Source organism: Pseudoalteromonas sp. P1-26 (assembly GCF_001401795.1).
GTDB lineage: Bacteria > Pseudomonadota > Gammaproteobacteria > Enterobacterales > Alteromonadaceae > Pseudoalteromonas.
In genome coordinates this window covers 1-115,343 of record NZ_LKDX01000007.1, presented here as the reverse complement: position 1 = coordinate 115,343, position 115,343 = coordinate 1, and the positions used below count along the sequence as shown (strand labels likewise).

General features: G+C 41.6%; 99 protein-coding genes and 2 tRNA genes (1 of these 101 running past the window's edge). 60 read left to right on the top strand and 41 right to left on the bottom strand.

Annotated features, from left to right (window positions below):
• Together acs and AN394_RS06040 are read left to right on the top strand one after the other, a co-directional pair.
• On the top strand, nucleotides 1-1,428 hold the 3' portion of the coding sequence (gene acs, locus AN394_RS06045) for an acetate--CoA ligase (RefSeq protein ID WP_054560891.1). Its footprint begins 513 nt before the window's first position; the window shows 1,428 of its 1,941 coding nt (coding positions 514-1,941); the start codon falls outside the window, past its left edge; it ends in the stop codon at nucleotides 1,426-1,428.
• A 96-nt stretch (nucleotides 1,429-1,524) separates the two neighbouring features.
• Nucleotides 1,525-2,175 (top strand): response regulator transcription factor, encoded by a 651-nt coding sequence (locus AN394_RS06040; protein ID WP_055021010.1) that lies wholly within the window; start codon nucleotides 1,525-1,527, stop codon nucleotides 2,173-2,175.
• Between the two features lie 52 nt (nucleotides 2,176-2,227).
• Here the strand turns inward: AN394_RS06040 and purU are convergent, their stop codons facing one another.
• Complete coding sequence (purU, locus tag AN394_RS06035; RefSeq protein WP_055021009.1) at nucleotides 2,228-3,058, bottom strand: formyltetrahydrofolate deformylase; 831 nt, start codon at nucleotides 3,056-3,058, stop codon at nucleotides 2,228-2,230.
• A 340-nt stretch (nucleotides 3,059-3,398) separates the two neighbouring features.
• On the opposite strand from purU, the gene AN394_RS06030 reads away from it, so the two are divergent.
• Nucleotides 3,399-4,760 (top strand): hypothetical protein, encoded by a 1,362-nt coding sequence (locus tag AN394_RS06030; protein ID WP_055021008.1) that lies wholly within the window; start codon nucleotides 3,399-3,401, stop codon nucleotides 4,758-4,760.
• A 104-nt stretch (nucleotides 4,761-4,864) separates the two neighbouring features.
• Nucleotides 4,865-7,468, top strand: a complete 2,604-nt coding sequence (locus tag AN394_RS06025) for a DUF2339 domain-containing protein (protein WP_055021007.1) — start codon at nucleotides 4,865-4,867, stop codon at nucleotides 7,466-7,468.
• A gap of 36 nt (nucleotides 7,469-7,504) precedes the next feature.
• Here the strand turns inward: AN394_RS06025 and AN394_RS06020 are convergent, their stop codons facing one another.
• A complete protein-coding gene (locus AN394_RS06020; protein ID WP_055021006.1) occupies nucleotides 7,505-10,945 on the bottom strand; it encodes a PAS-domain containing protein in 3,441 nt (1,146 codons plus the stop codon).
• Nucleotides 10,946-11,332: 387 nt separating this feature from the next.
• On the opposite strand from AN394_RS06020, the gene AN394_RS06015 reads away from it, so the two are divergent.
• The 12 genes from AN394_RS06015 (at nucleotide 11,333) to AN394_RS05960 (ending at nucleotide 24,826) form a co-directional block, all read left to right on the top strand.
• Nucleotides 11,333-11,596, top strand: coding sequence for a DUF4212 domain-containing protein (locus AN394_RS06015; protein ID WP_054551160.1), 264 nt, complete (start codon nucleotides 11,333-11,335; stop codon nucleotides 11,594-11,596).
• Nucleotides 11,597-11,606: 10 nt separating this feature from the next.
• Nucleotides 11,607-13,331 (top strand): sodium:solute symporter family protein, encoded by a 1,725-nt coding sequence (locus AN394_RS06010; RefSeq protein ID WP_054560886.1) that lies wholly within the window; start codon nucleotides 11,607-11,609, stop codon nucleotides 13,329-13,331.
• Nucleotides 13,332-13,450: 119 nt separating this feature from the next.
• Nucleotides 13,451-15,289 carry a DUF294 nucleotidyltransferase-like domain-containing protein gene (locus AN394_RS06005; RefSeq protein WP_055021023.1) on the top strand — a complete coding sequence of 613 codons (1,839 nt, stop codon included), beginning with the start codon at nucleotides 13,451-13,453 and terminating at the stop codon, nucleotides 15,287-15,289.
• Nucleotides 15,290-15,297: 8 nt separating this feature from the next.
• Nucleotides 15,298-15,921 (top strand): 3'-5' exonuclease, encoded by a 624-nt coding sequence (locus tag AN394_RS06000; protein WP_055021005.1) that lies wholly within the window; start codon nucleotides 15,298-15,300, stop codon nucleotides 15,919-15,921.
• A complete protein-coding gene (locus tag AN394_RS05995) occupies nucleotides 15,918-16,379 on the top strand; it encodes an isoprenylcysteine carboxylmethyltransferase family protein (protein WP_055021004.1) in 462 nt (153 codons plus the stop codon). The genes AN394_RS06000 and AN394_RS05995 overlap by 4 nt, the downstream gene beginning before the upstream one ends.
• Nucleotides 16,380-16,675: 296 nt before the next feature.
• On the top strand, nucleotides 16,676-17,692 hold the full coding sequence (epd, locus tag AN394_RS05990; RefSeq protein WP_054551164.1) for an erythrose-4-phosphate dehydrogenase: 1,017 nt from the start codon (nucleotides 16,676-16,678) through the stop codon (nucleotides 17,690-17,692).
• 42 nt (nucleotides 17,693-17,734) lie between these two features.
• A complete protein-coding gene (locus tag AN394_RS05985) occupies nucleotides 17,735-18,910 on the top strand; it encodes a phosphoglycerate kinase (protein ID WP_054551165.1) in 1,176 nt (391 codons plus the stop codon).
• A gap of 197 nt (nucleotides 18,911-19,107) precedes the next feature.
• On the top strand, nucleotides 19,108-20,172 hold the full coding sequence (gene fba, locus AN394_RS05980) for a class II fructose-bisphosphate aldolase (protein ID WP_054560883.1): 1,065 nt from the start codon (nucleotides 19,108-19,110) through the stop codon (nucleotides 20,170-20,172).
• A gap of 419 nt (nucleotides 20,173-20,591) precedes the next feature.
• On the top strand, nucleotides 20,592-21,542 hold the full coding sequence (locus AN394_RS05975; RefSeq protein WP_054560882.1) for a porin: 951 nt from the start codon (nucleotides 20,592-20,594) through the stop codon (nucleotides 21,540-21,542).
• 146 nt (nucleotides 21,543-21,688) lie between these two features.
• Entirely contained in the window at nucleotides 21,689-22,378 is a 690-nt protein-coding gene (phoB, locus tag AN394_RS05970) for a phosphate regulon transcriptional regulator PhoB (protein WP_054551169.1), read from the top strand.
• 56 nt (nucleotides 22,379-22,434) lie between these two features.
• Nucleotides 22,435-23,766, top strand: coding sequence for a phosphate regulon sensor histidine kinase PhoR (gene phoR / locus AN394_RS05965; protein ID WP_055021003.1), 1,332 nt, complete (start codon nucleotides 22,435-22,437; stop codon nucleotides 23,764-23,766).
• A 91-nt stretch (nucleotides 23,767-23,857) separates the two neighbouring features.
• Complete coding sequence (locus AN394_RS05960) at nucleotides 23,858-24,826, top strand: PstS family phosphate ABC transporter substrate-binding protein (protein WP_054560880.1); 969 nt, start codon at nucleotides 23,858-23,860, stop codon at nucleotides 24,824-24,826.
• Between the two features lie 52 nt (nucleotides 24,827-24,878).
• On the opposite strand, the gene mdoH is transcribed toward AN394_RS05960, so the two are convergent.
• From mdoH to sfsA, 10 genes are all read right to left on the bottom strand, one after another.
• Nucleotides 24,879-26,861 (bottom strand): glucans biosynthesis glucosyltransferase MdoH, encoded by a 1,983-nt coding sequence (gene mdoH / locus AN394_RS05955; protein ID WP_054560879.1) that lies wholly within the window; start codon nucleotides 26,859-26,861, stop codon nucleotides 24,879-24,881.
• Nucleotides 26,833-28,551 (bottom strand): glucan biosynthesis protein, encoded by a 1,719-nt coding sequence (locus AN394_RS05950; protein WP_055021002.1) that lies wholly within the window; start codon nucleotides 28,549-28,551, stop codon nucleotides 26,833-26,835. The genes mdoH and AN394_RS05950 overlap by 29 nt, the downstream gene beginning before the upstream one ends.
• Before the next feature lie 346 nt (nucleotides 28,552-28,897).
• On the bottom strand, nucleotides 28,898-29,098 hold the full coding sequence (locus AN394_RS05945; protein ID WP_370625252.1) for a hypothetical protein: 201 nt from the start codon (nucleotides 29,096-29,098) through the stop codon (nucleotides 28,898-28,900).
• Between the two features lie 96 nt (nucleotides 29,099-29,194).
• Nucleotides 29,195-30,046, bottom strand: a complete 852-nt coding sequence (gene panC, locus AN394_RS05940) for a pantoate--beta-alanine ligase (RefSeq protein WP_055021001.1) — start codon at nucleotides 30,044-30,046, stop codon at nucleotides 29,195-29,197.
• Nucleotides 30,047-30,841, bottom strand: a complete 795-nt coding sequence (gene panB, locus AN394_RS05935; RefSeq protein ID WP_054560876.1) for a 3-methyl-2-oxobutanoate hydroxymethyltransferase — start codon at nucleotides 30,839-30,841, stop codon at nucleotides 30,047-30,049.
• Nucleotides 30,842-30,870: 29 nt separating this feature from the next.
• The gene (folK, locus tag AN394_RS05930) at nucleotides 30,871-31,359 is read right to left on the bottom strand and encodes a 2-amino-4-hydroxy-6-hydroxymethyldihydropteridine diphosphokinase (protein WP_054560875.1); all 489 of its coding nucleotides are present in this window, start codon (nucleotides 31,357-31,359) and stop codon (nucleotides 30,871-30,873) included.
• A gap of 2 nt (nucleotides 31,360-31,361) precedes the next feature.
• Nucleotides 31,362-32,648: a polynucleotide adenylyltransferase PcnB gene (gene pcnB, locus AN394_RS05925; protein ID WP_235575459.1), complete on the bottom strand. Its 1,287-nt coding sequence runs from the start codon at nucleotides 32,646-32,648 to the stop codon at nucleotides 31,362-31,364.
• Between the two features lie 292 nt (nucleotides 32,649-32,940).
• A complete protein-coding gene (gene gluQRS / locus AN394_RS05920; protein WP_054560874.1) occupies nucleotides 32,941-33,885 on the bottom strand; it encodes a tRNA glutamyl-Q(34) synthetase GluQRS in 945 nt (314 codons plus the stop codon).
• A gap of 20 nt (nucleotides 33,886-33,905) precedes the next feature.
• Complete coding sequence (dksA, locus tag AN394_RS05915; protein WP_054551179.1) at nucleotides 33,906-34,349, bottom strand: RNA polymerase-binding protein DksA; 444 nt, start codon at nucleotides 34,347-34,349, stop codon at nucleotides 33,906-33,908.
• Nucleotides 34,350-34,601: 252 nt separating this feature from the next.
• On the bottom strand, nucleotides 34,602-35,321 hold the full coding sequence (gene sfsA / locus AN394_RS05910) for a DNA/RNA nuclease SfsA (RefSeq protein ID WP_054561190.1): 720 nt from the start codon (nucleotides 35,319-35,321) through the stop codon (nucleotides 34,602-34,604).
• A gap of 149 nt (nucleotides 35,322-35,470) precedes the next feature.
• Here sfsA and pepB point away from each other — a divergent pair, with 149 nt between their 5' ends.
• Together pepB and AN394_RS05900 are read left to right on the top strand one after the other, a co-directional pair.
• A complete protein-coding gene (pepB, locus tag AN394_RS05905) occupies nucleotides 35,471-36,766 on the top strand; it encodes an aminopeptidase PepB (protein WP_054560873.1) in 1,296 nt (431 codons plus the stop codon).
• Nucleotides 36,767-36,965: 199 nt separating this feature from the next.
• A complete protein-coding gene (locus AN394_RS05900) occupies nucleotides 36,966-37,532 on the top strand; it encodes a phosphoribosyltransferase (protein ID WP_054560872.1) in 567 nt (188 codons plus the stop codon).
• A 217-nt stretch (nucleotides 37,533-37,749) separates the two neighbouring features.
• Here the strand turns inward: AN394_RS05900 and AN394_RS22120 are convergent, their stop codons facing one another.
• Nucleotides 37,750-39,687, bottom strand: coding sequence for a hypothetical protein (locus AN394_RS22120; RefSeq protein WP_055021000.1), 1,938 nt, complete (start codon nucleotides 39,685-39,687; stop codon nucleotides 37,750-37,752).
• Between the two features lie 361 nt (nucleotides 39,688-40,048).
• The gene (locus tag AN394_RS05890; RefSeq protein ID WP_054560870.1) at nucleotides 40,049-40,705 is read right to left on the bottom strand and encodes a Crp/Fnr family transcriptional regulator; all 657 of its coding nucleotides are present in this window, start codon (nucleotides 40,703-40,705) and stop codon (nucleotides 40,049-40,051) included.
• A gap of 268 nt (nucleotides 40,706-40,973) precedes the next feature.
• On the opposite strand from AN394_RS05890, the gene AN394_RS05885 reads away from it, so the two are divergent.
• Nucleotides 40,974-41,204, top strand: coding sequence for a YgjV family protein (locus AN394_RS05885; protein ID WP_054560869.1), 231 nt, complete (start codon nucleotides 40,974-40,976; stop codon nucleotides 41,202-41,204).
• A 2-nt stretch (nucleotides 41,205-41,206) separates the two neighbouring features.
• Here the strand turns inward: AN394_RS05885 and AN394_RS05880 are convergent, their stop codons facing one another.
• From AN394_RS05880 to AN394_RS05860, 5 genes are all read right to left on the bottom strand, one after another.
• A complete protein-coding gene (locus tag AN394_RS05880) occupies nucleotides 41,207-42,847 on the bottom strand; it encodes an amidohydrolase (protein ID WP_055020999.1) in 1,641 nt (546 codons plus the stop codon).
• Between the two features lie 93 nt (nucleotides 42,848-42,940).
• On the bottom strand, nucleotides 42,941-43,174 hold the full coding sequence (locus AN394_RS05875) for an EF-hand domain-containing protein (protein ID WP_054560867.1): 234 nt from the start codon (nucleotides 43,172-43,174) through the stop codon (nucleotides 42,941-42,943).
• A 4-nt stretch (nucleotides 43,175-43,178) separates the two neighbouring features.
• Entirely contained in the window at nucleotides 43,179-43,412 is a 234-nt protein-coding gene (locus AN394_RS05870) for an EF-hand domain-containing protein (RefSeq protein ID WP_054560866.1), read from the bottom strand.
• A 103-nt stretch (nucleotides 43,413-43,515) separates the two neighbouring features.
• Complete coding sequence (locus tag AN394_RS05865; RefSeq protein ID WP_055020998.1) at nucleotides 43,516-43,743, bottom strand: hypothetical protein; 228 nt, start codon at nucleotides 43,741-43,743, stop codon at nucleotides 43,516-43,518.
• 9 nt (nucleotides 43,744-43,752) lie between these two features.
• Entirely contained in the window at nucleotides 43,753-43,980 is a 228-nt protein-coding gene (locus AN394_RS05860; protein ID WP_055020997.1) for a cag pathogenicity island protein Cag25, read from the bottom strand.
• A 312-nt stretch (nucleotides 43,981-44,292) separates the two neighbouring features.
• Between AN394_RS05860 and AN394_RS05855 the strand changes: the two genes are divergently transcribed.
• The 4 genes from AN394_RS05855 to AN394_RS05840 are packed head-to-tail and all read left to right on the top strand — an operon-like array spanning nucleotide 44,293 to nucleotide 48,134.
• Nucleotides 44,293-45,750, top strand: a complete 1,458-nt coding sequence (locus tag AN394_RS05855) for a HAMP domain-containing sensor histidine kinase (RefSeq protein WP_055020996.1) — start codon at nucleotides 44,293-44,295, stop codon at nucleotides 45,748-45,750.
• A 1-nt stretch (nucleotide 45,751) separates the two neighbouring features.
• The gene (locus AN394_RS05850; protein ID WP_054560863.1) at nucleotides 45,752-46,279 is read left to right on the top strand and encodes a hypothetical protein; all 528 of its coding nucleotides are present in this window, start codon (nucleotides 45,752-45,754) and stop codon (nucleotides 46,277-46,279) included.
• A gap of 2 nt (nucleotides 46,280-46,281) precedes the next feature.
• The gene (locus AN394_RS05845) at nucleotides 46,282-47,625 is read left to right on the top strand and encodes a sigma 54-interacting transcriptional regulator (RefSeq protein WP_055020995.1); all 1,344 of its coding nucleotides are present in this window, start codon (nucleotides 46,282-46,284) and stop codon (nucleotides 47,623-47,625) included.
• Between the two features lie 8 nt (nucleotides 47,626-47,633).
• On the top strand, nucleotides 47,634-48,134 hold the full coding sequence (locus AN394_RS05840) for a DUF1543 domain-containing protein (protein ID WP_055020994.1): 501 nt from the start codon (nucleotides 47,634-47,636) through the stop codon (nucleotides 48,132-48,134).
• Nucleotide 48,135: 1 nt separating this feature from the next.
• On the opposite strand, the gene AN394_RS05835 is transcribed toward AN394_RS05840, so the two are convergent.
• The 4 genes from AN394_RS05835 to pdsR form a co-directional block, all read right to left on the bottom strand.
• Nucleotides 48,136-48,345 (bottom strand): hypothetical protein, encoded by a 210-nt coding sequence (locus AN394_RS05835; protein ID WP_054551195.1) that lies wholly within the window; start codon nucleotides 48,343-48,345, stop codon nucleotides 48,136-48,138.
• Nucleotides 48,346-48,395: 50 nt separating this feature from the next.
• A complete protein-coding gene (locus tag AN394_RS22015; protein ID WP_156426462.1) occupies nucleotides 48,396-48,566 on the bottom strand; it encodes a hypothetical protein in 171 nt (56 codons plus the stop codon).
• A gap of 116 nt (nucleotides 48,567-48,682) precedes the next feature.
• Complete coding sequence (gene pdsS / locus AN394_RS05830; protein ID WP_055020993.1) at nucleotides 48,683-50,806, bottom strand: proteobacterial dedicated sortase system histidine kinase; 2,124 nt, start codon at nucleotides 50,804-50,806, stop codon at nucleotides 48,683-48,685.
• Entirely contained in the window at nucleotides 50,806-51,495 is a 690-nt protein-coding gene (gene pdsR, locus AN394_RS05825) for a proteobacterial dedicated sortase system response regulator (RefSeq protein WP_054560858.1), read from the bottom strand. The genes pdsS and pdsR overlap by 1 nt, the downstream gene beginning before the upstream one ends.
• A gap of 219 nt (nucleotides 51,496-51,714) precedes the next feature.
• Between pdsR and pdsO the strand changes: the two genes are divergently transcribed.
• Genes pdsO through AN394_RS05810 form a run of 3 tightly spaced genes read left to right on the top strand, consistent with a single transcriptional unit; the run spans nucleotide 51,715 to nucleotide 55,054 of the window.
• Entirely contained in the window at nucleotides 51,715-52,452 is a 738-nt protein-coding gene (pdsO, locus tag AN394_RS05820; RefSeq protein WP_055020992.1) for a sortase-associated OmpA-like protein PdsO, read from the top strand.
• Between the two features lie 26 nt (nucleotides 52,453-52,478).
• Nucleotides 52,479-54,479, top strand: a complete 2,001-nt coding sequence (locus tag AN394_RS05815; protein WP_055020991.1) for a marine proteobacterial sortase target protein — start codon at nucleotides 52,479-52,481, stop codon at nucleotides 54,477-54,479.
• Complete coding sequence (locus tag AN394_RS05810) at nucleotides 54,467-55,054, top strand: class GN sortase (protein ID WP_082422949.1); 588 nt, start codon at nucleotides 54,467-54,469, stop codon at nucleotides 55,052-55,054. Before AN394_RS05815 ends, AN394_RS05810 begins: the two co-directional genes overlap by 13 nt.
• Here AN394_RS05810 and AN394_RS05805 read toward each other — a convergent pair.
• Nucleotides 54,961-55,908: a DMT family transporter gene (locus tag AN394_RS05805; protein WP_055020990.1), complete on the bottom strand. Its 948-nt coding sequence runs from the start codon at nucleotides 55,906-55,908 to the stop codon at nucleotides 54,961-54,963. The two genes, AN394_RS05810 and AN394_RS05805, sit on opposite strands and share 94 nt — an antisense overlap.
• Nucleotides 55,909-56,030: 122 nt before the next feature.
• Here AN394_RS05805 and proB point away from each other — a divergent pair, with 122 nt between their 5' ends.
• The 5 genes from proB to AN394_RS05780 all read left to right on the top strand — a co-directional run bounded on the left by proB (nucleotide 56,031) and on the right by AN394_RS05780 (nucleotide 61,911).
• A complete protein-coding gene (gene proB / locus AN394_RS05800) occupies nucleotides 56,031-57,134 on the top strand; it encodes a glutamate 5-kinase (RefSeq protein ID WP_054560854.1) in 1,104 nt (367 codons plus the stop codon).
• Between the two features lie 64 nt (nucleotides 57,135-57,198).
• Nucleotides 57,199-58,170 carry a GGDEF domain-containing protein gene (locus AN394_RS05795; RefSeq protein ID WP_055020989.1) on the top strand — a complete coding sequence of 324 codons (972 nt, stop codon included), beginning with the start codon at nucleotides 57,199-57,201 and terminating at the stop codon, nucleotides 58,168-58,170.
• 66 nt (nucleotides 58,171-58,236) lie between these two features.
• Complete coding sequence (locus tag AN394_RS05790; protein ID WP_054560852.1) at nucleotides 58,237-58,596, top strand: glutathione S-transferase N-terminal domain-containing protein; 360 nt, start codon at nucleotides 58,237-58,239, stop codon at nucleotides 58,594-58,596.
• 80 nt (nucleotides 58,597-58,676) lie between these two features.
• Nucleotides 58,677-60,161, top strand: coding sequence for a glutamate--tRNA ligase (gene gltX / locus AN394_RS05785; RefSeq protein ID WP_054560851.1), 1,485 nt, complete (start codon nucleotides 58,677-58,679; stop codon nucleotides 60,159-60,161).
• Between the two features lie 223 nt (nucleotides 60,162-60,384).
• Nucleotides 60,385-61,911: an arylsulfatase gene (locus AN394_RS05780; RefSeq protein WP_054560850.1), complete on the top strand. Its 1,527-nt coding sequence runs from the start codon at nucleotides 60,385-60,387 to the stop codon at nucleotides 61,909-61,911.
• Here the strand turns inward: AN394_RS05780 and AN394_RS05775 are convergent.
• A complete protein-coding gene (locus AN394_RS05775; protein WP_055020988.1) occupies nucleotides 61,838-62,164 on the bottom strand; it encodes a hypothetical protein in 327 nt (108 codons plus the stop codon). The two genes, AN394_RS05780 and AN394_RS05775, sit on opposite strands and share 74 nt — an antisense overlap.
• Before the next feature lie 183 nt (nucleotides 62,165-62,347).
• On the opposite strand from AN394_RS05775, the gene AN394_RS22425 reads away from it, so the two are divergent.
• Nucleotides 62,348-67,669, top strand: coding sequence for a S8 family serine peptidase (locus AN394_RS22425; protein WP_055020987.1), 5,322 nt, complete (start codon nucleotides 62,348-62,350; stop codon nucleotides 67,667-67,669).
• A 332-nt stretch (nucleotides 67,670-68,001) separates the two neighbouring features.
• Nucleotides 68,002-68,844, top strand: a complete 843-nt coding sequence (locus tag AN394_RS05765; protein WP_055020986.1) for a MipA/OmpV family protein — start codon at nucleotides 68,002-68,004, stop codon at nucleotides 68,842-68,844.
• On the opposite strand, the gene AN394_RS05760 is transcribed toward AN394_RS05765, so the two are convergent.
• From AN394_RS05760 to AN394_RS05750, 3 genes are read right to left on the bottom strand one after another with little or no spacing between them, the layout of a single operon-like run.
• On the bottom strand, nucleotides 68,828-70,018 hold the full coding sequence (locus AN394_RS05760; RefSeq protein ID WP_054560846.1) for an ATP-binding protein: 1,191 nt from the start codon (nucleotides 70,016-70,018) through the stop codon (nucleotides 68,828-68,830). The two genes, AN394_RS05765 and AN394_RS05760, sit on opposite strands and share 17 nt — an antisense overlap.
• Nucleotides 70,015-70,704: a response regulator transcription factor gene (locus AN394_RS05755; protein WP_054560845.1), complete on the bottom strand. Its 690-nt coding sequence runs from the start codon at nucleotides 70,702-70,704 to the stop codon at nucleotides 70,015-70,017. The genes AN394_RS05760 and AN394_RS05755 overlap by 4 nt, the downstream gene beginning before the upstream one ends.
• A complete protein-coding gene (locus AN394_RS05750) occupies nucleotides 70,704-71,105 on the bottom strand; it encodes a DUF3019 domain-containing protein (RefSeq protein WP_055020985.1) in 402 nt (133 codons plus the stop codon). Before AN394_RS05750 ends, AN394_RS05755 begins: the two co-directional genes overlap by 1 nt.
• A 538-nt stretch (nucleotides 71,106-71,643) precedes the next feature.
• Between AN394_RS05750 and AN394_RS05745 the strand changes: the two genes are divergently transcribed.
• The 3 genes from AN394_RS05745 to AN394_RS05735 all read left to right on the top strand — a co-directional run bounded on the left by AN394_RS05745 (nucleotide 71,644) and on the right by AN394_RS05735 (nucleotide 74,693).
• Nucleotides 71,644-72,345: a DUF3581 domain-containing protein gene (locus AN394_RS05745; RefSeq protein ID WP_054560843.1), complete on the top strand. Its 702-nt coding sequence runs from the start codon at nucleotides 71,644-71,646 to the stop codon at nucleotides 72,343-72,345.
• A gap of 95 nt (nucleotides 72,346-72,440) precedes the next feature.
• A complete protein-coding gene (locus tag AN394_RS05740) occupies nucleotides 72,441-73,676 on the top strand; it encodes a DEAD/DEAH box helicase (RefSeq protein WP_054560842.1) in 1,236 nt (411 codons plus the stop codon).
• Between the two features lie 48 nt (nucleotides 73,677-73,724).
• The gene (locus AN394_RS05735) at nucleotides 73,725-74,693 is read left to right on the top strand and encodes a sensor domain-containing diguanylate cyclase (RefSeq protein WP_055020984.1); all 969 of its coding nucleotides are present in this window, start codon (nucleotides 73,725-73,727) and stop codon (nucleotides 74,691-74,693) included.
• Here AN394_RS05735 and AN394_RS05730 read toward each other — a convergent pair.
• Nucleotides 74,690-75,646: a methylenetetrahydrofolate reductase gene (locus tag AN394_RS05730; RefSeq protein WP_055020983.1), complete on the bottom strand. Its 957-nt coding sequence runs from the start codon at nucleotides 75,644-75,646 to the stop codon at nucleotides 74,690-74,692. The genes AN394_RS05735 and AN394_RS05730 overlap by 4 nt on opposite strands.
• Before the next feature lie 247 nt (nucleotides 75,647-75,893).
• Here AN394_RS05730 and AN394_RS05725 point away from each other — a divergent pair, with 247 nt between their 5' ends.
• Nucleotides 75,894-78,779 (top strand): pitrilysin family protein, encoded by a 2,886-nt coding sequence (locus AN394_RS05725; protein WP_055020982.1) that lies wholly within the window; start codon nucleotides 75,894-75,896, stop codon nucleotides 78,777-78,779.
• A gap of 35 nt (nucleotides 78,780-78,814) precedes the next feature.
• On the opposite strand, the gene AN394_RS05720 is transcribed toward AN394_RS05725, so the two are convergent.
• The 3 genes from AN394_RS05720 to AN394_RS05710 all read right to left on the bottom strand — a co-directional run bounded on the left by AN394_RS05720 (nucleotide 78,815) and on the right by AN394_RS05710 (nucleotide 80,812).
• Nucleotides 78,815-79,756 (bottom strand): sensor domain-containing diguanylate cyclase, encoded by a 942-nt coding sequence (locus AN394_RS05720; protein WP_055020981.1) that lies wholly within the window; start codon nucleotides 79,754-79,756, stop codon nucleotides 78,815-78,817.
• A gap of 330 nt (nucleotides 79,757-80,086) precedes the next feature.
• Nucleotides 80,087-80,404 carry a helix-turn-helix transcriptional regulator gene (locus AN394_RS05715; RefSeq protein ID WP_055020980.1) on the bottom strand — a complete coding sequence of 106 codons (318 nt, stop codon included), beginning with the start codon at nucleotides 80,402-80,404 and terminating at the stop codon, nucleotides 80,087-80,089.
• A 3-nt stretch (nucleotides 80,405-80,407) separates the two neighbouring features.
• Entirely contained in the window at nucleotides 80,408-80,812 is a 405-nt protein-coding gene (locus tag AN394_RS05710; protein WP_055020979.1) for a hypothetical protein, read from the bottom strand.
• A gap of 338 nt (nucleotides 80,813-81,150) precedes the next feature.
• On the opposite strand from AN394_RS05710, the gene cysE reads away from it, so the two are divergent.
• Together cysE and AN394_RS05700 are read left to right on the top strand one after the other, a co-directional pair.
• Nucleotides 81,151-81,975, top strand: a complete 825-nt coding sequence (cysE, locus tag AN394_RS05705) for a serine O-acetyltransferase (protein WP_054560835.1) — start codon at nucleotides 81,151-81,153, stop codon at nucleotides 81,973-81,975.
• 86 nt (nucleotides 81,976-82,061) lie between these two features.
• The gene (locus AN394_RS05700; protein WP_055020978.1) at nucleotides 82,062-82,652 is read left to right on the top strand and encodes a hypothetical protein; all 591 of its coding nucleotides are present in this window, start codon (nucleotides 82,062-82,064) and stop codon (nucleotides 82,650-82,652) included.
• Nucleotides 82,653-82,654: 2 nt separating this feature from the next.
• Here AN394_RS05700 and xseA read toward each other — a convergent pair whose 3' ends face one another.
• A complete protein-coding gene (xseA, locus tag AN394_RS05695; RefSeq protein WP_055020977.1) occupies nucleotides 82,655-83,989 on the bottom strand; it encodes an exodeoxyribonuclease VII large subunit in 1,335 nt (444 codons plus the stop codon).
• Between the two features lie 134 nt (nucleotides 83,990-84,123).
• Between xseA and guaB the strand changes: the two genes are divergently transcribed.
• From guaB to rimI, 5 genes are all read left to right on the top strand, one after another.
• Nucleotides 84,124-85,593, top strand: coding sequence for an IMP dehydrogenase (guaB, locus tag AN394_RS05690; RefSeq protein ID WP_054560832.1), 1,470 nt, complete (start codon nucleotides 84,124-84,126; stop codon nucleotides 85,591-85,593).
• A gap of 100 nt (nucleotides 85,594-85,693) precedes the next feature.
• Complete coding sequence (gene guaA, locus AN394_RS05685; protein WP_054551226.1) at nucleotides 85,694-87,271, top strand: glutamine-hydrolyzing GMP synthase; 1,578 nt, start codon at nucleotides 85,694-85,696, stop codon at nucleotides 87,269-87,271.
• A gap of 146 nt (nucleotides 87,272-87,417) precedes the next feature.
• A tRNA-Trp gene (locus AN394_RS05680) sits at nucleotides 87,418-87,494 on the top strand.
• Between the two features lie 68 nt (nucleotides 87,495-87,562).
• Nucleotides 87,563-87,865 carry a hypothetical protein gene (locus tag AN394_RS05675; RefSeq protein WP_055020976.1) on the top strand — a complete coding sequence of 101 codons (303 nt, stop codon included), beginning with the start codon at nucleotides 87,563-87,565 and terminating at the stop codon, nucleotides 87,863-87,865.
• Nucleotides 87,852-88,298, top strand: coding sequence for a ribosomal protein S18-alanine N-acetyltransferase (gene rimI, locus AN394_RS05670; protein ID WP_054551230.1), 447 nt, complete (start codon nucleotides 87,852-87,854; stop codon nucleotides 88,296-88,298). Before AN394_RS05675 ends, rimI begins: the two co-directional genes overlap by 14 nt.
• Here the strand turns inward: rimI and AN394_RS05665 are convergent.
• The gene (locus AN394_RS05665; RefSeq protein WP_055020975.1) at nucleotides 88,295-90,949 is read right to left on the bottom strand and encodes a hybrid sensor histidine kinase/response regulator; all 2,655 of its coding nucleotides are present in this window, start codon (nucleotides 90,947-90,949) and stop codon (nucleotides 88,295-88,297) included. The genes rimI and AN394_RS05665 overlap by 4 nt on opposite strands.
• 251 nt (nucleotides 90,950-91,200) lie before the next feature.
• On the opposite strand from AN394_RS05665, the gene prfC reads away from it, so the two are divergent.
• The 4 genes from prfC to AN394_RS05645 all read left to right on the top strand — a co-directional run bounded on the left by prfC (nucleotide 91,201) and on the right by AN394_RS05645 (nucleotide 96,494).
• Nucleotides 91,201-92,784: a peptide chain release factor 3 gene (gene prfC / locus AN394_RS05660; protein WP_055020974.1), complete on the top strand. Its 1,584-nt coding sequence runs from the start codon at nucleotides 91,201-91,203 to the stop codon at nucleotides 92,782-92,784.
• Between the two features lie 61 nt (nucleotides 92,785-92,845).
• Nucleotides 92,846-94,588: an arginine--tRNA ligase gene (argS, locus tag AN394_RS05655; RefSeq protein ID WP_055020973.1), complete on the top strand. Its 1,743-nt coding sequence runs from the start codon at nucleotides 92,846-92,848 to the stop codon at nucleotides 94,586-94,588.
• 493 nt (nucleotides 94,589-95,081) lie between these two features.
• Nucleotides 95,082-95,720 (top strand): pyridoxamine 5'-phosphate oxidase, encoded by a 639-nt coding sequence (pdxH, locus tag AN394_RS05650; RefSeq protein WP_055020972.1) that lies wholly within the window; start codon nucleotides 95,082-95,084, stop codon nucleotides 95,718-95,720.
• On the top strand, nucleotides 95,721-96,494 hold the full coding sequence (locus tag AN394_RS05645) for a TatD family hydrolase (protein ID WP_055020971.1): 774 nt from the start codon (nucleotides 95,721-95,723) through the stop codon (nucleotides 96,492-96,494). It begins immediately after the preceding gene.
• Here the strand turns inward: AN394_RS05645 and AN394_RS05640 are convergent.
• Entirely contained in the window at nucleotides 96,461-97,081 is a 621-nt protein-coding gene (locus AN394_RS05640; RefSeq protein WP_054560826.1) for an AhpA/YtjB family protein, read from the bottom strand. The two genes, AN394_RS05645 and AN394_RS05640, sit on opposite strands and share 34 nt — an antisense overlap.
• Before the next feature lie 125 nt (nucleotides 97,082-97,206).
• Between AN394_RS05640 and serB the strand changes: the two genes are divergently transcribed.
• Nucleotides 97,207-98,226 (top strand): phosphoserine phosphatase SerB, encoded by a 1,020-nt coding sequence (serB, locus tag AN394_RS05635; protein WP_055020970.1) that lies wholly within the window; start codon nucleotides 97,207-97,209, stop codon nucleotides 98,224-98,226.
• Here serB and AN394_RS05630 read toward each other — a convergent pair.
• A complete protein-coding gene (locus tag AN394_RS05630; RefSeq protein WP_055020969.1) occupies nucleotides 98,209-100,689 on the bottom strand; it encodes a PilZ domain-containing protein in 2,481 nt (826 codons plus the stop codon). The two genes, serB and AN394_RS05630, sit on opposite strands and share 18 nt — an antisense overlap.
• A gap of 353 nt (nucleotides 100,690-101,042) precedes the next feature.
• Between AN394_RS05630 and radA the strand changes: the two genes are divergently transcribed.
• Nucleotides 101,043-102,428, top strand: coding sequence for a DNA repair protein RadA (gene radA / locus AN394_RS05625; protein WP_054560823.1), 1,386 nt, complete (start codon nucleotides 101,043-101,045; stop codon nucleotides 102,426-102,428).
• Between the two features lie 50 nt (nucleotides 102,429-102,478).
• The gene (locus AN394_RS05620; protein WP_055020968.1) at nucleotides 102,479-103,411 is read left to right on the top strand and encodes a hypothetical protein; all 933 of its coding nucleotides are present in this window, start codon (nucleotides 102,479-102,481) and stop codon (nucleotides 103,409-103,411) included.
• Nucleotides 103,412-103,438: 27 nt separating this feature from the next.
• On the opposite strand, the gene AN394_RS05615 is transcribed toward AN394_RS05620, so the two are convergent.
• Both AN394_RS05615 and srmB read right to left on the bottom strand, forming a co-directional pair.
• Nucleotides 103,439-103,777, bottom strand: coding sequence for a BON domain-containing protein (locus tag AN394_RS05615; protein WP_054560821.1), 339 nt, complete (start codon nucleotides 103,775-103,777; stop codon nucleotides 103,439-103,441).
• Between the two features lie 217 nt (nucleotides 103,778-103,994).
• Complete coding sequence (gene srmB / locus AN394_RS05610; protein WP_054560820.1) at nucleotides 103,995-105,227, bottom strand: ATP-dependent RNA helicase SrmB; 1,233 nt, start codon at nucleotides 105,225-105,227, stop codon at nucleotides 103,995-103,997.
• 76 nt (nucleotides 105,228-105,303) lie between these two features.
• Between srmB and AN394_RS05605 the strand changes: the two genes are divergently transcribed.
• Nucleotides 105,304-106,002 (top strand): tRNA1(Val) (adenine(37)-N6)-methyltransferase, encoded by a 699-nt coding sequence (locus AN394_RS05605; protein ID WP_055020967.1) that lies wholly within the window; start codon nucleotides 105,304-105,306, stop codon nucleotides 106,000-106,002.
• Nucleotides 106,003-106,005: 3 nt separating this feature from the next.
• On the opposite strand, the gene AN394_RS05600 is transcribed toward AN394_RS05605, so the two are convergent.
• Together AN394_RS05600 and AN394_RS05595 are read right to left on the bottom strand one after the other, a co-directional pair.
• Nucleotides 106,006-106,689: a hypothetical protein gene (locus AN394_RS05600; protein ID WP_054560818.1), complete on the bottom strand. Its 684-nt coding sequence runs from the start codon at nucleotides 106,687-106,689 to the stop codon at nucleotides 106,006-106,008.
• Nucleotides 106,690-106,746: 57 nt separating this feature from the next.
• On the bottom strand, nucleotides 106,747-107,181 hold the full coding sequence (locus tag AN394_RS05595) for a hypothetical protein (RefSeq protein ID WP_054560817.1): 435 nt from the start codon (nucleotides 107,179-107,181) through the stop codon (nucleotides 106,747-106,749).
• 104 nt (nucleotides 107,182-107,285) lie between these two features.
• Here AN394_RS05595 and AN394_RS05590 point away from each other — a divergent pair, with 104 nt between their 5' ends.
• On the top strand, nucleotides 107,286-107,714 hold the full coding sequence (locus AN394_RS05590; RefSeq protein WP_055020966.1) for a DUF2147 domain-containing protein: 429 nt from the start codon (nucleotides 107,286-107,288) through the stop codon (nucleotides 107,712-107,714).
• Nucleotides 107,715-107,757: 43 nt separating this feature from the next.
• Here AN394_RS05590 and fldB read toward each other — a convergent pair whose 3' ends face one another.
• Nucleotides 107,758-108,279, bottom strand: coding sequence for a flavodoxin FldB (gene fldB / locus AN394_RS05585; RefSeq protein WP_054560815.1), 522 nt, complete (start codon nucleotides 108,277-108,279; stop codon nucleotides 107,758-107,760).
• Nucleotides 108,280-108,407: 128 nt separating this feature from the next.
• On the opposite strand from fldB, the gene xerD reads away from it, so the two are divergent.
• The 7 genes from xerD to AN394_RS05550 all read left to right on the top strand — a co-directional run bounded on the left by xerD (nucleotide 108,408) and on the right by AN394_RS05550 (nucleotide 115,343).
• Entirely contained in the window at nucleotides 108,408-109,295 is an 888-nt protein-coding gene (xerD, locus tag AN394_RS05580) for a site-specific tyrosine recombinase XerD (RefSeq protein ID WP_408003009.1), read from the top strand.
• A 59-nt stretch (nucleotides 109,296-109,354) separates the two neighbouring features.
• Nucleotides 109,355-110,089: a bifunctional protein-disulfide isomerase/oxidoreductase DsbC gene (dsbC, locus tag AN394_RS05575; protein ID WP_054560813.1), complete on the top strand. Its 735-nt coding sequence runs from the start codon at nucleotides 109,355-109,357 to the stop codon at nucleotides 110,087-110,089.
• A gap of 77 nt (nucleotides 110,090-110,166) precedes the next feature.
• The gene (gene recJ / locus AN394_RS05570; protein WP_055020964.1) at nucleotides 110,167-111,888 is read left to right on the top strand and encodes a single-stranded-DNA-specific exonuclease RecJ; all 1,722 of its coding nucleotides are present in this window, start codon (nucleotides 110,167-110,169) and stop codon (nucleotides 111,886-111,888) included.
• Nucleotides 111,889-112,031: 143 nt separating this feature from the next.
• Nucleotides 112,032-113,130 (top strand): peptide chain release factor 2 gene (gene prfB / locus AN394_RS05565; protein WP_105181232.1). Its coding sequence is split into 2 segments (ribosomal slippage): nucleotides 112,032-112,106 and nucleotides 112,108-113,130, totalling 1,098 coding nucleotides; the frame shifts between segments, so codons are not numbered across the junction.
• A 26-nt stretch (nucleotides 113,131-113,156) separates the two neighbouring features.
• A complete protein-coding gene (lysS, locus tag AN394_RS05560; RefSeq protein WP_054560811.1) occupies nucleotides 113,157-114,692 on the top strand; it encodes a lysine--tRNA ligase in 1,536 nt (511 codons plus the stop codon).
• Nucleotides 114,693-114,944: 252 nt separating this feature from the next.
• Complete coding sequence (locus tag AN394_RS05555; protein ID WP_055020963.1) at nucleotides 114,945-115,142, top strand: hypothetical protein; 198 nt, start codon at nucleotides 114,945-114,947, stop codon at nucleotides 115,140-115,142.
• Between the two features lie 112 nt (nucleotides 115,143-115,254).
• Nucleotides 115,255-115,343, top strand: a tRNA-Ser gene (locus tag AN394_RS05550).

The following is a 115,343-nucleotide window of genomic DNA, read 5'->3' as shown; positions in this document are numbered from 1 at the left end:
GACCGAATTAATGACTCAGGCGCTAAAGTGGTAATTACTTCAGACGAAGGTCGCCGTGCTGGCAACTGCGTACCACTTAAAGCAAATGTTGATGAAGCGGTATCACAAGACTCAGTAACCACCGTTGAGCACGTTATTGTTCATCAGCTAACGGGTGGTGAAGTTGAATGGAATAGTCATGATGTTTGGTGGCATGAGCTTGTCGCTGACTTACCAACTGAGTGCGAACCTGAACCAATGAATGCAGAAGATCCGCTTTTCATTCTTTATACTTCAGGCTCAACGGGTCAACCAAAAGGGGTGGTTCATACTACCGGTGGTTACCTTGTTTATGCATCGATGACACATGAATATGTGTTTGATCTTAAAGAAGACGATATTTTCTGGTGTAGTGCCGATGTGGGCTGGATCACAGGTCACAGCTACATTGCTTATGGCCCATTAGTGAATGGCTGCACGCAAGTCGTATTTGAAGGTGTACCAACTTACCCAACAGCGGGGCGTATGGGTGAAGTAATTGATAAGCACAACGTGACTATCCTTTACACAGCACCAACTGCTATTCGTGCTCTAATGGCGAAAGGCGATGAGCCAACAGCGACTTCAACTCGTAAAAGTCTTCGTGTTATGGGTTCTGTAGGTGAGCCAATTAACCCAGAAGCGTGGGCATGGTATTACGAGCATATTGGTAACGAAAACTGCCCAATCGTTGATACCTGGTGGCAAACAGAGACTGGCGGCATCATGATCACACCATTACCAGGTGCGACAGATATGAAACCAGGTTCAGCAACTCGTCCGTTCTTTGGTATTGCACCAGCCTTATTTGATGCTGAAGGTAATACACTAGAAGGCGCGGTTGACGGTAACCTTGTTATTTTAGATAGCTGGCCATCACAAGCACGTACAGTGTATGGTGACCATGAGCGCTTTGAACAAACCTATTTCTCAGCATACCCAGGCGTGTACTTCACAGGTGACGGTTGCCGTCGTGATGAAGATGGTTACTACTGGATCACAGGCCGTGTAGATGACGTACTTAACGTATCAGGTCACCGCCTAGGTACTGCAGAAATCGAGAGTGCATTGGTTGCTCACGAAGCAGTTGCAGAAGCAGCTGTAGTGGGTTACCCGCATGATATTAAAGGTCAGGGCATCTATGTTTACATCACTCCAAATGAGGGTGTTGTAGTGAGTGATGAACTAACAAAAGAGGTACGTAACTGGGTTCGTAAAGAGTTAAGCCCAATTGCATCACCAGATATGATCCAATGGTCTCCAGGTTTACCGAAAACTCGTTCTGGTAAGATCATGCGTCGAATTTTACGTAAAATTGCGGCAAATGAGCACCAACAGCTTGGTGATACCTCTACACTAGCCGATCCGAGCGTTGTTGATGAGCTAATCGAAAACCGATTAAATCGTTAAAATCGCGTTAAAAACTTGATTAGAAGTTGATTCTAAACGTAGTATATCGGCTGTCACTTAGAAATAGGTGTCAGCCGAATTTATTAGGAGTGAACCATGAGTCAGTTTTTAATAGCGGACGATCATCCGTTATTTCGTGAAGCGCTGAAAGGGGCATTGAGTGCTAAGTTCGCTGATTTAGAAGTGTTTGAATCGGAAAACTTTGATACCACTTTGCAGGTGCTGAGCGAGCAAGAAGATCTTGATATCTTACTACTAGACCTTCACATGCCAGGCAATGGCGATTTATACGGCCTTATTCGCATTCGCGAAGACTATCCAAGCTTACCAATAGCTGTTGTTTCTGGCAGCGAAGACATCAATGTAGTTTCTAAAGTAATGGGTTATGGTGCGATGGGATTTATTCCAAAATCATCTTCATCAGATGATATTGCGCTGGCAATCAACCACATACTTGAAGGCGATGTTTGGCTTCCACTGGAACTCAAAGATAAAGTGGCTGGAGTAGATGGCGAAGACAAAGAAATTGCAGCGCAAGTGGCTTCACTAACGCCGCAACAATACAAGGTGTTGCAATACTTACACGAAGGCTTGTTAAACAAACAGATTGCTTACGAGTTACATATTTCCGAAGCAACCGTTAAAGCACACATTACAGCAATTTTTAGAAAGCTAGGTGTGTATAATCGTACTCAAGCGGTATTAATTGCCTCTAAGTTACAATTAGAGCCTATTGAGTCGGCATAACAAAAGATAATAAAAACAATAAAGAGGCCATTCAGCCTCTTCATTTTATTGCTTAAGCGAACACCACGGTTCGATTACCATTGATAAACAGTTTATGTTCAGATGCGAGCTGCAACGCTTTGCAAAACACTGTTTTCTCTACATCTTTACCCATTTTTGCCATCATCTCTGCGGTATCCGCATGACTGACATGCGTCACATCTTGTAAAATAATCGGTCCTTCATCAAGCTCATTATTAACAAAATGAGCGGTCGCGCCAATAATTTTTACACCGCGCTCAAATGCCTGATGGTAAGGCTTTGCGCCAATAAAGGCAGGCAAAAATGAATGGTGAATATTAATAATCTTACCTTCAAAGCGCGCCACAAATTCAGGGCTTAAAATACGCATATATTTAGCAAGGCCAATAATGTCAGGCTGATAGCTGGCTATTAAATCACCGACTTGTTGATCATGCTCCGCACGGCTTAAACCTTCGTGCGATACCACATGAAATGGTACACCAAAGCCTGCAGCCAGTGGCGCTAAGTCGGCGTAGTTGGCAATCACAGCCAGTACTTCGATGTTTAAGGCTTTTTCGAATTGCTTTAGTAATACCCCACCTAAACAGTGCGCTTCTTTAGTGGCAAGCAATACCACTTTAGTTTTTTCGCTGCTGTGCAGGGCAAGCTCTGCGCCATCAGGAAGTAGCTCAGCAAGGCTTGGTAAAAAGTCATCTGAAATAACGCCGCTTAACTCTGTACGCATAAAAAAGCGTTTAGCGTCTTTATCTACAAATTCGTTATTACGTGTAATATTTAAATTATGCTGATGACAAAGGCCGGTGATCTTGGCAATTAGACCAACATCATCATCGCATTGTGTGGTTAAAATCGTGTTCATAGTCCTCATTCTAATCCCGTTTGTGTGAACACCATTATTTGCTAATTTTTTTGTGCTGCATAGCGCAAATTTGACTATCTAATAATTTATCTGATTTGATTGTATAAGCGTCTAAAATGTAATCATTATTTACTTTTCGTGTAAAAGTAAGCTGCTTTCACTATAAATGTGATTTTCTGTCCATAATTATGATTAATTAAGTGCTTTTCTACATCATTTTCTACACTTTTTAACCTTATCGTAAGTAACTGTAAGTGAAGGTAATAGTTTGTAAAACATAGAATTTTTTCGCACTATTCGAGTCAGAATGGGGTATTACAAACAATAAGGAAAAAATTCCATGAAAAGCACTCTGCTTAAAACAATTGTTGCCTCAAGTTTGCTTTCGGTACTGGCTGCCTGTTCAAGCGATGACAGCAGCAGTAGCAACAGTGGCTATGTGCAACTGTACAATGGCTCTTACAATAGCCCATACACGCGTTTATTTGTTGATGACACTGAACGTTCGGGGGCAGATTTTGGTGATGTATCAACTCGTCATAACTACAGTTCGGGGGAGTATGAACTCAGTTTTGAATATGTTGATGCAAATGATAGTTATATCACCATCGACGAAGAAACCATCAAAATTAAAAATGATCAAACTCAGTTGCTAGTAATGAATGGTGATTTTGCTGAACCAATTTTTACTGAGCTAAGTGTTCCGACGTCAAGCGATGAAGATGAATTCAATGTTGGCTTTTTTAATATCGTTGGCGAAGATAACCTTTACGATGTATACGTTGCCACTGACGACGGGTTATTTGATACCGCTGAGTTATTAATGACTTCGCAATACCTCGTTGAGCCAGAATTAGCGACGCTTGAGGAAGGTTATTACACTATTTATATTACCGCTAGCGGCAGCACTGATGTGATTTTTGAATCACCAACCGTGTACTTTAATGATGAAGCAACGTACATGGCGATGATCCGCCCAAGTTATGCAACAGAAGAAGATGGTATTACGCTTGATGTCGTGACGGCAAGTAGCTCAGTAACACAACTAAACCACCAAGACGCGCAAGGTCAGCTGCGTTTTATCAATACCATCGATGATTACACGCAAACCCAGTTTAAAGTAACCCGAGGCACAACGGCGACCAACACCGAAGTTGTTAGCAACGATAGTTACTCTGAATACATGAGCATGTCACCAAATAGTTATAGCGTCGCTATGTTAGACGAAGCGGGTGACACAATTGTCGATAACTTCTTAATGACATTAGAGCGTGAGCAAAGTGCGGTTGGTCTTTTCTACAATGACAAAGATTACGGGCCTCGTATGATGACCATTGAAGAAAACCTAACTCCAAGCAGCTACAGCCACGCAGTTACTGTGGTTAACTTAATTGATAGCTATGCAGGGCAAGAGATTGACGAAGTTGATGTGTACTTCACCCTCAATGGTGAAACGGTTGAAGATACCAGCAATGTTGTTGAAGGGTTAGATCAATACGACCAGCAAGAACAGATGGTTGATAACGAAGTTTATACAACCTATGTGGTCTATGAAGACAATGGTCAACAGATTGTGCTATTACAACAAAGCGATATGGATTTTACCGAAGAAGGTAACTATATCTTAGTGATTGAACACGATGAAACCACAGACTCAGGTTTTAAAATGACCTTAGAGCGTACGGTGACTGAACAGTCTTAACCGGCTAAAACGCAATATCGTTGTTTATTTACTCTTGCTAAGTGTTTATTGTATAAACAATTAAGGCTTTTGCTTTTTGTTTAAAGCGTACACAAGGAGAGAGTATGGATGGCGGTATTGCGTTACTAATATTACTAGCACTAGTTGTTGTAGGTGGCTCCATTGCGGGTATTTTTGCCTTTTTTCAACTCTCCAGTTTAAAGCGAGAAGTAGCTGCTCTTCGAGTCAAACTTAACGCGACATATAGTCATAATCCACAAGCAAATACTGCAAATCAGTTTGATAATTCAAACGACGAACTGTCTGACACAGCAAAATTTGAACCAGAGCCTGTAATCATTAGTAAGCCGATTGAGGCTATCCCTAAAAAGCCAGAGCAAACAAAACCCAAGCCTGCGACTTTAAATCCGCTAATAAGCCAACTCGTTACACAAATCAAAGCTAATTGGTTAACTTGGGTAGGAGCGGTTGCACTTGCCTTTGGCGGTATCTTTTTAGCCCGCTATTCACTGGAGGCAGGCTTATTATCCGAAACCATGCGACTCACGCTTGGCGCTATTTTTGGTTTGAGCTTAATTGTTGCGGCTGAGGTTTTACATCGTAAAGGTATTATTTTTGATGGGTTTAGCAACTATATTCCCGCAGCGCTGGCAAGTGGTGGTTTTATTAGTTGTTTTGCATTGACCTTGCTGGCCTATAGCCATTATGGCTTACTGCAAGCTTTACCGGCATTTAGCATTTTAACCTTAGTTTCTGTAGCAGCAAGCTGGATGGCACTGCGTTTTGGTCCTGTGCTTGCGGTCATTGGTGTTATTGGTGCCTACAGCGTGCCGGTTTGGGTCAATAACGGGAGTAATGACTTTATAGCACTGCTAACCTATGTTGCGTTTGTCAGTGTATCGGCTTCGCTAGTCGCGCATTACGTAAAACGGCATTGGTTGTGGTATCTGTTATGGGCAGGTCACTTAGGCTGGTATTACTTAGTTGCAATGGGTGCAGCTAAAAATCTGCATTGGTTTATTAATCTTTATGCTCTATTTAGCATCGTATTGTTAATTGCGATTCCACGCCTAGGGCTGAGTATTAAACAAATAGAATACCGTCCACATCGCTTTAAAACACTACTTAAGCAACTGCCCGACAACCCTCTGTTGATAGCTGTTGTCTTGCCACTTTATCTTTTACTCATGAGCAGTAACCAACTGCTTACTTGGCAGCTTAGTATATTGTCGTTAGTGGCTTTACTGCTTCTTTTGGTATTAAAAAACAGTGCATGGGATCACTGGCTGATGCTAGCTGTGGTGAGTGTGGTGTGTTTGCTTACAGGGCAACATAATGCTGTTGATTACTCTGAGCAGCTTTTTGTATTTCGGCAAAATTACGGAGCAGGGCTGTTTTTTATTGCTTTGTTCGCGGGTTATGGGTTTTTGTTTGGTCGTAAATACCCTAAACGCTTAGGTTTTGCTTTACTCGCTTCACTTTCAAGTTTTGTGATTATTAGTTGCTTATATGTTATCACTCCCGATCATGCCTTGATGACGGCGTATCCGGTTTGGTGCTTTGTATTATTGGCTCTGTCTGCTTGGTTATTTAAGCTATCAGTCAATAGCACTAACCCGATGCGGGTATTTAGTTACTGGCTTGGCGGTAATGCCAATATTAGCTTAGCGTTAACCATGCTCCTTGAAGGCAGCAGCTTGACCTTAGCGCTTGCTGCGCAAGTGTTGTTGATCAGTTTTTATGTCAATAAACAGTCACTCAGCATACCTACTTGGCCGCTTAAGGGCTTAGTTGGCGCTTTACTAGTTAGGTTAAGCTTTGCACCTTGGTCAACTGATTACAGTGATGCGTTGCTGCTCGGTGTGCACTGGAGTTTGGTTGTATACCCAGTATGCGCTTGCTTATTTTACTTTGCAGCGAGGCACTGGCAGCAGCAATCTGTTCGGGTGTGGCTAGAAGGTGCAACGCTTCATTGCATTGCTTTATTTATTACCACAGAGACGAGCTATCAGTTGGTGGGGCACTACCCAGACTTTGAGAGCTTGTCTGTGTATGAGCATATTTTATTAACCTGTAACTGGGGTATATTAGGTTGTGTTTATTTACTGCGTTCACGCTTTACTGCGCAATTGGCAAAACTCTATCAAGTAGCAGGTTTTGCGTTATTAACACTGAGTGGCTTACTAATACTGAAAAGCTTTACTGCTGTAAATCCGTTTTTTGAGCCGATAAATATAGGCAGTTGGCCGATTATTAACTGGTTACTATTACTTTGGTTAGTCCCCGCCTGTATTGCAATTTGGGCAAGCCAACTGACTAAATCTCAGCACTATTTACAAAAGCTGTTTACAGCACTTGCAGGTGTGATAAGTGTTTTATATATCAATGCGGAAATTCGCCATAACTGGCAAGGCGAGTTTATAAATATTGCTTTGCCAACTTCAGATGCAGAGCTTTACAGTTATTCTTTAGTTTGGCTTGTTATCGGTGCCTTGGTGGTTGTGGTGGGGCAGTTAAGAACCATTACGGTATTACAAAAGCTCGGCCTTGGCTTATTGGCGCTGGTGGTGTTAAAAGTGTTCTTGATTGATATGGCAAACTTAACCGGGTTGCTGCGGGCTATTTCGTTTATCGGCTTAGGCTTGTCGTTAGTTGGGCTTAGTTGGTTGTTCCAAAAATTTAAGGCAAAGCCTACTGCTTTGCCTTAAATCGGTGTTGTTAAAAACGTTGGTTAAGCACTATTGTTAAGTACTGTGGTTAAGCAGAGCTTTGAGTTTTGCGGGCTTAACGGGTTTACTAAGGTAATGAATTTGCTCTTCTTTGGTTTGCTGTTTAAGGGCTTCATCACGCACCGCTGTGATTAAAATGGCAGGCACTGGGCTTTGCCAAATTTCTCTTAGGGTTTTAATAAGCGTGATGCCATCGCAATCATGACCCAGCTGGTAATCCATTAAGATCACATCGGGCGCTCGGTGCTCTTTGGCATAGGCCATCACGGTTTCAACTTGATCAAAGAGCTGATAATTTGCCTGCCACTTTTGCAATAGGCTTGCCATGGCATTAAGGTTTTCAGGGTCATCATCCACTGCAATAATGTTCATCGCACTGCGGTTCTCAACCCCTTTTTTAGGCGTATCTTTTTGTTGAATAAATTGGCTTTCACCATAAGGTACTTCAATACTAAAGCGGCTACCTTTGCCAGGCGTTGAACTGACATCTAAACGTAAAGAGAGTAAGTCGGCCATTCGTTTTACAACTCCTAAGCCAAGGCCAACCCCTTTGTTATCACCGGCTTCAATACGGTAAAAGTCATTGAAGATTTTCGCTTGCTCTACTTCTGTAATGCCAGGGCCTGTGTCCCATACTTCAATTCGTAAATGGTGTTTGCGTTTGCGACAAGCAATTAAAACTCGGCCACTATCGGTGTATTTAACCGCATTTGACACCAAATTTTGAATAATTCGTCGTAAATAAGTGATATCACTGTGAACGATAACTCCCTTTGAACGTACCGTCAGTTTTAAGCCTTTTTCGCTCGACATAATGGCGTATTCATTTTTCAGCGGGGCAAGTATGTCATCAATACTAAAGTGACGCGGAGTAGGGGTCATTGCTCCTTGCTCGAGCTTGGCAATTTCTAACAGCGCCGACATCAAATGCACCGTTGAATCTAAGCTTGCACCCAGCTTTTCAAAGTTATTTAAGTTGTTGCTCGAAAGGGATTTATCATCAATAGCTGCAAGATATAAGCGCGCCGCATTCAGCGGTTGTAAAATATCGTGGCTAGCCAAGGCTAAAAATCGCGTTTTACTGTCATTAGCTTGCTCAGCCTCTTTTTTGGCTAAAGTAAGTGCTTGCTCAGTTTGTACTCGGCTATCGATTTGTGCTTGTAAATCTTTATTGATAGTACGGATTTCTTGAGTACGCGCTTCAATGCGGTTTTCAAGATCCATGTTTACTTCTTCAAGCGCATTTTGCGTTTCGATATGCGTGGTAATATCAGAGAAACTTGTTACAAAGCCGCCATCTGGCAGTGGGTTACCTATCATTTCGAACACTTGGCCATTACGGCGGTGGCGAATAAAGTGATGGGGCGAGCCGTTTTTAAGATGCTGCACGCGCTTTTCTACATGGCGTTCAACTTCACCGGGGCCACATTCACCGCGTTCGGCATTGTATCTAAGCACATCTTCAATTGGTTGGCCTACTTCGAGAAAGTCATCTGGGTAGGCAAACATCTCTGCGTAGCGCTTATTCCATGCCACTAAATTAAGTTCTTTATCAACAACCGAAATACCATGGCTGAGGTTTTCGAGAGAGGTAAATAATAAGTTTTGATTAAATTGCAGGGCTTGTGTGGTTTCATCAAAAAAGTTAACCACTTCTTCAAAGGCCATACGTTTACCAGAAGCAACCGTGTGGATCAGCGCTTGTGCTGAAGAGGCACCAAGCACACCGGTTAAGGCGCGCTCACAATAAGCAATAAACTCAGGTTCTGGGTGCGCGTTGTTGTCATCTAAGTTATGCGACAACGCAAAGTGAGCCAGCACTTGCTGCGAGCGCTGCACACCTAAGAAGGTTTGTAGCAGTACTTTAAAGTCGTAAACAGTGGCTTTTACGTTTTTATTTAAACGTCTGGCGAATACCGCTTGCTCTTTTGGATTAACAAAAGCAGCTGCTTGAATTTTATCAATTAAACGCTCATCTGCACCGAGCGAAAAACTAATGTAACAGCCAATATTGGCAAATAAGGCGATTAGGGTGCCACGAGTAATAAGTGTTTGTTGCAGCTCTGCGTTTAAGGTATTGCCTGCATCTAAAATAGGCAGCATTAAGAACAAAACCCAGCAAATAAAGCCTGCTAATAATCCGGCATAAACCCCATAAGCATGGCCTTTTCGCCAATATAGGCCACCCACAATCGCAGGAAGTAATTGCGACACTAAAGAAAAGGCCACTAAACCCATACTAGCCAATGCTTTACCATGGCCAAACCATTGCTGGTAGAAATACGACAAAATCAAAATGCCGGCAATCGTGAAGCGTCTTACTAACAGGATTTGCGACTTATAACTGCTAGTGATGAGGTTACGTTTAAACTTACGACGCAGCATTAGCGGCAACACTACATCGTTTGAAATCATAGTGCTGAGCGTGAGTGTGGCTACAACAATCATCGCTGTAGCCGCTGATAGACCCCCGATAAATACAAAGGTCGTTAAAAAGGCGTTTTCGTGCATCAGTGGTAGGGCTAATACAAAGCTATCTGGTGAGAAGCCACTGCCAATGCCTGGGTGTATAGCTGCCGTTGCAATAGGGAAAATCATTGCAGCAGTTAGTAACAAATACAGGGGGAATGCCCAGCGGGCAGTATAAAGGTGGCGTTTATCTTGGTTATCGACCACAGTCACGTGGAACTGCCTTGGTAAACAGATAATCGCCGCTGCCGCCATTAATGACTGGCCGATAAAGTTAAAGCTAAAAAAGTCGAAGTTCTGCCAGTGCTTCCAAATAGAGCCCGTTAGCTGCTCGGTTTGCACCGTAGTTAAATTAAATAATGTGTATAAAGCAAGCCCCGCAACGGCCACTAAAGCTAATAACTTAATCATAGATTCAAAGGCGACAGCGAGCATAAGCCCTGAGCGATATTCGGTTACATCGACTTTACGAGTACCAAAAAATATCGCAAACATCGCCATAATGAGTGTTGCCGAAAGGGCGAGCATAGAGCCCGAAATACGATCGTCGTTTTGTAGCAGTAAGAAGCTGCTACTCAGTGCTTTTAATTGCAGTGCGATATACGGAATAGTCGCCAATAAAGCGATAATTGTCACCATAATGGCGGTGGTTTGCCGTTTACCATAGCGAGCTGAAATAAAGTCGGCGATGGTCGTGATATTTTGCTTTTTACTGACCAGTACTAATTTGCGTAAAAACCCTTGGCCAAAGAAAAAAAGCAACGCAGGGCCAATTAAAATAGGTAAGTAATTCCAACTGCTGGTGGCTGCTGTACCAACTGAACCGTAGTAGGTCCAAGACGTACAGTAAATCCCTAATGAAAAAGAATAAACAAATGGGTGGTGACTAATTCTTTTAGCAAGAGGAGTGGTTTTGTCTCCCCAATTTGCCAACCAAAACAACACGCCAATATAGGCGAGTGCAACAAATAAAAGCGCAGCTGTCATGTTTAAATTCAGTAATTATTGTAATAACACTACCTTACCAGAATTATGCGCGATTTCGATGGCAAGATTTTTTGCAATAATAATTAATAAAATGCAAGTTATTGAAAATTAATAAATAGTACTGTTTTATGTATCTTTATTAGACTAATGTCGCAGATCATTCGTTTTTACTATTTTCGTTATTTCGTAAATTTATCTTTGTAGGTTAAGTTGTTGTTAAATATTGTTTTTTACCATTCGTTAACAAATGGTGTTTTGCAGTTTACGTAAACGTAAACTAGCTGTTACGACTATGGTCTCAATTCCATAAATCAGAACCCTTGCTAACTTAGTTAATGACAACTAATACCACTCATTACTTTCTTGTAATGCATAAGGGGATAAAAAATGGCTTTTAAAGATGAAGAACAAGCAAAAGCTTATTGGGCGGAAAACCTCGCACTGCTATTTAAATTATTAGCAATTTGGTTTGTCGTGTCATTTGGCTTCGGCATTTTACTGGTAGACGTACTTAACGAGATACGTTTTTTTGGGTTTAAACTCGGCTTCTGGTTCTCCCAGCAAGGCGCTATTTATACCTTTGTTGCTTTGATTTTTGTTTACGTTTTCAAAATGAATACGTTAGATAAAAAATACGGCGTAGACGAATAGGAGCTAAGCAATGGATGTTCAAACACTCACGTTTATTATCGTCGGTTTAAGCTTTGCGCTTTATATCGGCATCGCAATCTGGGCTCGTGCTGGGTCAACAAATGAATTCTATGTTGCAGGGGGCGGTGTACCGCCGCTAGCAAATGGTATGGCAACCGCTGCTGACTGGATGAGTGCGGCATCGTTTATCTCAATGGCGGGTATTATCTCGTTTGCGGGCTATGACGGTGGTGTATATCTAATGGGTTGGACAGGTGGTTATGTACTACTTGCACTTTGTTTAGCTCCTTACCTACGTAAGTTTGGTAAGTTCACGGTACCTGATTTCATCGGTGACCGTTATTACTCACAAGCTGCACGTGTTGTTGCAATTTTATGTGCTATTTTTATCTGTTTCACATATATCGCAGGTCAAATGCGTGGTGTAGGTGTGGTTTTCTCTCGCTTCTTAGAAGTAGATATTGAGACCGGTGTTTACATTGGTATGGTGATTGTATTCTTCTACGCTGTATTAGGCGGTATGAAGGGGATTACATATACGCAAGTAGCTCAGTACTGTGTACTAGTATTTGCTTACCTTGTTCCAGCAATCTTCATTTCAATGATGATGACAGGTCACTTCTTCCCACAAACCGGTTTCGGTGCAACCCTTAGCGATGGCTCAGGACAGTTTGTACTTGATAAACTAGATGGGCTCAGTACCGAGCTTGGCTTTGCGCAGTATACCGAAGGCTCGAAAAGCATGATTGATGTATTCGCAATCACAGGCGCGTTAATGGTTGGTACTGCAGGTTTACCGCACGTAATCGTTCGTTTCTTCACTGTTCCACGTGTTAAAGACACGCGTATCTCAGCTGCATGGACACTTGTTTTCATTGCAATCGTTTATACAACAGCACCTGCTGTAGCGTCATTCGCTCGTGTAAACATGATTGATACAATTAACGGTAAAGACGGTAGCGGTACAGAGTACGCAGAGGCACCAGCATGGGTTAAGAACTGGGAAAGAACAGGCCTAATCACCTTTAACGATAAAAATGGTGACGGTAAAATGTTCTACTCAGCAGGTAAGATTGATGATCCAAACAGCGCAAACGAAGTTAAAGTTGACCGCGACATCATGGTACTTGCAAACCCTGAGATTGCAGACTTACCAGCATGGGTGATTGCATTAGTAGCAGCAGGTGGTATCGCAGCAGCGCTATCAACAACAGCAGGCTTACTATTGGTGATCTCGACCTCGGTATCGCATGACTTATTAAAACGCACCTTAAAACCAGATATAAGTGACAAACAAGAGCTACTTGCAGCGCGCTTAGCTGCGATGATAGCGATTGTGATTTCAGCTTACTTTGGTATTAACCCGCCAGGGTTCGTGGCTTCGGTTGTTGCCTTCGCCTTCGGCTTAGCAGCGGCGAGCTTCTTCCCAGCTATCATCATGGGTATCTTCTCTAAGAAGATGAATAAAGAAGGTGCGATTGCGGGTATGGTGACAGGTATTACATTCACAGCGGCTTATATTATCTACTTCAAGTTCGTAAGCCCTGAATTGAATGCACCTGCAAACTGGTTATTTGGTATTTCACCTGAGGGTATTGGTCTGATTGGTATGATTGTTAACTTTGTGGTTGCAGCTATCGTACTTAAACTAACGGCTGAAACACCAGTTGAAATCCAAGAAATGGTTGAAGGTATCCGTAACCCTAAAGGTTCGAGCGCAGCACACGCGCACTAATAAAACCATTTTATAAGAACACACTCTTGAAGTTCAAAAGCCCGACTTAAGTCGGGCTTTTTATTTATTTCAAACAGGGGTAGTGTAGATATTGTCTCTATTTTATAGCGAGAATGACCATGAATACCGAGCAACAGGAAGTCGCCCAATTTGTGATGCAGCAAACGCCATTTAATCAGCTCGAAGGTGCTGCTAGTGAGTATTTTGTAAACCATCTCGATATTATTTATCTGACCCGTGAGAATCAAAATCAGTGGTTAAGTTCAGATAATCTCAGATTATTTTTAATTCGCTCTGGCGATTATGATTTGGTCGACCCAAAAGGCGATGTGATTACTAAGTTATCGAGTGGCGATTACTTTGGTTTTCCTTCACTGTTAACTGGCGAAGCGATTCAAAATAGTATTTCAGTGCAAAAGGAAGGCATTGTTTACATGTTAAACCAAGCGGCATTTGATTACTTACGCCGTGAGTATAAAGTGTTTGAGCAATACTTTGTTCGTGCCCACAAAAACCGTTTATTGTCGTCTCATTATAAAAGTCAAAACGACAGTTGGTCGGAGAAGAAAATTTGCGAATTGATGAATCGCAAAGCCGTTACCTTGGCACCAGATGCAAGTATTCGTCAAACCGCTAAAAAAATGAAACAGCATGGTGTTTCGTCGATTATGTTAACGGAACATGATCGCCTCGTTGGGGTTGTCACCGACCGAGATTTACGCAACCGCGTATTGGCCGATGAGGTTGACCCTCAAGACTCAGTAAGTAGCATCATGACGTGTAAGCCCAAGTTTATTTTTGAAAATAACCGCGTGTTTTCGGCGCTACACTTAATGCTTAAGCACAATATTCACCATTTACCTGTGCTTGATGAACATCACAAACCCCTAGGTATGCTCACCAGTACTGATTTGCTGCGTCAGCAAAAAAGCGACCCAGTACAATTGATTGGACGAATTTACAAAGCGCACAGCGTGGTTGATTTAAAGCGTTATTCGCAAGAGATACCCGGTTTATTAAAAGGTTTTTCAAACAATATTGATGATATCTCCTTGATTGGTAAATTATTAAGTGGCTTAACCGATGCACTGACTTCGCGTTTGATCCGTTTGTTCCAAGAAGATAATGGCGCGGCACCAACCAGCTTTAGTTTTATTTGTTTTGGTTCACAAGCAAGGGAAGAGCAAACACTGCATTCTGACCAAGATAATGGCCTGTTGCTACCTGATGATTTAACAGAAGAACAACACGATTACTTTAAGCGCATGGGCGAGTATGTCTGTGAGCATTTAATTGAGTGCGGTATAAAACGTTGCCCTGGCAATATTATGGCGAGCAATGCACAGTGCCGTATGGGCATTAATGCATGGACAGAAAAGTTTCATAAGTGGATCACCTCACCCACACCAGAGGCGATGCTCAATTGTAAGATATTTTTTGACCTACGTTTTATTGAAGGTTCCACTACCTTATATGCGCGCTTTTGTGAGCAGCTAAAACGCATTTCTAAAAACGACTTATTCTATGCGGCTATGGCCAGCGACATTAAAAATACCCCTGTACCCATTGGTTTGTTTAATCAATTTAAATTAGAGAAAGACGAAAAGCAGCATAAGTACCTCGACTTAAAAAAACGCGGTGTGGTGATCATCAACGACATCGTGCGTTTATATTCCCTCAAAGCGGGTATTCAGCGCGCTAACACGCAAGAGCGTATTGATGCATTAATGAAATTTTCGCTACTCAATAAAGATGACTTGTATAACTTAAAAGACTGTTGGCGTTTTTTAACTCAACTGCGTTTAGGCACACAAATTAACGAGGAAGGATTGCCTAGCAACTGTATTAACCCAAATGCTTTGAATTCATTAGAGCGACATCAATTAAAAGAAGCATTTTATTTGGTTAAACAGGCACAGCAAGCCGCCGCATTTAAATTTGCTCGCGGTAGTTTATAGGAGAGGGTATGGTTAAACGCTGGTTAAGTCGGTATTTAGCGCGCAAGCAACTCTTGGCAGCCGATGCCTATAAAGAGCGCTACGTAGTGATAGACATGGAATTAACGGGCCTTGATCCTCGCCAGCACGAAATTGTCTCGGTGGCGTGGGTGATGATAGAAGATCAATGCATTAAACTCAGCGGTGCACAGCACTTAATAAATAAAGACGTGCAAAGCTTAGAGCAAAGTCCGATTTATCATGGTATTGCAAAACAAGACATAGATACAGGTGAAAGTCTCGAAACCATTCTTGGCAAGCTGCATCAGCATTTTGGTGAGTGCATTTTAGTGTTTCATAACGCGGCACTTGATTGGGGTTTTTTAAAACAGGCCTGCAGAACGCTTGGCTTAGATGCAAAAGCGCGTTTAATTCTTGATACCTTTGTTATTGAAAAAAAACGCCTGCACCAGCAAGGCCACGAAATTGGCCACGATGATTTAACACTTAGCGAATGCCGTAAACGCTACAACTTACCGTATTACAGCTCGCACCATGCCCTTACTGATGCCATGGCAACGGCCGAGTTATTCTTAGCTCAGTGTCATCAAATTAGTCGTGGTAAGGCATTGAAAGTAGGGGAGCTTGTGTGAATCAGTTAGAATTAAAAATTCCTCCAGTCGCGCTGCTGCTGATCATTGCGTTGATGATGTGGGGCATAGCAGAGTTGTTTACGAGTTTTAGCTTCTCGTTTTTCGCATCATCTTTTGTAGCACTACTCATTGCATTTTTAGGTGTGGTGTTTGCTTTATTAGGTGTTTATCAATTTCGTAAGCAAGGTACGACTGTTGACCCTCGAATTCCAGAAAAGTCGGCGAGCCTTGTTACAAGTGGTGTTTATCAATTTAGCCGTAACCCAATGTATGTTGGTATGTTATTAATGCTAGTTGGTTGGGGAATTTATCTTGGTAATATTGCGAGTTTTATAATGCTGCCGGTATTTATTCTCTATATGAATCGATTTCAAATTATGCCAGAAGAAACGTTTATGGCAGAGAAGTTTGGGTCAGCATACCAGCAATACAAAAAATCTGTTCGTCGCTGGCTATAAAGGAAAAAAGTAAGATTGAGGTTGCTAACGCAGTTTTATTTACCTTGCTCTCTTATAAAAATGTCTAAGGTCGATTACCAAAACTGCGCCATCTAAAACATGCTAAGCAATTTTTATTTTGGCTGACCTCTTATAAAAATTCTTCAGGTTGATTACCAAAATTGAGCCATCTAGGGTTGTTAAAGTAGTTTTATTTACCTTGCCCTCTTATAAAAATGTGTAAGGTCGATTACAATACCGCCATCTAAAAGGCAGTTGCCTTTATCTGCAAGCAAATAGAGTGGATTTTCTTCTTCATGGCAATCAAACTTGCAATTAATGGTTTTGGTCGAATCGGGCGCAATATCGTCCGTGCACTGTATGAATCAGGGCTTGAAGATCAAATCAAAATTGTCGCTATTAACGAATTAGCCGACCCTAAGGGCATTGCCCATCTCCTTAAATACGATACATCTCACGGCCGCTTTTCATTCCCTGTTAATCTTGGCGAAGATACTTTAACGGTTGCTAACGACTCTATAGCCTTATTTGCAGAAGAAAACCCTGCAGAACTACCTTGGCAAACTCTTGATGTTGATGTGGTTCTTGAATGTACTGGAGTGTATCACTCTCGTGAACATGCAGAACTACACTTGGCTGCTGGTGCAAAAAAAGTATTGTTTTCACAGCCTGCAGATGCTGATGTTGATGCCACAATTGTGTATGGTATTAACGATGATGAGCTAAAAGCTGAACATACGATTGTTTCAAACGGTTCATGTACCACAAACTGTATTGTGCCAGTAATTAAAGTGCTGGATGACGCATTTTCGATTGAGTCTGGGGCTATTACAACGATTCATGCCTCGATGCATGATCAGCAAGTGATTGATGCGTATCATCATGATTTACGTCGTACTCGCGCTGCAAGCCAGTCTATTATTCCGGTGGATACAAAGCTTGCTCGTGGTATTGAGCGTATTTTGCCTAAGTTTCATAGTCGCTTTGAAGCCATTGCTGTTAGGGTACCAACGATCAATGTGACGGCGATGGATTTAAGTGTAACAGTGAATACCGATGTGAATTTAGCGACAGTCAATCAAGCACTTAAGTTAGCTGCAAAAGACCGCCTTGACGGTATTTTAAGCTATACAGAAGAGCCATTGGTATCGGTAGATTTTAATCATGACCCACATTCTTGTATCATAGATGGCACTCAGACACGTGTTAGTCATAAACGACTGATAAAGTTGTTAGTGTGGTGCGATAATGAGTGGGGCTTTGCGAATCGTATGCTCGACACTGCGCGTGCGATGATGGCTGTAAGCCAATAATTTATAAATATAATATTAGTATCGTTAACTAAGGAGAAGTCCATGTCGGTCATTAAAATGGCAGATTTAGATTTAAACGGCAAACGCGTGTTAATTCGTGAAGATTTAAATGTGCCTGTAAAAGAAGGTAAAGTGACCTCTGATGCACGTATTCGTGCAGCATTACCAACTATCAAATTAGCGTTAGAAAAAGGCGCTAAAGTAATGGTGATGTCACACCTTGGCCGCCCTACGGAAGGGGAATATGATGAAGCGTTTTCCCTTGCCCCTGTGGTTAATTATTTAAATGATGCCCTTGAGCAAACAGTTCGTCTTGAAAAAGACTACCTAGAAGGCGTAGACGTTGCTGATAACGAAGTGGTTGTTTTCGAAAACGTACGTTTTAACGCTGGCGAAAAGAAAAACGACGAAGCACTGTCTAAAAAACTAGCTGCATTATGTGATGTTTACGTAATGGACGCATTTGGTACGGCTCACCGTGCACAAGCATCGACTCACGGTGTGGGTTTATTTGCTGATGTTGCATGTGCAGGTCCACTACTTGCGGCAGAGCTAGACGCATTAGGTAAAGCGCTTGATAACCCAGCTCGTCCTTTAGTTGCTATCGTTGGTGGCTCTAAAGTATCGACTAAGTTAACTGTACTTGATTCACTTTCTAAAGTGGTTGATCAACTTGTAACGGGTGGTGGTATCGCTAATACCTTCATCGCAGCGGCAGGTCACCCAGTAGGTAAATCTTTATTTGAAGCTGATTTAATTGATGAAGCAAACAAATTAAGTGCTGCGGCAAAAGCTAATAACGGTGAAATACCGGTACCAACTGATGTTGTTGTAGGTAATGAGTTCTCAGAATCTGCAGTGGCGACATTAAAAGATGTGAATGAAGTAACAGACGAAGACATGATCTTCGATATTGGTCCTGATACAGCAAACCAACTAGCAAAAATCATTGCTAATGCAGGCACTGTTGTATGGAATGGTCCAGTTGGTGTATTTGAATTTGACCAATTTGGTAACGGCACACGTGCTATTGCTGATGCGATTGCTAACTCAAGTGCATTCTCGATTGCTGGTGGCGGTGATACGCTTGCAGCGATTGATAAATACGGCATTGCCGATAAAGTTTCTTACATTTCAACCGGTGGTGGTGCTTTCCTTGAATTTTTAGAAGGGAAAAAATTACCAGCAGTTGCTATGCTTGAAGAACGTGCTAAGTAATTAGTGCGTATGCCAGCGTAGTTATTAGGTAATTACGCTGGTTTAGCTGTTAATAAAATACCTCTCACCCTCGTTTTATTTACAGCTGTTACGGTAGGCGCGAGCTTTTCGTGATGCAGTGATGCATCAAAAAAATAACTTATCCGTTCAAACTAGATAGTAGGAAACTACTGTCGATACAATTTGGAGAATACCAAATGGCTTTAATCAGTATGCGACAACTTCTTGATCATGCAGCTGAAAATGGTTACGGCGTACCTGCGTTTAACGTTAATAACCAAGAGCAAATGCGTGCAATTATGGAAGCGGCTGACAAAACAAACAGCCCGGTAATTGTACAAGGTTCAGCAGGCGCACGTGCCTATGCTGGTGCCCCTTTTATTCGTCATATGATTTTAGCAGCCGTTGAAGAATGGCCTCATATTCCAGTTGTAATGCACCAAGACCACGGTACTTCACCAGGTGTATGTCAGCGCTCAATCCAGTTAGGCTTTTCGTCAGTTATGATGGATGGCTCATTAATGTCTGATGGTAAAACCCCTTCAAGCTACGAATACAATGTTGATGTAACACGTCAAACAGTTGAAATGGCACATGCTTGTGGTGTGTCTGTTGAAGGCGAGTTAGGTGTTTTAGGTTCACTGGAAACAGGTGAAGCAGGTGAAGAAGACGGCGTTGGTGCTGAAGGTAAATTGTCTACTGATCAAATGCTAACAGATCCTGAAGAAGCCGCTGATTTCGTTAGTAAAACTAAGGTTGATGCACTTGCTATCGCTTGTGGTACATCACATGGCGCGTACAAATTTACTCGTCCACCAACAGACGATATCTTAGCGATTGATCGTATTAAAGAAATCCACGCGCGTATTCCTAACACACACTTAGTAATGCATGGTTCTTCTTCTGTGCCACAAGAGTGGCTAGAAGTGATTAACCAATACGGTGGCGAAATCCCTGAAACGTATGGTGTGCCTGTAGAGCAGATCATCGAAGGTATTAAGTACGGTGTTCGTAAAGTAAATATCGATACCGATCTTCGTTTAGCATCAACAGGTGCAATTCGTCGTCACTTAGCTTTAAACCCAGCTAACTTTGATCCACGTAAATACTTAGCAGAAGCAACGAAAGCAATGACTGAGATCTGTGTTGCTCGTTACGAAGCCTTTGGTACTGCGGGTCAAGCTGGTAAGATCAAGCCTATCTCTTTAGATGATATGCACCTTAAATACTTATCGGGTGAACTTGATCCACAAATCAAGTAATTGATAATAAGTTGAAAAAGCCGGCTTTATGCCGGTTTTTTATTACATTCAAATAGGTATTATTAGTTAGATCAAGGCGGATCAGCGAAATACCTACTCGTGCTTTTCAGGATCACTGTTTTACTAACCTTCGCTTTCACGGATCATTATTTTACTAGTTGTATACTGATCACAGGCTTTTCTTTGCTCATCTTTTAAACGAAATGCTGAGCGTCTTAACATTAAATCAACAAGTTATCTTATTCTCTAAGTAAAAAACTGATCTGAAGTTGATCTTCTTAGTAAAAACCTGATCCTGATCTGATTAAGTTGGTAGATCAGTGATCCGTGATTTTTATGTGAAATATCTCCTCCTCGCCTTGACCAAAAGCCCTTTATGTTCGATTTTTAAGTTATTGCTTAAATTGAGGATCGCTACCATGAATAAACCTGCCATGATGTTGTCGAGCTTTGCAATGTGCTTTATTTCTTTTCATAGTGCTGCCGAAGCTGTAGATGTGTATGGTCGGGCCCATTTAGGGGTTGCTAATAGCGACACTGGCGATGGCAGCGAAACGTCTATTGAGAGCTATAACTCTCGTATGGGGATCAAAGGCAGCGGTGAAATAAGCGATGGGTTAAAAGCCGTATATAAGTTTGAATTTGCAGTAAATGCGGCAGATCAAGATAGCGATGGTAAAACTGAAGAGAATATTACCGCGCGTAATCAATATGTTGGTCTACAAGGCAGCTATGGGCAGGTAGTGCTTGGTCGTCACGATACGGCGTTAAAAGTATCGCAGGGTAAAATTGATTTAATGAACGACTTTAATGGTGATGTTAAAGCCTTATTTAATGGTGAAAATCGCCTTGGTGATGTAGTTCATTACAGTTCGCCAATTGTTGGCAATATGCAATTTGTGGTCACCTATATTGCTGAAGATAACTCCAAACAAGATGAAGAAACCGGTGTTTCTGCGGCATTTATGTATGGTGATAGTAAATTTAAAAAAGCGCCTTACTTTGTAAGTGTTGCCCACGACAGTAAAGTAGCCGGTTATGATACAACACGGTTTACGGCGCAAGGCAAATTAGGCGATTTAACCCTAGGCGGTATGTATCAACAAAGCGAAAAAATCACAGGTTCTGACAAAGAAGATGGGTTTTTAGTGAGCGCATCTTACAAAATAGATAAATATAAGTTGCTGGCGCAATATCAAGATACTGATGGCAGCTTTGGTAAATTGAAAGATTCGGGTAGCGGTACTTCTGTTGGGGTTGAACGAAGCCTGTCAAAACAAGCGCGTATGTACATGTGGTATACGCAATTTTCACTAGATAATAATGCTGATGAAGATCATCTTGCAGTCACTTTAAGGTATGACTTTTAATCCAAAATTTACTATTTAAGCGTAAAAAATGGCTATTTTTGCTTTGATTTTTTTGCGCTTTTTCAATTACTCGTTAGACTTTCATAAAAATGTCATACTTAGTCATAATAATGAAACCAGTTCGCTAACGAAAGAGATAAATTGGAATGTCACGTAAAGTACTAGTCGTCGATGACGAAGCGCCTATCAGAGAGATGCTGGTTTTTGTTTTAGAGCAAAATGGTTTTCAAGCAATTGAAGCAGAAGATTATGACTCTGCGATTGAAGCTATGGTTGAACCATACCCAGATATGGTTTTATTAGATTGGATGTTACCTGGTGGTAGCGGTATTCAAATTGCTAAGAAATTTAAGCAAAACGAATATACTCGTCAGATCCCTATCATTATGCTGACTGCTCGCGGTGAAGAAGAAGACAAAGTACGCGGCCTTGAAGTAGGTGCTGATGATTACGTAACCAAACCATTTTCTCCTAAAGAATTAATGGCGCGCATTAAAGCGGTTATTCGCCGTGTTTCACCAACCTCATTAGAAGAAGCCATTGAAGTTCATGGCTTACGCCTTGACCCAATCTCACACCGTGTAACATCAGAAGGTAGTGAATTAGATATGGGGCCTACTGAATTTAGATTACTACATTTCTTCATGACACATCCTGAACGTGTTTACAGTCGTGAACAATTACTTGATCATGTATGGGGAACAAATGTATATGTAGAAGACCGTACTGTTGATGTACATATTCGCCGTCTACGTAAAGCGATTGCACCATTAGGGCATGACCGTTTAGTGCAAACCGTTCGCGGTGCAGGCTATCGTTTTTCAAGTAAATTATAAGTGTCATGGCAATGACCTTAACAAGCTAATTTACATACTTAAGGTAAAGTGAGTGTATGTATCGAGTAGTGAATAAACAGGCGTTAGCAAAACGCCTGTTTATGTATTTCTTACCCTTGTTATTAGTTGGCGTACTTGTAGGTGCGCCTTTTTTGCTTTTATTTTTAGGCTCTTTTGCACTTTTAATTTGGCATTATCATCAATTATATCGCCTCAGCGATTGGCTCCTTAATCAACGTAGTTTTAACCCACCCGAAGGGGAGGGAGCGTGGGAGCAAGTCTTTGAAGGGATCTATCATTTACAACACCGCAACCGTAAAAAACGCAATGAATTGGCAGACTTAATACGCCGTTTTCGTGATGGCGCCGAAGCTGTGCCTGATGCGGTGGTTGTATTACAAAAAGACCTAAGCATTATTTGGTGTAACCAATTGGCTTTAAAGGTTTTAGGTTTACAGTGGCCTACTGATCATGGGCAACGCTTAGATAATCTTATTCGCGATCCTAAGTTTGCAAAGTACATGCATAAAGCTTGTTTCGATGAACCGCTCGAGCTTGATGGTGGCCACAGCTACGATCAAACCTTAGAGTTTCGTGTTATGCCCTATGCAAGTTCACAGTTGATGATGGTGGTGCGTGATGTTACTCGCTTAAAGCAACTTGAGCAGATGCGTAAAGACTTTGTGGCCAATGTTTCTCATGAGCTGAGAACACCGCTTACTGTGGTAACCGGTTACTTAGAAATGCTTGATTCAGATAGCTTACCACCTCCTGCAATGTGGCAAAAAGCGCAAACAACCATGCTTGAACAATGTAAGCGTATGGATAGCTTGGTCAATCAATTACTGTCGTTGTCGCGTATTGAAGGGGCACGTCGTCAAGATAACGATAAGCCTGTCAATGTACCGCAGCTACTTACCTATATTCAAACCGAAGCACAGTCATTAAACCAAGATAAAGGCCATGAGCTTATTTTTAATGTTGATGCGAGCTTAGACATTAAAGGGGCCGAAGATGAATTACGTAGTGCCTTTTCTAATCTTGTGTTTAACGCCATCCATTACACCAAGCCTAGTGGCAAGATTGTAGTTGATTGGCAGCTTAAAAATAACCAAGCCGCATTTAGTGTGACCGATAATGGTGATGGTATTGCCGCAGAGCATATTAACCGTTTAACCGAGCGTTTTTATCGTGTAGATAAAGCGCGTAGCCGTACGACAGGTGGGTCTGGATTAGGTTTAGCTATTACAAAACATGTACTTACAAGGCATGATAGTCGTTTAGATATCAGCAGTAAATTAGGACAAGGCTCGACCTTTGCGTTTGCATTTGGTAGCGAAAAAGTCGTGCGTATTGCAGGTAATACCAAAAAAACCGCAAAGTCATAAAAATGTCATTTAAGGGTAATCTAACTGTCATCTAGTGTCATTAGAGTAGACCGCAGTTAGGAAATGGGACGAACAAATCGGAGTAACCCCTATGAAATTCAAAAATCTCGTTGCCGCAATGGGTGTGGCTGTAACAACATTTGTATCAGCACAAGCAGCTGCAGTTGATAAAGATATGCCTGAGTACACTAAAACAAGTGGTATCTCTGGTAACTTCTCATCTGTTGGTTCTGACACTCTTGCAAACATGATGACGTTCTGGGCAGAAGAGTACAAACGCTTCTATCCAAACGTAAACATTCAAATCCAAGCAGCGGGTTCTTCAACTGCTCCTCCAGCATTAACTGAAGGTACAGCAAACTTCGGCCCAATGAGCCGTCGTATGAAGTCAAAAGAAATCGAAGCATTCGAAAAGCGTTATGGCTACAAGCCAACTGAAGTTCGCGTTGCAATCGATGCTCTAGCTGTATTCGTACACAAAGATAACCCAATCAAAGGTTTACGTATTGACCAAGTTGATGCGATTTTCTCTTCTACACGTAAATGTGGTGCAAGTGAACAAGTTAACCGTTGGAGCGAAGTAGGTCTTGAGGGTGATTGGGCTGCAAAAGATATCCAGCTTTACGGTCGTAACTCAGTATCAGGTACTTACGGTTACTTCAAGAAGAAAGCACTTTGTAAAGGTGACTTCCGTAACAACGTAAACGAACAACCTGGTTCTGCATCTGTAGTACAGTCAATCTCTTCTTCAGTGAACGCGATTGGTTACTCAGGTATCGGTTATAAAACATCAGGTGTACGCACAGTTCCACTTTCTAAGAAAGGCGATAACTTTGTTGATGCAACATTAGAAAACGTAGCAACAGGTAAATACCCACTATCTCGTTTCTTATACGTTTATGTGAACAAGCACCCTAACAAGCCGCTTTCACCAATCGATGCAGAGTTCTTAAAAATGGTTCTTTCTGTAGACGGTCAAAAAATTGTTGAGAAAGATGGTTATGTGCCACTTTCAGGTAAAATGGCAATGGCTGAACTTAAAAAGCTAGGCCTTCTGTAACAACCATACAGACATAGATGAAAAAACCGCTCATTGAGCGGTTTTTTTTCGTTTAGCTTTTGGCAAAGAGCTTGGCTTTAATACGTTGCTGAGCAATACGTACTTGCTTGCGCTTTTTACCCGAGGGTGCCTTAAAGCTTTGAATAGGCATTACCGTTGGGTATTCATTGGGTAATGCTGGTACATTAAAGTCAGCGTGTTCATCTTTTGGCAAGCCAATTTCTTGTTGATGTACACGAAGTGCCGCTAAGGTATCATCGTTTTCAACTTCACTTGGACATAAAAATAAACCCATTTTACGCATTTTCACTCCTAAGCCGATGCTGCTTGAATAGCGTACAATTGGCGCTGCTAAAATAAGACCTACTAAAATAGGTGATAACCACCAAAAGAAGGTCGGTGTGTAATAGTAAGCAACCGAGCCCCAGATAATCGCGGTAATAGTCGAAAATAACGTATAACCAATCGCTTCTTTCCACGGTACCATTCTGCCTTCGCGAGGTTGTGCATCCCAGCTAACTTTTTTGCCTAAAAATACGCACACTACAAAGTAGCTATGAAAAACCATCATTAAAGGGGCAATCACAATCGCAAAAATAGTTTCGATGAGTGAACCGGCAATTAACTTCATCGTACCGCCAAAGGCGTTATTACGATGCACTAAAGTCACAATTACGCCCATTAATTTAGGCAGTAACAACAATACAGCTGTAATAAATAACAACGAATCAATTAAATCCGTTTTAGCAATTTGCCAGGTTGGGAAAAGTTGATAAGCATGGTTAAAGTACACGTCGCTATTAAGTGCACGAGTTACTGCATCTAAGGTACTTAATGCCAGCATCGATAACCAAATCAACGATGAAATATACGCTGTGGCTCCAAATAAAAAGTGCATTTTACTCATTAGCTTAAGACCTGATTTAGGCAGTAAACCTAAATGCTGGATATTACCTTGCACCCAGCGTCTATCACGAATCGCGTAATCGAGAATGTTACTTGGTACTTCTTCGTAACTGCCTTCAACATCGCTGAGCAGTAACACATCCCAACCACTGCGGTGTAGCAGAGAAGCTTCTACAAAGTCATGACTTAAGATCTCACCACCAAATGGGGCATTACCTTTTAGAACAGGTAGGCCGCAGCACTTTGTGAATGCTTCAACGCGAATAATCGCATTGTGGCCCCAGTAGTTTGCTTGGTTTGTTTGCCAAAAAGCAGAACCAGTTGCCAGCATTGGGCTATATAAAATTGATGCAAACTGTAAAAAGCGACCAAAAAACGTGTCTTGGCGAACCGGAATCGGGATCGTCTGGATCAAGCCTGATTTTGGATTGCTGATCATGCTAGAAGTCAGTTCAAGCATACATTGACCCGTCATAATGCTATCGGCATCAAGCACAATCATGTGATCGTACTGGCTGCCCCAACGTTCACAAAAATCAGTTAAGTTACCCACTTTACGGTGTTTATTATCTTCACGGCGACGATAAAAAGTATGCTTTGCTAAATCACCTAAGCGCTCAGTAAGTGCATTCCACGCTTTAAGTTCATTACGTGCAATTTCAGGGTCTTGCGTATCACTTAGCAAGTAAAAGTCGTAATGCGGCATTTGCCCTGTTTTAGCCAGCGAGCGTAAACTTACTTCAAAACCGGCGATGACACGCTCTGTATCTTCGTTGTAGATAGGCATAACAATGGCTGTTTTAGTTTGGCTCAAGGCATGCTGATTAATCTCGATTGGCTTTTGACGTTTTAAGGTCAACGGGTCAATACGAAATAATTGCAGGATGAAGCCCATACAGCCACTACAAAAGGCTGTAACAATCCACGCGAAGGTAACTGTAAATAATGCCAGTAAAGCGTACTCAAGCGGTGTCATGCCGTTAGAATTTAAAATATCGAACATGATCCACACGCCATAGGCGGTAATGGTAAGCGCTAGGCTTGAAAAAAGCCAAGCGCGGGTCTTCTTAAATGGCATTGCTGTTGCCTTTAATGCTTTACTATTGGACGTCGTTTGGATACCAGACATAGCTCCATACCTCGCTGATTTCTTTATCACGTAGTTTTAACGATAAGCGCATATCAACAGGCTTATCTCCCTCTGGCGCCACTTTAAATGCTACGCGCCATCCTTGATTGTTTGGTAACTGCTGTACCGTTTTATCGCTTATTTGCCCAGCAGAGAGTGTAAGATCCGCCTGCATGGCAAAATTAGCTGATAGTTGATTAATGGTTTCGCCACTAAAATCAACGGTAAATTGGCGGTGGCTTTTTGGTGGTGGATTGTCTTCACCAGGTAATGCTGCACTACCAATTCGGGTTCTTAACACACTCGCTTTATCTTGAGTTGCAAGCGTGGCATTGAAAGTCGACAGCTTGTAACTAAAGCTTAAGCTGTCACCAGCTTTCATAGGCTGCTCTGGCACCCAATAGCTAACAATATTGTCGTTGGTTTCGGTATCTGTAGGGATTTCTACTAACTCAACACGCCCTTTACCCCAATTACCCACTGGCTCAATCCACATGCTCGGACGGTTGTGATAATGCGCTTCGGTATCAAGGTAGTTATTAAAGTCTCGGTCTCGCTGTGCAAGGCCAAAGCCTTTAGGGTTCTCGTAGCTAAACGAAGTGACACTTAATTTTTTTGGGTTATTCAGTGCACGCCAAATCCATTGACCTTGTTCTGATTGCATTAATAGGCCATCAGAATCATGTACTTCAGGGCGGTAATCATCAAAAAACTTAGTACTATTTTCACCGTGGTAAAACATACTTGTTAGCGGGGCTATGCCGAGCTTTTTAATGTCTTTACGGGCAAAAATTTGCATCTCGGTTTTTACTTCAGTGTTAGTAGAAGGTGTTAGTTCAAAACGATAGGCTCCCGACACTGAAGGGCTATCTAATAATGCATAAAGCACGATGGTAGTATCTTCGGGTGCAGGTTTTACTAACCAGAACTCTTTGAAAACAGGAAACTCTTCGCCTGAGCTCAGTGCTGTATCAACTGCAAGACCTCGAGCTGACAGACCATATACTTGATGCGGGCCAACTAAACGAAAATACGAAGCACCTTGGAACACAGCTACTTCGTCTTTGTACTGGTTGTTGTTCAGTGGAAAATGCAAACGAAAACCTGCATGGCCAAGTTGTGTATTGGCAATAGCGGTGCTGATCTCTTGCTCTAACGGGGCAGCAGTTGCATCGTAACGATAGTAATCTGTTTTAAAAGGTAAACTTTTTACTTCGGCATTTTGCTCAAGAGTATTGATTGCAACTGGTGAGCGATATAAAAAGCCAGGGTGGAATAACTGCACTTCATACAGGCTTTGATCTTTCCAAATTGCTTGCTCAGTACGAAAACGAATCGCACGGTAGTCCTGATAACCAATATTAGTTAATGCTTCAAGCTCTAACTCTTTAGGCGCTACATACGGCTCAGAGGCTAATTTTTTCGCACGTGCAGTGATAACTTCAAATAGCTTTTCTTCTGGAATCGTGATCATTGCAGGCTTAAGCTCAACAGCAGCAGTATCCTCTACTTGCTGTTTTTCATTTTCGGTTGCTTGAACCTCAGCGGCTGTTTGTTCTGTTTCAGTTGCTTTTGGCTGCTCTGGGTCTTCAACTGCGTAACTATGACCTGCGCTCATGGCTAATAATACGCCCAAGAAGGTCTTCTTTTTAATAGCGCTGAAGAGCTTAGTTCGGGTTTCTGGTTTCATTCAATTTTCCTTTAGCCGTAAATCACAATAATTCTTTCATATCTCATAGCAATTGCTGGACCCAAAATAAAAATTAACAATCTCAATGGCTTTGAGTTGGTGCAGCTAAATGCGAAGAGTAAAATTTTGAAATTAGTGAGAAACAATTACACAGTTGCAGTTGTTTATTCGTCACCAATATGGAGAAGTTTAATGAACGAAAGCTTGCCCTAATATGAATAGCTTAAAGGGTAAACAAAAATATGAACAAAATTACCAGAGGCTTAATTGTGCGAGTGAAATTGTAATCGAGGAGGGGAGTGCAGGCACCGAATAGGTTTTCAGTGCCTTAAAAAGCGAGTCGTTGTTATTTAACTTCGCCTAACTTTTCTGCATTGGCTTTACATTGGTTGTAAGCTTCAATGCACTTGTTGCTACAGACTTTATGAACTAAGCCATCAGCGGTGCTTTGTTGCTCACAGCTCGCTTCGCATTGATAGTTTTGCTGAGCACATTGCTGCATTTCTGGGTTTTCAATTTTGTTTGAGCAGGCAGACAGTAATGTCATAGCAAACAATGTTGCTGCAATTGCTGGTAATTTTTTCATGCTTATCCCTAGTTTATGTCTTTTCTTTGCAATCCATCTTACCCAGATTGTTGCTATTTAATCCAGCTCAACTTGTAAATTGTCAATTAAACGTACTGAGCCCAAATAAGCAGCAGCTAAAATAACAAGTTGTTTGTCAGCCACGGTGGCTGGTTTTAGTGTTGAGCGCTCTGCAATCGAATAATAGTCAGGTTTTAGTCCTGCCTTTTCAAGCTGTGCTTTTGCATCAGCCTCAAGAGCTGCAATGTCTGCGCTGCCTTGTTTAAGTGCCGTTGCAGTATTATTTAGTGTGGCAAACAGTACTCTTGCAGTGTCTTTTTGCTCATCAGATAAATAGCCATTACGAGAGCTCATTGCTAAACCTGAGATTTCACGGCAAGTAGGAACGCCAACAATTTCAACTGGGATAGATAGGTCGCGCGTCATGGTTTTAATAACCTGTAGCTGCTGAAAATCTTTTTCACCAAAACAAGCAAAGTCAGGTTGAACCAAATTAAATAATTTAGTGACAACGGTTGCAACGCCTTTGAAGTGACCAGGACGCGAGCCTCCACAGTAACCCATAGAAACACCCGGTACATCGACAAAGCTTTGCTCGCCTAAACCATTTGGGTAAATCGTCTCAACGGATGGGGTAAACACGATATCAGTACCAAGATCTGCTAAACCTTGTTTATCTTCGTTTAGTGTACGCGGGTAACTATCAAGGTCTTCATTGGCACCGAATTGCATCGGGTTTACAAAGATACTCACAACCACTTTATCAGCCAATGTTTTGGCTTTTTCAACAAGTGAAAAGTGACCTTGGTGTAAATTGCCCATGGTAGGCACTAGCGCAATGCTCAGGCCCGCTTGACGCCAAGCTTTGATTTGGCTGCGTAACGATTTAATTTCAGTGATTGATTGCATTTATTTAAACTCGTGTTCGGTACTTGGGAAAGCACCACTTTTTACATCTTCACAATACTTTTGCACTGCTGCTGGCATATTGCCGGTTTCTAATAAAAAATTCTTTGAAAACTTAGGGATATAACCTGCCGAAATACCAACTAGGTCGTGCATTACTAAGATTTGCCCATCAGTTTGATTACCTGCCCCAATACCAATGGTAGGAATACTCAGTTCATCAGTAATACGTTTAGCAAGTTCACTTGGAATACATTCTAAAACAAGTAACTGTGCACCTGCCGCCTCAAGTGCTTTTGCATCGCTGACCATTTTATCGGCTTGAGATTGCTCACGACCTTGAATTTTGAAACCGCCAAATACATGTACTGACTGAGGTGTTAATCCTAGGTGGCCACATACTGGAATACCTTGTTGGGTCATTGCACGAATACTGTCGTGCAGCCATTCGCCGCCTTCAAGCTTAATCATGTTTGCCCCAGCACGCATCAGCTCAGCTGCATTTTTACAGGCATCAGCTGGGTTGGCATAGGTCATAAAAGGTAAGTCAGCAATCACAAATAATTCGCGGCTTCCGGCACGTACACAACGTGTATGATAAGCAATATCTGTGTTGGTTACTGCTAGGGTGTCATCAGCACCTTGCAGTACCATGCCTAGTGAGTCACCGACTAAAATCACCTCGACGCCATTATCATGAAACAATTTAGCAAAACTGGCATCGTAAGCCGTTAATGCGGTGATTTTTTGTTGTTCTTGTTTCATTTTATTGAGAGTTGAAACGGTGATTTTAGACATAATTTCCTCTAAGGCTTAGCCTTGGTTGATTACTGCTGAGGGAGTTGTTGTAAATCGTTTAAAGGCAACGTTTTTGTTATATCAGCAAGTGATTGATTATTCGGTAGTACAAGTGTTGGTGCAATTTCCAACAAGGGATAAACAACAAATTCTCGCTCTGTTAAGCCATAATGAGGCACAGTTAAGCGAGGGGTGTCTATCACGTCATTACCGAACAATAAAATATCTATATCAAGGGTACGCGGACCCCAGCGTTCTTCTTTTCTAACACGGCCATGCTCAAGCTCAATGGCTTGAGTTAAATCAAGCAACTGCTCTGGCTTAAGTGCAGTTTTAACACACGCGACTGCATTTACATAATCGGGTTGATCTTGTGGCCCCATTGGTTTGCTTGCGTAATCATGGGATACACAAACAAACTCAACGTCTTTTAATGCTTTTAGGGCAGTGACAGCAGCATGAATTTGTTTACGTGGTGTGTTTAAGTTGGCACCTAAACCTAAATAAACGGTATTCATACTTAGTCTACTTTTTTCTTGCGTGGGCGACGACGGCGCTTAGGGCCACCTTGGTGTCCTAAACTTTTAACCATTTCTTTTTGACCATTGATGTCTTGGCTTAGGTAGGTTGTCCACCAGTCAGCAAGCTCTGTTTGCTGCTCTTCGCCAGCTTGCACACGCAGTAGTAAGAAATCATAGGCAGCCTTGAAGCGAGGCTGTTGAGTGAGCCTGTAAGCACGCTGACCACCTCGTTTATCAAGGCGTTGCTGAATATGCCAAATATCGCGTGCACCCAAGGTGAAGCGTTTTGGTACTGCTACATGTTGCGCGTTTTCACTCAGTACTTTGTTCATTGCTTGTGCAAATGCATCGTACTCTGAAAGTTGGTCGCGTTGTTGTAACTTCTTCGCAATGCTCTGCAATGGGAACCACAATAAGGCTGCAAAAATAAAGGCTGGGGTGACTTTTTTATCAGCATTAATACGTTTATCGGTGTTTTTAAACATTTGCAGGATAAACGTATGCTCAAAGCCTTCAGGGTTGGCATCTAAGATTTTATCAAGAGCAGGAAATAATGCTTTGAATAAACCATACTGGCGTAGCATTAAGTAGTTTTCTTCAGCTTTGCCGTTTAAAAACAATTTGAGTGATTCTTCAAACAAACGAGCAGGCGGAATATGATCAAGTAAATTAGCAAGGCCTTTAATTGGCTTTTCGGTGCCAGGTGCAATGCTCATTCCTAGTTTGGTGGCAAAACGCACTGCACGTAACATGCGCACAGGGTCTTCACGGTAACGTGTTTCTGGGTCGCCAATTAGCTCAATTTGTTTTGCTTTTATCGCGCTAATGCCATTGGCATAGTCATAAATACAAAAATCGTTAATTGAGTAGTAAAGTGCATTAATCGAAAAGTCGCGGCGCTCAGCATCTTCTTCGATGCTGCCATAGACATTGTCACGCAGGAGTTGGCCGTGTTCACTTGATTGGCTAATTTGATTTTTGCTTTCTTCGGCTTCGTGATGGCCACGCATGGTCGCCACTTCAATAATTTCTCGACCAAACACGATATGGGCTAAACGAAAACGGCGACCAATTAGGCGACAGTTACGAAATAGCTTTTTGATTTGCTCAGGGGTTGCGTTTGTTACAACGTCGAAGTCTTTTGGTTGTTGGCCTAACAATATATCTCGAATACAACCACCTACAAGGTAGGCATCAAAACCACCTTCTTTAAGGCGGTACAATACTTTGATTGCATTTGGGCTAAATTGTTTGCGCGAAATACCATGTTCACTGCGCTCGATCACCAAAGGTAACTCGCTCGTTGGCAAAGCATCACTTGATGTCGTGGCATTTGGGCCAATAATCTGCCGACAAAATTGAAAAAGCTTAGAAATAATAATCTGTCTCCTACGACGCGGACTTTGCGACTCATCAAGTATAGCGTTTGTTTGATACTTCGCCGATGTGAGATTGACGTGTAATCAGTGTGTTTTAAATGGCGCTAAATTAAGGTGTTGATGATTCGCACACTTTGGGTCGCTATCATATACCAGCAGGGCTGAAAAATTAAGTTACCCGGCCTTTAAAATTGGCAATTTATTTTTCAATAGTAACAAAGTTACAAAAAGGAGAGTTTGGATCCTCGCTAACTTGTATTTCTTGCACCTTTGGTATGTGTTCAAGGCGGTAAGTTTCAATAGCCCATGCTAACATCTGATCGATATTTAACGATAAAAGTGAGCTTTCTGGCTTTAAGCCTAAAAAGCGCAAGGCATCGAACAACGCAGGCTTTGGATCTGATTTTGCTATTGCCGGAGCGTAATTTTGTTTTGATAGCTTAAAACCGGGTTTAGCTACTGCTAAAGGTAGGTGGGCGTATTCTGGGGCCGGTTTATTTAGCTGCTTAAACAAACTGAGTTGTCGTGCGGTAGGTTCGAGTAAATCAGCGCCGCGAACGACTCTTGTAATATCTTGTGCAATATCATCGGCGACTACGACCAGTTGGTAAGCAAATAAACCATCGCTTCGCTTTATTAAGTAATCTTCTTTGGCAAGTTGGCTATCAACATACACTTTACCTTGAATTAAATCATGGTATTGACTGGTTGCAAATTGCTGGGTTAAACGTAGCGCTGAATCAGTTAAAGCGTGGTTTTTATACCGGCAGTGGCCTTGGTATATTCCACCGATTGTTTTAATTTCTTTGCGCGTGCAATGACATGCATAAACAAGGTTCTGCGAAATTAACTCGTCAACAATGGCTTGGTATTGCTCATGACGCTGGGTTTGGTATATGACAGGCTCGTCCCAGTAAAGACCGTAAGCCTCTAAGGTATGTAATATATCGTCACTAGCACCGCTTACAACACGCGTTGTGTCGATATCTTCAATGCGTACTAACCATTTCCCTTGATTGGCTTTTGCATCAAGGAAGCTACCCACAGCCGCTATAAGTGAGCCAAAATGTAATGGCCCTGAAGGGGATGGCGCAAAGCGGCCACGATATTCACGCATTGGCGTGTTAACGGCTGTGGTAGACATGGGCTAATTAAAGGATGTAATTAACCGCGTCCAGATTGCTTTTCTTTAATTTCCGCAAGCGTTTTACAGTCTACACATAAATCAGCTGTAGGACGCGCTTCTAGGCGGCGGATACCAATTTCGATACCACATGATTCACAGAAACCAAAGTCATCTTCTTTGATTAATTGAATCGTTTTTTCAATTTTCTTGATCAGTTTACGCTCACGGTCACGAGTACGAAGTTCTAATGAGAATTCTTCTTCTTGTGCTGCACGATCTACTGGATCTGGAAAGTTAGCTGCTTCGTCTTGCATATGCGATTTAGTACGGTCTACTTCGTTACGTAAATCGTTACGCCAAGCTTCTAAAATTGTTTTGAAATGAGCACGTTGTGCTTCATTCATATACTCTTCACCTGGCTGTTCTTGGTATGGTTCCAACCCGGCCTGAGCCAATAACCCTAGTCTTTTTTGGTCTGGCATAACTTTCTCCTAAATCCTTAATATTTTGCCCAGCGTTAGCCGGCGGCTATAAATAGCAGAATCATTAGACTGAGGCAAATTTATTTTTAATTAATCCTCTTGACCTTGCGCTAATGATTGCTCAAATAATTATGGGCGGTTTTGTAAGCCCTTAACTATCCATAAATTTTTTAAATTTGCTAAGTTATATGGGCAAAAAAAAATAATACAACTAAAATAGTGCTTTTATTGTCGTTTTAGTAAAAGAGTAGCTTAGTTCAGAAAATCACATTTTTCTTGCAACTTAATTTCTTCTGCCGAAATTTTTGCTTTATAAGCAATCACTTCAACACCATTATCTATAGCTTCAGTTAAAAGTTTGGCGTATTTCGGGTCGATATGTTCCGCCGCACTTACTTGATTGATACCTTCATGTAAAACGGCAAAAAATAATACTGCACGATGTCCTTGTTGCACCACTTCTATTAACTCTCGCAGATGTTTTTGGCCTCGCTCAGTTTTTGCATCCGGAAAATACCCTTGCCCAGATTGTGGTTCTGTTTGTGAAAGTAATGTCACAGATTTTACTTCTACATAGCAATGGGGTTTGTGTTCACCTGTTAATAAAAAATCGATACGGCTATTTTCTTGGCCGTATTTTACTTCTGCAGCAATTGTTTGATAGTCAACAAGTTCAGTAATCGCGCCTGCATTTAAGGCTTCTTGTACAACGTTGTTTGCAATCGCGGTATTAACACATATTAAGTGATCGAATTGGTTCTGAGTTAATTGCAAGGATTGAGGGAACTTACGTTTGGCGTTATCACTGGTTGAATAAAACGCTTTAAATCCAGGCTCTGCACAGCCCGTCATTTTGCCGGTATTAGCACAGTGAGCTGTAAACTCTACGCCATCGGCAGTTTTTAAGTCGGCTAAAAAACGTTTGTAGCGTTTAATTAAGGTAGCTGTTTGTAATGCGGGAGTAAACTTCATGGCTCTTAGTAATTCGTTTTTCTTTATTGTAAGTGATTCATTACGAGGATTGAACCACATCTCATAATGCTATTTATCGCAAGCTGTTGGGAACTGACGTTGGCTGTAGTAAACTCGAGTAACATTTTTAGCGCAAAGAGTATTCTAACATGTCAGAAAAATTTCTAGTTCAACTTAGCGAGCAGGGCGCTGCCGCACATTGGGGCGAAAAAGCCGCTCTTTCTTTTACTGAACAAGGCGCAACTGTTCATTTAACTGAGCAAGATACACTTAAAAACGTACAAAAAGCAGCACGTACGTTAGCTAATCAAGGCTTAAAAAATATTGCCTTAGTGGGCGATGTTTGGTGTACAGAAACACAATGGGCTTTCTACCAAGGCTTTGTTTCACCAAAGAATTTAGATGCTATTGAGTTTGTTGAAAATGCAAAAACAGACGGCAAAGAATTGGCTTCTTTAAAGCAAGCTGCGACGTGGGCTCGTCAAATGATCAATGGCACAGCTGATGATATTTTCCCAGAGAGCCTAGCTGGTAAAGCAGCTGAGTTTATTCAGTCACTAGCACCTGAGCACGTAAGCTACCAAATTATTAAAGGTGATGCTTTATTAGAGCAACAATGGATTGGTATCCATGCGGTAGGCCGTGGTAGTGAACGTCCACCAGTATTATTAGCATTAGATTACAACCCAACTGGTGATGAAAACGCGCCTGTTGCAGCCGCTTTAGTTGGTAAAGGCATTACGTTTGATTCAGGTGGTTACTCAATCAAAGCAAGTGAAGGCATGTTAGGCATGAAATGCGACATGGGCGGCGCAGCAACTGTGACTGCAGGTTTAGCACTTGCTATTAGCCGTGGTATCAACAAACGCATTAAGTTGTTCTTATGCTGTGCTGAAAACTTAATTTCAGGCCACGCCTACAAACTTGGCGATATCTTAACGTATAAAAATGGTACAACGGTTGAAATCGTTAACACAGACGCTGAAGGTCGTTTAGTACTAGCTGATGGCTTAATGGCAGCAGGTGAGTCTGGCGCGCCATTAATCATTGATGCGGCAACCTTAACAGGCGCTGCGCTTGTTGCTGTAGGCCAAGAGTACAATGCATTGTTTGGTCTTGATAAAGAGCTTGTACGTGACGTACAAGACTTTGCAGAGCAAGAAATGGAAGCTGCTTGGCCATTACCACTTGAAAAATGGCACCAACAAAATTGCCCGTCGCCATATGCTGACACAGCAAATAGCCGCCCACAAAAAGGTGGTGGCTACGGTGGTGCTTCCAATGCGGCTGGTTTCTTATCACGCTTTGTGCCAAATGAAGGGAAAGGTTGGGTGCACATTGACCTTGCTGCTGCATTTAACATGGGTAGCACAAGCGAGTGGGCTGCGGGCGCAACAACTCAAGGTATGCGTACCGTTGCAAGAACATTACTAGAAAAAGCATAAGCAATTTACTTTTTCATTAATCCCCTTAACTTTATCTAAGTTAAGGGGCTTTTTTTATCTAAAGGGGAATTTTACAAACTGATACAAGCTTTTTTGAGTAAATTAGTATAAAATCACGCCCCACATTTTCTCATCCTGTGGTTAGTTTTTATTAAATTAGCTACACTTGAATGATCAATTCACACTGGGGTCTCTATTTATGTCAGATAAGTGCTATATCACTGCGCAGCAGCTTCTTGAAGATTCATTTCGTGTTGCGGCACAAGTTTATGAAGATGGTTTCCGTCCTGATTTCATCATTGGTATTTGGCGTGGTGGTGCTCCAATTGGTATCGCAGTTCAAGAATATTACGATTACAAAGGCATCGAAACTGACCATATCGCAGTGCGTACTTCTTCGTATTACGGTATTAACCAGCAATCTAAAGAGATCAAAGTTCACGGTTTGCATTACATCATTGAAAATGCCAATGCAGATAACTCATTACTAATCGTTGATGATGTTTTTGATTCTGGCCGCAGTATTTTTGCGTTAAAAGAAAAGCTTTCGGAGTTAATGCGTTTAAACCTACCACGTGATATTCGCGTTGCATGCCCATACTACAAGCCGAAGAACTCAAAGGTAGACATGGTGCCAGATTACTTCATTCATGAGTCTGAAGAGTGGTTAGTGTTCCCTCATGAACTTTCAGGCCTAACGCCAGACGAAATTATCGAAGGTAAGTCTGATTTAGCTAACATCCACGACATTTTACTTGAAAAGTAATCTTGTTCAGATGTTTCATAAAAGGCTCTTAGTGAGCCTTTTTTATTGCCTGAAATTAAGTGCGTAAAACTCCCTATTGATAATAGTGGTAGTTTAAGCAGCGTAAATGCATTGATACTTATCACAAAAGAGAAGCTTGGTGTTTATGTATAGTTTTTAAAAGGCAATAAAAAACCGCGCATAAGCGCGGTTTTAAAAGCTTTATTAGCGCTGTGGACTAGCCACCGTTACCAGAACCACCAGTACCACCAGTACCACCAGTACCACCAGTACCACCTGTGATTGGTTGTTCAACAACTTCACAAACTGTTGGGATATCTAAAGTTGCAGCTGTAGTATTGCCTGTAACTTCAGAGGTCAGCCATGTGTAGTTGTTGTAATCAAAGTACCAAGCTGTGTAAGTAGTACCCTGCTCTAAATCAACATTGAATGTGCCGGTAGAGTATACAGATTGTACAAATTGGTTACCAACTTGGAAAAATACCGGAGTAGGAGTCTGTACAGGATCTGTACCTACATCGAATTCTTCTGTGTTACTACAAACTAGTTGAGTCGTAATCGGTTTAGATACGATAACAGGTGATGCAATTGTAAGTTTCAGATCTTGGTTATTTAAATCACAAAGATTATCAACAGACATAGCAGATGCATTTCCATCAGCGTCAGAAGATAAACCATCAAGTACGTTAACACCATTACTAAGTACTTTAACTTTTACTGGGAATGATGGTGGGTTAAAGATAGTAGCTTTTGAATAATCACCAGTATAGCTTGTTAATGTTCTTCTAAAACCGTTATTTTCTAAAATAATAGTAGTTCGCGCTGTGTTAGCTGCATCATTACTATCTAAAATGTCAAAAGAGAAACTTGAACATTGTTGGTTGTTGAAGTAATCAAGGTTCCAGTATGATAGGTGATCTACGTCAACAGTTACGTCAAAAGTGCTGTAAGTACCATCTAGAGGGTCATTAGAATTAACTGTTACTTCACCATAGCTCTCAAAAGTCCACTCGCCTACATCTTCATCATAACTCCATACAGGGAAAATGTCGCCAGCAGCAATTTTGCGAGCTACAGGGTTAGCTACGGTACATGTACCACTTGCAAAGCCATTAGCTTCAGCATATGTTGTTACATCTTCACCATCAGGAAGAGTTACTGGACATGGGTTAGAAGTTTTTTTATCAACTTCCATTGCAACAGTAATAGAGTTTCCTTCACCGAAACTTTTTACTTTGTTACCCTCATCATCAACTAATTCGATAGCTACAAAACCACCAGATGTAAATGAGCCTGATACTGCCGAATCAGAACCATCAGGATTTGCTACAGAAAGAGCAAGGCCGCCTGGAAACGCATCTAAAGACGAGTTTGTCGTAGCAGCGCTTTCTGACTCATTATCGTTGCGAGTTGCTTCATTTGCGAAGTAGGCAACAGTCATTTTAGGAGCTGAAGTTAGAGCATTACCGTCTGTGTCTAAAAATTGTGTGCCATTTTTGATTTTTACACTTGCACTACCTACAGCTGTATCAGCTTTATCTGCTGATATAGCTTGCTTTAATTCAATCTCGTCTTTATCACCAGTGACACTTAATCCAGTAGATGGATCGTACGCAACCGTAGTTCCGTCTTCAGCTAAGTCAGCTAGATCTTTAGTATCAGCTACGATAGCTACATCAGAGTCAGCAAGGGTTCTTGGTGTTAATCGGATTTCTTGAGCTGCGACGTTGTCTGTACTACTAACAGATAATGTACCTGAATTGTTTAAATAACCTTCAGCTGAAACAACATAGCTATAGCTAATACCATCAGCAGGAATAGAGTCAACAGTGTAAGCGAAAGTACTTGTAGTCGTTGACTTTGTGTCATCAGTTAAAGCTTCACCTGAAGCCGTCAATAAGCCATCTTCAGATTTAAAAGTAATAGTTGCAGTTACTGTATCAGCAAGGCGAGTACCAGTGATATCAACAACATTAACAGTGATAGTACCAGCTTGAACTTCAGCTGCCGTAGGTGGAACTGCTACATTTTGTGTTGGAACTGGTGGCTCAGGCACTGTGTCGTTTTTGTCGTCATCACTCAAACAACCACTTAAGCTTAAAGTGACACCTAACGCTAGCGCTAGCTTGGTTAGTTTAAATTCATTGTTTCCCATAATCGTTACCTTTCTTTCCTTTCTCGTAAAGTAATCAGACTTTTATTAGAGCAAATAGTACCGGTTTGTGCACCGAAAAAACGCCACACATGGTTATCTGTTATTGAAGGATAAGCGTACATTATATATACGTCAAGTGAACATTATATATACTTTCATTAATAAAATAAGAAAGTTCTGTCTTATCTTTCAAGTGCAACAGCTGATAACACACCGCTTTGCAAAATTATAATATAGAGCTTTGCAGTAAAGAAGCTTAACTCTATGAATATTTATAGATTATCCAACTGAACTTGTGCTGACTTTGCTTTTCAGTTTGGTAATATTATTTTAAAGCATTTAAGAAAAATTTGTAACACATTTATAACTGTGCAAAACTTTCAACGTAGTCGCTAAGCTTGTCGATATCTACTACTTGTAAACCTTGATTGCTTCGCTGCACTAAGCCTTTCTCAACTAGTTCTGTAACTACTCGTCTATAAGCTCTTTCTGTGGTAGCAAAGCGTTCTGCTTCGGCATTTACGGTAGGGTAAGCACGCAGTAACGTTGGATTACTGTTTTCAGCTCTTAATAAGCAATCTTTAGCTATATTGTAGCTAAGTGGTAATAGCAGCTTATCTAAGTTTATTTTTTGGTTTTCTTGGAACTTAGCAGCAATAGTTTGCGCTGTGTATAAGCTTAACTCAGGCTTTTCTAATAGTAGTGCGCGCCAATGTTTAAGCTCAATTAGGTTGTAACTTACATCGCTAAAGCACGTAACTGTGTAAATACACGGGTAGTTATTCAGAGCTTCAATCTCACCAATCAGTGTATTGTTACAATCAAGCTGGCCCAAAAGAAGGCGTCGGCCATTCCCCACGTCATAACTGAACGACACTGTGCCGCTTCTCACTAATACGAGTTTTGACAAGGGTTGATCTTGGTGGATCAGCACTTCTTTTTTAGCTTGTTGAAAACTACTGCCAGCAAATGTCAGTAATTGGTCAACAAGATAGCTTGAAAAATGATATTGAAACATTAACGCCGCTCTTCGGACAATTGTCCTATTTATTACATCTTAATGACGTTAGCATTAAGATTCTAAGAATTTACGCTAACTTGCTAGTAAGGTGTTTCACGTTACTGATACCTTCATTTCCCGTGTAATGATTTTAAAGCCAAGATTATTCTTAAGCTTTACAAGGTTTTTAGTAAGTTAGCTTTTTTATTTTATTGTCAAACTAGCACAGAGTGCGTCAAAAAAAATGACAAGCTCCAATGCTAACCTAAAGCCTAGGAGAGAACAATTGAGTTGGGAATATTTAGGCTATTTAGCGTCAGCACTGTTGGTTGCCTCTTTGACAATGAGCGATGTAGTAAAACTACGTTGGCTTAACCTAGCAGGGTGTATTGCATTTACCTTCTACGGATTGGCAATTGGTGCTGTCCCGGTTGCCTTCACCAATGGTTTACTGGCGTTTGTGAATATTTACCACATCATTAAATTAAAGCGTCAGCAAAAAGCTGACGCCGAGTAATATTATTCCTCTTTTTTATATTTTAGCTCGCCCGCAATCCAAGTTTGTGTCACGTTTATATCGTGGATCTCAGAAACTGGGGCTTTGTAATAGTCTTTATCAATCAAAATAAAGTCAGCCCACTTTCCTTGCTCTAAACTACCTACCTTAAACTCTTGATGTGCAGCATAAGCACCACCTAAAGTAAAAGCACGCAAAGCTTCATCACGCGATAGCAGCTCTTGTGGTCGCCAGCCACCTTCAGGAAGTTGATTATGATCCATTCGTGTAATGGCTGAATATAATCCATCAAACGGATCAGCAAGCTCTACAGGAAAGTCAGAACCTGCTGCAATCACTGAGCCTTGCGCTAAAAAGGTTTTCCAAGCATACGCCCCTTCAAGTTGTTTTTCAGTTAGGCGCTGCTCTGCCATATGCATATCAGAGGTTGCATGAACAGGCTGCATTGATGGAATAATTTTTAACGTTTTAAAACGAGGGATATCTTCAGGAGTAACAATTTGTGCGTGTTCAATTCGGTTACGCAGTAAAATCCCACCGGTTTTTTTGAATACATTTTCATAAGCATCGAGCACCACGTGATTGGCTTTATCACCAATTGCATGGGTGTTCGCACTAAAGCCATGGGCAAAGCTTAAGTTGAATAGCTGCTCAAGCTTTTCTTGCGTTTCAAGCATTAAGCCGTGGTGATTTTTACGATCTGCGTATTCCTCGATGAGAGCTGCGCCTCGACTTCCCAAAGCACCATCCGCATACACTTTGACACTGCGAATCGACAGCATGTCATTCATGTCTTTATATTTTCCGGCTTTGAGCATGGTTTCTAGTTGAGGATCGGCTGCACTTAACATGGCAACGATTCTAACCGGAAGGGTATTTTGCTCAGAGCGCTGCTTGTACACTTGCCATGTATCATAATCGATACCGGCATCATGGGTTGATGTAATACCCAAACTTAGTAGATGTTCACCAGCATTATCTAATGCTGTATTTATGCTGGCATGACTTGCTTTTGGTACATGCTGGGTAATAAGTGTTTCAGCTTTATCGATGAATACCCCTGAAGGTAACCCAGAATCTAGCTTTAAAATTTCACCGCCGGCAGGAGAGGGAGTTTGTTTGGCGATACCTGCAAGTTCCATGGCTTTTGAGTTAACCCATACTGCATGACCATCAACGCGAGAAAGCACCACAGGTTTGTCTTTTACATACTTGTCTAAATCAGCGGCAGTTGGAAATTCACCGCCAGGCCACTGCTCTTGGTTCCAACCGCGACCAATGATCCAACCTTGCTTATCTTTGGCAAACTCAGCCAGCATTTTGCCAACCTCATCTGCCGAGAGCGTATTCCTGACATCAAGTTGTGAGAGGTTATTCCCTAAACCAATTACATGGCCATGAGCATCGACTAAACCAGGTAACAACGTGGCTTGCTCACCATCAATTGAGGTGGCGTCAGGGAAGCTGTTTTTAATTGAGTCATTGCCTGTTTTTACGACTTTACCGTCTTTAAAAACCAGTGCAGAAAAGTGTTGGGTTTCACCTTTGTAGGTAGGCGTGTAGCCATTTACATTGTAAATAACAGTGGTGTTGGCAAAGCAGCTAAGTGAAGCTGTTGCTAGTAAGCTGATGATGAGTTTCATAATCTTCTAATAGTTTTTATTGATTTACGAAAACAGTATCAGAGTTGCAGTAAACTGCAACTCAGCAGCAGGTAAATAATTAACTGTAACTCTTTATTTGCTTGCGTAGACCTTAAATTCACTGAGCGATAATTTATTATCTTTATCGCTGTCGTAGTTTTTGAAACGTGACCACAGAGCAGGATCTCTCGCTGACTCTGAACGAGTCAGGTAGCCATCGTCATTACGATCAAGTTGTTTAAATTTTTCACCAATACTATCTGCAGCAAAACTTATTGTGCTAAATACACCACATAAAATTAGGCTGGCAAAGGTTAATTTTGACATTATTTTAACTCTTGTTTGTTAAATAGTGTTTAAATTCAAGGAGCGAGATTTGTTGATCTTTATCTGTATCCCACTGCGCTATGCGTTTTTGCAAGTGCGGTTGTGATGACAGTTCCTGCACAGATAAAAAACCATTTTTATCTTTATCGAGGTGATCAAATCGTTGTTTTACATCCAATGCTAAGCTATTGAAGCTTATAGTAATTAAGGTGCATGAAGCAAGCCAGAAAATTCTCATAATTACTCTCCTTTATAAATAAAAGTGCTTGCCATAATTTAACTCCCAAAATTTAAATCCGTTTACACATTCCCTCTGGGATTATGGCAAGCACTTTAAGCCGTTAAGGTTTGAATTTTTCAAACTCTTGTTCAGACAAAACCTGATCGCCGTTTTCATCCAGATCAGCAAATTGCTTAAGTAAGTTATCGTGTTTAGTTGCTTCAGTTAATGAAATCTCGCCGTCGGCGTTTGTATCAAATTTAGCAAATTGAACATCCATTTGTGATGCTAAAACAGTGGCGCTGATAACTAAAAACATCAGCGAGAATGCAGCTAAAAGTTGTTTCATTACAATCTCCTATTGAATAAACGACTGAAACTCAGAAAATGAAATTTGGCCATCTTGGTTACTATCAATTTGCGTAAAGTTGCCATGTAATAATGCATCTTCAGATGCTTCTGCTTCACTCAAAAAGCCATTACTGTCTTTATCAAGCTCGTTAAACGTTGTTTGCAAATCTAGTGCATAACTACTTAGCGAGATGAGACTTATAAGCAGGGTGGCTACCTGGGCCGTTACTTTCATTTTGTGTCCTAAATAACTAATTTGCTTAGTACTAATCAAAATCAGTGCCAATGTTGAAAGGTTTTAATTATCAATGGTTTATGGTTTTTATGTGGTTTTGAATGCGAAATAGTTACAGGGTGTTGTGTCTTTTTTGCAACGATTTTCAGGTGTTAAAAGTTTATCCTTATTATTTCAATTAGTTAGCATGTTGCCAAATAGCAACTTTGTATCGGTTTTTGGGTAAAAATCAGTACTTTTTAAGGTCGGATTCAGCGAGTGTCTAAGTTTGTTCACTAATAATCAGCATCTGAAATTATGTTGAGAGTGAATATGCAAAATACAGTAGCGATAAAAATAAAACAGTTACTCAATTGGCGACCTAGTCTTATTGGCCAGTTCGTCTGTAGCATTTTGCTGTCTTTACTACCGTTATCTTTGGTGGTGATTTTATTTTTAAATGCGCTCAATAAGCAGCTAGCGGTGACTCAAGAAATCGTCGGTGACAATTACGAAATCACTAAAGCATTTAATAACCTCAAACAAGACTTAAATAGCTTAGAAAGGGCAACTCGACAAAATTGGGTGCTTAAAAGTGAATCCCTCGATAGCTTGATTGCCAATAAGTGGCAATCGTCACTGCAAAGTGTCGATGAACTTATATTTTTAAGCCCAACCGCTGATTATGTCTCGCAGTGGCGGCAATTGGCTGAGGTATTACAGTTTGCGCATCAACATTTATTAATAGAACAAAAGCAAGATGGTGAGCTGTTTGCACCCGCTAGTAAGCTTATCAGTGAGCAAACAAATTGGCTCAAAGAACAAAATGAATTACGCATCACAAAAAATCAGCTGCAATTAAAAGCACTTCAAGCTTCATTTATTAATTGGTTAGTTGCGTTAATTCCACTGACGTTATTGGTCGGGGGCGGGTTTCTTTGGCGGATCAGCGGACGGCTTAGGGAACTCACACATGTGATTGATAAACTAGGGCAAGGCCATTGGCAGCAAAAAATTCAAGTTCGTGGCTCGTCAGAGTTAGTTGAATTAGGTAATAAACTAGAATGGGTTCAAGCACAGTTACATATGCTTGAGCAGCAAAAAGATACGTTTTTACGCCATGTGACACATGAATTAAAAACTCCCCTCGCTTCTATGGTTGAAGGCACAGATTTACTCGTAGATGAAATTGTTGGTCCAATCAATAGTGAGCAACAAGCTGTCCTTGAGTTAATAACACAAAGTATGGTGCGACTCAGAGCCATGATTGAAAGCCTATTGAGTTACAACGCTATCCGCACGAGTAAGCAAAGCCTAAGCGAGCTTAATTTTAACGTGATGATGAATAAAATTGAGCGTCATTTTGAGCACCGATTATCAGCGCGTGACTTATCCATTACTTTGGTTAACGAGTTACCAAATAAAGCCTTGTTTATCTCAATTGAGCTACTTGAAATGGTGCTTATTCAGCTTACCTCAAATGCGCTGAAGTTTTCGCCGGAACACGAGTCAGTGACAATAAAAGCAAGCTTAAAACAGGGGCAGTTAATTTTGAGTGTCTGCGACTTAGGAGTGGGGATAGAGGATACTGAAAAAGCAGCTGTATTTGGGGCTTTTTACCAAGGCAAGAATGCAAAACAACATACTGAAATGGGCAGCGGGCTTGGTTTAACCATAGTTAAAGAAACCGTTGAACAATTAAACGGTAAGCTCTCTATTACAGATAATGAGCCACAAGGGTGTGTATTTACAGCCATTTTACCAATTCAATTAACCCAAGGAGTTAACTGATATGGGCTTAGCGAATAAAGCCAGTTTTATGCTTGTTATAGGCACACTTTTTATAACAGGGTGCACGATCACGCAAAAGCATGTTGAGCCAGAGCAAGTAGAGCCGACAGCAGAAGTGAAACCTCAAGGGCAACCTAATCCCAAGCCTCGGCCGAAAAGTGAGCCGTTATACCCGCCTGCAAGTACAGTCATTGCTTGGCATGCAGCCAAATGTGGTGGCTTTAAAGCGGCTTCTGATAAAGCAAATTATGTTGGCGAAAATGAGCTAAAGCGTCTGTTTGAATCAATTTGTTTACTCGGTGCTTCAGAGCCAGAAAAAGCCCTTAATCAGCTTGAAAAAAGTGACCATGCTTTTTATTGGCCAGATGATATTAAGCAGTATCTATGGTTACAAAAGCAATATTTACAACAGAATTTAGCGGCAAAACAAGCTAAGCAAGCGCTAAGTGATGAAATGGACAAAACCTTATCGTCGCTTGCGACTATCGAACAACAACTTCTGCTACGTGAAGAAACCAAGGAGCAGTAATCATGAATGAAGTAACAAAAGCACGGGTTTTATTAGTAGATGACGATGCGAGTTTATTAAAGTTACTGGCAATTAGAATTGAGTCAAAAGGTTATTTGGTAAACACAGTTGAAAGTGGCATTGAGGCATTACAAACACTAAAAAACCAAACCTATGATGCGGTGATCACTGACTTAAGAATGGATGAAATGGACGGCATGGCTCTTCATCGCCATTTACAAAGTCGTTACCCTTCAATGCCGGTGATTATGATGACAGCACATGGTTCGATACCTGATGCCGTGGAAGCGACTAAACAAGGTATATTTGCGTTTATTACTAAACCGGTTGATAAAGATGAGCTGTTCGACAGCCTTGCTAAAGCTATCGAGATCCATGGTGTACACGGTGATGAAACAACAACACAAACCAATATTGTCACCCGTAGCGGCGCGATGTTGCATCTACTTGAGCAAGTTAAATTGCTTGGTCCAACGCAAGTGAATGTGTTGATCTCAGGTGCCAGCGGCACAGGTAAAGAGCTGCTTGCACAAGCAATACATCAACACAGCCATGTTAGTGATGGGCCATTTGTGGCAATTAACTGCGGCGCAGTGCCGGGAGAGCTTTTAGAGTCTGAATTGTTTGGGCATAAAAAAGGCGCATTTACAGGTGCAGTCAAAGACCATCAAGGTTTGTTTCAACAAGCACAAGGTGGTACCCTTTTTCTAGACGAAATTGGTGATATGCCGCTAAATTTACAGGTAAAACTACTGAGGGTTTTACAAGAGAAAACCATTCGCCCTGTGGGCTTTCAAGAAGAGATCCCAATTGATGTGCGGGTAGTGTCGGCGACTCATAAGAATCTTCCTGAGGCAATTAGCAATCAGCAGTTTCGTGAAGATTTATACTACCGATTAAATGTGGTGAACTTAAAACTGCCTCCGCTTTGTGAACGCAGAGAAGATATAAGTTTGCTAGCACAGCATTTTGCAGGTCTAATTGCTAAACGTATGGGGCAAGAGCAAAAGCAGTTTGCCAATGATGCAATGCATGCTTTGGTGCGCTATGACTGGCCGGGTAATATTCGTCAATTACAAAATGTAATAGAGCAGGTAGTAGCCCTTACACCTGGTAAAGTGATTGCCGCTCAGTTAGTAGAGAGTGCATTAAATAGTAATGTAAGTATTGCTGAGCCGCTTTCGTTAAACGATGCAAAAAAAGAATTTGAGCGAGATTATTTAATTAATATGCTGAAAATGTCAGCGGGTAATGTTGCTGAAGCCGCAAAGCTTGCGAAACGTAATCGCTCAGATTTTTATAAATTAATTAAAAAGCACAACATTAATGTTGAAAGTTTAATATAAGGAAAAACATGGCGCTTTTTTTAGTCTATCTGGGCGGTCGTATTCAAGGTTGCCACATTGAAATGCACGACGTTCGATTTGTCGTAGGCGATAACATTGAGCAAACTTACTCAAAACTAAAAGCACAGTGGGTGGGTGATAAAAGCAATGTGCACATGGATAGCTACATGCAAATTCAGCACATCGATGGCTATCAGGTCGAAGTGGTTGATACTGCGCATCACCAAACAGAAAAACTATATTTTGTGAATTTAGGTGCTTACCGAGCAGATAGTCTTGCTGAGCAACATGATTTTGCATTGTACGTTGCCCGTAGCAGTGAAGAAGCGAAGCAACGCGCTAAAGAGTCTTTATTGGCTGGAATGACTCATCTTCATAAAGATGATTTGCACGATGTAGACGATTGTTTTGCGATTGATTTGTTAGATAGCAACTTATCAATAAAATTAACGCCAAGCGGGCAAGCTCAAGCAATGAAGCCCGATTGGTTTGGCTATCACGTTCTTTGATCTATTCTTGGTTATCGTTTTTACTGGCAACTTTAAAGGCGATAATCACCAATCCAAACAAGGCAAATGGCAGTGCAGCGAGTAAATACTCAACGGTATGGCTGTCTTGGTAGTTAGGCTGGAGTAGGAAGTGACCTGCAACACAAAGTAAAATAGCCACGAACAAAACGGGCAGTAAAATCAGTTCTTTTTTAGGTGAGTGTTTTTTCATTACAAGGCGTTATATTCCAAAGGTGCGCCATTGTAATGAGCTACCCTTAGCTAGGTCAAATAAGTTGCTTTGTAGTTTGCTTTATATTGCGCTGTATCAACTTTTTTTGTGTCAGCTTTTACAGGCTGCTTTTTTGGAGCCGCTGGTTTATCGGTTGCTTCATTATAGCTAAATAGCCCCATAATGAACTCAATCTCTTCACGTTGTAATCCAGATCGCATGATGCCCTCCAAAGAATAATTTGCCTTTTGTATTACAAATATTACGTCCTGTAATCTGAATTATCGGTGAATACCCAGTCATTAAACTGTAATCATATGTAACGCAAATATGCTTATTAAATAGGCAGCTCCACAGTGAATACAACACCTGTGCCATCAGCTAAATTTTCTGCTAATACTTTACCGTGATGGTAATCGCAAATAAGCCTTACAATATAAAGGCCTAAACCCAAGTGTGGCTGCTGCTGATGTTGCTGACTTCTCACCGAGACCATTGAGTCGAAAATGTGTTCAACTAAACCGTCAGGGAGCAAAGGCCCTTGGTTGCTGATTTTTAATAATGCATGCTGCTCTTGCTTGGTTAAGCTGACTGAAATTGTGCTTTGCGGGGTTTTAAACTCAAGTGCATTGTTGATGAGCTTATCGAGTAATTGCGCAATAAATTCTGGTGCGCCACTAACATTTAACGGCTCCTTACAAAGCGACAAGGTAAATAGGCTTTCACCATAGGTTATTTGATAGCCCTGCATGCAGCCGGTGATCACCTTGGTCAGGTCAAACTCTTCTGCCTCGGCATTTTGAATACTTTGTTCAAGGCGCGTTGCTTCACTCATGGTGGTAATAATTTTACCTAACCGCTCAACCCCTTCACTGGCACGGTCGAGGTATTTTTGACTCAGTTCAGATTGCGGCTGCATTTGTAAATTTTCAAGTGATGAGCGTACAACAGCCACAGGCGTACGAAGTTCATGGGAGAGTCGTGATGACATATTTTCTAAGTAATCAGTATAACCACTTAAACGGCTAACAATGTTGGCAAAGCTGCGAGAAAGGTCGCCAATTTCGTCATTCGAATCGGCATAAGTAATCTTGCCAGTGATCCGCCCTTGAGCATCAATAGCTTGCTCGGCATTATCACGTAAGCGGCGAATACGGCTGGAAATTCTTGAAGCAAAAAAGAACAGTGTCACAGTACCAACAAGCATCACCGCTAAAATCACATTAAAGAGCTTTTCTAAGGATTTATTACGCAGAGTGCGCACGCCGTTGGTGGTTTCTTCTGCGATTACTGCACCAATGACTTTATCTTGGATCCAAATAGGGTAGGCCGCCGATAAAATAACGGCTTTGTTATCTGGGGTTAAGCGCCATGATGATGCAGGTTTACCATTTAAAGCACTGGCTATGTGAGTACCTTGCATCGCGGCGACATCATGCAAGGTATCAATAAACTCATTTTCTGGGCGAGTTAAAATTTTATAGTAAAGTGGGTGTAAGTAATCTTGCTCAAAGCGTTGCCACCATGTTGTTGCAGGCTCCTCTTTTAAGCCGTCTGCCCAAACGCCATCGGCATGATGAATTGAGCCTGATTGCGCAAGTACACGATGATGGTTATCGACGACCCAAATTCGACTGCCACTGTGGCCCATGCCTTTCAAAATACGGTTAATTTCTGGTGAAGGCACTAAAACTGAGCCGATATCATTTGGGTTTTGCAGGTTTGAGGTCGACATTAGCTGAGGCTCAACTTTGTCTTCATCCCAATCTTCAATCGCAAAACCAAGCTTATTACCTAGCATCGAAAGCGGAAAACGCAGCTCTATGTTGTAACCCGTATCGGTGCTTTTAAAATAGCCTTGGATTTTAGTGACCGGCTCTTGTGTCGTAGCATCAAAGGCATTAACCCAACCATCTTGACGGGCAGCCACCACATAACTTTTAAATTCACCTTCAGGTGTTTTTAACATGATCTGTAAGTGATCATTACGGGTAAAGCTAAGCACATTTTTAGCACGATACACCAGTGAGCTGTCAGTGACTTTAAATGCCGCATAAAGGTAGTTTTCGTACTTGCCTACCATGTGATCAAAACTTAGATCACTATCTTGATGCTCATTGCTTAGCCCCTGTAAGTAGCGTTTGTCATAATGCCAAAATAAGCTTTGGTAAGGCTGCCACTCCGACAATTTACCATCAAGCTGAATCGGGTTATTTAGGTTGTAAGCGTATAAATCTCGGCCTTTTACAACTTGATCTAAAAAGTTGGTTTGCGAGTCAAACAAAGCGGGGCGTTCATGTAATGCGGTTGCGAGTGCGCGGGTGGTGCCTACTAAGGTTTTTTCTTGCCCTTGTCTTAAGAACTTTTCCATTTCCCAAACATATTCATAGCCAAGCCAAGGCAATAAAAATAAAAAGCAGGATAAGAAAATAAACTTTGTTCTAAGCCCAAAACGCAGCATTAAGCTTGCTCCCAGCGATAACCCATACCGTAAACGGTATCAATGCAGTCAAATGCACCATCTAAAGCAATAAATTTTTTACGAATACGTTTTACGTGAGAAGTAATAGTGCTGTCATCAACATAAATCTTGGCATCACTCATTAATTCGTTGCGGCTTTTTACATGGCCTGGACGCTGTGCAAGTGAATGCACCATCCAAAATTCTGTCACAGTTAAATCAACCAGTTGCTCTTGCCAAAAAACCTGCATGCGCTGAGTATCTAACTTTAATGGGCCGCGATGCAAAAGAGCGGTTTGATCGGCGGGTTGGTCGAAGGCATCAAGGCGTCTAAACAATGCGCCAATTCGAGCAGCAAGGTGCGCCATACTGATGTCTTTAGTTAAGTAATCGTCAGCACCCATGCGCAGGCCGCATACGGTATCAATTTCGCTATCGCGGGCGGTTAAAAATATAATCGGTAAGGTTTTAGATAGACTTCGTAATGTTTGGCAAAGTAAAAAACCACCATCCACTTCATGGCCAAGGCCAATATCAACAATGGCTAAATCTGGTAAAGATTGACTAAATGCCAGTTCAGCACTGGATCTGTCAGCAAAGCCTACAACCTGATAGCCCTGAGCGCTGAGCATTTCTGTGTAGTTTTCACGGATTGCAGTTTCATCTTCAACGATTGCTATTTTCTTCATTGCTAATACTTACTTAAATTCTTTCTATAGCGAACTATACCTAATTTTTTGCCTTGCGTACTGGCAAAAACGCGATTGCCATTTTTCTGCCACAATTGCTCAGCAGTTTGCCTTTTTTGATCCCCTTTATTGCCATTTCGACTTGTTTTAATAGCTCCATACCAAGTTTGCAACACCAACCAATGTTGCCAAGCAATTAAGTAGAAAAAGGATTAAACCATGAAAAAATTAATTATTGCCGCTGTTATCACATCTGCTGTATCTGTAGCCCCTTTTGCAAATGCTGCGAGTCAAAGTAAACAAGAAACACCAAAAGAAACAGCCATTGGCTTAGGTGCTGGCGCAGTTGTTGGCGGCATAGTCGGCGGCCCAGTGGGAGCATTTATTGGCGCGTTTGCTGGTGGCTTAATTGGTGAAAAAGAAGCGGCAGACAACACCATTGATGAACAAGCTCACGCATTAGTTGTAATGAAAGAGCAAACCGCTGATTACCAACAAGTGATTGCCGATAACGCAGCACTAAGTGAGCAGCTTGAATTATTAGCTGGCGAAAAAGAGCAGTTACTACAAGCCCAATTAAACACCTTACTGGCGATGACGGTACAGTTTAAAACCGGCTCTAGCGAAATTGCCCCACACTTTGCTAATCAACTCGACAAAGTCGCGCAGTTATTGATTGCCCAGCCAAATTTGGCTATCGACTTAAATGGCTTTGCAGATCAGCGTGGTGATGAATTGGCTAATTTAATGCTCTCAAAACAGCGTGTAAATGCAGTGCAAAGCTACTTAATTAAACAAGGTGTGCCTCATACGCGCTTAACCGCAACCGCCTTTGGTGAGCAGCAAAGTGTTGCCGATTCAAATAACTACGAAGACAACGTGTTTGACCGCCGCGTAACCTTAACGACACGCCCTGTGTCACAAAGCAGCTTACGTACAGCACAAAGTAATCACTAATTCATCGGTCGATGGAGTGACATATTATGTTGAGTAACCGTACCAAAAGGCTCCTTTTTGGGAGCCTTTTTATCCTCTTATTAGGTTATGCAGTTAACCCTGTATTTGCAGCCAATGCCAGTGCCGAACTGCGTTTTTATGATGATTCAAATAGCCAAGTGTCGTCGGGCTTATTAGTGAAAAACGATGTCACTATGACGCTCACTGGGCTTATTAATCATGTTGTTGTTAAACAACGTTATCAAAACCCGCACCCGTTTGCGGTTAATGCAAGCTATGTGTTTCCGTTACCTGATGAAAGTGCAGTTCATGCCATGCAAATGCAAATTGGTGAGCGCATTATCACCGGTAACATTGCCCTTAAACAGCAGGCTGAACAGCAATTTGAGCAAGCTCAAAAACAGGGTAAACGCGCCGCTTTAGTTCGTCAGCAACGTGCGAATATTTTCTCTACTGATGTGGCAAACCTTGGAGCAGGGGAAGAGATTGAAATTACCTTGCAATACCAAGAGATAATCGGTTTTCGAGATGGTGTGTTTTCACTGCGCTTTCCTACCACTATTACGCCGCGCTACGAACCTTTAACGGCAGAACTACAGCAAAAAGCGAATCTAGAAACAACAGACACAGAACAACAGAACGACGCAACAGCTAACACAGCGCAAGTGGCATCAGCGTGGCTGAAACCTGTTTTTCATCGCGCACAAAGCCAAGAGTCTGATGCGAGCCTAAACCTTGCAATTGCGATGGATATTGGCCTTGAACTCAGTGATATCAGCGCTAATTTAGCGGGTATGCAAATCGATAACCCAAGTTTTGGTCGGTACCAGTTATCACTTAATCGTGATGTTCCAATGGATAGAGACTTTGAGCTGACATTTAAACCCCTTGATAAAGCCCACTCACAGGCTGCATTTTTTACCGAAACAGTAGCAGGGCAAGAATATGGTTTACTGATGTTAGTACCGCCAAGCGATCACTTTACCTCGCAAGTTCGTCTTCCTCGCGAAATGGTGTTTGTTGTTGATACCTCTGGCTCAATGCATGGCCAATCAATGGAGCAGGCTAAACAAGCCTTGTTTTATGCCCTTTCGTTATTGGATGAAAATGACAGTTTTAACATCATAGGTTTTGATAACGAAGTGTCGGTATTAAGTGACACGCCAATGATTGCCAATGACTTTAACATTCGCCGTGCAGAGCGTTTTATTTATGGCTTACAAGCAGATGGTGGCACCGAAATAGCAAAAGCACTGACTCAGGTACTTGATGGTAAACAGCATGATGGTTTTGTACGCCAAGTGGTGTTTTTAACCGATGGCAGTGTGGGTAACGAAACGCAGCTATTTAAACAAATCCAAACAGATTTAGGTGACAGCCGACTCTTTACCGTCGGTATTGGTAGCGCGCCTAATAGCTTTTTTATGACCAGGGCTGCTGATATTGGTCGTGGTACATTTACTTTTATAAGTAGCACCAGCCAAGTACAGCCAAAAATGCAACTACTTTTTGATAAGCTGGCGCATCCAGCTGTAACTGAGCTTGCTCTTGAAGGCGACAAAGCAGCCCTTGAGTATTGGCCATCGCCATTACCTGACTTGTATTTTTCAGAGCCGGTTTTGGTTGCCGTAAAGCTTGATGGCAGTCAGCACTTAACATTAAAGGGGCAGACAAACACAGGGCCAATGACGATTAATTTAGCAACTGCCAATGCTGCACACGGCGAAGGTATCGCTAGACTCTGGGCCAGACAAAAAATTAAGTCATTGCTGCTTTATAACGAAAAACAGGCGGTACGCGCAGAAGTCGAAGCATTAGCACTTCAGCATCATTTACTTAGCCCTTTTACGGCCTTTATTGCAGTTGATAACTACGCGGGGAATGAGATTGCAGAGCGTTCAATGCAAGTACGAAATAAACTTCCTAATGGCATGACGCTACCGCAAACCGACGGACAAAGCCGGGTGTTTATGTTACTTGGGTTGTTGTTGCTTACATTCTCATGGTTATGGCAATGGCGACGCTAAAAAAAGCGCTGCCAGTTTGCAGCGCCTTACTTGGCATCGCATTGTTTGTTAATGGTGGCTATATACAGGCGAAAGCTTGGCTGGCACAGGCTCTAATTGAGTCAGCTTGGCAGCAAGCTTTGCAAAGTCCTAATCAGCAAGTAAGGCCCTGGTTTTACGCCGATGGTTATGTCACTGCACACATAAATTGGCCAAGCCAGCAGCAAGAATTGACTGTACTTGCCGGTGCGTCGGGGCGAAACCTTGCGTTTGCCCCCGGGCATTTTTTGCCAAGCGGTGAACTTGGCAGCTCAAAAGGGGTGTTAATAGCTGGCCATAACGACACCCACTTTGCATTTCTAAAACATGTCGCAGTGGGTGAGCAGTTCAGTATGCAGTTGCAAAGTGGCCAGATTGAGCACTATCAAGTTCGTAGCATTGATGTTATTCATCAAAGCGAACAGGGCTTTTTAGCACAATCAGGCCTTTATTTATTAACCTGTTACCCTTTTGACTCGTTAGCTTCAGGGACAGAGTTTAGGCTATTGGTGTCGGCTGATAAATTATCGTCGTCTACATCAACTTTCAGCTCTTGATGACGTTGACTAACAATAACACCGGCGAATACCACTGCAATACTCACCCATTGCCATAGTGTGAGTACTTCGCCAAGTAAAATAGCTGACAAAATTAACGCAAAAATTGGAATGAGGTTTGAATAAGCAGCAGCAGTTAATACCGACACCTTACTAATGGCGTAGTTGTACATTCCATAGCCGCCTAAAGTGACACATGAGCCTAAATATAAAATGCTCAGTAGGGCACTTAAATCATGCTGATTTTCGCTGGGTAGTTCGATGAAAAATAAAAAAGGCGCAAAGAATAAGCTACCGCTAAACCCTTGGATTGCTATTAAGGTCAGCGGTGAGTAACGAGCGACTAAGTGTTTTACGCTCACGGTATAAAACGCCGCGCAAACCATCGCCATCAACTCTAAAAAGTTACCAAGCAGTGGGTTAGGGGCTTGCTCTGTGCTTGGTGACAATAGCGTTAATAAAATGCTGCCGCCAATACACAAGGTAAAACCAACGACGATGGCTTTACTGATGTACTCTTTTAATATTAAGAACGCCAAAATAGCGACGATAATTGGTAAACAAGAAACAATTACCCCAGCTTGCGATGCCGAAGTGTATTCAAGGGCATGCCCTTCAAATAAATAATAAAAGCAAGGCTCAGCCAGCGACATACCAACTAAGTACTTCCAGTCACCTGGTTTAAACTCAAAGCGGATTATATAGCGCCATAAACATAAGCTAATCAATAATGTGGTTAGCATTCTTAAAAAAATCACTAACACAGGGTCATAAACATTGATTGCATGCTTTAAAGCAATGTAAGAGCTACCCCATAAAAAGGTCGCGATAATTAAGCATAAACTGGCTGGCATAGGTGTCGCTATTGAGTAAAAAAACGAGAGCGCGATCCTAGCATGAATTTTTTTAACTTGTTCAAAAACCGTTAGCTGGTATATATAAATTCTCTATTTTAATTACAGAATATAAGAATCAAATGCAAAGGCCACACGTCGTTGTTGTAAAGCTGGGCACAAGCGTGCTGACAGGCGGTACCGACAAATTAGATAAAGCGCACATGGTTGAACTTGTTCGCCAATGTTGCGAGTTAAAAAAGCAGGGTTATCAGGTTGTTTTAGTATCAAGCGGCGCGGTTGCTGCAGGTCGCGAGCAACTCATTACCCCCTGTGGTCGTTCTTTGATTGAAAAACAAATGCTTGCTGCAATCGGTCAAGGGCAACTTATTCATATTTGGCAGAGCTTGTTTGCTTTGTATGGTGTGAATGTTGGACAAATGCTACTGACCCGCGCTGATGTAGAAGACCGTGAACGTTACTTAAATGCCCGCGATACCTTAAATGCGCTACTTGCGCACAATGTAGTACCAATTATTAACGAAAACGACGCCGTGGCAACCGCCGAAATTAAAGTAGGTGATAACGATAACTTATCTGCTTTAGTCGCGATATTAGCGAATGCAGAAAAGCTGTTACTGTTAACTGACCAAGAAGGCCTATTTACAGGCGATCCTCGCTCTGATGCCAATGCGACACTTATCAACGAAGTTGAGCATATTAATGATGAGCTAAGAGAGCTCGCTGGTGGCAGTGGCACTACCCTAGGTACCGGTGGTATGGCAACCAAACTGCAAGCAGCCGATATTGCACGTCGCGCTGGTGTTGAGGTCATTATTGCCAAAGGCGCAGGCAAAAATGTGATACTAAATTGTATGGCCGACAAGCTTCCTGGTACACGCTTTTTAAAACTCACCGCACCAAAAGATGGCCGCAAAAAATGGTTACTTGCAGGACCTAAAAGCACGGGGCAATTAGTGATTGATGATGGCGCAAGCCTTGCACTTAAAGAGCGTGGCGCAAGCTTACTGGCAAAAGGCGTAAAAACTGTGCGAGGGCAATTTGAACGCGGTGATGTGATTGAAGTAGTGACGTGTCAAGGGCAATGTATAGCCAAAGGCCTTGTTAATTTTAACCACCAAGAAATAGATCAAATCAAAGGCTGTCATTCGTCGCAAATTACCCAGTTGCTTGCATTTGCACCAAGCAGTGAAGTAATTCACCGAGATGATATGATTTTGTTATAGTTTTTTAGTAATTCTGATAAAGTTAACTAAACTAAAGTAATAAGCAGTTTTGGGGACTTTTTAGATGGCGGCTAATGCTTGCGGACATGACTGGGTTGTAGAAATCACCCAACAAGAAGAAGAGCCTGAGCTCGATCAGGCGCTTATTAATGCCGTGAGTGAATTAGATGAATTCTCTCGTTTTGCTATTTACATCAATAAGTTTTTTAAACCAGGCCTGCCTGCAAGGCTGCTAAATAAAGATTCTGTTATCGAAGAGCTCAGTGAACACGAAGTCAATGAGCTCATCGAAAAAGTCAGCCGCAATAAAATTCGCATCAGTCGCAACTACGGCTTTATTTCTACTTATGTGCCCATTTATTACATGGGCAATGTGGTTGGTGTACTGGTCATTGAGTCTGAAAAAGAGCTTTCAGAGCGCTGTAGTATGCTCGCCATCTACATGCTAAATATCTACGCGAATCAACTGTCGTTACTTTATAAGTCGCAACTTGACCCTTTAACTGAGCTTTTAAACAGGCAAACCTTTGATAAAAAAGTGATTGAAATTGCAGCCGATGCCGCTGTAGGTCATGAAAGCCATGAGTCAAAGCAACGTCATTGGTATTTAGCGATGGTCGATATTGACCATTTTAAAAGCGTAAATGACAACTATGGGCACGTTATTGGCGATGAAGTGATCTTGTTAGTGGCGCAGCTATTAAAAAATAACTTTCGCTTTGAAGATTATGTTTTTCGCTACGGCGGCGAAGAGTTTGCTGTGTTATTTCAAGCAAGTGACGAGCTCGATGCACGCAATGCCCTTAATCGCTTTCGTGGCTGCGTAGCAGAATACCCTTTTCCTCAAGTCGGTAACTTAACAGTGAGTAGCGGTTTTATGCCAATCTACGAGTTCGAAATGGTTGCCAGCCTAGTCCAAAAAGCCGATCAGGCCTTGTACCATTCTAAAAACAGTGGTCGTAATTGCGTGACTGCCTATTCCGAGTTAGATATTCAACAAAGCCAGCCTCAAGATGATTCAATAGAGCTGTTTTAAGGTGTTGCAGCGCGCTTAGCTGTGTTAAAATTGCCCACTATTTTTAGAGCCACATGAGAAGGTAAGATGAAGTTTGTTCGTTGGTTGTTAGGCCGCATCATTTTGTTTTTTGATTTTGTATTCACACCACGCAGTAAAAAGCGTCCGGCAGCAGAGCAAGCAGCGCTTGACTCAGTGACGTCACAATTTAAGCTTTATCAATTTAAAGCCTGTCCATTTTGCGTGAAGGTACGTCGTGCTATTAAACGTCAAGGTCTATCAGTTGAAACCCGTGACGCTAAAGGTAACGAGCAATTTCGCCAAGAACTTTTAGAGCAGGGCGGCAAAGTGAAAGTGCCTTGTTTACGTATTGAAGAAAACGGCCAAGTAACTTGGTTGTATGAATCAAACGATATCATTGCTTATTTAGATAAAGTCGCGGCATAAAGCGGCTTTTCACTTCGATTATAGCCCGTGCTGTGCTAGCATTTGGGCAAATTTTTAATTGTCTTTTGAGAGATATAACCATGACAATTCGCACCCGTGTTGCTCCGTCACCGACAGGCGACCCGCACCTAGGTACTGCATACATCGCATTATTTAACTACTGTTTTGCTAAGCAGCAAGGCGGTGAGTTTGTGTTACGTATTGAAGATACAGACCAAGTTCGTAGTACGCCAGAATCAGAGCAAGCTATTATGGATAGCTTACAATGGTTAGGCTTAAACTGGGATCACGGTCCAGATGTAGGCGGTGAGTTTGGTCCATACCGTCAATCTGAGCGTAGCGATTTATATAAGAAATTTGCGCATCAGTTAGTTGAACAGGGTAAAGCTTTTTACTGTTTTGCTACGAGCGAAGAACTAGACCAAATGCGTGAAGAGCAAATGGCCGAAGGCCTACGCCCTAAATACGATGGTCGTGGTTTAAATCTTTCTGAAGATGAAATTAAAGCAAACCTTGAAGCGGGTAAGCCTTACGTAATCCGTATGAAGATCCCAAGCGAAGGCACGTTCAAGTTTAACGACTACCTACGTGGCGAAATTGAGATCCCATGGGAAAATGTAGACATGCAAGTGCTACTTAAAGCTGACGGTTTCCCAACTTACTTCCTTGCCAACGTTGTTGATGATCACCACATGCAAATTAGCCACATTTTCCGTGGTGAAGAGTGGATCAATTCAGCGCCTAAGCTATTAAAGTTATACGAAGATTTTGGTTGGGAAGCACCTGTACTAGGTCACTTACCATTACTTCGTAACCCTGATAAGTCAAAGTTATCGAAGCGTAAAAACCCAACTTCAATCAACTACTATAAAGAAATGGGTTACCTACCTGAGGCACTATTAAACTATTTAGGCCGCATGGGTTGGTCAATGCCTGATGAGCGTGAAAAGTTCACGTTAGCAGAGATGATTGAACACTTTGATATGAAACGAGTGTCGCTTGGTGGCCCTATTTTCGACATCGATAAGCTTAGCTGGTTAAACGGTATGTGGATCCGTGAAAACTTATCTGATGCAGAACTAATGCAACGTTTTGTTGATTGGAAGTTTAATACTGAGCTATTCGCTAAAGTATTACCAGAAGCAAAAACGCGTATTAATACGCTTTCTGATATGGTTGATCTTGCTGGTCACTTTGTGGGTGGTATTCCAAGCTATGATCCTGCGCTATTAACGGCAGGTAAAGCTGATGAAGATGCTATCCGTCAAGCATTACAGTTCTTCATCTGGCAATTAGAAGGTTTACGCAGTTGGGAAAAACCAGCGATTTTTGCTATCGCAAAAGAAGTGGCGACTTTCCATGAATTGAAGATTAAAGACTTCCTTGAGCCAATCTTTGTGGCTATCACAGGTAAGACATCTTCAACTTCAGTACTTGATGCGATGGAAATTTTAGGTTCTGACTTATCACGTGCTCGTTTACGTGTTGCACTAGCACATATTGGTGTGTCTAAAAAGCAAGCGAAAAAAATTGAGCGTGCATATCGCGATTATCCACAAGTTTAATCGTAATTGTTAGTTTTAAAAACCGAGCTTATTGCTCGGTTTTTTTATATTTAAATCAAAGTTAATGCAGATTTAACTTGTAAATAGGGACTGCTCTAATAGTATTAAACATGCACAATTTATCACTTGTAGATATATCTTAATGAAGCAGTATGAGGTAACTGCAAGCGAGGGATTATTTAAGCTGAGGCGAATGCTTTAGTTAGTTTTCAAGGAGAAAGTGATGTTTAAATACGTATTGGTCTGTTTGGCCATTTTAGGCTTTAGTTTGCCAAGTTTCGCGGCTGATAAACCCAATGTACTTGTTATTTGGGGTGATGATGTTGGTATGTGGAACATTAGTGCCTATCATCGAGGCATGATGGGAGGCAGTACCCCAAACATAGATAGAATTGCTAATGATGGCATGATATTTATGGACCATTATGCACAGGCCTCGTGTACTGCTGGCCGTGCTGCATTTATCACAGGTCAGTACCCAATGCGAACTGGTCTCAGTACGGTAGGGCTTCCTGGCGCGAAGCAAGGCTTGCAAGAGAAAGATCCCACCTTAGCAACTATGCTCAAATCAAAGGGTTATGTCACAGGCCAGTTTGGTAAAAACCATTTAGGTGATCGTGATGAACACTTACCTACAAATCATGGCTTTGATGAATTTTTTGGAATTTTATATCACCTCAATGCCGGTGAATATCCAGAACAACAAGACTATCCTCAAGATGCCAAAACACAAGAAAAGTTTGGTTTAAAAATGCGTGGGGTCATTCATTCAAAAGCGCTTGGAAATGGCAAGCAAGAGATTAAAGATCTTGGTCCATTTGGGAAAGAGCGTCAGCGCAATTTAGACCAAGAAGTACTTGTAGAGTCAAAACGCTTTATCCGTGATGCAGTAAAACAAAATAAACCTTTCTTCGTTTGGCACAACACAACTCGTATGCATTACCAAACTAACCTTAATAAAGCTTATGACGGCAAAACTGGCTTTGGTTTATATGCTGATGGTATGGCCGAAATGGATGATGATGTAGGTGAATTACTTAACTTACTTGATGAACTTAAAGTAGCTGATAACACAATAGTGATGTTTTCTACCGATAACGGTGCCGCATCAAACTCATGGCCAGATGGTGGCAACCAGCCATTTCATGGTGAAAAAGGCGTTGGTGGCTGGGAAGGTGGCTTCAGAGTACCTATGGTTGTTAAATGGCCGGGCCATGTTCCTAAAGGTGTGAGCACCGGTGAGTTCATGACAATGGAAGATTGGATGCCAACGATTATGTCGTGGGTTGGCGATAAAGATTTAAAAGCTAATTTATTAAAAGGCACCAAGATTAATGGTCAAAAGTATAAAGTTCATTTAGATGGTTTTGATCAAAGTGATATTTTACTAAACAATGGTAAAACAAAGCGTAAAGAGTTCTATTATTTCACCGAAACTACCTTTCATGGAATGCGTTACGGTGACTGGAAGTTAATCTTTACAGAACAAAATCATTGGTTTAGGTCTACACAGCAAGCCCTTACTTCACCTTACATTATTAACCTAAAAATGGATCCATTTGAGCGATTCATTGATGCTAGGGGTTATGATGAGTGGGCAGAAAACCGTAGTTGGATTTTAGGCCCAGCAGGTAATCAAATTGCAGAGTTTGTAAAAACTTTTAAGGCTTTTCCACCTAGCCAAGAGAGTATGTCAGTACAAGTGGGTAGTGTTGCTGAAATGATTTCACAGCAAGCGTTAAACCGCTAAAACTATAGGCTTTACCAGAACACAAGGTTGCAACATCACAGTCTTGGTAGTCACTGGTAAAGTCTTTACAACTCTCAACTAAGTAACCATTGCCGCCTCGATTTACTACTTCAAGTTTTAGCTGCTCAATAGCAATATTATTGACCTCTGTAGGGCTATAACCACCAGATTGTGCTGAGCGCTCACCAAGATAACTAAGCTCTTCAACTTCACTTAAATAATATGCGCTGCCTCTTTTTCTATTTATCGGCATTGTAAAAATAAACTTAATATTGATACTTGCCTGGTAATTTAAATGTTAACAGTGTGTACAAAACGCTACACGAATGTACGCCATTTTTAAAACCTCTTGTGGTTATATTGTAGTCGCAAGCAGTGAAATGGATGTTCACAAAGCTTGAATAATTACTCCAACTAACTATCCAGGGGATACTTTATGCAAGTGAAAACACTCTCGATTGCTGTTGCCGCAGCTCTCTACAGTGCCAGTGCTGCTCATGCAGTGGGTGTTGATAACAATCAAGTAAAGCACCAATTAAAAGCACCTAATATAACATTTGAAGAAGTAAAAGCGTTTAGCAAAGAGTTTAACCAAGGTGACTCTAGCAACATGCTACAAAACGATGGCCTAAATGTTCAGCTAAATAGCAAAGCAAATAAATTTGCTGAAGAAGGCATTGATGGTGAGCATATTTATATTATCCGTTTACGTGATAACTCTGTTGCTCTTGAAGCACGCGATTTAACCTCACCATTATCACAATCACTTCAAGCACAAGGCGTTTCAAAAGTATTTGAGAAAGGTCAAGCGGCGGTCTCTGCTGTAACTGATTATCAAAACAAACTACTTTCAAAACAACGTACTGTAATGCAAAACGTGACTGCGGTGACTGGTCGTACAGAGATGCGTCGTCAATTCACTAAAGCATTAAATGGTTTCTCTGTAAAAATGACAGAGCAAGAAGCGATGCGCGTTGCAGAGCTTGGTGCAGTCGTTTCTGTAATGCGTTCGAAGAACTATGATCTTCTTTCTGATGAAGGTCCTAAGCATATCGGCGCTGATCAAATTTGGGATGGCTCAAGCGTTCCTAGTGGCATCAAGGGTAAAGGTGAAGGCCAAATCGTTGGTATCATCGATACCGGTATTAACTCAGATCACCCTTCATTTGCAGCTGTAGGTGGGGATGGTTACGAGCATGAAAACCCGTTTGGTCCAGGTGTTTATGTAGGTGACTGTGTTGAAGAACCTGAAGAAATTCAATGTAATAATAAATTAATCGGTGTGCGTTCTTATGATGTGATCACTGATGCATTTGATGCCATGATCCCAGGCTGGCCAGCAATTGGTGAAGATTACCAAGGTCACGGCTCACACGTAGCTTCAACAGCAGCTGGTAACGTGGTCAACGATGTACCGTTTATGCTTCCGAGCTTTGGTGAAAACACCGATGGTAATATCTTAAAAGAAGGTTTATTTCCTGAAATCTCAGGTGTTGCACCGCACGCAAATATCATTGCTTATCAAGTATGTTATCCATCAAGTGACGAATACGCAGGCTGTCCTGGCGAAGCACTTGTAGCGGGTATTGAAGATGCAATTTCTGATGGTGTTGATGTAATCAACTTCTCAATTGGTGGTGCTGATTCTAATGTGTGGGCCGATCCAGTACAACTTGCATTCTTAGCAGCGCGTGAAGCGGGCATTAACGTTGCCGCGGCAGCAGGTAACAGCGGTCAAGCATGTGGTGCAGCTGAGTGTTTTGGTTACTTAGATAATTCATCACCTTGGCTTGCACAAGTTGCAGCAACAACACATGGTCGTACTGTCGCTGTTGAAACTGCGGTCGAGTTTGCTGGTTTTGCAGACGAAACTTTGGGTTCAGAAGTACCTAGCTGGTCAGAAACAGGCCTTGTTGGTGGTTCAATTAATAGCGAAGAAATTACCGGTGTTGTTGTTTGGGCTAAAGATTACGAAGACGTAAATGGTTTTAAAGACTACAACGGTTACTGTACGGCAGATTATCCAGAAAACACCTTCAATTTCTACAAAGATGGTACTGAAATCGCGGGCGCGGCTGATGGTAGCACTGATGTTATTGTTATCTGTCAACGTCACGATCCAAATGATTCAGCAGCCAATGCGCGTACTGCAAAAGTTGATCACGTAAAAGCCGGTGGTGCAGATGGTTTCATCATGTTTAACCGTGACCGCGATCAAGGCACAGTGGCTGAAGGTTATTCATTACCAGGTGTTCACTTTACTTACGATCAATGGAATGGTGTTTATCCAGAAGATGGCTTAGAAGATTGGGTAGATAGTTACTCAGAACTTGGTCATATGATCACCATCAAACCAACAGTGATTGAGCGTCGTGTTGATGCAGAAGATGCTGACTGGTTGGCAACATTCTCATCACGAGGCCCGTCTTATTCTAATGTTGAAGTACTTGCTCCTACGCTCGCTGCTCCTGGTGTTGATATTTACGCGGCTTACTCTGATGAACATCCATTTGTAACGCCACATGGCCAAGATTACGCTGCAATTAGCGGCACATCGATGGCATCACCACATGTTGCAGGCTCAATGGCGTTATTACGTCAAATTCACCCTGAGTGGACTGCGGCTGAAATCCAATCTGCATTATCGATGACTGCTGAAAACGTTGTTAAGTATCATCGCTTGAATAGTGCAAGTGATGTTGTTGCTGATGCGAAAACCTATCGTTCGGGCGCAGGTCGCATCAATGTTGGATTGGCTGCTAAAGCTGGTTTTGTCATGGATGAAACGGCAGATAACTTCTTAGCTGCTGATCCATATAATGGTGGTACACCACATAAACTTAACTTACCAAATCTAGTTAATTTCTCTTGTGCGCCTGAATGTCAGTGGGTTCGTACAATTAAAGCAACAGAAGATGGTACTTGGACTGTAAGTCATGAAGATGTAGAAAACTGGGCGTTTGATGTTAACTCACAAACAGCGCAAAACGGTGTGAATATCGATATCTTCCCGAAAACTTTCACGCTGAAAAAAGGTGAAACACAAACAATCATTGTTAAAGCATCGATCATGGATACCCAAGATTGGTTCAGTAACTCTGAAGTTGAGCTTCATACTAACCTTGTTTTCCAGGCTGAAGAAGAAAATATCCCTGATGCACATTGGCCTGTGGCGTTTAAATATGATCGTGGTAACTTACCATCATCTTTAGAGACAACAGCTCACTCAAACGTAGGTACTTATGTAGCTAAAGGTATTGTATTACCAAGTGTTGAAGCGCCAGTGGCCCGTGCATATGAGCCAGTAAAAGCAGATATCACAACGGTGACTTTACCAAAAGATGATGAGCGTACTTTCCCTTGGACGATGAATCGCACAGGTGATGTTGATGCAGCTGATATTTTAGATGAAGCAACATTTACTAAGTTTGTGACAGTACCAGCTAACTCAAAACGTTTTATCGCAGAAACTGTTGATGTTGAATCTGAGCTAGAAGGCACCTTGAACGTAGTTAACCCTATTATTTATATAGGTAAAGACTACAACGGTGATGGAATTGTTCAGCCACAAGATGAAATATTATGTGTATCTAATCATAAGATTTATAAAAACTTCTGTAATATCAATAACCCAGAAGAAGGTGAGTATTGGGTTGTTGCTTATAGCCCGAATAAAGCGTCAGTGGGTGCCGTTGAAGAAACATTTGAACTTGCAACAGCGGTTGTGTCAGACCAAGTAGCCTCTGGTATGACTGCAAGCCTTCCAGGAAGTGATGGTCAAAATACTGTTGAAATGACTGTTGACTGGGATATGGACATTGATGCTGACAGTGTGTACTACTCACTATTAGATGTAGGTACATCGGCTGTGAACCATGGTAACCTAGGTTCTATTCCATTTAAGCTCAACCGTGGTAATGACGTTGCTCATCTTGATGCACCATATACTGGTGCGAAAGTGGGTGATATGGTGCCTTACACATTTGAAGTGTTAGCAAATAATTCAGGTGTAGATCGAGAGTTCTCACTAGAGCTTGATATCCCTGCGGGTCTTGATATTAAAGCAGAAAACGTGGCGGTCTCAACAGCATCAGAAATCAATGTTGAAATTGCTGACGGTAAGGTGATTGTAACTGGTACGCAAGCGGATACTCGCGATGTTGAACCTGATTATATCGTCACAGATAACATTACCGATGAAATGTGTCGTACGCCTGATTTTGGTAACTCAAACCCGGGAGGCTATGTTGACTTAGCAGAGTTTGGTATTACACCTGTTTTATCTGGTTTTGAAGAGAATAATTATTACAACTCACGAAATGGTTACTCGTTACCAATCGCAAGTTTTTATAACGGCGCATATGATACATTCAGCCTTTATAACAATGCTGAAAATACCAATATCCAAAACTCGATAATCCAAATTCGTGGTATGGGTACAGTTAACACAAATGGTAGCCGATATTTCTTCCCTGTTCATAACCCGTTCCCTTATAACTCATTCCCATATGAGAATATGGGCCCATTATGGCGTGGTTGGGAGTTCACTGATAATGGCTTATTGCGCTCTGTAATGTCAGTTGGTTTATCGTCTAGCGAAGGTATTTCACTTGCAAGTACAACAACTGGTTGGGGCATTGTTGAGTGGGATAACGCATCAGACTATGATAATCCAGTATATGACCGTACAACAGGTAAATACACATACACTAAACGTGATAACTCTTTTGATTTCCAGGTGTTATTTAATGCAAATACACGCTTTGGTAAAGATGAGCATGAAATTTACTATGCATACGACAATCTAGACTACGGTTCGACGCGTCCTGCAGGTAGTATCGGCCTGCAAGGTTTCCGTGGTGCCCAGTTCGAGTATGGTCCACTTGAAAACTACCGTGGTATTCAAATCGCTTATAACAACCTAGATGAAGTGATCAGCGATGGTTACGTGGTGTGTATGGACTATGTAGGTCCAGAGTCATCACAATTTGAAGTGACTGCTTGGGCCGAAGTTACGCCGTCTGCAGCAGGTCAAACACTTGAAGTTGCAGCTAAAGCAGCAATCTCGGGTCTGAATGACATGACTTCAACAGCAACACTAACCATTCCAGGCAACATCACTGTGGTAGCCCTTGATGACATGGTAACAACAGAAGAAACACCGATTAGCTTTGAAGTTCATCACATTGATGAAAAGAACTCGAAGAATGAAATCTCGGTAATTTCTGACGACGTAACCTATGAAGTTGATGGCGATACAGTAACGATTACACCAAATGAGAACTTCTCTGGTGAGACAGAAGTAACTGTGATGGTATCTGATATTGAATACCCTTCAGATGCTGCAAGCACGACCTTTATGTTAACGGTTGAAGCAGTTAACGATGCACCGGTAGTGGTTGTTGAAGCAAGTGCTCAGCAAGTTACTGAAGGCAGCATGATTACCCTAGATGCATCAGCATCACATGATTTAGATAACGATGAGTTAACTTTCTCATGGGAAGGCCCAGGTACAATCGCAAGCCCAACATCAGCAATCACTGAAGTATCAGGTTTAACAGCTGGTGAGCATCAGTTTACTGTAACGGTAAGTGATGGTGTTGAACCGATGGAACTAGGTGTAGCAGTGACGGTAACGGCACAAGAGACAACCGTTGTTCCTGAAGAAAAAGCGAAATCATCAAGTGGTTCACTTGCTTGGTTAACTGTTCTATTAGCTGGTTTTGCAGGTGTTCGTCGCCGCGTAAAACGAGGCTAAGTACTCCCTAAGTATGTTATGTAACAAAGGGCCTTCGGGCCCTTTTTTTGGTCTAGCAAAAATAAGTCGTACATTTTAATAACCAAAAAGAATAACTAACAACTGAAAACCTATGTAGCAAAATGTACATGCTATTTTATATTTTTTTCAGTGTGTTAGTTTGAAGATAGGGCGTAAATTAACAGTCTACGCCGCTTTGTTGGTCAAAAAAATTATACAATAAAGCGCGCAAGCGATATGATCGTCCCCGATTAAGTAAAGACTAAAGACTTTTTGGTAGTATTAAGTTGTCATAGTGATTGTTATTTATGACATAAAGGTGAATTGCGTTAATGAAGAAATTGTTTGGCTTAGTATGTTGTTTAACTGCATCAACTGCGTTTGCGCAGGCTGATGTTAAACAACCACAATTAATTAAAAAGTCGACAATACATGCCAGCATCACAGTGGGTTACGGAGGCATTGAGAATCCGGTGCTTGATGCCGATAATGTCACTTCGCCAATTCTGCCAAGCTTTGCTTATTATGATGATAACTGGTATTTCGATGATTTCTCTGTTGGCTACAGCCTATATGAAACAGAAAAATTTTATGTCGATTTACTTGGGCGCTTTAATGATGATGGTTTTTTCTTTGAGCTGGATGGGGTAGATAAACTCTATGCCACAGGTGTTGTTCGTTCGAGTTCAGGACGACCGACATTACCCACTGCATCACCAATTAATTTAACACCTATAGAACGCGACCTTTCTTACATGGCAGGGTTATCATCGGCAGTAAACGTGTATGATAATATCTGGTTAAGTGCTGCGTATGTGCACGATGTAACCAATGTTCATAATGGTTATGAAATATTGTTCAACGGCTATCATGTATTTGAATTGTTTTCTGGTACTGCAGGTCTTGAAGCGGGCATTAATTACAAAAATGAAGAACTGATCGATTATTACTACACGGTTAACCCATCAGAAAGCAAAACGCGTTTACTAAGCTACAATTTAGAAAGTGCCACTAACTACTACTTCAAAGTAAATTATGAATATCCGATCAGCGACAGTTTCAGTCTTGATTTCAAACTTAAACATACTTGGCTTGATAGCAACTTAGCTAACTCACATATGATCAATAAAAACGGTTATTTCTCAGGTTTTACGGGAATTACTTATCACTTTTAGGCCAACGAATGGTGATCTCTGCACCGCCTGTTTGCGAACTGTTAGCCAAGCTAATTTTACCGCCATGCCAACTGGCAATACGATGCACGATATAAAGTCCTAATCCATACCCACTCGCTAGTTTATCTCCTTCACCTTGTTTAAAAGGCTCAATTAACGCATCCGCATTAATTGGTAAGCCAGGTCCATCGTCTGTAATGCTTATACTGTAATAGCCCGCTTGTTCTGTGCTACTTATATGGATTGTGTGTTTTGCGTATTTTGTGGCGTTGATCAGTAAGTTTTGTACCGCGATTGCCATAAAGCTTGCTTCGCAATAGGCTGTGTCTATTTCAAGGGCTGGTATGAATTCGAGCTCTTTGTATAAATCGAATTTAGCAATTTCTGTGTTGATCAGTTTAGCTAAGTTAACTTTCTCCTGATTAAATACACTTTGCTGGTGCTCTAAGCGAGCGAACGATAAGTATTGCTCTAGACGTAATTCAATCTCATCAATATCACGCTCAATTTGGCTACCTTCTTGAGATTCCAAATCGGCAATCGACAAAGCAAATCGCATACGGGTAAGGGGAGTGCGAATTTCATGAGAAATAATACGCGATAAGTCATTATGTAGCTGAACAAACTTATTGATGCGCTCAGACATATGGGTGAAGGTGCTGGCTAATGGCGCAATAGATGAATTTGGTTTTATATCAAGCTCTATACGTTGCGGTTTCTTACTAAAACGATGAGCTGCGCGTTGTAATAAGCTCAAGTCACGAAATACTGGGCGAATGAATAATAAGATCATCGCACCAAGTAAAAAGTAAAAGGCAAAAAATGCAAGCCAGTCAGTTTTGGCTTGCGAAATCAAAGAAATGGGGCCAACTTTTTGGATGCTACCGTTATTGCCTTTGAGGTATATATACTGCTGATTGTTTTCGGTGACGCTGATAATGCCATCTTTATCGAATTTGGCTTGTAATGAATCAGGTAAAACAAGCTCGTTTTGGTTAAAGGAGCTGATCCTAGATTCTTTTTGCTCAGCTATTTGAGCAAGTTCAGCAACACTTATTTGCACACTCGGTATGTGCTCAGAAAAAAACTGATTATAAAGCTGGCCAAAAGCTAAAACTAAGGCAATTAAGCTTACTGTGATAATTAAGTACAGCTTAAAAAATTGCTGCTTCATATTTTTGAAATATCCAAGCTGTATCCTTTACCTCGTACAGACTTGATATCTAGCGTTTCTTTTTGCTCGCTAATGGTTTCTTTTAGCTTTTTACGTAAACGGCTAATTTTTAAATCAATAGCTCGGTCAAGTCCGTCATACTCACGGCCAATAACATGCTTGAATAATACCTCGCGAGAAACCGGTTCAGGGGTGTTTTTCGCAAGGTAGGCAATGATCTCAAATTCACTTTCATTGAGGTTCAATGCTGTGTTATGAAAATAGATATCGCGTTTTTTACTATCGATACGCAAAATATCAATTTGGTGTGAAAAGTTATCTTGGCCAACAGTGTGGGCGATAATCGTTTTAACTTTGGCGAGTAACAATTCAGGCTTAATGGGTTTTACAAGGTAGTCGTAAGCACCTAGGTTTAAGCCCTTAATTTGTGATTGCACAGAATCCAGTGCCGTTAGAAAAATAACAGGGCAACTGTACTTTTCTTTCAATTGAGAAATTAACTCAAAGCCATTGCCATCCGGTAGCATCACATCACAGATGATCAGTGAAGGCATAAAGGTGATTTCACTGCTACGGTACGCCTCAGCAGTATTGAATACATCTATGGTATAGCCATGCTTTAACAAAAACGTTTGTATTAAGCTTGCTAATTTCACATCATCTTCAATTAAAAAAATATGCTGCATTATAAACTCCAGCCAAAGCGCCGTTTTATTCGGTAATCTTTAGCTTCATAGCTTGCTATTGACAGTAGTTGTTGCTTAACAACTTGATTGCTCAATGGATTAATTAATTTCACTGTAAGCGGATGCTCAGTCTTAACCGTTAATTTCTCGATAATTAAACCACCTTGTTTGTAACACTGCGTATATTGAGGACGCTGAGTTATTTCTAAACAAAGTTCTTTAAAGGGAGCAACACGAAAATGAATCTGTATATTAAACTCACAGGCTTTTTGTTTTGCATCTGTCACACACACGGTGGGTGAGACTTTAAAAAAAGGTTGCTCGGGACTGTCATCGCTTAAACAAAGCGACGAAAAACAAAGACAAAAAAACAGTAATAGCCAACTAAATCGGTTTATCATTTAACCAAGTCTCTGTTTTTTAGAAGTCTTTTCTTCAAAGTAACAATAACCATCGAAAGCTGATGTAACCTGCCCAACTCACTTTGAGTACTCATTTTTTTGCCGTTTATTATAATTATTATTTATGCAGCCTATGAGTGGCGATTACACGATAAAAAAGCGTGTCTATCATACCTCATTTATCGTTATAGCTACAAATAGGTGCTATGCAAAGCCAGTAATTTCAACCTATTGGCGTATTTTCTTTATATTCTAAAGTTAGCTTGTTGTTTTAAAAGGGAAACTGAATTTATATTTAGTTTTAGCTAATAGTTTTTCACTAAATTTAGTTGGGCCTTAGTCTTTACTATTCTGCGTTATTTGTTAATTGTTTCGTACAAATTGATACAATTTAAATTTAGCCTATCAAAACCACTATTTTAGCTCATGCATTTAAACATATGCTGAGCGCGTGATTAATAATTAACAGATTCGACCTCTATTTTCATTTTATCTGGTAGTATAGTCAGGTTATAAGTAGTTTAAGCAGTGAACAATTATGTTAAGTCCTTATTATCAGCAACATGCTGATTACGTTTCTATCTCACGTGAGCAAGGCTGTCGTTTTGCCAAGTTAGTGGCTGATGATTTCAATCCGTTACACGATAAAGATGCCAAAAAGTTTTGTGTGCCGGGCGATTTACTTTTTTCGCTGGTTTTAAACCGCTATGGCATCAGTGAAAAAATGGAATTCACGTTTGCAGGCATGGTTGATGAAAATTCAAAGCTGACTTTCCCTGAAGGGGCTGATGAGTTTGCGATCACCGATGGCGAAAAAGTCATGCTAAAAGTGAAACGCGAAGGGGCTGTTAGCCAATGTCCTGAGTTAACAAATAGCTTAATCAAAAACTATGTTGAGTTCTCTGGCACGACCTTCCCGCATGTTATTATTCCATTGATGGGGAAGCAAGATGTAATGATCAATCCAGCCCGTCCAATGGTGATTTACGAATCAATGCTGATTAATCTTGACCGTCTTGATATCAGCGCACCTGAGTTAGAGTTTGCTGAGCCTGATTTTGAGTTTACTGGCAAACGCGGCAAAATCACGCTTCGCTTCAACCTGTTAGAAAATGGCGAAAAAGTAGGGGCGGGTGAAAAACACATGCTTGTGTCTGGCATTCGTGACTATTGCCAAGCAACGGTTGATGACCTAATTAGTTTTTATAATCAACGTAAAGAATCACTTAAACCAGCGTAATCTTTACAATTGCTACAAAGGGCGCTGATTGCGCCTTTTTTGTTGCTGATGTTCCGCGTACAATAGCGCTTTTATAGCCAAATGTACTTCAGACTATGTCAGTAGCGAACTTTTCAGAGTTAAATCTTGCCCCTGCATTGCTAACAGCCCTGCAAGCAGAGAATTATCACACACCTACAGCAATTCAAGCGCAAACAATCCCACTTATTTTAGCGGGTGCTGATGTAATGGGCAGTGCACAGACGGGAACGGGCAAAACCGCCGCGTTTGTTTTGCCACTACTGCACAATTTGCTATCTGCTGAAGTACTCCCTGATGCCGTTAAAGTCCTAATTTTAACACCTACCCGGGAGCTCGCTCAGCAAGTATTTGCAAGTGTAGAGCGTTATGCTGCGCATACTGAAATAAAAGCAGCACTGGCTTATGGCGGTGCTAGTATTGGCCCACAAATTAAAGCCATAAAAGGGGCGCAGGTTGTAGTGGCAACACCTGGGCGTTTACTTGATCATGTGATCAAAGGCAGTATTAAGCTTTCAAGTATCAATGCGCTGGTATTTGATGAAGCTGATCGCATGCTTGATATGGGCTTTATTGACGAAATTAAACGTATCTTGCGCCATGTGCCGAAAGAGCGCCAAACCTTACTTTTTTCAGCCACATTTGACGACAGCATCTTTAAACTCAGTAAGCAGTTATTAAATGATCCTAAATTAGTTGAAGTGAATAAACGCAACTCAGCAGCGGTTGAAGTTGAGCAGCTAGTTTATGCGGTTGATGAAGACCGTAAGCGCGAGCTGGTATCTCACATGATTGGCATGAAAAATTGGCAGCAAGTACTGATATTCACTCGTACTAAACAAACCGCCGATGTGCTTGCTAAAGAAATGTGTAAAGACGGCTTAAAAACCGAATCTATTCATGGCGATAAAAGCCAAGGTGCGCGTGATAAAGCACTGCAAAATTTTAAATCAGGTGCGACAAGAGTACTGGTTGCGACAGATGTTGCTGCGCGTGGTCTTGATATTGCCTCACTCAAGTATGTGATTAACTATGAGTTGCCTTATGTGGCTGAGGACTACGTACACCGTATTGGTCGAACAGGACGTGCTGGCGAGAAAGGGATGGCGATGTCGCTGGTTAGCATCGATGAGCAGTGGCTATTGGACGAAATAGATATCTTACTCGACACAAGACTCACGCCGCAGTGGTTACCAGGGTATGAGCCTGATTTAACCAAAGAGCCAAAGCAAGTTCGTAAAAATACTAATAAGGCACGCCGCTCTCGTGATAAAAAACGTATTTTAGGGCAAAAAAGTAGGAGACGTTCCTAAATCTGGCATATATTTATACTATCCTCCGGCTAAAGTTGAGAGTTTAGTATGTTAGAAGAGAATAAATGGACGTTCCGCCGCGCTGATAAACAGTTCTCCTTAGAAAAGTGGCAGAAAACAATTGATCTCATGACCGAGTTGTTTTCTGCTCCCGCAGGTTTTATCGTTCATAAAACAGATGATGTTTATCGTATTATCGTCTCCAGTGAGCAACAAGAAAACCCCTATGATGCCGGGGCTGAATTAAGCGCCGACGATAATATCTTCTGCAAAAAAGTACTGCGTGACATGGCACCGCTTTATGTGGATCACGCCAGCCAAGACAGTCAATGGGATGACAGCCCTCTGGTAAAAGATGGTTTTGAGTCTTATCTTGGGGTGCCAATTAGCTGGCCAAGTGGCGAGCCCTTTGGCACCTTTTGTGTTATGGATTTTAAACAAACCCATTATCAACAGAGCTTTTTAGAACTAATCGAGCAGCTTCGCGATATGGTCGAAGATGACCTTGCACTGTTAGACAACTTTACGCAAATGCGTGAAATTGCCATGCTTGATTCATTGACCAATATTTATAATCGCCGTGCAATAGATTTGCTTTGCCAACATAAATTAAATATATCGAAACGACTTGGTTTTGATATTAGTTGTCTATTTATCGATATAAACAGCTTTAAGCCACTCAATGATACGTATGGCCATGAAGTGGGCGATCTCGCGCTGATTTGTTTAGCTGACACCATGAAAGAATGCCTACGTGAAACCGATATTATTGGCCGCCTAGGGGGCGATGAGTTTATTGCGTTATTGCAAGTTCAGCCCGGTGATTGCATAGACAGCATCGCTGATAAGCTCAACACCACCTATCAATCTAATTTAGAGAAGCGGGGCATTCCTGTTACGAGCTTAAGTATTGGTTCAGGGGTAATAGCTCAGCCAAAAGAAAACTTTGCTGAGCTATTAAAACGAGCAGATGAAGATATGTATGAGAAAAAGCAAGCTTCTAAGGCAGCACGCTAAGCTATTTGCTTCTCAGCTAGGTTTAACTCCATAGTTGCTTTAAGTAAACGGTAAAGGTTAATTGACGCATCAATTTCTTCTTTACGATTGGTTAAGCTCTCAATATTTAAACCTAGCGGTACATCTAAATGTGCGCAGCTTTGTAAAATTAAGTCGAGATTCTCACGGCAAATTCGCACTGATTCACTCAATGTATTTGCCGAATCTAACATGCGGTATTTAGTCGCTTCTGGTACAGAAATACCTAACCATTCCATAAATTCTAAGGTTTTTTCACCACCACAAGGGGTAAACGTCAGAATAATGCGTTTTGGTGCTGTGCCTTGTGCTTTACAGCTACGCGCATAGCTGGTGATTAAATCAATCGTTGCTTGGGCATTGTAAACGGCTTGTGAGATGAAAAACTTACAACCTTGCGCTGTTTTTTCAACTAAACGCTCATGTTCATTACGTTTGCTGGCATGGCGCTCGGCAATAGTAACACCACCTAAAAATACATCACTGTTCTGTTTTGCCAGCGTTTTATATGCATCAGGTAGGCTTAATTTGATGTCGCCATGAGATGATGGGCTACCCACCAACACTAAGTTTTTTAGTTCAAAGTCGTTACGTGTTTCGTTTAACCATTCGGTAAATTCAGCTTCTCCACGCTGGGCAACACTTTTATAAGTGATCACATCAAGTTGTGACAAGCTACGTAGTAACTGACTGTATTCACGAGGATCTACCGTTTCTTTAAACGGAAAAGGACGCGGCTTTGCAATACGGCTACTCTCATCTTGAATGTCGTAGATGATTACACCGTCGTATTCAATTTCGTGTAAACGACCGAGCAGCTTCTGAGCAATGGTCTCAAGCTGTGCTTTATCAGTACCAGACTTTGGTGGTGTGGTACCAATTAGGTAGACACCTTGATTGGTGTCTTCAATTTTCTCTTGTAATGATAAAGCCATAATCCTCATTCCAGCTCGTGCTAATGTCTATGACAAATAATATAGCAGCCATTTAGACGTCTAGATAGATTTTTTTCTTGAAAGTTTTTCAATGACTATGAATTTTACTCAAGTTTAAAGCTGAGCGTTTCGCAAAATTGACACACCTGTTTACATAAATTATTGCTCTGACCCTCATATTTTCTGGCGCTTTGATGCATAATCAAGCAGCAATGATTATGAGAAAAATAACTAACAAGGGAACATTATGAAATTTAGATTATTAGCAACCAGTGTTGCTGTAACACTTGCTTTAAGTGGCTGCGCAAGTAACTCACAGTCAACGATGGTTAAAGAAGTCGAAATTGAGCAGCAAGTAAGCCAAGATGATAACCGTGTATTTAGCCAAGATTACCTATTAGAAGAGCTTGAGAATGGCCTTCGCGTGATGGTAGTTAAAACAGATTACCCAGATGTTGTGTCACTGCAAATTCCAGTATCGGTTGGTTCACGTAATGAGGTTGAAGCAGGTAAAACCGGTTTTGCACACTTCTTTGAGCATATGATGTTTAAAGGCTCTGAAAAATTCCCACAAGATGTGTATTCAGATATTTTAAAAAACTCGGGTGTTGATAATCGCGCGTATACGACCAACGATTACACTAACTATCACTTAAACTTCTCAAAAGAGCACTTAGATAAAGTGCTCGAAATTGAAGCTGATATTTTCCAAAACCTGACTTACAGCGAAGAGCAGTTCCGCACCGAAGCGCTGACTGTAAAAGGTGAGTATTTAAAGAATAATGCTAGCCCAATTCGTAAGTTACTTTCTGCGGTTCGTAACGAAGCATTCGAAAAGCATACCTATAAGCACACCACCATGGGCTTTTTCGAAGACATTGAAGCTATGCCTGATCAAATGGCCTATGGTAAAGAGTTTTTCGCTAAATTTTATAAGCCTGAGTATGTATCTTTAGTCATTGTTGGTGATGTTGATCCACAAGAGACCATGGCAATGGTGAAAAAGCATTGGGGTAATTGGAAAAAAGGTGATTACCAAGCAGATATTCCTGTTGAACCAAAGCAACAAGCCGCAAAATATGTACATGAAAAAAATGATGGTTTACCAGGCCACTGGTTGCTTGTGTCTTATAAAGGCACTGAATGGGATCCAACTCAAAAAGACCGTGCTGCTCTTGATTTGATCTCACAGCTGTATTTCTCTAACAACTCGGCACTTTATCAAGAGCTTGTTGTTGATAAACAAATTGCCAGCCAAATGTTTACCTATAACCCAGATACTAAAGATCCGGGTTTATTACATGTGTTTGTAAAAGTCGAAAACGAAGCGGACCTGGCTAAAGCCCGTGATGCGATTAACCGTACCTATGCACAAGCGCGTACTGAATTAGTAGATGCGCAAAAGTTAGCGGATTTAAAATCAAACCTAAAGTATAGCTTTATAAATGGTCTTGATTCATCGCAGTCAATAGCTTCAACACTTGCAAGCTACATGCACTTTGAGCGTGATCCTGAAGTGATTAACCAACTTTATGCCACAGCTGACAGCATCACTCCGGATGATATCAAAGCGGTAGCAAACAAATATTTTGTTGATCCGAGCCGTACCACGGTGACAATGTCGGCGCTTGATAAAGTGGCTGGTTTTGAGCAAGAAGTTGATTTAAATGCCTTGGTTGCCAGTATCGAGCAAGCCCCAACAGAGCGTCACTTTAAAGTACTTGATAAAACCAATAGCTCACCACTGGTTGATGTTAACTGGTTATTTAATACCGGCGCAGCGGCTGATCCACATGGTAAAAAAGGCTTAGCAGCACTCACTGCAGCGATGCTAGCGCAAGGTGGCTCAGAAACTATGAGCTACAAAGATATTCAAAAAGCGTTATACCCACTAGCGGGAAGCTTTGGCTATCAAATCGATAAAGAGATGATTTCACTACGCGGCCGTGTACATAAAGACAATGCCGCGCAGTGGTATGCACTTGTTAGCGACCAGTTGTTAAATCCTGGCTTTAGAGAAGATGATTTCAAGCGTCTGAAAAAAGAGCTTATTGATAGCATTAAAGCAGGCCTGAAAGCGTCAAATGACGAAGAGCTAGGTAAAGAAGTGCTTTATCATCAGCTTTATAAAGGCCACCCGTATGAAAGCTATAACTATGGTGATTTATCAGACCTTGAAGCACTGACACTTGACGATGTAAAAGCGTTTTATGCTAACCAGTTTACTCAATCTAAGTTAACAGTAGGTCTAATTGGTGCGATTCCGAGTGATGTTAAATCGACGATGATGAAAGATTTAACATCGCTTCCACAAGGTAAAGAAAGCCGCTTAACGATCCCTGATGCGCCAGAACTTAAAGGTCATCATGCAACGATTGTTGAAAAATCAGCGCAATCTACCGCTGTGTCATTTGGTTTCCCAATCGATACAATTCGTAGTAGCGATGACTGGACAGCGCTTTGGTTAGTGCGTTCTTACTTTGGCGAACACCGCAGCTCAAACAGCTTCTTGTATCAGCGCATTCGTCAAACCCGTGGTATGAACTATGGTGATTATGCATACATTGAGTACTTCCCGCGCGGTATGTTCCAAACGAAACCTGATGCTAACTTAGGTCGTTCAGAGCAAATTTTCCAAGTGTGGTTACGTCCGCTTCGTTCTAATAACGATGCGCATTTTGCAACGCGTACGGCATTATTTGAGCTTGATAAGCTAATTAAAAATGGCATCAGCAAAGAAGATTTTGAAGCGACTCGTAACTTCTTAATTAACTTTGTGCCACAAATGGTTGCAAGCCAAGATCGCCAGTTAGGCTATGCACTTGATAGTGAGTTCTATAACACTGAGAGCTTTGTTGACTATGTGCGCGGCAAGCTTGAAAAGCTAACCCTTGATGATGTTAACCGTGTTATTCGCGATAACCTGCAAACAGAGAATATTCACTATGTGTTTATTACTGGTGACGGCAAAGACATGCAAAAGCGCCTTGCTTCAGAGCAAACATCACCAATGGTGTATAACGCTGAAAAACCAGCAGAACTTGTTGCTGAAGATAAAGTGATTGCAGACTATAAGCTTGCAATACCAGCGAAAAACATTTCAGTACTTGATGTCGAAAAAGTATTTCAGTAATAACTGAATAAACAGGCTCTAATCAATGCCCCTAATCAGGGGCATTTTTCTATGTTTAATGGCTCGATGTTATCAGCAACCACAAGCTGATTTCGGCCAGCTTCTTTTGCTTGATAAAGCGTGTTATCAGCCATTTCAATGAGTAACATGGCATCATCAATGCTACTAGGGCAGATAGTTGCTAAACCAATACTAACCGTCAAGGGATGACCGGCAAGCTCTGGTAATTGAAGCGTATTTAGCGCTGCCATAAAACGCGTCACGAGTTTTTGTGCTTGATGGCTTTGCGTGTTACCAAGTACCAGTACAAATTCTTCACCGCCGTATCTAGCGCACAAGTCACCAGGTCTGCGAGTATAATCTGGTAATAGTTTTGCCACTTCTTTCAAGCAAATATCACCCACCAGATGACCAAAGTTGTCATTAAGAGACTTAAAGTTATCAAGATCGATCATGGCTAACGACAAGGGGTGCTTTAAACGTGCACAGCGACTCCATTCCTGTTTATAAAAATCATCAAAATGACGTCGGTTAGCTATTTGTGTGAGGCCATCGATACGGGCGAGTTCTTGTACTTGCTGCTCGGCGATTTTACGTTCGGTAATATTCAAGTGGCTGATCACAACATAACCTGCTGTGCCAAGTTTTAAAGGCACTGCGCGCATCATAAACCAGCGGTTTTCGGTATCACTGTGGCAAGGGTACTCGAGGTAAAACTCGGAGAGTTGTTGCTTAATAACTTGGTTTATTCCGGTGTAGGCTTTTGCACCAAATTCATCGCCATTGGTAGCAGCTGATTTGCAAATAGCAAGGTAGTTTTGATCTTCCCATTGAGTGTTACACTGGCAATTATTCTCATCGCCAAATGTCTGCCAACTACGATTTACAAACTTGATATCACCCGAGTCATTAATCACCACAATATGCTCAGAGATCGTATCGAGTATTGATTTTAGAAACTCTTTTGATTCAACCACATTAGTTCCTAGCCATTGTCACTTTTTTAAGATTAGCAATAAATGCTGGGTTTTCACCGTGGTTTACATAAAAAACAATTAATAAGGTATTGTCTTTTACTTATAGCTTGGCTATTTGAAAGTAGATATCTACAGATATCTGTAGGTGCTGATATGAAAAAACTGCCAGCACCTAGCTCAACGTTCAGTTCTGACAGTTATATTTTATTTATATGCTTAGAAATGCTAAAGCATTGCGCCAATTTTAACTGCTAGTGCAAATAGCATGGTTGCTATTACAAAGCCGATAAGTGTAGCGTAGCCGCGTTGTTCTTTGGTCATCTATCACTCCTAAAAAATAACAAATACCGTTGCCATACCAAGCGCAAAACTTACAAACGAAGAAGCCGCTACGATTGCAGCGAGATTTTGCTTACTCACTGCATGTGTTGTGCTTTGTTCTGGTGTTTCGTCATCGAGCTTAATAAGCTCACCTTGGCGCACTTCAAAAACTGCGCATAGGCTCATAGTGGTTTCTTTTGATGCCGCACCTTCTTTTTCAACTCGTTGAATAGTACGTAGGCTTACATCACAGGCATCGGCTAGTTGCTGCTGCGTCCAATCGAATTTAAGCCTGAGTGCTTTTATTGTATTGGGATTCAGTTGCATTACTTACTTCCCAAGAAATGGTTCAATAAAAGTAACGACAGCATAACCCGATATTGCCCCACCAATAAAACAACCTAAGGTAACCAAAGCTACTTGTTTTGGATTATCAGTAAGTGAGGTTTGTGTGCTCTGTTTAACTAATTTGTCAGCTTTATAAAACGAACATTCAAGCTTGCCTGTCAGTATATTTTGCATCTCAAATTTGACTGCATAAGCATTACCTTGGTAGTTAAAGTCATGATGGCTTTTAAAGCCGAAGCTGCGTTTTTCACTTACCAATTCGTCGTTTACATATACTTTTTCTTTACCGCTCATGATATGACCAAAGCATGCGATTTGGTTGTCACCATCTTGAAAGTAAAATTTATAACCTAGCTTGTGTGAGTTTAGTACGTCGTTTTTCATCATCGTTTCCTTGTTAAGTTGATGATGTAAATTTAATGATTATTTTTGTTTTTTACGCCGTCAGCGATATGCCAGTTCCTATTTTGGCATATGACAGGCAAGATGTCATATCTGTTTTGTCATTGAAAAATAAGCACTTTAATTAAGTTTCTCGGCTAGAGTTAGAATTTGCTACTGTCATATGCGATTGGCAAAAAAGCACAGCAAAAAGAGTAAAAATAGGTATTGTTACTCTGGTTATTAGATATAACCAGAACAAATAAACAACGGGTTAGTACATCTTGCTACAAATCCGTTAAACTTAAGGCTTAGCAGTTAGGTACAACCAGAAAGGCAATATTATGCGTCATGAAATTTGGCAAAAGCTTCGAGATGAAGCAAACGAAGTCGTTTCCCGTGAACCGCTTTTAGCAAGTCACGTTTATTCGTGCGTGTTAAATCATGAATGCTTAGGTTCGGCGCTGAGCTTTATTGTGGCAAATAAACTTGCAGATGCGGTGGTATCAGCATTTACTATCCGTGAATTATTCGACCAAGCCTTTGTTAAATGTGATCTAATGCTGACGCATGTGGCTCATGACATAAAAGCAGTTAAAGATCGCGACCCTGCGGCCGATAGTTACTTAACTGTTATTTTGAACCTTAAAGGCTTCCATGCAATACAAGCACACCGACTCGCAAATTGTTTATGGCAACAAAACCGAAAAGAGCTTGCTCGCTTCATTCAAAGCAGAACCTCAGAAGTATTTGGCGTTGACATCCATCCTGCTTGTAAAGTTGGTCATGGTATTATGTTTGACCATGCAACTGGGATTGTAATTGGTGAAACAGCAGTTATTGAAGATAACGTATCGATTCTACAATCTGTAACCTTAGGTGGTACGGGTAATGAGCAAGGTGACCGCCATCCAAAAATTCGCGCCGGTGTTTTGATTGGCGCAGGTGCAAAAGTACTAGGTAATATCGAAGTAGGAGAGGGGGCGCGTATTGGTGCAAACTCTGTCGTGTTAAGTGCAGTTCCAGCACACACAACTGTGGTTGGGGTACCTGCTAAAGTGGTCGGCAAACCGAGCTGTCCCTGTCCAGCAGAGAGCATGAACCAAAACTTTTTAGATGATGGTACGACTACCGCTAGTAATGCCTCCCACACCAGTGCTATGTTGTAGTTTTACACTTTAAAAGAGCAATGGAATTGTCTAAGTTATCCTTCGGATTAGCAGTTACAGCGTCATTTATTTGTGGCGCTGTCGCTATGTCACTTTTTCAATCAGACCCACAACAACAGCCACACACTTACCAGCAAGAATTTGTTGAAGAACAAATAGTTCAAGCACCAGAGCAGCAAGCCACTGCTATAGCGCCTGTTATTAATAAACAAGTCGCTGAAGTTAATTCAGATAGTTCAGTAGCTGATAGCAAAAGCGAGCTTGAGCAACAAATAGTAGAGTTAAAGTTACAAGTCGAAAATCAACAAGCTGTGATTGCTAGTTACCGTTCAAGTGCGATACCTCCACAGCAAATCGACTCACACCTGGATGAACTTTATACCTTGTTAGAAGAGCAATCTCGGGATGAGGCTTGGGCCTACCAAGTTGAAACAGCCATGAGTGATTTTTTAATCATGGCCGATTTACCAGTGCAACCACAGCTCAGTGTCTCTACATGCAAAAGCTCTGTGTGTCAGTTTAAGCTATTGCAACCAGAGGATGTTGATGATTTGCCAAGTCATTATTGGCGTAACATGACCGATAAGATGATGGAACAAAGCTGGTGGAAGCAATTTAAATTTACCTCCACCACCTCAAGTGACGATAGTCTAACAATCATCGCAAGCACGCAGTAATTTTATACAACTTTTGATTGTAGCTGCCCATCTGCAAGCTCGGTGGTTATAAGCTCACCAGAACTTACATCGTTAACCGATTTCACTACACTACCGTGCTGGTTTTTAGTAATACTATAACCACGTGCTAACACACTGAGTGGGCTCACAGAATCTAAACGGCTCGCTTGTAAAGAAAGCTGGTTTCGAGAACTTGAAAGTTGTTGCTGCATCGCTTGTGTGAGGCGGGCATGCAATTGCGCCAGTTGATGCTCGCTTTTCGCTAGCTGCTTTTCAGGAGAACGTTGCATTAAGCGTGGTGTTAGGTTAGCAAGTACTCGCTCATATCGCTGGATTTTGCCACTCATTGCGCTGTGTAAGGCCAAACTAAGTTCATCTAGTTTTTGCGCTTGTTGATTGAGTTGATTACGGGGATGGCATAGCTGCAAGCGATGCTCAAATTGAGTGGCAGTACTGCGTTTTACAGCTAAAGCGTGTTTAAAGGCATGATTTAAGTGCCTAACTAACTGCGTAACTTTGTTATGTAGCTCTTCGGTATTTGGACTAACTAGCTCTGCGGCTGCAGAAGGTGTTGCGGCGCGAATATCGGCAACATAATCACTAATTGTGGTATCGACCTCGTGACCAACGGCGCTAACAATAGGTAAGCGACTTTCAAAAATAGCGCGAGCTAATTGCTCATGGTTAAAACACCACAAATCTTCGAGTGAACCACCACCACGACCTAATATAAGCACATCTACTTCGTTGCGCTGATTGGCGATGTTTATTTTTTCTATTAATTGGCTGTGGGCATCTGCACCTTGCACCATAGCTGGGTAAATCACGACTTCAAGCTGCGGAGCACGGCGTTTAAGTACCGTTAGAATATCGCGTATAGCCGCACCTGTGGCTGAGGTGATTACCCCAACGCGATTAATATTGGTTGGTAATGGTTTTTTATGGGCTGAGCTAAATAGACCTTCGGCAGCTAAGCGCATTTTTAGCGCATCGAATTCTTGCTTTAATAAGCCTTCACCTGCAGGGGCCATATGCTCAACAATCAGCTGATAATCACCACGAGGTTCATATAAAGATACGCGGGCACGCACAGTTACTTGTGCACCATTGCTCGGGCGAAAAGTTTGGCCGCGATTATTGCCGCGCCACATTGCCGCTTTTACCTGTGCTCGGTCGTCTTTTAACGTAAAGTACCAGTGTCCAGATGCAGGGGCTATAAAGTTAGAAATTTCACCATTTAAGATAAGCGATGAAAAGCCTTGTTCAAGAACATGGCGAATTTCCTTATTTAGGCGCGAGACCGTGTAAACAGGCTGTGTTGATTGCGTAAAAGCCATTAAAAACCCCAGTAAAAAATTCTCTGTGTACTTTAACACAAATAAATGAATAATTTTATTTACTCGTGCTCACAACGCTGATAAAATTTGGCCGCAATTCCTTATACTCAGATCCACATGTGAGAAGTTGCACTATGCTAAGAATCGCTAAAGAAGCTCTTACCTTTGACGACGTACTTTTAGTACCAGGTCATTCTACTGTTTTGCCACACACGGCAAATATTTCAACTCGCTTAACGCGTGGTATCAATCTTAACTTGCCGCTAGTTTCAGCATCTATGGATACTGTAACAGAAGCACGCTTAGCGATTGCTTTAGCGCAAGAGGGCGGTTTAGGTTTCATCCACAAAAACATGACAATTGAAGAGCAAGCTAAAAACGTTCGTAAAGTTAAAACTTACGAAGCGGGCATTGTTTCTTTCCCTGTTACTGTGACTGCGGATCTTACAATTGCTGATGCTATCGCGCTTTCAGAAGACAAAGGTTTTTCAGGTTTCCCTGTAACCGACGCTGACAATAACCTTGTTGGTATTGTGACAAGCCGTGATATGCGTTTTGAAACGAAACTTGAGCAACCTGTTTCTACAGTAATGACGAAAAAAGAATCGTTAGTGACTGTTAAAGAAGGTGCAGACCGTGATGAAATCTTAGGTCTAATGCACGAGCACCGTATCGAAAAAATTCTCGTAGTTGATGATGCATTTAAACTTAAAGGCATGATCACTGTAAAAGATTATCAAAAAGCACAAGACAAGCCGCATGCATGTAAAGACGATCAAGGTCGTCTACGTGTAGGTGCAGCTGTTGGTGTTGGCGCGGGTACTGATGAGCGTATCGCAGCACTTGTTGAAGCAGGTGTTGACGTATTACTTATCGATACATCACATGGCCACTCACAAGGTGTTATCGACCGTGTTGCACAAACACGTCAAGCATACCCAGATCTACAAATCGTAGCAGGTAACGTTGCAACAGCTGAAGGCGCGATTGCCCTTGCTGATGCGGGTGTTGATGCTGTTAAAGTTGGTATCGGCCCTGGTTCTATCTGTACTACTCGTATCGTAACAGGTTGTGGTGTTCCACAAATTACTGCTATTTCTGACGCAGTTGAAGGCTTAAAAGGCCGTGATATTCCTGTTATTGCTGACGGTGGTATCCGTTTCTCTGGTGACATCGTAAAAGCACTTGTTGCTGGTGCATCATGTGTAATGGTGGGTTCAATGTTAGCCGGTACTGAAGAAGCACCGGGTGAAGTTGAGCTATATCAAGGTCGTTACTACAAATCATACCGTGGTATGGGTAGCCTTGGTGCTATGGACCAAAAAGAAGGTTCATCAGACCGTTACTTCCAAAAATCGAACGAAGCAGACAAGCTTGTTCCTGAAGGTATCGAAGGCCGTGTTGCTTATAAAGGTCCTATCGCGACAATCATTCATCAACAAGTGGGTGGTCTACGCAGTGCAATGGGCTTAACTGGCTGTGCAACAATTGAAGAGTTAAATACTAAACCTCAATTTGTTCGCGTAACTTCAGCTGGTATGGGTGAGTCACACGTTCACGACGTGCAAATCACTAAAGAAGCGCCAAACTACCGCCTAGGTTAATTACCTTAAGGTATTGAAATTACATGGGCTAGCATTTGCTAGCCCTAATTTATTGATCATCTCCCTTTGGGAGAGCAGTTCCTGACTAACGAGATACTCCATGAGCAAAGACATTCACGATTCACGAATTCTCATTTTAGATTTTGGTTCGCAATACACACAGTTAATCGCACGTCGTATACGTGAGATTGGTGTTTACTGTGAGCTATGGGCATGGGATGTAACTGAAGAGCAAATCCGCGAATTTAATCCACAAGGTATTATTTTGTCGGGTGGCCCTGAGTCTACAACACTTGAAAACAGCCCACGTGCTCCTGAGTATGTATTTAACGCAGGCGTTCCAGTACTTGGTATCTGTTACGGCATGCAAACAATGGCAACGCAACTAGGTGGTAGCGTACACAGCTCTGATAAGAAAGAGTTTGGTTATGCGCAAGTTGAAAAAGTAGGTAACTGTGCGTTATTCGATGCTATCGAAGACCACATTACTGATGGCGGTGCAGGCGTACTAGACGTTTGGATGAGCCACGGCGATAAAGTGATGGAAGTACCTGAGACTTTCAAAACAACTGCTAAAACTTCAACATGTCCACATGCTGCAATGTCTTGGGAAGAAAAACGTTTTTACGGCGTACAGTTCCACCCAGAAGTAACTCATACTCACCAAGGTTTACGTTTACTTGAGCGCTTCGCGATTGATATCTGTGGCTGTGAAAAACTATGGACACCAGCTAAAATCATCGACGATGCTATTGAGCGTATTAAGGAAACTGTAGGTGATGACGAAGTTATCTTAGGTTTATCAGGTGGTGTTGATTCATCTGTTGTTGCCATGCTTATTCACCGTGCAATCGGCGACAAGCTAACGTGTGTATTCGTTGATAACGGTCTTCTTCGTTTAAACGAAGGTCAGCAAGTTATGGACATGTTCGGTAACAAGTTTGGCCTAAACATTGTTAAAGTAGATGCTGAAGATCAATTCTTAGCAGACTTAGCAGGTAAGTCAGACCCAGAAGATAAGCGTAAAGCGATTGGTCATACCTTCATTAAAGTATTTGACGAGCAAGCTAAAAAGCTGAAAAGTGCTAAATGGTTAGGTCAAGGTACTATCTACCCAGACGTAATCGAATCTGCTGCATCTGCAACAGGTAAAGCACACGTAATTAAGTCTCACCACAACGTAGGTGGTTTACCAGACGACATGGAAATGGGTCTTGTTGAGCCGTTACGTGAGCTATTCAAAGATGAAGTACGTAAAATTGGTCTTGAGCTTGGTCTACCATACGACATGCTTTACCGTCACCCATTCCCGGGTCCTGGTTTAGGTGTTCGTGTACTTGGTGAAATCAAGAAAGAGTACTGTGACTTACTACGTCGCGCAGATGCTATCTTCATTGAAGAGCTACACAAAGCAGAGCTTTATCACAAAGTAAGTCAAGCCTTCACTGTATTCTTACCAGTTAAATCGGTCGGTGTAATGGGTGATGCGCGTAAATACGACTGGGTTGTATCGCTACGTTGTGTAGAAACAATCGACTTTATGACAGCACGTTGGTCACATTTACCTTATGAGTTCTTAGGTGTGGTTTCTAACCGTATCATCAACGAAATCGATGGTATCTCACGTGTTGTTTACGATATTTCAGGTAAGCCACCGGCAACAATCGAGTGGGAATAATTTTATTATTCTGACCTGAATTGGTACAAAAACGGCGAATTAGCTTGCTAATTCGCCGTTTTGTTTATTTAAGAAGCAGTTAAACTAAAAACTGTGTTTTTTTACTTTACCTTTGAAAAAAGCTCTATATAATTCGTCGTCATTGCAGGGGCGTAGTTCCAATTGGTAGAACAGCGGTCTCCAAAACCGACGGTTGGGAGTTCGAATCTCTCCGCCCCTGCCATTTCTTCCTTCTTTACTTTAATCGCAAATCTCCCTATATTACTTGCTCTTAATCATGATTGAGTTGTTATGAATCCAAGTTACGCTGCGATATTCTCTGTACAATCTTTAGAGTTGAATCAACACTATCGAACTGCGCCTGATGCTTCTGGCGAACAGATACCAAACACTCAACAAGAAACATTGACGCTTCCGTTACAGTTTCACCAAGACCTCGAAAAAGCATTTGCGCCGTTAGTTATTACTCAAATCGTTAAAACAGCAAATATTAGCTGGCAAGAGGGTTGCTTAGGCTTACCAAGCGATAAGCTGAATGGCGAACAGAAAAAACAACTTTGGTCTTTAATCGGTGAACAACTTGATAAGCTTTAAACCTGTAGATGCAACCTATATTAGCCAGTTAATGGCTATCGAAAACGCCTGCCATAGTCACCCGTGGACAGAGAAAACTATGCTGTCGTGTTTAGCTGGGCGTTATTTTAACCTAGCTGCTTTTCAAGGTGATGAGATGCTAGGTTTTTATATTGGTGAACAAGCGGGCCCAGATTACACTTTAATGGATATTTGTGTTGCGCCGAAGTACCAAGGGCAGGGCATTGCTAAGCAGTTGTTAAATGCATTTATTGAGCACGGCGAGCAGCACCAAGCTGAAAACCTATTCTTAGAAGTGCGTGAGTCGAACGCTCCTGCTATTGGCCTGTATGAAAGCGCTGGCTTTTCACATATGTCGGTGCGCAAGAACTACTACCCAACCGCGACAGGCAACGAAGACGCTATTTTAATGGGGATGAGCTTTAGCCTTTAAGATGCTTCTTCAAGGGCATTGATAAGCGCATCGTAGCATTGCTCCACCTGTTCAGTTTGATTACTGCGTAGCGCATTTTCAAGCTGACCAGCTGTCTTATGAATGGCTTCAAAACTAAAACATCCCGCACTGCCTTTTAAGCTGTGTGCTAATGAACGTAGCGCTTCCCACTCTTTAGCGCGATACAACTGCACGACCTGGCTTAAGTAATCAGGTAATTTTGAGCGATAGTTGTCGTTAATTTGTTGGAACTTTTCACTTTTTAGTAAGTTTTCCCACTTGTTTTGACTATCTTTTTCAATGTGTAAGTAACTAACAAGCACTTGTTCTAGGGCATCTTTGTCGATTGGTTTGGCGAGTGCTTCATCACAGCCAGCTTCAATATAGGTGTCAACATCGGTCTTCATTACATTGGCCGTAAGCGCAATGATAGGGCCATCATAGGCTGCGTGACGTAGCATTTGCGTTGCTTCTAAGCCACCCATGACTGGCATCTGCATATCCATGATGATCAGCTGATAATCATTAACTAATGCCATTTCTACTGCTTCTGCACCGTTTTTCGCGATGTCAGGCTCAAGCCCCCAAGTTTGTAACAGTAGTTTGATCAGCAACTGGTTATCTGGGTTATCTTCGGCCACCAGTATATTGGCATCAAAACTGTTTGCTGCGAATGAAAGCTGAACGTCTTTACTTGGCGATAGTTGCTCATAGCTATGAATAAAGGCCTCGTACTTAAGCTGTTCGGCATTTAAGTGAGCAGCAACTTGTACGGTAAAACAACTGCCGTTTCCAGGTTCACTAATCAGTTGCACATCACCACCCAATAACTGGGCTAAGTTCTTCGATATACACAAGCCAAGACCCGTGCCACCAAAGCGGCGAGTTGTCGTCGCATCGGCTTGTTCAAACGGTTTAAATACCCGTTCGACTTCGCGCTCAGACATACCGATACCGGTATCTTGAATCGCAAATTGTAAATGCTGTTTTTCGCTGTTGTAGCTAATATCAATCGAGATACTGCCTTTCTCAGTGAACTTAACCGCATTGCTGGCAATATTGATCAAAATTTGTTTTAAACGTGTGGTATCGCTATTAATAGTTTTAGGTATTGGTAGCTTGTAGTTGATATTAAACGCCAGTTGCTTCTCATTAGCTAACGGACGAATAATCGAATCAATATCATGAATAAGCTGCACTACATTACATGGCCCGCGCTCAACGGCGAGTTTTTCAGCTTCAATTTTTGATAAATCAAGAATGTTATTGATGAGCTCAAGCAAGTGCTTAGAGTTACGTAAAATGGTGCTTAAATGCTGCTCATCATTCACCGCATCCTTGTTGTGCAGAAGTTGCTCTGTGAAGCCCATAATTGCGGTAAGTGGGGTACGAATTTCATGACTCATATTCGCTAAAAAGCGGCTTTTCAGTTGGTTTGCTTGCTCAGCTTGCGCAATGGCCACTTCTAGCTTGCTATTCATCGCTTCGAGGGCTTTAGTACGGCTTTCAACTTTTTCTTCTAGGTGGTGCTTATATTCTTCAAGCTCGTCTTGGTAATGACGAATTTGGTTCACCATGTGATTAAAGTCATTAAAAAGCACACCTACTTCATCATTTGTATGGGCGGGCAAATACACCGATAAATCACCATCACCAACTCGGTGACTTGCAGCCCCTAATAATTCGACTGGGGTGAGTAGTAAGTTGCGCACCACAATGTAGATCAAAATAGGCAGTGAAATCACCGAAATAATAACAATTAATGCAGTAATTAAACTGATAGCTTTACCAGACTGATATAGCAAATCTTTGGGAGTGGTAGAGATAAAATAATCACCGTCGGTCATTTGTACTGCGTAGATGATGCGCTCTTCTTTATCGATACTCGACAGCTCAATACTGGCTAGTTTGCCGTAATCGGCCAAACTCTTAATTTGTTCAAGCTCGTATTCACTTAGGTAACTGCCGCGTAGGTCATAGTCTGAGCTAAATAAAATTTGCCCTTTAGTGGTCAAAAACAAATTTAGAGTGTTATTAAACGGAGCTTCTAAAATACTGGCATTTAATATCGACGGTTCAACATGAACAACAATAAACCCAAGTTGCTGCGGCTGTTTTAAGTAGTAATCGATATTATAAATGGGGTGCACAAAGTACAGGCTAGTTGAGCCATCTTCTTTGGAGATCATAAATTGCTGTTGGCGCAAATTTGATTGCAGTACTTGATCAAAAAACGGGTAACTTTTTGGCGCAGGGGTTAATTGGCTTGAATAAAATGCATCGCTTTTACCGTCTGGGGCAACATAGTTAATGCTCACTATATCAGGGTAAGCTTCTGAATAGCTTGCAAATACATTCATTAATTCGCCAAGGCGTTCAATGTATTGATTTTTTGATTCAGGTTCGCGGGCTAAAAAGTCTGCTAATACAGGGGAGGTCGAAAGCAAGCGGGTAATCGAGTGAAATGAGTCAATGTAATTGAAGATTTTTTGCTGCTGTTGCTCAACAAAGCGACTGACAATCAGCTCAGCTTGTTTTTTTGTTGAATTGGTCACATTGGTTAACGTAAAGCCACCTAAAAACAACAAAGGTAAGATCACTAATGGTGTGATATACCATAATAATCGAATACTGAGCTTACTGGTTTTCATGACCTAAATTGATATCCCTCCGTGCAATTTATCAATAGTATGCGTTACAACTTGATTACACAAGCTTAGCAAAAAAGTGAACAACGAAAATCCGCAACGAAAGGTGAATAATTACTTACAATCGCTGCTTTTTTGGCTAAGACAAACAAGGTATAATACTTGGCAATTCTATTTTATTTTTACAGTGCGCACCGAGCTTTATAATTTATAAGGCAGTTAAGTGCGCTTTGTTATGACTAAAAGCAGCTTACATGTCTAATTTAACTACCGAAATTAATAAACGACGCACCTTTGCGATCATCTCGCACCCGGATGCGGGTAAAACCACTATTACAGAAAAAGTTCTGTTATTCGGACAAGCGATTCAAAAAGCGGGTACCGTAAAGGGTCGTGGCTCAAACCAGCACGCAAAATCAGACTGGATGGAAATGGAAAAAGAACGTGGTATCTCGGTAACTACGTCTGTTATGCAATTTCCTTACAATGAGCGTCTAGTTAACTTACTTGATACTCCAGGACACGAAGACTTCTCTGAAGATACTTATCGTACACTGACTGCGGTTGACTCATGCCTAATGGTAATCGACGCAGCGAAAGGTGTTGAGGATCGTACTCGTAAATTAATGGAAGTAACACGTTTACGTACCACACCTATCGTAACTTTCATGAATAAGTGTGACCGTGATATTCGTGATCCAATGGAGTTATTAGACGAAGTTGAAACTGAGCTAAACATTGCCTGTGCGCCGGTAACTTGGCCAATTGGTTGTGGTAAAGAGTTTAAAGGTGTTTACCACATTCACCGTGAAGAAACGATTTTGTATAGCACAGGTCAAGGCCACACAATTCAAGAAGTGCGCGTTATTAAAGGTTTAGATAACCCAGAACTTGATGATGCTATTGGTAGCGAACTTGCTGAGCAGCTTCGTGAAGAGCTAGAGCTTGTCATTGGTGCATCGCACGAGTTTGATTTAGATCAGTTCTTAGCTGGCGAATTATCACCTGTCTACTTTGGTACAGCACTTGGTAACTTTGGTGTTGACCATGTTCTTGATGGCTTAACTGAGTGGGCTCCTGCGCCATTACCACGTGAAACAGAAGACCGCCAAGTTGCGGCAACTGAAGATAACTTCTCTGGTTTCGTATTTAAAATCCAAGCGAACATGGACCCTAAACACCGTGACCGTATCGCCTTTATGCGTATTGTATCTGGCAAATATAGCCAAGGTATGAAGATGAACCATGTTCGTATTGGTAAGCAAGTCAGTATTTCTGATGCGGTAACCTTCATGGCCGGTGACCGTGAGCGAGCGCAAGATGCTTACGCAGGTGACATCATTGGTTTACACAACCACGGTACAATTCAAATTGGTGATACCTTCACGCAAGGTGAAAAAATGAAGTTTGGTGGTATTCCTAACTTCGCGCCAGAATTATTCCGTCGTATTCGCTTAAAAGATCCATTAAAACAAAAGCAATTGTTAAAAGGCTTAGTTCAGTTATCTGAAGAAGGTGCTGTGCAAGTATTTAGACCGCTTATCAATAACGACCTTATCGTAGGTGCGGTCGGTGTACTACAGTTTGACGTAGTTGTTGCGCGCTTAAAAGCAGAATACAACGTTGATGCGATTTACGAAGGTGTGAGTGTTAACACTGCACGTTGGGTAAGCTCAGACGATACCAAAAAGCTTGAAGAGTTTAAGCGTAAGTGCGAAAGCAACTTAGCGCTTGATGGTGGCGATAACCTTACTTATATCGCCCCAAGCCGTGTAAACCTAAACTTGTCGATGGAACGCTATCCAGATATCAAGTTTAACCATACGCGCGAAAACTAATACGCTAAGTCTGCTTCAAATTTAAGTGCCCGTACAGCGGGCCATAAAGGTAAAAATTACAATGAATATTCGTACTCTTTTAATCGACAAAGCTATTGCTGCTATGGTTGCAGCAGGATTACCTGAAGACACTAATCCAGCGGTAACACAAAGCACACGTCCACAGTTTGGTGATTACCAAATCAATGGCGCAATGGGCGCGGCTAAAAAATTAAAATCAAACCCGCGTGAACTTGCACAAAAAATTATCGATAACCTAGACCTTGCAGATATCACAGAAAAAACTGAAATCGCGGGCCCTGGTTTTATCAATATTCACTTAAAGCCTGAGTTTTTATCAGCTAGCTTAAAAGCGGCAAATGAAGACGAAAAGCTAGCAGTTGCGCCTCATGCAACAGCGCAAAAAGTAGTTGTTGATTACTCATCACCTAACCTTGCTAAAGAAATGCACGTAGGCCATTTACGTTCAACCATCATTGGTGATGCAGTTGTTCGTGCTCTTGAGTTCCGTGGTGATGAAGTTGTTCGTCAAAACCATATGGGTGACTGGGGTACTCAGTTTGGTATGTTAATCGCGCACTTAGAAGATCAAATCAACCAAGGCGTAGACTTAGAGTCTGTAGCGCTGGCCGATCTTGAAACCTTCTACCGCGATGCGAAAAAACGCTTCGATGATGAAGACGGTTTTGCCGACAAAGCCCGTAATTACGTTGTTAAATTACAAGGCGGCGACGCACACTGTGAAAAACTTTGGAAGTTATTCATTGCCACTTCTGTAAAGCACTCTGAAGAAGTTTACATGCGCCTAAACGTAACACTTACGCAAGATGACATCATGGCAGAAAGTGCTTACAACAGTGAACTTGCAAACATCATCGCACTATTAAAAGACAAAGATATTGCTGTTGAGTCTGATGGTGCGCAAGTGGTGTTCTTAGATGAACTAGCTAACAAAGACGGTGAGCCTTCAGTGTTTATCGTACAGAAATCAGGTGGTGGTTTCTTATATGCAACAACTGACTTAGCTGCTTGTGATTACCGTTCAAATAAACTGGGTGCTGATCGCATCTTAATCTTTGTAGATGCACGTCAAAGCTTACACTTTAATCAAGTTGAGCTCACAGCACGTAAAGCCGGTTTATTACGTGATGAAACAAGTTATGAATTTTGCCCATTCGGCACCATGATGGGTGAAGACGGTAAGCCATTCAAAACACGTACTGGCGGTACCGTTAAACTTGCTGATTTACTTGAAGAGTCAATCACGCGTGCAGCAGCTAAACTTGCTGAGCGTGAGTCAGATTTAAGCGACGAAGAGCGTAGCGAAATTGCCCGCAAAGTAGGTATTGGCGCAGTGAAATATGCGGATCTTTCTAAGCACCGTACTAGCGACTATATCTTCAACTGGGACACGATGCTGAGCTTTGAAGGTGCTACAGCACCTTACTTACAATATGCATACACACGTGTTCGCAGTATTTTCCGTAAATCAGGTATCGATGCAGCGTCATTAACAGCAGATATTGCAATCAACGAGCCACAAGAAAAAGCGCTGGCACTTAAACTTCTTCAGTTAGAAGAAGTACTCGATCTAATGATCAGCGAAGCGACACCGCACGTATTATGTGGATACCTATACGAACTAGCAAGCCTATACATGACGTTCTATGAAGCATGCCCAGTTCTAAAAGAAGGCGTAGAACCAAGTGTTCGTGACAGCCGTTTAGTACTGTGTAATTTGGTTGCTAAGACATTGAAGTCAGGATTGGATCTTTTAGGTATCGAAGTCATGGAGCAAATGTAATCTGCTTCGTGTAGTTCGCTTTAGCTGCGTTAATGAGTTTATTTAGCCTAAGTCACATACAAAACACGTATGCTCCTTGGCATAAATAAACTCATTGCCTTGCTAGCACTCCTACACTTGCAGAAAGTATAAGAACTCATAGGGATAAGTCGGTTTTCCGTCTTGTCTTAGGCTAAACTACTTAGGTAAATTCTGCTTCGTAGGTTGGGTAGAGCGCAGCGAAATCCAACATAAATCGAAGGCTCTAGACTCTAGGCGCTAGGGGAGTAGCTTGTAGAACCTAGAACCTAGAACCTAGAACCTAGAACCTAGAACCTAGCACTGTAGGTTTGGTAGAGCGTAGCGAAACCCAACAAAATTGACAGCTCAATAACCTTGATTAATCTTTAGCTGATAGCTGATAGCTGATAGCTGATAGCTGATAGCTGATAGCTGATAGCTGATAGCTGATAGCTGATAGCTGATAGCTGATAGTAGCGATAGAGGGAATTTTATGAAACTTGAAGATATTCGCCGTGAATATTTACAGGATGGTTTATCTGAAGACATGCTTGATGCGTCTCCAATCAAGCAGTTTGAAAAATGGCTTGAGCAAGCTGTTGCCACTAATCTGCCTGATCCTACGGCGATGGTCGTCGCAACGGTTGATGAACATGGTCAGCCTTCACAGCGTATTGTGCTGTTAAAGCATCTTGATGAAAATGGCTTTGTGTTTTTTACCAATACCGGCTCGCGCAAAGCGCAGGAGCTTAAAGGTAATAACAAAATTTCTCTCCACTTTCCGTGGCACCACATGGAGCGACAAGTCATTGTCTATGGTGAAGCTAAACCTTTACCAACAACTGCTGTGGCTAAGTACTTTTTATCGCGTCCTAAAGAAAGCCAGTTAGCTGCATGGGCATCTCAGCAAAGTCGTCCTGTGTCATCGCGTAAGGTACTAATGGAAACATTTGCGAAAATGAAGCAAAAGTTTTCAGAGGGTGAAATTCCATTGCCTGATTTTTGGGGAGGCTACTGTGTTGAGCCTACTAAAATCGAATTTTGGCAAGGCGGAGCACACCGCTTACACGACCGCTTTATGTATCAACGCCAAGCCGACGGTAGTTGGCAGTTTGGTCGTTTAAATCCGTAAATGCGTTTTATCGATTCCCACTGCCACCTTGATTTTAGCGAATTTGATGAGACTCGCACAGAGCTCATCAAGGCATGCAAGCAAGTAGGGATCGAGCATTTTATTGTGCCGGGTGTGAGCTTGGCACAATCTACAAAACTATTCTCTTTTGCTAAATCAGAGCCAAGTATTTCAGTTGCTTTAGGCTTACATCCTTATTTTTTATCTGACCACCAAGCTCATCACCTCGCTGAACTAGAGCAATTAGCGAAAACCCATACTGGGCAGTTTATTGCCATCGGTGAGTGCGGACTTGATCGCAGTATCGACAACCTCGATAAACAAACGCAGCTTTTTGAAGGGCAGATAGAGCTTGCCAACCAACTCGCTTTACCACTGATTGTACATCACAGACAAAGCCATGACTTAATTGCTCGCTCATTTAAGCGCTGCAAGCCAAAGTATGGAGGTGTTATTCATGCCTTTTCAGGTTCAGAGCAACAAGCTCATAGTTATATTAAACAAGGGTTTAAGCTTGGTGTTGGTGGCGTGATTAGTTACCCGCGCGCTGCTAAAACTCGTAAAGTTATAAGCACAATTGAACCGCAGTATTTAGTGCTTGAAACCGACTCGCCATCAATGCCGCTAGCTGGTTTTCAAGGGCAGATTAATACACCACTTAAGGTGCGTGATGTATTTGCTCATTTATGTGAGCTTAAAGGCGTTACAGGCGATACAAAGCAGAAATTGGCTGCTAAACTTTATGATTCTTGCTCTGCACTTTTTTTGATGTAACGGTTGATTTGCCAGTGTTTTAAGCCGCGCCCTAGCTGCCAAGTAAAAATACAGGTGATCACTAACATTAATAACACTTGGCGACCTAAATCATGAAAACTACTGTGGCTGGTTGCAATAGAAGCCTGCGTTAAATAGGTAATCGACACAAAGCCAATTGGCCTTTCATCATCACTTATCACCGGCTCTACAAATGGGGTTTTAAGTTTGCTGATACCCGGCGTTGAATCAGGTAATAAACCAAAAGTGTGGTGACTTTGCCAATTATCGCTGGCCGCAATTTGAATACCTTGTTGATCGTAAATCGTTGCCGCTAAAACATACTCATCTTCAGCAATATGATTACACAAAGCATTTAACTCTGGTTTGTTTTTTTCTTGCAGTGGGGTTTTTGCATTTAGTGCCATAAACTTGGTTAAGCTTATCGCGGTGCTGTCAGCACTATCATAAAGTAATTGGTGGCTTTGAAAGCTACTATTCATGGCAACCCAACTTAACAGCACAAAACAGGCTGCAGCCAAGCTCAAGCGCACAACACGTTGGCGATAAGTGGCTGAAAAGGGAATTTTAAGTTGGTTATTTTTCATAGTCACCGTATACGTTACTGACAGCTTTTAAATTTGATGGTACAACATGATAACTTTAACAGCCCCTTGAGTGCGAGTGCCAAATGCACGACCAAGGACAGACATAAGTCTAATGTGGAGCCACTATGTCACAGCTTAGCTTAGCTGCTACACCTTCAGCAAATCTAGCAGAACAAATCAGCCTAAATTGCTGGTATAAAATTGAAAACAAACACCTTATTACAACAGACTTTACGCCAAAAGCAAATCAAGGCGTGTTCAGTGTTGCCTTTGGTAATGAGCTTAATGCTGAGCAATTACTTGCTATTAGCGATTTTTTAGCAGCGCAAGGGTTTAGCAATTTATCGCTTTGTTGTTATCAGCCAATCTCAGACATGCCAGTAGCGTGGAGCTTTCATAGCGATACAACAACAGCACTAAGCCCTTTGGTATTAGTTGAGTTTGCTAAGCAATTGGGTATTCAACTGGTGCAATTAACAAATCCACCAACAGTGAATGAACCAGGTTTATTGCTGATGGATATGGACTCAACAGCCATTACTATCGAGTGCATCGACGAAATAGCGCGCCTTGCCGATGTTTATGACGAAGTTGCCGCTGTAACCGCACAAGCAATGGCCGGTCAGCTGGATTTTGCACAAAGCTTAAAGCAACGTGTCGCTAAGCTTGAAGGTATCGATGTAGACTTAATTGATGGCTTAAAAGCGCGTTTACCGCTAATGCCGGGCGTGAGTGAATTATGCCAATACCTAAAAGCGCATAACTGGCATTTAGCAATAGCATCAGGTGGTTTTGTGCCATTTGCTGAGCAAGTACAGTCACTGCTTGATTTAGATGAAGTGCATGCCAATACCCTTGAATTTAAAGATAACTGTTTAACAGGCAAGGTCATAGGCACGATTGTTGATGCTGAGGAAAAAGCTCGTGTACTTAAACGAATCGAACAAAAGCTTACATTAAACAACCGCCAAACTGTTGCTATGGGTGATGGTGCGAACGATTTGAAAATGATGGCTGCGGCAGGGCTTGGTGTTGCTGTGCATGGTAAACCTAAAGTAGTTGAGCAAGCACAAACTGCAATTAATGAAGGCTCATTACTGCAAGTTGCTTACTTACTCTCTCTACCGTTAGATTACTCGCTTTAACCAAGTCGCTTTGCGTTTGCTCATTTCATTGATCAGCCTTTGGTCAATATCAAAATGGGTAAGCGCTTCTTCGGTTATATCAATTAAATCACCCACACCAGCTACTGCCCATAGTGCTTCTTCTAAGTCTTTTGCTTTATGTAATGCGTACTGACTAATATATTTGAGTTCATTCGCTAAGTAATCAATATCAGGGCGACCAGTTCGTGATACATATAAACGAAATACAAAGACTAAATCGTTTTTCAGCGCTTTTTTCACAAACAAAGTTTGTGGTTTGTAATCATCTTCACTAATACAGCGGCTGGTAATTGCATCGCTTATTTCGGCTTGGCGCGGATCAAAGCGAACAAATAGGGTAAATGGCAGAGGTGGATCTTGGCGACTACGGTCTTTGATCAACGGGGTGATCACTTCTGTAATTTGATCCGTTGATAAGAATCCGTCGATGCTGGTTGTTTCGTTCAATAACGCAAAATTTTGTAGTAGTACATGAAGAGGGCTTGGATATAAGCCTTGGCCAATAGCGCCAGCTTTAAAGTGGGCAGCTTCTTTATGTAAATAAAACGGGAATTGGCATACGCTTTTGGTCACCATATTTCTGAGTGCAGTTGATAGCCCCGGAATTTTAGGGGTTTCTTCACAAACACGTAATTTGTCTTTGTTGTTATCGATTAATACGGTGAAAAACTTAATCGCCATATGCGGTAAGTCACCAACTTTATGCACTTTTAAATTTACTGTTGTCAGTGATTTACTTATAGCCATTACTTCATAAGCCAGATTTGTTAAATCGTGCTTTTTGGTAATTTTTTGCAAATCAGGCAAGTTTAGTTTGATGATATCGCCTTTTTTGAACTCAACCGGTTGGTCGCATTCAATTTGCAAGCCCATCACAGACAAATCACGAGTATGGCCTGTAATTGTTTGCTCATGATGTTCAATGCTGATAGCTGTTTTGTATAAATAGCGTTTATGAGCACGAAGGTTCACATACTCAAGCGCCACAGGCTCTAAATGAGGAGGCGTTTTATGCTTACTGTGACCAAACTGTTTAAGTTGGTTTACCGCATCTTTATTATAATCAAGCTGTTGGTATGTTTGTTGTTCAAACTTAGTACCCACCGAGGTCAAAATCAGTAGATATTTAACATCTTTAATCAACCCCTGCACCCGTGGTGTCGGTGGCTTATTTAGTTTTTCGATGTTTTTACCAGCACTGCTTGGTAGCGACAGCGGAATATACGAATCTTCCGGATGGCTTGGCATCAACTGAAGCTTAAAGCATTGCCAACTGTCTTTTTGGCTACCAAAGCCGAAAAATAAATCTCTCAGTTGTGGTTGGCTATCAAGCTCAGTTCGTGTAGCTGAGTAGTAATAAATTTTGCCAGCAACGGTATGAGTGAAGGTGTACAGGTATTCTTCTTTTACCGCATCTGGTGAACTGAGCAAGTGACCTAAACGTTGCTGATTTATAATGCTATATAAGCATGACAACTTACGCTCATCACAAAAATAGCGCTGAATAAAAATGTTATTTTCTGTGGTTAACGCAAGGCTAGGATAAAGCTTGTCGCCTTGTAAGCTCAAAAAAGTATAAAGCGAGGTAACACGTGGAATGTAGTATTGCTCGTAGCCTTTCGATACAACCGCATCTAAGGTATTGTCTAAGTTCACTTTATAGCGACGTTTATTACCGTGAATAAAGCTTTCTAAGAACTCATCAAACTTATCATTATTTTCAATAAAGGTGCGCTTTAAGCGTACATGGTTGTATTCACGGGATACTTTTTCTACCGCAACCACTTCGTATTGAATTCCGTTTTTTAAGCCCAGTTCAAAATCTTGCTCTAGGCCAACTAAGCGCAGACCAATTAATTGGCCTTTTTTAACTTTATACCGTGGTGCTAACTTGATTTTTGCGCCACTTAAAGAGATATCAGAGGTGGAAGCTGCAACCTTATTGTCTTTATCTAGTTCAACGGTAATTTTAATTGAGTAGTTCATCCGCTCTTCGCGGCGACTTTCATAGGATGCAAACTTAATGACCTTGGCTGACTGCTCTGTCGTGGTACTATCGTCAGTTAAAGCTTGTTCAGCGGCTTTTTTTTGCATTACGCGGTGATTGTTTTCGGTATTCATTACCGCTTCGTAAACGGCAAGGGTGTAACCACCGTGGCGCTTTATAGCATCTTCAAACACTTCAATGGCTGTATCGTCCATAAAGTGTTGCTTACCATCATATTCGTAGGGTTTGACTTGGCCGGTTACCTGGCCACGTAAATCAATAAAGCGTGCTACAGGCTGAGATAAGCGCGACATTTCCATTTTGATCAGAAACTGCTCTGGCTTAGTTAAGCTAGCTGTCTTTGATTTAAACAGTTTGTCGAACTGGGGAGTGCCTAAATGTGCCTTTAGTTCTTCAACTAGGCTTTCATATTTAAGCAGTATGTCTTCAGCCATTTATAAAACCATCACCGTCTATATAAAAAAGTAGGTATACTAGCGGGCTATTGAAAGCCAAAGCAGTGTAACTAGTTTTTTATTTTATTAGTTATTGTTATATGTATTCGCCAATTAAATGGCAAGCACTGTAAAGTTTTATTTGTAAGCAAAAACTGTGCCCTTAACCATTTCTTAATTAAGCACTTAGCATGATTAAGCGTTTTTCATGGGGCAAGTTACAGCATATTATCTTTTGTGACTACAAAAGTGACTCTAGTTTAATTACCTGAGTCATATGTTTTACTTTAGCTATTATATGCTTGAAAATACAGAAATAGTCACAAAACAGCGACCAAAATAGGTAAGGCCGAATGGCAAAATCAGCAAAAATCGAATTTGTCTGCACTGAGTGCGGCATGAACTATCAACGCTGGCAAGGTCAGTGTAAGTGTGGAGCGTGGAATACGCTGGCAGAATTTAAGCCTTCAGCGGGGCAATCGAAGCAAGCGGCAAGCCGTGCGGCAGTGGCAGGCTATGCCGGTATCGCTAGCGGTGGCTCAAAGAAAATCAATGAAGTTGCGACCACTGAGGCCGAAAAACGCCTCACGGAAATAGGTGAGCTAGACAGAGTACTAAGTGGTGGCGTAACCACTGGCTCTGTTAACATTATTTCTGGCGACCCAGGTGCCGGTAAAACCACCTTGCTGTCAGATTTAGTCGCACGTATGTCAAAGCTAATGCCTTCTTTATACTGCACAGCCGAAGAATCTTTATCGCAGTTTAAAAACCGTGTGAATCGCTTACGTTTAGATTACAACGAAGATGAGCTTTACTTGCTGTCTGAAACCAGTGTTGAAGCCATCATTGAAGAGCTTGATAAAAACAAAATTAAGTTCGCGGTGATTGACTCAATTCAGGCCGTGGTAACAGAAACGGCAAATGGTAGCCCTGGTTCACCCTCACAGGTAAAAAGTGCAGCTCAGGCACTAACACAATACTGTAAGCAAAATGATGTCACTATGTTCATCATTGCTCATGTAAACAAAAATAACGAAATTGCTGGGCCGCAAACACTCGTGCACATAGTTGATGCTTTATTACATATCGATACTAACGATGGCCAAGTCAGAACACTGCGTGCTAATAAAAACCGCTTTGGCGATATCGACACTGTGGGCATTTTTAGAATGTGTGAGCGCGGAATGTTGAGCGTTGATAACCCAAGTGAAATCTTTTTATCTGGTTCTAGTACTGAATCTCCGGGCTCTGCTATCACTTGTATCCGTAAAGGTAACCGCAACTTACTACTTGAAATTCAATGTTTAACCACAGAAACCGAAGCTGAATTCCCGCAGAGAGTATGTGTTGGTCTAAATATGAACCGCATCAAGATGCTGACGGGCATTTTACGTAAGCATACAAAAACAAAAATCTTTCACGACACCTTTTTTAATATTGTTGGTGGTTTAAAAATCGATGAGTCAGAGACTTGTATTGATTTAGCGCTGGTGGCTGCGTTATTAAGCAGCTTGAACGAATTTGTGGTGCCACGTACCACTTGTATTATGGGCGAGCTAAGTTTAAATGGTGATGTAAGACCAATCGACAGCGGCGTACCTAGAGTTAAAGAAGCTGCGCAACACGGTTTTACTGAGATCTTTATTCCATATCGTAATTACCATAAATCAATGGAAGGCCTTGGTGCGAAGATCACCCCAGTGAAAACCGTGCATGAGCTATTGTCGTTAATAAACTAAATACAATTTGATACACTGATAAAAAATTTACACCAATTAAAGGAAATAAAATGAAGAAGTTAATTATTGCAGCGGTTGTTGCTGCAGCTGTCGGTGGCGTAGCTTACGCTAATTACGCAGCTACACAGGAAGTGAAAAAGGTAGTTGATAAGCAAATTAGTGCTCTATCAATCCAAAGCGGTGTAGAAATTAAATACAGCGATATCTCAGCCAGTATTTTTGATAGCAGCATGCAGTTATCTGATATCACTGTTTCTAATAGCATAAGCAATGAGCCTGTTGCAACAATCGATAGCATTGATGTGTCGGGTTACGAAGTAGATGCGGTGCCGCCTCACACTGGCTTTGTTATGAAAAACTTTCGTTTTAGCGATGAGTTTTTAACACAGCTGCCAGAAAACTCTAATAACAAGCTAGCATCAACAAGCTATAACGTTGACTCATCGCTTGATTATAATAAAGCTTCAGGCGACAGCGACTTTGCTCTTAAAGTGACTGCAAATGAGGTGGCTGACGTTAACTTTAATCTTGGTTTAGCTAAAACCACAGCGCTGATGGAAGCATCACTCGCTGTGAGCCAGATGCAAAATGAAGCAGCTGATGGTCAGCTTACTTTAGAGCAGCAGCTACAACAGCAATCAAAGATGATGGCAGCACTCACGCAGTTAGAGCCACGTAGCATCAATATGTCGATTGCTGATGAAGGTGAGCTTAAAGCGGTCGTTGATAGCTTCTTAACTGCGCAAGGTATGACGCATGAACAATTTAAGCAAGTCGTTGCGATGCAATTACAGCAAGTGCCAGTAAGCGAAGAACTTGCAACAGCGATTAGTAACTTTGTGAATGGTTTATCGTCTTTTTCTGTGTCAGCTAAATTACCAGAAGGTAAGACTATGATGGAGATTAATCAGCAAATTCAAATGCTGATGGGTCAACCAGAAGAGCTTGCAAAATTTATCAATCTACAAGCAAGTGGCGAATAAGTTCAAGCCCCACCTGTAAACCTAGCCTTAAAGTGATGTGTGATTAAGCTTACTCACTTTAAGGTTGTTTTTTATCTGCATCACACCTTGGCTGTGCTCTAAAAACTTCTGTGCTAAAGCACGTTGAAAGCCCGTTTCTGCAATGCCTTTTAGTTCAACAGTCTCACCTTCAACAATCACTTGTAGGTTTTCAATTCGAAAGTTCGGATTACTAGTTAATTTCTGCAAAGCCATTTGCTGTAAGCGCGGTTGCGCCGATGTGCTTGTTGTTAGCACGCTGGTGTTAGCGCTTACGTTCGTTGCGCATGCAAGTAAAAAAATACAGCTTAATGATGTAAGTACTACGGTTAATTTGAAGCGGCTCATACAATTCCCTCGTTAATCTAGTCTGCTGTGAACTATTGCTGAACCAGTAACAATTATTATTCCAATATTTAAGCTTATGATTTTAATTGGTTTTATTTTTTTTGACGGGATGGGTGAGTAATAAAGTGTGAACTAATTACACACTCGTTAGGTAAAATTGGGTAGGGTACAAAAATGCCGAGGCAAGCTCGGCATTTTTTCAGTAAGGGTAATAAAGCTACTTTTTCTTCTTCACTTTAGCTTTGGCTTTTTTCTTGGCCTTTATTTTTACTGGATCTTTTTTCTTTTTAGAGGGGATCTTCGCTTCTTTGTGCTGTGGCTCAAGCCCTTTAATTACTCGGCGTTTAAGCTTTTGCTCAATGTAGCGCTCAACTTTACCAACAATGGCTACGTCATGAGCTTCAATAAATGAAATCGCAATGCCTTTTTTACCTGCACGACCAGTACGTCCAATACGGTGTACGTATACGTCTGCGGTGCGAGGCATATCAAAGTTGATAACATGGCTGATATCAGCAACATCAATACCACGAGCAGCAACATCCGTTGCAACTAAGATATTATTACGCCCAGAGTGAAAGTTTTCCATGGCTTTCATGCGTTTGTCTTGTGGCATTTCGCCGCGTAACCAAGCTACACGAAGACCTTCGTTGTTTAGCTCACCAACTAATGTTTCTAAGCGCTCACGGGTTTTAACAAACACAATTGCTTTATGAATGTCGTCACCATTTAACGTTTCAACCAACATTTTTAGCTTGTGGTCGTAGTCATCCGCAAGGTGAACCCATTGATGGATTTTGCCTTTCTCTTTGCGTGAAGATTCGGCTTCAAGCAGTGCAGGGTCGTTTAAGATACGCTCTGCAAATAACTCAACGCTGTCACCTTCAAGGGTCGCTGAGAATAAGAAACATTGGCGACGGTTACGTGCTTCATCACAAATACGTAGCATTTCTTTACGAAAGCCCATGTCTAGCATGCGGTCAGCTTCATCAAGAATAAGCATTTCAACGTTTTCAGCATGGAAGTTCTCTGTTTCAAGGTACTCCATTAAACGCCCTGGTGTGGCAATGAGAATATCGTTATTGCTTTCGAAAATTTCTCTGTGTGTCCCGTAGTTTATACCACCTGTTACAACCCCAATTTTAAGATGAGTTTGTGCGGCGAGTAATTCACATTGCTCATGAATTTGATAAGCAAGCTCACGGGTTGGTGTCATGATCAATACGCGCGCAAAGCCAGGATCGCGACGTGGGAAATCAAGCAAGTATTGAATTGCAGGGATCAAAAACGCGGCTGTTTTACCCGTACCAGTAGGGGCTGATGCCAAAATATCACGACCTTGAAGAGCTTCAGGGATCGCTTGTTGTTGAATACTGGTTGGCGTATCAAAACCCATTTTATTAATGGCATTTAACAGCTTGTTATCGATATCAAATTCAGAAAATTGCATAGAGTGACATAAATAGAGGACAATTGAGCCTAATTATACGCGTTAACGCGGCTGTGGTGAATGAAAAGGTGAAAAAATGTCAGGCTTTGTGTTTAAACAATTTACAGTAACGCAAACACGCACTGCGATGAAAGTGTCGACCGACGGTATTTTGTTAGGGGCGTGGGCTGATGTGAGTGGTGCTAAGGGCATTTTAGATATTGGCACAGGCACAGGGCTGTTGGCGCTAATGGCAAAACAAAGAGCGCCTGAAGCAAAAGTAAGTGCCATAGAAATTGACGCGGGTGCCTGTAATGATGCTCGAGAAAACTTTGCGGCTAGCCCATGGCCTGATATAAACCTTTTCGAAGGGGCTGTACAGTCGTTTAGCGCAGCAGAGCCTTTTGATGCGATCATCACCAATCCACCGTATTTTAATGAGAGCCTAAAAGGTGAAAATGATGCTCGAAATACTGCCCGCCATACTGACGGCCTTAGCTTCAGCGAATTGATAGAAGCGTGTACTAGGCTTAGCCACGGCAAAACGCTTTTGAATGTGATTTTGCCTTGCGTAGAAGCAAAACAATTCATTGCGGTAGCTGAGCAGGCAGGCTGGTACTTAAATCGCCATTGCTTGGTACGTACAACCGAGAAAAAACAACCAAGTCGCAGCTTGTTGTTACTCAGCCAAAACAACGGCGAATGTGATACATCATCGTTAACCATACATGCAGCTGATGGCAGCTATAGCCAAGATTATAAAGAGCTCTGTAAAGCTTTTTACCTAAAGATGTAATCGTTATTCAGCAATGCTTGCTTCAAGGCCATCTTCACTTAAAAGTAAAGTGTATGACTGCCCATATGATGCGTTGCAGATTGAGACAGGTTCATAAACTCGCTTATCTTCATCATTGAGCTTTGATACTTTTAAATCATCAGCGCAGTCATCAATGTGGTACCAGTAACTTAATTGATTTTGATATAAATTGACGATTTGATTTTCGATTTTTAAGCGAAGGTTTTCAGTTGCGAGAATACGTATAGCAAAAAAGTCATCTTTATCATCATTAGCTTTTTTTACTAGAGTTAAACGAAGCTTTTCTTCATTTTGCCAAGCCACAAAATGATAAGGTTGATTTTGCTCTACCTGATACATCTGTGTGGCTGAGTTACTTATGTCGCTGTGATCGACTACATAAAATGAAATACGGCTACGTTCATTGTGAGCATGTGTTACATCAACGGGAAGTGATTGCGATGCAAGCGTGTCAACATAGTATTGAGAGTCTTTAACTTCTTGAGCATCACCAAACAGGTCAGTGTTTGCCATGTAATAGTCCACTTCTAAATCAGTGGTATTTACGAGTGTGTAATTGTTCTCATACATTTCATCGCCAAAGTTATGAGTTTCTTCAACTTCTAATTCATCACAACCAGTTAGCAAAATACTTGCGGCAATCATTATAGGTAGCGCACTTTTCATTGTTATTCCTTTTACAAATGAAGGAGCTGATTAGCATACTTATAAGTTATTGTACCTTTATTGGTTTTTAAATTGTACCGGTGGCTGTAATTGCATTACTTCATCAAGCTGAATTTGTTGCACATATTCAAGCTCTAATAGGGCGTCTAACACGGCTTTACTGTGCGACTTTTCTATTTCGGCACTGCAAAAGTCAATAATGCTAAAGCGGCGTTTTATCAGCAGGCCGTTGATTTCAGGTAAAGGATGTGTGGTTTCAATTAGCACGCGGGTCGTAGGGCAAGGGTCGGCATAGCCTGAACGTAATAACTTTTTTAAATTAAACAAGTTATCATCAAGCCGACCCAGCTCAATGGCGGCTTTAGCGCTATCAGGAATAAATAATGGCTCAGCAAAGCGATTTATTTTTATTTCGCCCGTGGCGTTAATTGTAGCTACCTGATTACTGTCGTAACTGACAATGTCACCGGTAATTAATGTGAATTGACTCATTGTGTTCCCTCGCAATGTTGTGTCGATTTCGGAGCTTAGCAAAATGGTGTGTTTGGTTAAGCCCTGATATAGTGCCAAAGTCTTAAGTTTTATACGAGTTTTTTATGTTCCGTTTATCAATTGTTTTATCTGCCTTATTATTTTCTCAGTTGAGTTTTGCTGCATTGACGCCTGTGGGTCTTTGGAAAACTATTGACGAAGAAACGAATGAAGCGAAATCTTTAGTACGTATTAGTGAGCAAGATGGTGTATTGGTTGGTAGTGTTGAAAAAATCCTTAACCCAGCCAAGCAAGACGCAATCTGCGAAGAGTGTAAAGGTGATAAGAAAAATCAGCCTATTTTAGGGTTAAAAATTATAGAAGGCGCTACAGATGCTGGCGATGGTAGCTGGCAAGAGGGTGAAATTCTAGACCCAAACAATGGTAAAACCTATACCCTTAAACTGACCCCACAAGAACAAGGTAAGGTGCTTGAAGTACGCGGATATATTGCATTCTTCTATCGTAATCAATATTGGCAACGTGTTGAATAACCATTAAAAAAGCCAAGCGATGCTTGGCTTTTTTATTCATGACTTACAAGCTTTCGCTGTACTCAGTCATGATTTGTTCAACCCAGCTTGCGATACGTTCATCACTAAGCTCGTATTGACTGTCTTCATCAAGGGCTAAGCCAACAAATTGTTTGCCATCTTCAGTGAGTGCTTTTGAAGCCTCAAATTCATAACTTGCATCGTTAGGCCATTTGCCTAACAAGGTAATGCTTTGATCACAAATTTCATCGTGTAACATGCCAAGCGCATCTTGGAACCACTGACCATAACCTTGTTGATCGCCCATACCAAACAGAGCCACGGTTTTGCCGTTTAGGTTAACATCTCTAATGTCGTCCCAGATTGATTCCCAATCTTCTTGCAACTCACCAAAATCCCAAGTTGAAATGCCGAAGATCACGAAATCAAATTGCTCTGCATTTTTTAATGGCTCATCTTTGATATTGTGAAGGCTCACTATGTCGTGACCAATAATATCGCGAATTTTCTCTGCCGCTATTTCTGTGTAGCAGGTTGTAGAACCATAAAATAAACCAATCTGCATCGTATTTATCACTGTGTATTTGCCTGATATGATAGGCGTAAGTTTACCGTAAGGTATAATCAATTGATACCTTGATAAGGATGAGAGTACGCGTGGCTGATAATAATTCACAAGCCCAAAAAGGTGTAATAACAGCAAATAACGCCGAACATTTAGAGTTATTTTTAGATACGCTGTATCTTGAGCAGGGGGTCAGCGAAAATACACTCGCTGCTTATCGCAGTGACCTTGAAAAGTTTTGCCAATTTTTAAAAGATAAAGACCTACTAGCTGTTCGCTCTGATGACATTGAAGCGTATTTAGCATACCGTGTTGATTTAGGGCTAAAGTCGCGCAGCACAGCGCGAAGCATCAGTGCGCTTAAGCGTTTTTATCAGTATTTTGTACGCGAAAAAGCCATTGCCGATTCGCCGATGGTCAATATTGCTCAACCAAAAGCTGGGCAGTCATTACCAAAAACGCTGTCAGAAGCCGAAGTCGAAGCTCTGCTTGCAGCCCCAGACATAGAAGAGCCTATGGGGCTTCGCGATAAAGCCATGCTTGAGCTGTTATATGCCACAGGGCTTCGTGTTACAGAGCTGGTGGGGCTCAGAATGGAGCAAATTAATTTGCGCCAAGCGGTGGTCTTTGTAAAAGGTAAGGGTAACAAAGAGCGTTTAGTTCCTCTGGGCGAAGAAGCTATGTACTGGCTTGAGCAGTTCTTAAAAGTGGGTCGTTCGCAAATGATTAAACATGCCACTGACTTTGTGTTCCCATCTAAGCGCGGGATTGGGATGACACGACAAACTTTTTGGCATCGCATCAAACACTATGCTATTTTGGCATCAGTTGAATCGCCGTTATCACCGCATACGCTTAGACACGCGTTTGCAACGCATTTGCTTAATCATGGGGCGGACCTTAGAGTCGTGCAAATGATGTTAGGTCACAGTGACTTATCAACAACACAAATATATACCCATGTAGCGAATGAAAGATTGAAGTCGGTACACGAGCAACATCATCCACGTGCTTAGTGCAAGATTTTTAAAGATGTACCGGTCTATATGAAAAATGATCAGGATATAGGATATTTATGAAAAAGTTAGTTTTAGCCACAGCACTACTAGGCACAAGCTTAAATGTGTTTGCCAATGGCGTATCAACAACAGACGCTGCTGATGCCCCTATTATTGCTAAGTTTGCTGAATTAGGCGTAACCGTTAAGCAAATTAACCCAAGCCCAGTGGCAGGCCTTAAAGAACTAATTACTGATAAGGGTGTACTTTACGCAAGCCCAGACGGTCAATTTCTAATGCAAGGAACACTGATTGACCTTAATAACCGAGTTAACCTAACAGAGCATGCACTGAGCGATGTACGTAAAGAAGGCATTGCTGAATACGAAGACTCAATGATCGTTTACAAAGCGAAAAACGAAAAGCATTCAATCACAGTCTTTACCGATATTACCTGTGGTTACTGCCGTAAGTTACACCGTGAACTTGATGATTTCTTAGATGCGGGTATCACGGTTAAATACCTTGCTTTCCCACGTGGTGGTTTACGTGGTAAAGGTTACCAAGATCTAATGAATGTATGGTGTGCTAAAGACCCTGCTGAAGCGTTAACAGAAGCAAAAGCGGGTGCAGAAGTTGCAGATGTGCCTGGTTGTAACGCACCAATTGCTGAGCATTACCAACTAGGTCAAAGCTTTGGTATGTCGGGTACTCCAGCAATTATTTTAGAAGATGGCACCATGATCCCAGGTTATCAATCAGCTGCGCAAATTAGCCAAGCGCTTGATGCCTTACCAAAAACATCTTCATAACTGATTTTTTAAACGAAAAGGCCTATTTGTCGTAGGCCTTTTTTATTTGTATTAAGCAAAGAAGTACCATTTCCGACATGGAAAAAATAATTCAAGCTCGTCCTCATGTTGATGATTCGCATCTACCACACCATTTACACCCTGTAATTAAGCAAATATATGCGACTCGACAGGTGCAAAGTGCCACCGAACTCGATAATAGCGCTGCGACATTACATGACTTTAAGTTGTTTAAAGATATCGACAAAGCTGTGGTGCTATTGCAACAAGCGCTCGCGGCTCAAAGTCGCGTGTTAATCGTCGGTGACTTTGATGCCGATGGTGCAACCAGCACAGCAACCTTAATGCAAGGTCTTGCGATGTTTGGCTTAAAGAATCTTGATTACTTGGTACCTGACAGATTCAGCCTAGGTTATGGCTTAAGTCCTGCGCTTGCTGAGCAAATAGTGACTATGCAACCCGAGCTTGTGATCACTGTTGATAACGGTATTTCATGTATCGATGGCATTGCCATTGTAAAGCAAGCAGGAATTAAGGTGCTGGTAACTGATCACCATTTACAAGGTGAAGCCCTGCCAGATGCCGATGCCATCGTGAATCCGAATCGCCATGACTGTCAGTTTCCATCGAAATCGATAGCAGGCGTTGGGGTTGCATTTTATCTGCTCATTGCTTTACGTAGCCACTTACGTGAACAAGGGTATTTTCAGCATAATCCAATGCCAAATTTGGCTGAGTTACTTGATATTGTAGCCCTTGGTACCGTTGCCGATGTGGTCGCTCTTGATGCCAATAACCGAACCTTAGTGCATCAAGGTTTAGCACGTATTCGCAGTGGTAAAACACGCCCAGGTATCAGTGCCCTAATCGAAGTGGCAAATCGTAATGCTGCCCGTTTAAGTGCCAGTGACTTTGGCTTTTCATTGGCACCACGCTTAAATGCAGCAGGGCGTCTTGATGATATGAGTTTAGGTATAGCCTGTTTGTTATCAAGCGATATAAATCAAGCACGTCGAATTGCCGGTGAGCTCGACATCCTCAATCACGAGCGCCGTGAAATAGAGCAGGGCATGCAAACTGAAGCACAGGCGGTGCTTGACCGTTTAGCGTTTAAAACTGAGTCAGTGCCTGATGCCATTTGTTTATACCAAGCTGATTGGCACCAAGGTGTGATTGGTATTTTGGCTGGTCGCTTAAAAGAAAAGTATCACCGCCCGACGATTATTTTCGCAGCGGGCGATAACGGCGAAATAAAAGGCTCTTGCCGCTCTATTGAAGGGCTGCATATGCGTGATTTACTCGAGCGAGTAAATACACTCTATCCGCATTTGATCAGTAAATTTGGTGGCCATGCTATGGCGGCCGGGCTGAGTATCAATGAGCAAAGTTTTACTGAGTTTAAATCCGTGTTTGAGCAAATGGTGACAGACACACTCACTGAAGAGCATAAGCAAAGTATTTTACTTACCGACGGTGAATTACCTAATGAGTGCTTTTCGATGGAGTTTGCCAACTTACTAAAAAATGCCGGCCCCTGGGGACAGCAATTTCCAGAGCCAGTGTTTGAGCATGTGTTTGAGGTAATACAGCAGCGCATTGTCGGTGAAAAACACTTAAAACTGGTTTTAAAACATCAATCAGGACGATTAGTTGACGGTATTGCATTTGGTGTTGATGTGCGTGCATGGCCAGATACCGAAGTGCGTTATGTGAAAGCTGCTTATCAACTCGATATAAATGAATTCCGTGGTAAATTCTCGTTACAGTTGATTATTCGAGAGCTACAAAAAGCGACATAAAAATATCGTTATAATCGACATAAAAGGCTAATAAAACGCTCGGTTTTTTGTTAAAATCGGGCGTTTTTAATATTTGTAGATAATTTACCGTATTTATTGTCGATATCGGTGCGCGGTAAATCAGCCATTTTGGAGTAATGTACATGTTTGAAGTGAATCCTGTGATTAATCAAATCAAGGAAATTCGCGAACGTACTGAACTGCTTCGGGGGTACCTTTGACTACCCTCTTAAGAAAGAGCGGTTAGAAGAAGTTAACGCAGAACTTGAAGATTCAGCAGTGTGGAATGAGCCAGAGCGAGCTCAAGCACTTGGCCGTGAAAAGTCGGCACTCGAAGCTATCGTTGAGACCATCGATAATCTAGTGTCAGGTACCGAAGATGTTGAAGGTTTAGTCGAGCTTGCTGTTGAAGCAGAAGATGAAGAAACCTTCGCAGAAGCCGAAGCTGAATTAGGCGATTTAAACGCACAGCTTGAAAAGCTAGAGTTCCGTCGTATGTTCTCAGGCGATCATGACCAAAACGATGCTTACCTTGATTTACAATCAGGTTCTGGCGGTACCGAAGCCCAAGACTGGTGCAACATGCTACTGCGTATGTATTTACGTTGGGGTGAAGCAAAAGGCTTTAAAGTTGAACTGGTTGAAGCAACTGATGGTGATGTGGCTGGTATCAAAGGCGCAACAGTGCGCTTTGTTGGCGAATATGCTTACGGTTGGTTACGTACAGAAACAGGTGTTCACCGTTTAGTGCGTAAGAGCCCGTTCGACTCAAGTGGTCGTCGTCATACCTCGTTTGCATCGGCATTCGTTTACCCAGAAATCGACGATAATATCGAAATTGATATTAATCCGGCAGACTTACGTATTGACGTTTACCGCGCTTCAGGCGCCGGTGGTCAGCACGTAAATACAACAGAATCTGCGGTTCGTATTACTCATATACCAACTAACACTGTTGTACAGTGCCAAAATGAGCGTTCACAGCACAAGAATAAAGACCAAGCAATGAAGCAGTTAAAAGCGAAATTGTTTGAGCTTGAAATTCAAAAGCAAAATGCTGAGAAACAAAGCCAAGAAGATGCTAAATCTGATATTGGCTGGGGTAGTCAAATTCGTTCATACGTACTTGATGACTCGCGCATTAAAGACTTACGTACAGGCGTTGAAAACCGTAATACACAAGCGGTTCTTGACGGCGACTTAGATAAATTTATTGAAGCCAGCCTTAAATCTGGCCTATAACCACCAAGCTAAAAAAGAGCTAAAAAATGACTGATCAAATCCAAGACGAAAATAAGTTAATCGCTGAGCGTCGTGGCAAATTAGACGCAATCCGCGAAAATTGCCCAGCCAACGGTCATCCAAACCAATTCCGTCGTGAACATTACACGGCTGATTTGCAAGCTGAGTTTGGTGATAAATCGAAAGAAGAATTAGTTGCTGAGCAACACGTTGTATCAGTTGCAGGTCGTATTCTTGCAAAACGTGGTCCTTTCCTTGCGTTACAAGACATGAAAGGTCAAATTCAAGCGTACGCATCAAAAGACGTACAAAAAGAATTAAAAGCAAAATATGGTCAACTTGATATCGGTGACATCATCGGTGTTAAAGGCGCACTTAATAAGTCAGGTAAAGGTGACCTATACGTAGAAATGACAGAGTACGAGTTACTGACAAAGTCATTACGTCCGTTACCTGAAAAATTCCATGGTTTATCTGATCAAGAAACTAAATATCGTCAACGTTATGTTGATTTAATTACTAATGAAGCGACACGTGAAACCTTCCGTATTCGCTCAAAAGTTGTTGAAGGTATCCGTCGTTTCTTAGCAGATCGTGATTTCATGGAAGTTGAAACACCGATGCTACAAGTGATCCCAGGTGGTGCGTCTGCTCGTCCATTCGTAACACACCACAATGCACTTGATATCGACATGTATTTACGTATTGCCCCTGAACTTTACTTAAAACGTTTAGTTGTGGGTGGCTTTGAGCGTGTATTTGAAATCAACCGTAACTTCCGTAACGAAGGTTTATCAACGCGTCATAACCCAGAATTCACGATGATCGAATTCTACCAAGCATACGCTGACTACATTGACCTGATGAACATTACTGAAGACATGTTACGTACTGTTGCGACAGACGTACTTGGTTCACCAATTGTTGTAAACACAACGAAAGATGAAAACGGTGAAGTGGTTGATTCAGTAGAGTACGATTTTGGTCAACCGTTTACTCGTTTAACAATGAGCGAAGCAATCCTTAAGTACAACCCAGACTTTGATGCTGCGGTATTTAATGACCCTGAAAACCATTTTGAAGAGCTTAAAGCGTACGCGAAGCAAGTACACGTTAAGATCCCAGAAAACTGTGTATGGGGCCCGGGTAAATTCTTATGTGAAATCTTCGAAGAGACAGCTGAGCATAAGCTAATTCAACCAACTTTCATTACCGCTTACCCGTGGGAAGTGTCACCACTTGCACGTCGTAACGATGAAAACCCGTTTGTAACTGACCGCTTCGAATTCTTCGTTGGCGGCCGTGAATTAGCAAATGGCTTCTCTGAGCTTAACGATGCACAAGACCAAGCAGAGCGCTTTACTCGTCAAGTTGAAGAGAAAGACGCAGGTGATGATGAAGCGATGCACTACGATGATGACTATATCCGTGCATTAGAATACGGCTTACCACCAACAGCGGGTGAGGGTATTGGTATCGATCGTTTAGTGATGTTATTTACTGACTCACCAACAATTAAAGACGTGATCCTATTCCCACACATGCGTCCTCAAGCTGATTAATCATCTAAAAGTCTTGAAAACGCCGCTTTTTAGCGGCGTTTTTGTTATCAGAAATTTCTGATTTTTATTGCTCTCAATTTTAATACTCAATTGTAATTAGCTGATCTAAAAAGAAATACTGAATTAGTCTTCCAACAAAGTTACTAAGTTGTAAAATTTTTCTACAAATACAAAGGCCAATAGTATTATTTTTAGCCAAGATATGACATCATTGCGCAATTCTCGTTCAATGTATAAATGGACTTAATAATAATGACTAAAAAGCCTTCGCCGTTGCCTACAGATACGAACAAAAGCGAGCATCAACGTGAAGATTTTTATCGTGCTTGCATAGCCGAATTTCAACAATTGGGTTATCAAGATCAATACCTCGCAGAGTTAACTGATGAACTGATCCCATTGACGGGTCTTGAGCCGTTGAGTGATAAAGAAAAAACGGCGAAAGGATAAACAAAAACAAGCTGTTTTGGCTCGTTATGGACAATCTATAACCATCTATGCGATTTTCCTTGAAAAGTGTTTGACATATTTCCTGAAATCTTTATTATACGCCCCACAAGACGGAGAGGTGGCCGAGTGGCCGAAGGCGCTCCCCTGCTAAGGGAGTATAGGGTTTGTAGCTCTATCGAGGGTTCGAATCCCTCCTTCTCC

Coding starts and splice junctions, on each gene's coding strand:
- AN394_RS06040 (WP_055021010.1), top strand. CDS start 1,525: ATGAGTCAGTTTTTAATAGCGGACGATCATCCGTTATTTCGTGAAGCG.
- purU (WP_055021009.1), bottom strand. CDS start 3,058: ATGAACACGATTTTAACCACACAATGCGATGATGATGTTGGTCTAATT.
- AN394_RS06030 (WP_055021008.1), top strand. CDS start 3,399: ATGAAAAGCACTCTGCTTAAAACAATTGTTGCCTCAAGTTTGCTTTCG.
- AN394_RS06025 (WP_055021007.1), top strand. CDS start 4,865: ATGGATGGCGGTATTGCGTTACTAATATTACTAGCACTAGTTGTTGTA.
- AN394_RS06020 (WP_055021006.1), bottom strand. CDS start 10,945: ATGACAGCTGCGCTTTTATTTGTTGCACTCGCCTATATTGGCGTGTTG.
- AN394_RS06015 (WP_054551160.1), top strand. CDS start 11,333: ATGGCTTTTAAAGATGAAGAACAAGCAAAAGCTTATTGGGCGGAAAAC.
- AN394_RS06010 (WP_054560886.1), top strand. CDS start 11,607: ATGGATGTTCAAACACTCACGTTTATTATCGTCGGTTTAAGCTTTGCG.
- AN394_RS06005 (WP_055021023.1), top strand. CDS start 13,451: ATGAATACCGAGCAACAGGAAGTCGCCCAATTTGTGATGCAGCAAACG.
- AN394_RS06000 (WP_055021005.1), top strand. CDS start 15,298: ATGGTTAAACGCTGGTTAAGTCGGTATTTAGCGCGCAAGCAACTCTTG.
- epd (WP_054551164.1), top strand. CDS start 16,676: ATGGCAATCAAACTTGCAATTAATGGTTTTGGTCGAATCGGGCGCAAT.
- AN394_RS05985 (WP_054551165.1), top strand. CDS start 17,735: ATGTCGGTCATTAAAATGGCAGATTTAGATTTAAACGGCAAACGCGTG.
- fba (WP_054560883.1), top strand. CDS start 19,108: ATGGCTTTAATCAGTATGCGACAACTTCTTGATCATGCAGCTGAAAAT.
- AN394_RS05975 (WP_054560882.1), top strand. CDS start 20,592: ATGAATAAACCTGCCATGATGTTGTCGAGCTTTGCAATGTGCTTTATT.
- phoB (WP_054551169.1), top strand. CDS start 21,689: ATGTCACGTAAAGTACTAGTCGTCGATGACGAAGCGCCTATCAGAGAG.
- phoR (WP_055021003.1), top strand. CDS start 22,435: ATGTATCGAGTAGTGAATAAACAGGCGTTAGCAAAACGCCTGTTTATG.
- AN394_RS05960 (WP_054560880.1), top strand. CDS start 23,858: ATGAAATTCAAAAATCTCGTTGCCGCAATGGGTGTGGCTGTAACAACA.
- mdoH (WP_054560879.1), bottom strand. CDS start 26,861: ATGTCTGGTATCCAAACGACGTCCAATAGTAAAGCATTAAAGGCAACA.
- AN394_RS05950 (WP_055021002.1), bottom strand. CDS start 28,551: ATGAAACCAGAAACCCGAACTAAGCTCTTCAGCGCTATTAAAAAGAAG.
- AN394_RS05945 (WP_370625252.1), bottom strand. CDS start 29,098: ATGACATTACTGTCTGCCTGCTCAAACAAAATTGAAAACCCAGAAATG.
- panC (WP_055021001.1), bottom strand. CDS start 30,046: ATGCAATCAATCACTGAAATTAAATCGTTACGCAGCCAAATCAAAGCT.
- panB (WP_054560876.1), bottom strand. CDS start 30,841: ATGTCTAAAATCACCGTTTCAACTCTCAATAAAATGAAACAAGAACAA.
- folK (WP_054560875.1), bottom strand. CDS start 31,359: ATGAATACCGTTTATTTAGGTTTAGGTGCCAACTTAAACACACCACGT.
- gluQRS (WP_054560874.1), bottom strand. CDS start 33,885: ATGTCTACCACAGCCGTTAACACGCCAATGCGTGAATATCGTGGCCGC.
- dksA (WP_054551179.1), bottom strand. CDS start 34,349: ATGCCAGACCAAAAAAGACTAGGGTTATTGGCTCAGGCCGGGTTGGAA.
- sfsA (WP_054561190.1), bottom strand. CDS start 35,321: ATGAAGTTTACTCCCGCATTACAAACAGCTACCTTAATTAAACGCTAC.
- pepB (WP_054560873.1), top strand. CDS start 35,471: ATGTCAGAAAAATTTCTAGTTCAACTTAGCGAGCAGGGCGCTGCCGCA.
- AN394_RS05900 (WP_054560872.1), top strand. CDS start 36,966: ATGTCAGATAAGTGCTATATCACTGCGCAGCAGCTTCTTGAAGATTCA.
- AN394_RS22120 (WP_055021000.1), bottom strand. CDS start 39,687: ATGGGAAACAATGAATTTAAACTAACCAAGCTAGCGCTAGCGTTAGGT.
- AN394_RS05890 (WP_054560870.1), bottom strand. CDS start 40,705: ATGTTTCAATATCATTTTTCAAGCTATCTTGTTGACCAATTACTGACA.
- AN394_RS05880 (WP_055020999.1), bottom strand. CDS start 42,847: ATGAAACTCATCATCAGCTTACTAGCAACAGCTTCACTTAGCTGCTTT.
- AN394_RS05875 (WP_054560867.1), bottom strand. CDS start 43,174: ATGTCAAAATTAACCTTTGCCAGCCTAATTTTATGTGGTGTATTTAGC.
- AN394_RS05870 (WP_054560866.1), bottom strand. CDS start 43,412: ATGAGAATTTTCTGGCTTGCTTCATGCACCTTAATTACTATAAGCTTC.
- AN394_RS05865 (WP_055020998.1), bottom strand. CDS start 43,743: ATGAAACAACTTTTAGCTGCATTCTCGCTGATGTTTTTAGTTATCAGC.
- AN394_RS05860 (WP_055020997.1), bottom strand. CDS start 43,980: ATGAAAGTAACGGCCCAGGTAGCCACCCTGCTTATAAGTCTCATCTCG.
- AN394_RS05855 (WP_055020996.1), top strand. CDS start 44,293: ATGCAAAATACAGTAGCGATAAAAATAAAACAGTTACTCAATTGGCGA.
- AN394_RS05850 (WP_054560863.1), top strand. CDS start 45,752: ATGGGCTTAGCGAATAAAGCCAGTTTTATGCTTGTTATAGGCACACTT.
- AN394_RS05845 (WP_055020995.1), top strand. CDS start 46,282: ATGAATGAAGTAACAAAAGCACGGGTTTTATTAGTAGATGACGATGCG.
- AN394_RS05840 (WP_055020994.1), top strand. CDS start 47,634: ATGGCGCTTTTTTTAGTCTATCTGGGCGGTCGTATTCAAGGTTGCCAC.
- AN394_RS05835 (WP_054551195.1), bottom strand. CDS start 48,345: ATGAAAAAACACTCACCTAAAAAAGAACTGATTTTACTGCCCGTTTTG.
- AN394_RS22015 (WP_156426462.1), bottom strand. CDS start 48,566: ATGCGATCTGGATTACAACGTGAAGAGATTGAGTTCATTATGGGGCTA.
- pdsS (WP_055020993.1), bottom strand. CDS start 50,806: ATGCTGCGTTTTGGGCTTAGAACAAAGTTTATTTTCTTATCCTGCTTT.
- pdsR (WP_054560858.1), bottom strand. CDS start 51,495: ATGAAGAAAATAGCAATCGTTGAAGATGAAACTGCAATCCGTGAAAAC.
- pdsO (WP_055020992.1), top strand. CDS start 51,715: ATGAAAAAATTAATTATTGCCGCTGTTATCACATCTGCTGTATCTGTA.
- AN394_RS05815 (WP_055020991.1), top strand. CDS start 52,479: ATGTTGAGTAACCGTACCAAAAGGCTCCTTTTTGGGAGCCTTTTTATC.
- AN394_RS05810 (WP_082422949.1), top strand. CDS start 54,467: ATGGCGACGCTAAAAAAAGCGCTGCCAGTTTGCAGCGCCTTACTTGGC.
- AN394_RS05805 (WP_055020990.1), bottom strand. CDS start 55,908: ATGCCAGCCAGTTTATGCTTAATTATCGCGACCTTTTTATGGGGTAGC.
- proB (WP_054560854.1), top strand. CDS start 56,031: ATGCAAAGGCCACACGTCGTTGTTGTAAAGCTGGGCACAAGCGTGCTG.
- AN394_RS05795 (WP_055020989.1), top strand. CDS start 57,199: ATGGCGGCTAATGCTTGCGGACATGACTGGGTTGTAGAAATCACCCAA.
- AN394_RS05790 (WP_054560852.1), top strand. CDS start 58,237: ATGAAGTTTGTTCGTTGGTTGTTAGGCCGCATCATTTTGTTTTTTGAT.
- gltX (WP_054560851.1), top strand. CDS start 58,677: ATGACAATTCGCACCCGTGTTGCTCCGTCACCGACAGGCGACCCGCAC.
- AN394_RS05780 (WP_054560850.1), top strand. CDS start 60,385: ATGTTTAAATACGTATTGGTCTGTTTGGCCATTTTAGGCTTTAGTTTG.
- AN394_RS05775 (WP_055020988.1), bottom strand. CDS start 62,164: ATGCCGATAAATAGAAAAAGAGGCAGCGCATATTATTTAAGTGAAGTT.
- AN394_RS22425 (WP_055020987.1), top strand. CDS start 62,348: ATGCAAGTGAAAACACTCTCGATTGCTGTTGCCGCAGCTCTCTACAGT.
- AN394_RS05765 (WP_055020986.1), top strand. CDS start 68,002: ATGAAGAAATTGTTTGGCTTAGTATGTTGTTTAACTGCATCAACTGCG.
- AN394_RS05760 (WP_054560846.1), bottom strand. CDS start 70,018: ATGAAGCAGCAATTTTTTAAGCTGTACTTAATTATCACAGTAAGCTTA.
- AN394_RS05755 (WP_054560845.1), bottom strand. CDS start 70,704: ATGCAGCATATTTTTTTAATTGAAGATGATGTGAAATTAGCAAGCTTA.
- AN394_RS05750 (WP_055020985.1), bottom strand. CDS start 71,105: ATGATAAACCGATTTAGTTGGCTATTACTGTTTTTTTGTCTTTGTTTT.
- AN394_RS05745 (WP_054560843.1), top strand. CDS start 71,644: ATGTTAAGTCCTTATTATCAGCAACATGCTGATTACGTTTCTATCTCA.
- AN394_RS05740 (WP_054560842.1), top strand. CDS start 72,441: ATGTCAGTAGCGAACTTTTCAGAGTTAAATCTTGCCCCTGCATTGCTA.
- AN394_RS05735 (WP_055020984.1), top strand. CDS start 73,725: ATGTTAGAAGAGAATAAATGGACGTTCCGCCGCGCTGATAAACAGTTC.
- AN394_RS05730 (WP_055020983.1), bottom strand. CDS start 75,646: ATGGCTTTATCATTACAAGAGAAAATTGAAGACACCAATCAAGGTGTC.
- AN394_RS05725 (WP_055020982.1), top strand. CDS start 75,894: ATGAAATTTAGATTATTAGCAACCAGTGTTGCTGTAACACTTGCTTTA.
- AN394_RS05715 (WP_055020980.1), bottom strand. CDS start 80,404: ATGCAACTGAATCCCAATACAATAAAAGCACTCAGGCTTAAATTCGAT.
- AN394_RS05710 (WP_055020979.1), bottom strand. CDS start 80,812: ATGATGAAAAACGACGTACTAAACTCACACAAGCTAGGTTATAAATTT.
- cysE (WP_054560835.1), top strand. CDS start 81,151: ATGCGTCATGAAATTTGGCAAAAGCTTCGAGATGAAGCAAACGAAGTC.
- AN394_RS05700 (WP_055020978.1), top strand. CDS start 82,062: ATGTCACTTTTTCAATCAGACCCACAACAACAGCCACACACTTACCAG.
- xseA (WP_055020977.1), bottom strand. CDS start 83,989: ATGGCTTTTACGCAATCAACACAGCCTGTTTACACGGTCTCGCGCCTA.
- guaB (WP_054560832.1), top strand. CDS start 84,124: ATGCTAAGAATCGCTAAAGAAGCTCTTACCTTTGACGACGTACTTTTA.
- guaA (WP_054551226.1), top strand. CDS start 85,694: ATGAGCAAAGACATTCACGATTCACGAATTCTCATTTTAGATTTTGGT.
- AN394_RS05675 (WP_055020976.1), top strand. CDS start 87,563: ATGAATCCAAGTTACGCTGCGATATTCTCTGTACAATCTTTAGAGTTG.
- AN394_RS05665 (WP_055020975.1), bottom strand. CDS start 90,949: ATGAAAACCAGTAAGCTCAGTATTCGATTATTATGGTATATCACACCA.
- prfC (WP_055020974.1), top strand. CDS start 91,201: ATGTCTAATTTAACTACCGAAATTAATAAACGACGCACCTTTGCGATC.
- argS (WP_055020973.1), top strand. CDS start 92,846: ATGAATATTCGTACTCTTTTAATCGACAAAGCTATTGCTGCTATGGTT.
- pdxH (WP_055020972.1), top strand. CDS start 95,082: ATGAAACTTGAAGATATTCGCCGTGAATATTTACAGGATGGTTTATCT.
- AN394_RS05645 (WP_055020971.1), top strand. CDS start 95,721: ATGCGTTTTATCGATTCCCACTGCCACCTTGATTTTAGCGAATTTGAT.
- AN394_RS05640 (WP_054560826.1), bottom strand. CDS start 97,081: ATGAAAAATAACCAACTTAAAATTCCCTTTTCAGCCACTTATCGCCAA.
- serB (WP_055020970.1), top strand. CDS start 97,207: ATGTCACAGCTTAGCTTAGCTGCTACACCTTCAGCAAATCTAGCAGAA.
- AN394_RS05630 (WP_055020969.1), bottom strand. CDS start 100,689: ATGGCTGAAGACATACTGCTTAAATATGAAAGCCTAGTTGAAGAACTA.
- radA (WP_054560823.1), top strand. CDS start 101,043: ATGGCAAAATCAGCAAAAATCGAATTTGTCTGCACTGAGTGCGGCATG.
- AN394_RS05620 (WP_055020968.1), top strand. CDS start 102,479: ATGAAGAAGTTAATTATTGCAGCGGTTGTTGCTGCAGCTGTCGGTGGC.
- AN394_RS05615 (WP_054560821.1), bottom strand. CDS start 103,777: ATGAGCCGCTTCAAATTAACCGTAGTACTTACATCATTAAGCTGTATT.
- srmB (WP_054560820.1), bottom strand. CDS start 105,227: ATGCAATTTTCTGAATTTGATATCGATAACAAGCTGTTAAATGCCATT.
- AN394_RS05605 (WP_055020967.1), top strand. CDS start 105,304: ATGTCAGGCTTTGTGTTTAAACAATTTACAGTAACGCAAACACGCACT.
- AN394_RS05600 (WP_054560818.1), bottom strand. CDS start 106,689: ATGAAAAGTGCGCTACCTATAATGATTGCCGCAAGTATTTTGCTAACT.
- AN394_RS05595 (WP_054560817.1), bottom strand. CDS start 107,181: ATGAGTCAATTCACATTAATTACCGGTGACATTGTCAGTTACGACAGT.
- AN394_RS05590 (WP_055020966.1), top strand. CDS start 107,286: ATGTTCCGTTTATCAATTGTTTTATCTGCCTTATTATTTTCTCAGTTG.
- fldB (WP_054560815.1), bottom strand. CDS start 108,279: ATGCAGATTGGTTTATTTTATGGTTCTACAACCTGCTACACAGAAATA.
- dsbC (WP_054560813.1), top strand. CDS start 109,355: ATGAAAAAGTTAGTTTTAGCCACAGCACTACTAGGCACAAGCTTAAAT.
- recJ (WP_055020964.1), top strand. CDS start 110,167: ATGGAAAAAATAATTCAAGCTCGTCCTCATGTTGATGATTCGCATCTA.
- lysS (WP_054560811.1), top strand. CDS start 113,157: ATGACTGATCAAATCCAAGACGAAAATAAGTTAATCGCTGAGCGTCGT.
- AN394_RS05555 (WP_055020963.1), top strand. CDS start 114,945: ATGACTAAAAAGCCTTCGCCGTTGCCTACAGATACGAACAAAAGCGAG.